The 115343-nt window shown below is 41.5% G+C and carries 99 protein-coding genes and 6 pseudogenes (2 of these 105 cut by a window edge); 49 read left to right on the top strand and 56 right to left on the bottom strand.

Going from position 1 to position 115343, the window contains the following annotated elements:
* From hpsO to QUD05_RS17975, 4 genes are all read right to left on the bottom strand, one after another.
* A protein-coding gene (gene hpsO, locus QUD05_RS17990; protein ID WP_289799999.1) for a hormogonium polysaccharide biosynthesis glycosyltransferase HpsO crosses the window boundary here: on the bottom strand, window positions 1-798 show its 5' portion. 378 nt of this gene lie to the left of the window's left edge; 798 of the gene's 1176 nt are visible here — the first part of the coding sequence; the start codon lies at window positions 796-798; its stop codon lies beyond the left edge, outside the window.
* Window positions 799-888: 90 nt separating this feature from the next.
* Window positions 889-1869, bottom strand: coding sequence for a hormogonium polysaccharide biosynthesis glycosyltransferase HpsN (gene hpsN, locus QUD05_RS17985; protein WP_289797266.1), 981 nt, complete (start codon window positions 1867-1869; stop codon window positions 889-891).
* 273 nt (window positions 1870-2142) lie between these two features.
* Window positions 2143-3798, bottom strand: a complete 1656-nt coding sequence (gene hpsL, locus QUD05_RS17980; RefSeq protein ID WP_289797264.1) for a hormogonium polysaccharide biosynthesis protein HpsL — start codon at window positions 3796-3798, stop codon at window positions 2143-2145.
* A 224-nt stretch (window positions 3799-4022) separates the two neighbouring features.
* Entirely contained in the window at window positions 4023-4814 is a 792-nt protein-coding gene (locus QUD05_RS17975) for an SAM hydrolase/SAM-dependent halogenase family protein (RefSeq protein ID WP_289797263.1), read from the bottom strand.
* Window positions 4815-4967: 153 nt separating this feature from the next.
* On the opposite strand from QUD05_RS17975, the gene QUD05_RS17970 reads away from it, so the two are divergent.
* The 3 genes from QUD05_RS17970 to QUD05_RS17960 all read left to right on the top strand — a co-directional run bounded on the left by QUD05_RS17970 (window position 4968) and on the right by QUD05_RS17960 (window position 8840).
* Window positions 4968-5867 (top strand): hypothetical protein, encoded by a 900-nt coding sequence (locus QUD05_RS17970; protein ID WP_289797262.1) that lies wholly within the window; start codon window positions 4968-4970, stop codon window positions 5865-5867.
* Between the two features lie 14 nt (window positions 5868-5881).
* Entirely contained in the window at window positions 5882-7804 is a 1923-nt protein-coding gene (locus tag QUD05_RS17965) for an Hsp70 family protein (RefSeq protein WP_289797261.1), read from the top strand.
* A gap of 211 nt (window positions 7805-8015) precedes the next feature.
* On the top strand, window positions 8016-8840 hold the full coding sequence (locus QUD05_RS17960) for a M90 family metallopeptidase (RefSeq protein WP_289797260.1): 825 nt from the start codon (window positions 8016-8018) through the stop codon (window positions 8838-8840).
* An 82-nt stretch (window positions 8841-8922) separates the two neighbouring features.
* On the opposite strand, the gene QUD05_RS17955 is transcribed toward QUD05_RS17960, so the two are convergent.
* Both QUD05_RS17955 and QUD05_RS17950 read right to left on the bottom strand, forming a co-directional pair.
* Entirely contained in the window at window positions 8923-9378 is a 456-nt protein-coding gene (locus tag QUD05_RS17955) for an EVE domain-containing protein (protein ID WP_289797259.1), read from the bottom strand.
* A gap of 134 nt (window positions 9379-9512) precedes the next feature.
* Window positions 9513-10181, bottom strand: coding sequence for a methyltransferase domain-containing protein (locus QUD05_RS17950; RefSeq protein WP_289797258.1), 669 nt, complete (start codon window positions 10179-10181; stop codon window positions 9513-9515).
* Window positions 10182-10309: 128 nt separating this feature from the next.
* Between QUD05_RS17950 and QUD05_RS17945 the strand changes: the two genes are divergently transcribed.
* From QUD05_RS17945 to QUD05_RS17920, 6 genes are all read left to right on the top strand, one after another.
* The gene (locus tag QUD05_RS17945; protein ID WP_289797257.1) at window positions 10310-11968 is read left to right on the top strand and encodes an ArnT family glycosyltransferase; all 1659 of its coding nucleotides are present in this window, start codon (window positions 10310-10312) and stop codon (window positions 11966-11968) included.
* Window positions 11969-12045: 77 nt separating this feature from the next.
* A complete protein-coding gene (locus QUD05_RS17940) occupies window positions 12046-12513 on the top strand; it encodes a MarR family winged helix-turn-helix transcriptional regulator (protein ID WP_289797256.1) in 468 nt (155 codons plus the stop codon).
* A gap of 162 nt (window positions 12514-12675) precedes the next feature.
* Entirely contained in the window at window positions 12676-14112 is a 1437-nt protein-coding gene (locus QUD05_RS17935; protein ID WP_289797255.1) for an HlyD family secretion protein, read from the top strand.
* A gap of 268 nt (window positions 14113-14380) precedes the next feature.
* A complete protein-coding gene (locus QUD05_RS17930) occupies window positions 14381-15640 on the top strand; it encodes an MFS transporter (protein ID WP_289797254.1) in 1260 nt (419 codons plus the stop codon).
* A gap of 331 nt (window positions 15641-15971) precedes the next feature.
* On the top strand, window positions 15972-17567 hold the full coding sequence (locus QUD05_RS17925) for a DHA2 family efflux MFS transporter permease subunit (RefSeq protein ID WP_289797253.1): 1596 nt from the start codon (window positions 15972-15974) through the stop codon (window positions 17565-17567).
* Window positions 17568-17615: 48 nt separating this feature from the next.
* Window positions 17616-18197: a Uma2 family endonuclease gene (locus QUD05_RS17920; RefSeq protein WP_289797252.1), complete on the top strand. Its 582-nt coding sequence runs from the start codon at window positions 17616-17618 to the stop codon at window positions 18195-18197.
* Here QUD05_RS17920 and QUD05_RS17915 read toward each other — a convergent pair.
* The 3 genes from QUD05_RS17915 to acs form a co-directional block, all read right to left on the bottom strand.
* Window positions 18194-18973, bottom strand: a complete 780-nt coding sequence (locus QUD05_RS17915; RefSeq protein ID WP_289797251.1) for a Uma2 family endonuclease — start codon at window positions 18971-18973, stop codon at window positions 18194-18196. The genes QUD05_RS17920 and QUD05_RS17915 overlap by 4 nt on opposite strands.
* 560 nt (window positions 18974-19533) lie before the next feature.
* Window positions 19534-20214 carry a tetratricopeptide repeat protein gene (locus tag QUD05_RS17910; protein ID WP_289797250.1) on the bottom strand — a complete coding sequence of 227 codons (681 nt, stop codon included), beginning with the start codon at window positions 20212-20214 and terminating at the stop codon, window positions 19534-19536.
* A 328-nt stretch (window positions 20215-20542) separates the two neighbouring features.
* Entirely contained in the window at window positions 20543-22516 is a 1974-nt protein-coding gene (gene acs / locus QUD05_RS17905; RefSeq protein ID WP_289797249.1) for an acetate--CoA ligase, read from the bottom strand.
* Window positions 22517-22748: 232 nt separating this feature from the next.
* Here acs and QUD05_RS17900 point away from each other — a divergent pair, with 232 nt between their 5' ends.
* From QUD05_RS17900 to QUD05_RS17860, 9 genes are all read left to right on the top strand, one after another.
* Complete coding sequence (locus tag QUD05_RS17900) at window positions 22749-23411, top strand: restriction endonuclease subunit R (protein WP_289797248.1); 663 nt, start codon at window positions 22749-22751, stop codon at window positions 23409-23411.
* Window positions 23412-23441: 30 nt separating this feature from the next.
* Complete coding sequence (locus tag QUD05_RS17895; RefSeq protein ID WP_289797247.1) at window positions 23442-24170, top strand: Uma2 family endonuclease; 729 nt, start codon at window positions 23442-23444, stop codon at window positions 24168-24170.
* 92 nt (window positions 24171-24262) lie between these two features.
* Window positions 24263-24952 (top strand): hypothetical protein, encoded by a 690-nt coding sequence (locus QUD05_RS17890; RefSeq protein ID WP_289797246.1) that lies wholly within the window; start codon window positions 24263-24265, stop codon window positions 24950-24952.
* Window positions 24953-25020: 68 nt separating this feature from the next.
* Window positions 25021-25461, top strand: coding sequence for a hypothetical protein (locus tag QUD05_RS17885; protein WP_289797245.1), 441 nt, complete (start codon window positions 25021-25023; stop codon window positions 25459-25461).
* Between the two features lie 29 nt (window positions 25462-25490).
* Window positions 25491-25694 (top strand): hypothetical protein, encoded by a 204-nt coding sequence (locus QUD05_RS17880; protein ID WP_289797244.1) that lies wholly within the window; start codon window positions 25491-25493, stop codon window positions 25692-25694.
* A gap of 570 nt (window positions 25695-26264) precedes the next feature.
* Entirely contained in the window at window positions 26265-26612 is a 348-nt protein-coding gene (locus tag QUD05_RS17875) for a hypothetical protein (RefSeq protein WP_289797243.1), read from the top strand.
* A gap of 29 nt (window positions 26613-26641) precedes the next feature.
* On the top strand, window positions 26642-28933 hold the full coding sequence (locus tag QUD05_RS17870; RefSeq protein ID WP_289797242.1) for a hypothetical protein: 2292 nt from the start codon (window positions 26642-26644) through the stop codon (window positions 28931-28933).
* Complete coding sequence (locus QUD05_RS17865; protein WP_289797241.1) at window positions 28890-29576, top strand: OmpA family protein; 687 nt, start codon at window positions 28890-28892, stop codon at window positions 29574-29576. Before QUD05_RS17870 ends, QUD05_RS17865 begins: the two co-directional genes overlap by 44 nt.
* 13 nt (window positions 29577-29589) lie before the next feature.
* Window positions 29590-30975, top strand: a complete 1386-nt coding sequence (locus tag QUD05_RS17860) for an EH signature domain-containing protein (protein ID WP_289797240.1) — start codon at window positions 29590-29592, stop codon at window positions 30973-30975.
* Between the two features lie 20 nt (window positions 30976-30995).
* On the opposite strand, the gene QUD05_RS17855 is transcribed toward QUD05_RS17860, so the two are convergent.
* Both QUD05_RS17855 and QUD05_RS17850 read right to left on the bottom strand, forming a co-directional pair.
* Window positions 30996-31349: a DUF5615 family PIN-like protein gene (locus QUD05_RS17855; protein ID WP_289797239.1), complete on the bottom strand. Its 354-nt coding sequence runs from the start codon at window positions 31347-31349 to the stop codon at window positions 30996-30998.
* Window positions 31346-31582, bottom strand: a complete 237-nt coding sequence (locus QUD05_RS17850) for a DUF433 domain-containing protein (protein ID WP_069068569.1) — start codon at window positions 31580-31582, stop codon at window positions 31346-31348. The genes QUD05_RS17855 and QUD05_RS17850 overlap by 4 nt, the downstream gene beginning before the upstream one ends.
* A gap of 271 nt (window positions 31583-31853) precedes the next feature.
* On the opposite strand from QUD05_RS17850, the gene QUD05_RS17845 reads away from it, so the two are divergent.
* The gene (locus QUD05_RS17845) at window positions 31854-32576 is read left to right on the top strand and encodes a TerC family protein (protein ID WP_289797238.1); all 723 of its coding nucleotides are present in this window, start codon (window positions 31854-31856) and stop codon (window positions 32574-32576) included.
* 123 nt (window positions 32577-32699) lie between these two features.
* On the opposite strand, the gene ndk is transcribed toward QUD05_RS17845, so the two are convergent.
* Window positions 32700-33149, bottom strand: coding sequence for a nucleoside-diphosphate kinase (ndk, locus tag QUD05_RS17840; protein ID WP_289797237.1), 450 nt, complete (start codon window positions 33147-33149; stop codon window positions 32700-32702).
* Window positions 33150-33380: 231 nt separating this feature from the next.
* Here ndk and speA point away from each other — a divergent pair, with 231 nt between their 5' ends.
* Window positions 33381-35396 carry a biosynthetic arginine decarboxylase gene (gene speA / locus QUD05_RS17835; RefSeq protein ID WP_289797236.1) on the top strand — a complete coding sequence of 672 codons (2016 nt, stop codon included), beginning with the start codon at window positions 33381-33383 and terminating at the stop codon, window positions 35394-35396.
* Between the two features lie 91 nt (window positions 35397-35487).
* Here the strand turns inward: speA and QUD05_RS17830 are convergent, their stop codons facing one another.
* The 3 genes from QUD05_RS17830 to QUD05_RS17820 form a co-directional block, all read right to left on the bottom strand.
* Window positions 35488-36657 (bottom strand): nucleotidyltransferase family protein, encoded by a 1170-nt coding sequence (locus tag QUD05_RS17830; protein ID WP_289797235.1) that lies wholly within the window; start codon window positions 36655-36657, stop codon window positions 35488-35490.
* A gap of 568 nt (window positions 36658-37225) precedes the next feature.
* Window positions 37226-38056: a segregation/condensation protein A gene (locus QUD05_RS17825; protein WP_099099244.1), complete on the bottom strand. Its 831-nt coding sequence runs from the start codon at window positions 38054-38056 to the stop codon at window positions 37226-37228.
* A 310-nt stretch (window positions 38057-38366) separates the two neighbouring features.
* On the bottom strand, window positions 38367-39452 hold the full coding sequence (locus QUD05_RS17820; protein ID WP_289797234.1) for an AI-2E family transporter: 1086 nt from the start codon (window positions 39450-39452) through the stop codon (window positions 38367-38369).
* A gap of 127 nt (window positions 39453-39579) precedes the next feature.
* Between QUD05_RS17820 and pdxH the strand changes: the two genes are divergently transcribed.
* Window positions 39580-40224 (top strand): pyridoxamine 5'-phosphate oxidase, encoded by a 645-nt coding sequence (pdxH, locus tag QUD05_RS17815; RefSeq protein WP_289797233.1) that lies wholly within the window; start codon window positions 39580-39582, stop codon window positions 40222-40224.
* A 167-nt stretch (window positions 40225-40391) separates the two neighbouring features.
* Here the strand turns inward: pdxH and QUD05_RS17810 are convergent, their stop codons facing one another.
* The 4 genes from QUD05_RS17810 to QUD05_RS17795 form a co-directional block, all read right to left on the bottom strand.
* Complete coding sequence (locus QUD05_RS17810; protein ID WP_289797232.1) at window positions 40392-41009, bottom strand: FMN-dependent NADH-azoreductase; 618 nt, start codon at window positions 41007-41009, stop codon at window positions 40392-40394.
* A 221-nt stretch (window positions 41010-41230) separates the two neighbouring features.
* On the bottom strand, window positions 41231-41764 hold the full coding sequence (gene pyrE, locus QUD05_RS17805; RefSeq protein ID WP_289797231.1) for an orotate phosphoribosyltransferase: 534 nt from the start codon (window positions 41762-41764) through the stop codon (window positions 41231-41233).
* Between the two features lie 82 nt (window positions 41765-41846).
* The gene (locus QUD05_RS17800; protein ID WP_289797230.1) at window positions 41847-42749 is read right to left on the bottom strand and encodes a DUF3153 domain-containing protein; all 903 of its coding nucleotides are present in this window, start codon (window positions 42747-42749) and stop codon (window positions 41847-41849) included.
* Window positions 42750-42921: 172 nt separating this feature from the next.
* Window positions 42922-43464: a tetratricopeptide repeat protein gene (locus tag QUD05_RS17795; protein WP_289797228.1), complete on the bottom strand. Its 543-nt coding sequence runs from the start codon at window positions 43462-43464 to the stop codon at window positions 42922-42924.
* Window positions 43465-43634: 170 nt separating this feature from the next.
* Between QUD05_RS17795 and QUD05_RS17790 the strand changes: the two genes are divergently transcribed.
* The gene (locus QUD05_RS17790) at window positions 43635-44033 is read left to right on the top strand and encodes a hypothetical protein (RefSeq protein WP_289797227.1); all 399 of its coding nucleotides are present in this window, start codon (window positions 43635-43637) and stop codon (window positions 44031-44033) included.
* Window positions 44034-44286: 253 nt separating this feature from the next.
* Here the strand turns inward: QUD05_RS17790 and argB are convergent, their stop codons facing one another.
* Window positions 44287-45183, bottom strand: coding sequence for an acetylglutamate kinase (gene argB, locus QUD05_RS17785; RefSeq protein WP_289797226.1), 897 nt, complete (start codon window positions 45181-45183; stop codon window positions 44287-44289).
* Window positions 45184-45501: 318 nt separating this feature from the next.
* Between argB and QUD05_RS17780 the strand changes: the two genes are divergently transcribed.
* Window positions 45502-46104, top strand: coding sequence for a Uma2 family endonuclease (locus QUD05_RS17780; protein WP_289799998.1), 603 nt, complete (start codon window positions 45502-45504; stop codon window positions 46102-46104).
* A 27-nt stretch (window positions 46105-46131) separates the two neighbouring features.
* Here the strand turns inward: QUD05_RS17780 and QUD05_RS17775 are convergent, their stop codons facing one another.
* Together QUD05_RS17775 and QUD05_RS17770 are read right to left on the bottom strand one after the other, a co-directional pair.
* A complete protein-coding gene (locus tag QUD05_RS17775; protein WP_289797225.1) occupies window positions 46132-46662 on the bottom strand; it encodes a shikimate kinase in 531 nt (176 codons plus the stop codon).
* 137 nt (window positions 46663-46799) lie between these two features.
* On the bottom strand, window positions 46800-46907 hold the full coding sequence (locus tag QUD05_RS17770) for a toxin-antitoxin system HicB family antitoxin (RefSeq protein WP_354666139.1): 108 nt from the start codon (window positions 46905-46907) through the stop codon (window positions 46800-46802).
* 590 nt (window positions 46908-47497) lie between these two features.
* On the opposite strand from QUD05_RS17770, the gene QUD05_RS17765 reads away from it, so the two are divergent.
* Window positions 47498-47692: a hypothetical protein gene (locus QUD05_RS17765; RefSeq protein WP_289797223.1), complete on the top strand. Its 195-nt coding sequence runs from the start codon at window positions 47498-47500 to the stop codon at window positions 47690-47692.
* A gap of 19 nt (window positions 47693-47711) precedes the next feature.
* On the opposite strand, the gene QUD05_RS17760 is transcribed toward QUD05_RS17765, so the two are convergent.
* From QUD05_RS17760 to QUD05_RS17750, 3 genes are all read right to left on the bottom strand, one after another.
* Complete coding sequence (locus QUD05_RS17760; protein ID WP_289797222.1) at window positions 47712-48410, bottom strand: LapA family protein; 699 nt, start codon at window positions 48408-48410, stop codon at window positions 47712-47714.
* Window positions 48411-48576: 166 nt separating this feature from the next.
* Window positions 48577-49197, bottom strand: coding sequence for a flavin prenyltransferase UbiX (locus tag QUD05_RS17755; protein ID WP_289797221.1), 621 nt, complete (start codon window positions 49195-49197; stop codon window positions 48577-48579).
* A 17-nt stretch (window positions 49198-49214) separates the two neighbouring features.
* Window positions 49215-51569, bottom strand: coding sequence for a ribonuclease R family protein (locus tag QUD05_RS17750; protein ID WP_289797220.1), 2355 nt, complete (start codon window positions 51567-51569; stop codon window positions 49215-49217).
* A gap of 1019 nt (window positions 51570-52588) precedes the next feature.
* Between QUD05_RS17750 and QUD05_RS17745 the strand changes: the two genes are divergently transcribed.
* Window positions 52589-53473 carry a slr1353 family protein gene (locus QUD05_RS17745; protein WP_289797219.1) on the top strand — a complete coding sequence of 295 codons (885 nt, stop codon included), beginning with the start codon at window positions 52589-52591 and terminating at the stop codon, window positions 53471-53473.
* A gap of 140 nt (window positions 53474-53613) precedes the next feature.
* Here the strand turns inward: QUD05_RS17745 and clpP are convergent, their stop codons facing one another.
* Window positions 53614-54225, bottom strand: a complete 612-nt coding sequence (gene clpP, locus QUD05_RS17740) for an ATP-dependent Clp endopeptidase proteolytic subunit ClpP (protein ID WP_012412443.1) — start codon at window positions 54223-54225, stop codon at window positions 53614-53616.
* A gap of 478 nt (window positions 54226-54703) precedes the next feature.
* On the opposite strand from clpP, the gene QUD05_RS17735 reads away from it, so the two are divergent.
* The 6 genes from QUD05_RS17735 to QUD05_RS17710 all read left to right on the top strand — a co-directional run bounded on the left by QUD05_RS17735 (window position 54704) and on the right by QUD05_RS17710 (window position 60469).
* Window positions 54704-54859: a QAALIT motif small membrane protein gene (locus QUD05_RS17735; protein WP_289797218.1), complete on the top strand. Its 156-nt coding sequence runs from the start codon at window positions 54704-54706 to the stop codon at window positions 54857-54859.
* A 353-nt stretch (window positions 54860-55212) separates the two neighbouring features.
* Window positions 55213-57270 carry a thioredoxin domain-containing protein gene (locus tag QUD05_RS17730; protein WP_289797217.1) on the top strand — a complete coding sequence of 686 codons (2058 nt, stop codon included), beginning with the start codon at window positions 55213-55215 and terminating at the stop codon, window positions 57268-57270.
* 75 nt (window positions 57271-57345) lie between these two features.
* Complete coding sequence (locus tag QUD05_RS17725) at window positions 57346-57633, top strand: hypothetical protein (protein ID WP_289797216.1); 288 nt, start codon at window positions 57346-57348, stop codon at window positions 57631-57633.
* Between the two features lie 5 nt (window positions 57634-57638).
* Window positions 57639-58790, top strand: coding sequence for an outer membrane protein assembly factor BamB family protein (locus tag QUD05_RS17720; RefSeq protein WP_289797215.1), 1152 nt, complete (start codon window positions 57639-57641; stop codon window positions 58788-58790).
* A 27-nt stretch (window positions 58791-58817) separates the two neighbouring features.
* Window positions 58818-59411 carry a molybdenum cofactor guanylyltransferase gene (locus QUD05_RS17715; protein WP_289797214.1) on the top strand — a complete coding sequence of 198 codons (594 nt, stop codon included), beginning with the start codon at window positions 58818-58820 and terminating at the stop codon, window positions 59409-59411.
* Between the two features lie 431 nt (window positions 59412-59842).
* Window positions 59843-60469 carry a chloramphenicol phosphotransferase CPT family protein gene (locus tag QUD05_RS17710; RefSeq protein ID WP_289797213.1) on the top strand — a complete coding sequence of 209 codons (627 nt, stop codon included), beginning with the start codon at window positions 59843-59845 and terminating at the stop codon, window positions 60467-60469.
* Between the two features lie 107 nt (window positions 60470-60576).
* Here the strand turns inward: QUD05_RS17710 and QUD05_RS17705 are convergent, their stop codons facing one another.
* The 7 genes and pseudogenes from QUD05_RS17705 to QUD05_RS17675 form a co-directional block, all read right to left on the bottom strand.
* The gene (locus tag QUD05_RS17705) at window positions 60577-62076 is read right to left on the bottom strand and encodes a family 10 glycosylhydrolase (protein ID WP_289797212.1); all 1500 of its coding nucleotides are present in this window, start codon (window positions 62074-62076) and stop codon (window positions 60577-60579) included.
* A gap of 505 nt (window positions 62077-62581) precedes the next feature.
* Window positions 62582-62986 (bottom strand): photosystem II protein Psb27, encoded by a 405-nt coding sequence (psb27, locus tag QUD05_RS17700; protein ID WP_190240755.1) that lies wholly within the window; start codon window positions 62984-62986, stop codon window positions 62582-62584.
* Between the two features lie 315 nt (window positions 62987-63301).
* On the bottom strand, window positions 63302-64447 hold the full coding sequence (gene cofH / locus QUD05_RS17695; protein WP_502911398.1) for a 7,8-didemethyl-8-hydroxy-5-deazariboflavin synthase subunit CofH: 1146 nt from the start codon (window positions 64445-64447) through the stop codon (window positions 63302-63304).
* Window positions 64448-64533: 86 nt separating this feature from the next.
* On the bottom strand, window positions 64534-65364 hold the full coding sequence (locus QUD05_RS17690; protein ID WP_289797211.1) for an energy-coupling factor ABC transporter ATP-binding protein: 831 nt from the start codon (window positions 65362-65364) through the stop codon (window positions 64534-64536).
* The gene (cbiQ, locus tag QUD05_RS17685) at window positions 65339-66151 is read right to left on the bottom strand and encodes a cobalt ECF transporter T component CbiQ (RefSeq protein ID WP_289797210.1); all 813 of its coding nucleotides are present in this window, start codon (window positions 66149-66151) and stop codon (window positions 65339-65341) included. The genes QUD05_RS17690 and cbiQ overlap by 26 nt, the downstream gene beginning before the upstream one ends.
* A pseudogene (locus tag QUD05_RS17680) lies at window positions 66148-66449 on the bottom strand (energy-coupling factor ABC transporter substrate-binding protein). Before QUD05_RS17680 ends, cbiQ begins: the two are co-directional and overlap by 4 nt.
* The gene (locus tag QUD05_RS17675; RefSeq protein ID WP_289799996.1) at window positions 66436-67122 is read right to left on the bottom strand and encodes an energy-coupling factor ABC transporter permease; all 687 of its coding nucleotides are present in this window, start codon (window positions 67120-67122) and stop codon (window positions 66436-66438) included. The pseudogene QUD05_RS17680 and the gene QUD05_RS17675 overlap by 14 nt, the downstream one beginning before the upstream one ends.
* 597 nt (window positions 67123-67719) lie before the next feature.
* Here QUD05_RS17675 and QUD05_RS17670 point away from each other — a divergent pair.
* The 4 genes from QUD05_RS17670 (at window position 67720) to QUD05_RS17655 (ending at window position 71793) form a co-directional block, all read left to right on the top strand.
* Entirely contained in the window at window positions 67720-68745 is a 1026-nt protein-coding gene (locus QUD05_RS17670) for a multicopper oxidase domain-containing protein (protein WP_289797209.1), read from the top strand.
* A 172-nt stretch (window positions 68746-68917) separates the two neighbouring features.
* Window positions 68918-69955 carry a ComEA family DNA-binding protein gene (locus QUD05_RS17665; protein ID WP_289797208.1) on the top strand — a complete coding sequence of 346 codons (1038 nt, stop codon included), beginning with the start codon at window positions 68918-68920 and terminating at the stop codon, window positions 69953-69955.
* 306 nt (window positions 69956-70261) lie between these two features.
* Complete coding sequence (locus QUD05_RS17660; protein WP_289797207.1) at window positions 70262-70696, top strand: ferritin-like domain-containing protein; 435 nt, start codon at window positions 70262-70264, stop codon at window positions 70694-70696.
* 128 nt (window positions 70697-70824) lie between these two features.
* Window positions 70825-71793, top strand: a complete 969-nt coding sequence (locus QUD05_RS17655; RefSeq protein ID WP_289797206.1) for an FTR1 family iron permease — start codon at window positions 70825-70827, stop codon at window positions 71791-71793.
* Window positions 71794-71913: 120 nt separating this feature from the next.
* On the opposite strand, the gene QUD05_RS17650 is transcribed toward QUD05_RS17655, so the two are convergent.
* The 3 genes from QUD05_RS17650 to polA all read right to left on the bottom strand — a co-directional run bounded on the left by QUD05_RS17650 (window position 71914) and on the right by polA (window position 76719).
* On the bottom strand, window positions 71914-72486 hold the full coding sequence (locus tag QUD05_RS17650; protein WP_289797205.1) for a hypothetical protein: 573 nt from the start codon (window positions 72484-72486) through the stop codon (window positions 71914-71916).
* Between the two features lie 166 nt (window positions 72487-72652).
* Window positions 72653-73588 (bottom strand): ABC transporter substrate-binding protein, encoded by a 936-nt coding sequence (locus tag QUD05_RS17645; RefSeq protein ID WP_289799995.1) that lies wholly within the window; start codon window positions 73586-73588, stop codon window positions 72653-72655.
* Between the two features lie 185 nt (window positions 73589-73773).
* Window positions 73774-76719 carry a DNA polymerase I gene (gene polA / locus QUD05_RS17640; protein ID WP_289797204.1) on the bottom strand — a complete coding sequence of 982 codons (2946 nt, stop codon included), beginning with the start codon at window positions 76717-76719 and terminating at the stop codon, window positions 73774-73776.
* A 552-nt stretch (window positions 76720-77271) separates the two neighbouring features.
* Between polA and QUD05_RS17635 the strand changes: the two genes are divergently transcribed.
* Window positions 77272-77979: a choice-of-anchor E domain-containing protein gene (locus QUD05_RS17635; protein ID WP_289797203.1), complete on the top strand. Its 708-nt coding sequence runs from the start codon at window positions 77272-77274 to the stop codon at window positions 77977-77979.
* A gap of 318 nt (window positions 77980-78297) precedes the next feature.
* On the top strand, window positions 78298-79149 hold the full coding sequence (locus QUD05_RS17630) for a Cof-type HAD-IIB family hydrolase (protein ID WP_289797202.1): 852 nt from the start codon (window positions 78298-78300) through the stop codon (window positions 79147-79149).
* Window positions 79150-79329: 180 nt separating this feature from the next.
* Here the strand turns inward: QUD05_RS17630 and QUD05_RS17625 are convergent, their stop codons facing one another.
* A complete protein-coding gene (locus tag QUD05_RS17625) occupies window positions 79330-80046 on the bottom strand; it encodes a DALR anticodon-binding domain-containing protein (protein ID WP_354666138.1) in 717 nt (238 codons plus the stop codon).
* 525 nt (window positions 80047-80571) lie between these two features.
* Between QUD05_RS17625 and QUD05_RS17620 the strand changes: the two genes are divergently transcribed.
* A complete protein-coding gene (locus QUD05_RS17620; RefSeq protein WP_289797200.1) occupies window positions 80572-81291 on the top strand; it encodes a Crp/Fnr family transcriptional regulator in 720 nt (239 codons plus the stop codon).
* Window positions 81292-81348: 57 nt separating this feature from the next.
* Here the strand turns inward: QUD05_RS17620 and QUD05_RS17615 are convergent.
* The 5 genes and pseudogenes from QUD05_RS17615 to QUD05_RS17595 all read right to left on the bottom strand — a co-directional run bounded on the left by QUD05_RS17615 (window position 81349) and on the right by QUD05_RS17595 (window position 87958).
* Window positions 81349-82396: pseudogene (locus QUD05_RS17615) on the bottom strand (PstS family phosphate ABC transporter substrate-binding protein).
* Between the two features lie 302 nt (window positions 82397-82698).
* Window positions 82699-84095 (bottom strand): annotated as a pseudogene (locus tag QUD05_RS17610) (ABC transporter substrate-binding protein).
* A 65-nt stretch (window positions 84096-84160) separates the two neighbouring features.
* On the bottom strand, window positions 84161-85207 hold the full coding sequence (locus QUD05_RS17605; protein ID WP_289797199.1) for a PstS family phosphate ABC transporter substrate-binding protein: 1047 nt from the start codon (window positions 85205-85207) through the stop codon (window positions 84161-84163).
* A 28-nt stretch (window positions 85208-85235) separates the two neighbouring features.
* Window positions 85236-86639, bottom strand: a complete 1404-nt coding sequence (locus QUD05_RS17600; RefSeq protein ID WP_289797198.1) for a serine/threonine-protein kinase — start codon at window positions 86637-86639, stop codon at window positions 85236-85238.
* Window positions 86640-86944: 305 nt separating this feature from the next.
* On the bottom strand, window positions 86945-87958 hold the full coding sequence (locus QUD05_RS17595) for a LysR family transcriptional regulator (protein WP_289797197.1): 1014 nt from the start codon (window positions 87956-87958) through the stop codon (window positions 86945-86947).
* 212 nt (window positions 87959-88170) lie between these two features.
* On the opposite strand from QUD05_RS17595, the gene QUD05_RS17590 reads away from it, so the two are divergent.
* The 3 genes from QUD05_RS17590 to QUD05_RS17580 all read left to right on the top strand — a co-directional run bounded on the left by QUD05_RS17590 (window position 88171) and on the right by QUD05_RS17580 (window position 92176).
* The gene (locus tag QUD05_RS17590; RefSeq protein WP_289797196.1) at window positions 88171-88887 is read left to right on the top strand and encodes an NnrU family protein; all 717 of its coding nucleotides are present in this window, start codon (window positions 88171-88173) and stop codon (window positions 88885-88887) included.
* Window positions 88888-89488: 601 nt separating this feature from the next.
* Window positions 89489-89875 carry a thioredoxin family protein gene (locus QUD05_RS17585; RefSeq protein ID WP_289797195.1) on the top strand — a complete coding sequence of 129 codons (387 nt, stop codon included), beginning with the start codon at window positions 89489-89491 and terminating at the stop codon, window positions 89873-89875.
* Between the two features lie 198 nt (window positions 89876-90073).
* Window positions 90074-92176, top strand: a complete 2103-nt coding sequence (locus QUD05_RS17580; protein WP_289797194.1) for an NAD(P)H-quinone oxidoreductase subunit 5 — start codon at window positions 90074-90076, stop codon at window positions 92174-92176.
* 259 nt (window positions 92177-92435) lie between these two features.
* On the opposite strand, the gene QUD05_RS17575 is transcribed toward QUD05_RS17580, so the two are convergent.
* The 3 genes and pseudogenes from QUD05_RS17575 to QUD05_RS17565 form a co-directional block, all read right to left on the bottom strand.
* A complete protein-coding gene (locus tag QUD05_RS17575) occupies window positions 92436-93905 on the bottom strand; it encodes a hypothetical protein (RefSeq protein ID WP_289797193.1) in 1470 nt (489 codons plus the stop codon).
* Between the two features lie 70 nt (window positions 93906-93975).
* Window positions 93976-94206, bottom strand: a pseudogene (locus QUD05_RS17570) (hypothetical protein).
* Between the two features lie 48 nt (window positions 94207-94254).
* Window positions 94255-94512, bottom strand: coding sequence for a hypothetical protein (locus tag QUD05_RS17565; protein WP_289797192.1), 258 nt, complete (start codon window positions 94510-94512; stop codon window positions 94255-94257).
* 369 nt (window positions 94513-94881) lie between these two features.
* Between QUD05_RS17565 and QUD05_RS17560 the strand changes: the two genes are divergently transcribed.
* Window positions 94882-96459 (top strand): NAD(P)H-quinone oxidoreductase subunit 4, encoded by a 1578-nt coding sequence (locus tag QUD05_RS17560; RefSeq protein WP_289799994.1) that lies wholly within the window; start codon window positions 94882-94884, stop codon window positions 96457-96459.
* Between the two features lie 184 nt (window positions 96460-96643).
* Here the strand turns inward: QUD05_RS17560 and QUD05_RS17550 are convergent.
* From QUD05_RS17550 to QUD05_RS34430, 4 genes and pseudogenes are all read right to left on the bottom strand, one after another.
* Window positions 96644-97952, bottom strand: a pseudogene (locus QUD05_RS17550) (NF041680 family putative transposase).
* 296 nt (window positions 97953-98248) lie between these two features.
* Entirely contained in the window at window positions 98249-98395 is a 147-nt protein-coding gene (locus QUD05_RS17545) for a hypothetical protein (RefSeq protein ID WP_289800150.1), read from the bottom strand.
* A gap of 15 nt (window positions 98396-98410) precedes the next feature.
* Complete coding sequence (locus QUD05_RS17540) at window positions 98411-101014, bottom strand: ATP-binding protein (protein WP_289797191.1); 2604 nt, start codon at window positions 101012-101014, stop codon at window positions 98411-98413.
* A 39-nt stretch (window positions 101015-101053) separates the two neighbouring features.
* Window positions 101054-101206: pseudogene (locus QUD05_RS34430) on the bottom strand (IS982 family transposase); the annotation flags it as partial.
* Between the two features lie 232 nt (window positions 101207-101438).
* On the opposite strand from QUD05_RS34430, the gene QUD05_RS17535 reads away from it, so the two are divergent.
* The 3 genes from QUD05_RS17535 to QUD05_RS17525 all read left to right on the top strand — a co-directional run bounded on the left by QUD05_RS17535 (window position 101439) and on the right by QUD05_RS17525 (window position 103348).
* Window positions 101439-102161: a Uma2 family endonuclease gene (locus QUD05_RS17535; protein WP_289799993.1), complete on the top strand. Its 723-nt coding sequence runs from the start codon at window positions 101439-101441 to the stop codon at window positions 102159-102161.
* Between the two features lie 147 nt (window positions 102162-102308).
* Complete coding sequence (locus QUD05_RS17530; protein WP_289797190.1) at window positions 102309-103019, top strand: hypothetical protein; 711 nt, start codon at window positions 102309-102311, stop codon at window positions 103017-103019.
* 122 nt (window positions 103020-103141) lie between these two features.
* The gene (locus tag QUD05_RS17525) at window positions 103142-103348 is read left to right on the top strand and encodes a DUF433 domain-containing protein (protein WP_289797189.1); all 207 of its coding nucleotides are present in this window, start codon (window positions 103142-103144) and stop codon (window positions 103346-103348) included.
* A gap of 145 nt (window positions 103349-103493) precedes the next feature.
* On the opposite strand, the gene QUD05_RS17520 is transcribed toward QUD05_RS17525, so the two are convergent.
* The 5 genes from QUD05_RS17520 to QUD05_RS17500 all read right to left on the bottom strand — a co-directional run bounded on the left by QUD05_RS17520 (window position 103494) and on the right by QUD05_RS17500 (window position 107387).
* Window positions 103494-104582 carry a hypothetical protein gene (locus QUD05_RS17520; protein WP_289797188.1) on the bottom strand — a complete coding sequence of 363 codons (1089 nt, stop codon included), beginning with the start codon at window positions 104580-104582 and terminating at the stop codon, window positions 103494-103496.
* Window positions 104583-105026: 444 nt separating this feature from the next.
* The gene (locus tag QUD05_RS17515; protein WP_289797187.1) at window positions 105027-105245 is read right to left on the bottom strand and encodes a BrnA antitoxin family protein; all 219 of its coding nucleotides are present in this window, start codon (window positions 105243-105245) and stop codon (window positions 105027-105029) included.
* 11 nt (window positions 105246-105256) lie between these two features.
* Entirely contained in the window at window positions 105257-105520 is a 264-nt protein-coding gene (locus QUD05_RS17510) for a DUF433 domain-containing protein (RefSeq protein WP_289797186.1), read from the bottom strand.
* Between the two features lie 13 nt (window positions 105521-105533).
* The gene (locus tag QUD05_RS17505; RefSeq protein WP_289797185.1) at window positions 105534-105812 is read right to left on the bottom strand and encodes a LapA family protein; all 279 of its coding nucleotides are present in this window, start codon (window positions 105810-105812) and stop codon (window positions 105534-105536) included.
* A gap of 144 nt (window positions 105813-105956) precedes the next feature.
* Window positions 105957-107387, bottom strand: a complete 1431-nt coding sequence (locus QUD05_RS17500) for a phosphoglucomutase/phosphomannomutase family protein (protein ID WP_289797184.1) — start codon at window positions 107385-107387, stop codon at window positions 105957-105959.
* Between the two features lie 146 nt (window positions 107388-107533).
* Here QUD05_RS17500 and QUD05_RS17495 point away from each other — a divergent pair, with 146 nt between their 5' ends.
* The 3 genes from QUD05_RS17495 (at window position 107534) to QUD05_RS17485 (ending at window position 109970) form a co-directional block, all read left to right on the top strand.
* Window positions 107534-108388 (top strand): PD-(D/E)XK nuclease family protein, encoded by an 855-nt coding sequence (locus tag QUD05_RS17495; RefSeq protein WP_289797183.1) that lies wholly within the window; start codon window positions 107534-107536, stop codon window positions 108386-108388.
* Window positions 108389-108533: 145 nt separating this feature from the next.
* On the top strand, window positions 108534-109211 hold the full coding sequence (locus QUD05_RS17490) for a hypothetical protein (RefSeq protein ID WP_289797182.1): 678 nt from the start codon (window positions 108534-108536) through the stop codon (window positions 109209-109211).
* An 18-nt stretch (window positions 109212-109229) separates the two neighbouring features.
* On the top strand, window positions 109230-109970 hold the full coding sequence (locus tag QUD05_RS17485) for a hypothetical protein (protein WP_289797181.1): 741 nt from the start codon (window positions 109230-109232) through the stop codon (window positions 109968-109970).
* Between the two features lie 60 nt (window positions 109971-110030).
* Here QUD05_RS17485 and QUD05_RS17480 read toward each other — a convergent pair whose 3' ends face one another.
* Window positions 110031-110522, bottom strand: coding sequence for a TerB family tellurite resistance protein (locus QUD05_RS17480; protein ID WP_289797180.1), 492 nt, complete (start codon window positions 110520-110522; stop codon window positions 110031-110033).
* A gap of 406 nt (window positions 110523-110928) precedes the next feature.
* Complete coding sequence (locus QUD05_RS17475; RefSeq protein WP_289797179.1) at window positions 110929-112599, bottom strand: transglutaminase-like domain-containing protein; 1671 nt, start codon at window positions 112597-112599, stop codon at window positions 110929-110931.
* Between the two features lie 435 nt (window positions 112600-113034).
* Between QUD05_RS17475 and QUD05_RS17470 the strand changes: the two genes are divergently transcribed.
* Window positions 113035-115343 carry the 5' portion of a cation-translocating P-type ATPase gene (locus tag QUD05_RS17470; protein ID WP_289797178.1) on the top strand. 550 nt of this gene lie beyond the right edge of the window, so 2309 of the gene's 2859 nt are visible here — the first part of the coding sequence; it begins with the start codon at window positions 113035-113037; the stop codon falls past the right edge of the window.

Raw genomic sequence — 115343 nt, 5'->3', positions numbered from 1 at the left:
ATGGGGAACACTTTCTATCAAAATTAATCGTTCTTTAATATTATTTTCTGCCGCAATTTTAATTAATTCACTTTGCAACTCTCCCCGTCCCAATAACAGTAATTTCCAAGGTTTATTTTTCAAAGTAGCTAAAGCTTGTAAAAGCGTTAGCAAACCCTTTTCTTGGACAAATCGCCCTACAAAACCTACTACAAAATCCTCTTTTTCAATACCCAACTTAGCTGCTAACTCTGGTTGACCTTTGGGAGTAAATAAACTTTCATCTACACCCAGTTGTGGCATGACTTTAATTGCACCTGTATATCCCCGTTGCCGTAAAACCTCTGCTCCATCCTGATTGCCAGAAATAATACCGTGGCTGTGGTTGAGGTTATATTTTTCTAATAAAGAAATTGGTAGTTTCAGTTCATAAGGAAGATTCCACCAGGTAAAAAATACATTTTTTGCCTTGAGTCCTAATAGCTGATTTAAGGCAATCATTTGAGTATAAGCCAATGCTCTAGAACCTTGTTCAACTTGGATGATTTCGGGGCGAAATTGTTTGAACAAAGATATCAAATCAGCGCCAAATGTAAGAAGCCCCTGATGATTTTGACTAAAATTAGAAACTGGAACTATTCTAAATCTGCCTTCATCACGGTATTCAGTTTCAATAATTCTGTTTTGTACACCGCCTGGTTTCCAGCGCTTTGGGACTACAACTGTCACTTCAATGTCAGGTTCTAGTTGAGATAAAGCGCGTAATTTCTCACAGTTGAGGTCTACGATATAAGTGTGACTAGCAACTAAGATTTTCATTGTCATTTGTCATTTGTCATTTGTCATTTGTCCTTCACTAATTCCTAACTATTAACTCTTAACTCCTAACTCTTAACTCTTAACTCTTAACTAAACTTGTTTATCCAATCGACTGTAAATTTGACCATCGTTCCATAGTGATTGGATGACAGTACCCAAAGCTTTGAAAAAACCCAAAATGTAGAAAATCCCGCGAGTGGCAATTTTGATGGGGGAACCGCTTTTGTGACAAGGTGGGCGTCCGAGAACGTGACAGTCAAATAAACGACCATATAAACGCAAAGCTTGAGTCACAGTCAGGTTTTTCAGCCCTAGCAGGAAATGGTTGTGATAAAAGGTGAGTTGATATTTTAGCGATCGCATACTAATATCATGACAACCCCCCGTTTCTTCGCCTAAATGCACCAAATGGGCCTCTGGGTCGTACCAAATCTTATATCCCGTCTGTCTCACCCGCAAACAAAAATCTGACTCTTCACGTACTGCACTCCCGCCAAACCTCTCATCAAACCTCAATCCATACTTAGTAAAGATTTCGCGGCGAAATGACATATTACAGCCCCTCGCTGTCAGCACTTGTTGGGGTTTGATGGTATGTACCAAATCAATATGATACCAAGCAATTCCTGGGTCCATAGCTTCGGGAGGCAGATATTCAATCTGTAAATCTCCTCCAGAATCACCTAATTTCATTCTGTCAAAGACCCGACCAGCAACAGCCCCCACCTCTGGGTTTTGCACATAATTTTTCGCATGGGCTGCTAACAATCCAGGGGTTAACTGAACATCATCATCAATAAACAATATTATTTCACCAGATGACCGCCGGACAGCATAATTCCGCGCCCCTGGCAAACTTGCCCAATCTAGACGCAACCATTTAATTTTACCTGCATTTGCCATCTCTTCTAGATAGGCTTGAATTTCTGGTTGATGTTTTGCGGTTTGGTCAACAACTAAAACTTCAAAATTTGGATAGTCCTGTTTTAAGACATCCACAATGCTATCGCGTAACGCTTCCTCTCGTCCGTAGGTCGGGATAACTACAGTAACTAATGGCGAATTATTCATAATTTTTATTAAGTAATTTTACTACCTATATAATAATAGCCTTGTAGAAATTAATTTTCATGAAATTCAGTAAGCGGCTATTGCTTTAATTTACATACTGTATGATCACGGATTTTGGAAAACCTCACTTTCATTCCTCTCTCTGACTACGAAATTGCTTACCCATCAATAAGTATCATCGAAAAATAAGTGTATGGCGAGAATTTCAAGGTAGGTTTGAAATACTGAAGTATTTTTGACCTTCAATCATATCTTTGGTCATTTTTATTTCATTTAAATTGTTTTTAGACGTTTTTTCTTCTTTTTTTGATCGGGGTTAGCATCTTCCTTATCTTGTTTCTCCAGTTCTGGTAACTTAAAAAGAACTCCCGCAAAAAACCAATAATAGGCNGCAACAGGATCCACATCCAGAGGATAATAGTAAGTGTTGGTGCTAATAAACAATATAAACACCCACAAAGCTGCTCCGGAACTACGGAAATTACGGTTCTTTATAGAGCGATAGGTTTTAAAGCCCAGAATTGTTAAACTTGTTACCAAACTCAGAAACGCTAGTAATCCAAAAATTCCCACTTCATAAAGTACTTTAGGGTAGTAGGTTTCCACAAGCTTAGTTTGACCCATCACACGGGCAGAGTTGGTTGCTCGTCCTAAGCCGCTTCCTAATGGCCCGTCTACGTTTTTCCAATTTTCTTCAAATTGCTGGATGATAAAATCTTGAGGTGGTGAAGCGTTCCAACGACTGACAAAACTCTCGGTTCTCTCTTGTACAACAGCAGGGTTAGTCACCATCGCAATTCCCAGAATGAAGGCAAGTCCTACGCCTATGGGAATAAATCGTTTCAGGTTGCCAAGTTGTCCGGTAAGCAATAGCAAAATCCCGAAGCAGATTGGTACTAAAGCTAAAGCGATTCTCTGTCCAGAGATTACAGCATTGATAAAGACTCCCACTATAGAACCTAAACCGATGATCCGCCATATTGGCGAGGGATCGGTGAAACCAGTGGCAAAGGTAAAAAAGGTGCTAGAAATTAAGAACCAAGCCCACTGCCAAGGAGCTACAAATGTCCCTGGTAAACGAATAATCCCTTCTTCGGGACTATATACTAGCGCTCCACCAAAATAACATCGGGCTTCGAGTGTTGCTCTAAATAAGGCATCTCCTTCAAGACCTCTAGTACCTTGACATACACCGGTTAGTAATAAAAAATATTGAATAAATCCCAGTCCGCAGCAAATCAGTGTGAGGACAATCTGGAGGCGCAATAAAAATAGAAAATCCCGCTTATCGCGAATTAGATAGTACGCACAACCAATCAGGGGGACATAGCCTAGAAATACTTTTAGTCCCAGAATTCCCATACCTAATGGTATTTCTTGGGGTGCTTTTTCTAATAGTCCCACACTCTGTGGGTTAAATTGCTGTCCACCATTAACAAACAACAGTGTTAGCACACTGCAAGCCAAAACAATATAAAGTGGGATTGTAATACCTTTGGGAATAATTATAGGTAGCCCCTGTTTACGGCAAGTTTGCCAAAGTCCAATTAGGGCTGGAACGTAAAAGGCATCTTTAGCTAATTGGAGTATGGGACTATTGCCTAAGTAGTAGGTGACAGTACCTCCCACAGGTATGTAAATAATGAAGGCATATAGGGCTTGGCGGGGATATTTGTAGGAAAGGGACATGATTATTATCCCTAACACGCCAGGGACTGCTGCTTTAATTCCAACTGCGAAAAATAGTAGAATGCCAACGAAGACACCGCCAAAAGTGGCGGTGGTGAGTAAGCTAGTGAGTTCTTTACGTACTTGGGCAGATTTGCGCTTTTGGGCTAACTGTTCTTTGAGGCTAAGGGTAGAAGTTTCCTTTTTAGCCTGCTTTTTCGATTTTTTAGATTGCTGAGATTTTGGTTTAAATTTTGGCATAGTGGCACTGTAGCCTATCAGCCTCGCAAAATACTCCATTATATAGGACTAATATTTGATTTTAAAATACACGTAGGGGGCCAGTGCGTTGCGGAGGTTCCCGACGCTTGAGTACTTGCTCTAAGCGTTGGCACAGCCTATCGTAGAGAAGTCATAACGTCATAACGTTGGTGTACCCTTGGGAAGCAAGCTACGTATAGCGTATTGCAGACAATTACCCGATTTCAGGCAATTTGAGTTACTTGCTGATTCACACGAGGACGGCCAAAGCGTTCCCAAGCACTCCCTCCTCGCAAAAATAGTTCTAAAAAGCGTAATGGTTCCCCTGAATCGCTTCTTGACCAACCGGAACTACCAGGAGCAAAGGCTAAAGTTCCTTCAGATACCTTGAAACTGCCATCAGAATACACCGCATCACTGACCACATCTCCAATTCTGATGGCGATCTTGCTTTGAGGCTCCAAGTTAACTGTATGCGCCCCAATAGTTGTTTTAATGTTGCCGTAGCCATCAATCCAGGCAATACGATCTGATGGAACATCTGGGATTTGCTCACTCTTGAGGCTATCTCCCAAAAGGCTAAAATCTTCATTCATAATCGCAGCCGCAGCCGGAGGAAATATATCCCGTGAGCGAAACTGCGATCCACCACGAGAAACGTTGACCACTCGCAACTCCTTTGTATGGTCTTTGATAAAGGAGAGGGTGTAACCTGCATTCACACCCACTACTTTTACACCATTAGATAACAGGGCATAAGTTAGTCCTTCACCTTCATTGTCTCGACGGGCTTCAGGATCATCCTGACGAGGCGCACAGTTGTGATAAATTAGGCGATCGCTAGGGCCAGGGTTAAGTCCTAGTTGGGCAATCCAGAATCCCGTTGCTAAGGTACTGAATGCTGGAACCGAAAGCAAATGAATTTGGGCATGGGGAAAAGTCATCAGCAGACGTTGTGTGACTTCTGTAAATGCCGGATCTCCTGTACCGTAGTCTGCAATGACGCAGATAAACATTCTGCTCCTCCTTTTGATGGGGTAATTTGCAATCAACCTAATTCATAATTAGTAATTATGAATTATTTCGTCATTATCTGATTACAGGGTGAAATGAAAAAACGAGTGTTCATTTCACTCTTAATTAATAACGTTAAAGTCTTAGTCAATGCAATGAAAACAATCACTTCACTTTTTAGCGAAGAACGCAACCAACTCCAGATAGATATTGATAACACAATCGGCATTGAGCAAATAGTTAAACTGGTTCAAAACCGACTCGATAATCTCGAAAGAATTTACATTGAAAAGCTTAATTTGGCTCAAGTTCGTCTGGCTTCCTTTTTCCTGGATACGCTGCGGCAGTCTATCGCCACCCTGGCAGCAGCGAACTATCTTCAAGTTGCTCCAACTGAACAAAAGCAAATTACTAATACAGGGACAAAGTTGTTTAGCAGCAGATTTATCCTGAAACTGCTAAAGGGACTAATTTATATAGGCATCTTAGGTTCGTTGTTTTCCTTAACTAAAACTACCCCAGGTGCGTGGATGGCTATCTTATTAACCTCTTTACTTATAGGATTAGAAATTGTACTTCAACTTGAATTCAATAATCAGCAAAATAATTCTATATCTGAAGGACTATTGGAATTACCTCAACCGATTCTTCGGGTTGATAGCAAAGTATTTCTAGATCACCTTGGCGATGCTCTCAACACTATCGACCTAGCAGTGGCTAGAGTAGAAGAATCAAATAAACATGAAGGCGATTTAGCAATAGAAGAATTGCCAGAGTTATTGAATTTTCTCCAAAGACTAATGGGCGCATCCAAACTTGATAAACCCCAAATGGCTCATGAACTGGCGAAACTTCTGCCACAGATTTTAATGTCTCAGGGAATTAACGCGCAAATTTACCGATCGAATAGCGATCGCGAATATTTTGACTTTGAGCCAAGTATTGACCCCGATACCAAAGAACACGTGACTCTAACGCCGGCTTTGTTAAAAGGCGATCGCTTGATTCGGCGCGGTAGGGTAATTGAACCAGCATATTCCTCTGCTAGAGAATAATAGACAATAAGGGTATGGAAATTTTAGAAACAATCGGTTTTGATTTGGGACACGGTGAAACGGCTGTAGCTAAAGCGATCGTGGAAAGCATCGAACCCCCCCAGATGTTGGAGATTAATAACAAGAAGAACCAAATTACAGCTCTTGGCTGGCATCCCAAACTCGGTTATCTTGTCGGCGAACAAGCATTAATTCAAGCTGGCGTTACTCAACTGACAATCTCTTTCAAACAAAAACCCAACAACGATCCCAAATATCGAGAAACAATTAGCACTTTTGTGGCAACCTACTACCGCCTTTTGAAAGAAACTAAACAACTTGAAGGTGGGGAAAGTAGCTATTTTTACATTGGTTGCCCTTCAGGATGGACAGTTAGCGATCGCACCGAATACCAAAAGCTACTTCAAGAAGCTGGTATTCCCCAACTCAATGTTGTACCTGAATCGCGGGCTGCTTTCATGCAAGCCAAGGAAGCCGGGAAGTTGGAGTATGACAAACTTCTGGCATCGGTGCTAATTGTCGATATTGGTTCTTCAACCACAGATTTTACTCTGGTTAAAAGCTTAGAAGAAATCCCAATAGATTTCGGGAGTAATACTTTAGGTGCATCCTTGATTGACAAAGCTATTTTTGCCCGGACTCTCGCCAACCACGAACAAAAAGCATTACTGGAAAAAGTATTTCAGGAATATCCCCATCACCAAGCTCGTTGTGAACTTGCTTGCCGCAAAGCTAAAGAAGATTACTTTTCTAATGAACAGTTATACAGCGATCCTGAATCCTTTGCGCGTGGGTTCGAGTCAATCAACGAACAGATTTATTTTATTCCCCAAGTAAATAAATTGATGATGGAGGAAATTTTAAATCAACCCTTACCTGAACTGGAAAATCATAGTTGGATTAAATCATTTCGCAACTCTTTAAAGGAGGCGAAAGAAAAGCTAGAAAAACTTGAAATCGTACCGAAACTTGTGCTGATGACTGGCGGTGCATCTCGCATGAAGTTCACGCACGTTTTTTGTCAGGAAATGTTTCCCGAACCAGAAACCCTGCTTCGCCCCGATCCAGAACCGGAACGGTGCATTGCAATGGGTTTAGCACGAGTAGGAAGATGGGATCTGCGTGCTGCTGCTTTTAAGCAAGAAGTGAACAAACTATTTACCTCGAACCAGCTGAAAGGTTTGATTGAAAGGCATATTCCAGAGTTAATCGAATCACTAACTAAGCCTTTGGCGGATGGCTTGATTGTCAATGCAGTTAAACCAGCTTTAAAAGATTGGCAAAAAAACAAAATACGGACTTTAGCCGATTTGGAAACAGCTTTGATTGGTCGGGCAGAACAGTGGCTCAAAAGCGAACGCGCCGTGCAGATAATTAATCATCAATGCGCTGCTTGGTTTAGCAATAAAATCCAACCAGATTTAGCCGCACAAACCGATCCAATCTGTCGAAAGTTTCAGATACCTAGAAGCAGCTTAAGATTCGAGGATAGTATTAACCCAACTTTTGTTAACCCAGAATTACAAATTGGAGATGCTATTCTGGCTGAGACAGTAGCATTTATTGTCAATGTCGTAATTGGTGGAGGCGCAGTGGCTAGCATCATCACTCTCATCCTAACTGGGCATTTAACCTGGCCAATTGCACTAGTATATGGGGCTTCGTTGATGGCAGCAGGAATGGAGCTAAATCGTAAGAGTGTTCAAGAAGTAATTAAGACAAATGTCGATGTCCCTAGTTGGATGCGTTCTAATTTTTTGAGCGACAAAAAAATTGAGGATATGTGTGAGCAAATAAAGCCTGAGTTAGAGAAAGTTCTTCAAGAACAACTAACAGCAAATCAAGAAGCTTTTGATAAACTGATTGTCAAAGTTGAGCAAGGACTTCAAAACAGCCTTTCCAGCAAGGTTCAATCTTGCATAATTCTGATTCAATAGCGGTAGTTAGTGAGCCACAATAATAACAATTATTCTAAACTTTCTGCTTAGGGACTTCCAAATAAAAAAATATCCAATTATTTATTGTGGAGTGGGCGACACGATAGCCCTTGATTACGGGCGCTCATGTTGCCCACCCCACAAGATTGTATAGTTTATTTCTTGGAAATCCCTTACCAGTGAATTAAATATGTAAGCTGCTCAAAAGTCAATGATTAAAATAATAATTGTCTTTCTCATCATTGGGCTAATTCTCACAGGGATTTTAATCAATCCCATGCTAGTAAAAAGGCGAAGAAACCGTCTCAAACATCGTTCTTTTCCTCCACTGTGGAATGCTATTATTGAAAATAATCTTCCTATTTATCTGTGTCTCTCTCCCGATGAACTCAGACGACTTCAGGGACATATTCAAGTATTTTTAGCAGAAAAGCAATTTATTGGCTGTAGAGGGTTACAGGTGACAGAGGAAATGAAACTGACTCTTGCTGCTGTTGCTTGTTTACTTATATTAAATGAACGTGGACAGTACTTCCCCAGACTTCGTTCAATTCTGGTGTATCCTAACGCTTATTTTGTTCAAGAAACAAATTCCGTCGGAAAATATGTTGTTGAGGAAAGGCGTGTGGCAAGACTGGGTGAATCGTGGACAAATGACCAAGTAGTAGTGTCTTGGGAACAGGTAAAACAAGACATTAATAACTGGAGAGATGGACGTAATGTTGTGCTTCATGAATTCGCCCATCAGTTAGATCAAGAAGATGGTAAAGCTGAAGGAGTTCCGATACTGCAAAACAACTCAGACTATGCTATTTGGGCGAAGGTGATGACAGAAGAATATCAGCAACTTTGTAATGATGTTCTACAAGGTGCAAAGACGGTAATGGATAGCTATGGTGCAACAAATCCCGCAGAATTTTTCGCCGTAGCGACTGAGACATTCTTTGAAAAACCGCGCCAATTGTTGTCCAAGCATCCGGCACTTTATGAGCAACTGCAACGTTACTATCAATTAGATCCCGTGCAATGGGTGTGAAGTAAGCGGGCAAGACTAAATCACATTGTGTTCAGTTAATCAACCTTCCTTAAAATGTTTTACGAATTACGAATTATTTTAACTAGGAGTTTTTCATCGCCAGAATCTTCAAAGCGACTGCTTCAGGTACGGGCATCACTGATAATCGATTTCCTTGTCTCACCAACATTAACTCTTCGGCGCTAAACTTCTCTTTGAGTATTGATAACAAGATAGGGTTAGAAAAAGTCTCAACAAATTCCACTACAACTGTTTGCCACCGAGGCGATTCATAACTTGACTTGGGGTCGTAGTATTTACTTTCTGGCTCAAACTGGGTTGGGTCAGCAATATCTTTTTTCACTACACGCATTAACCCAGCTATACCGGGAGGATTAGTGCCGGAGTGATAGAAAAAAGCTAAGTCTCCTTCATCCATTTGGCGCAAAAAGTTGCGAGCTTGATAATTGCGAACGCCATCCCAGATAGTCTCTTTCTGCTGTTGAAGATCAACAATGCTATAGGCTTCTGGTTCTGATTTCATTAACCAATAATTCATTTACAGAAATTATGCATATACAAAAGCATTTTAATTTTAAGTAGGTAAATAAGTTCGTAGTAAGGACTAAAGTCCTTATTTTCTAAGCACCAAAGTGCTTACTACAAACCCTCTTATACTAGTGAATATTTGACTTAACTACGGTAAGCTATGACAGCATAAAACGGATCTCCTCCAACTGCACCCAACCACTGTAAGATATTCGGTAATGTTGATTTATGAGCTATAACTTCTGCGGCTGTAAATCCTGGAACTGACGCAAAATAAGCTTTGACTAATTCTACTCGCTGTGCTTCTGAAGCCTCTCGCCAAGCTTGAATCGCCTTTTCAAAAAACATCCGGTTAGAAAAGCTGATAATTGCAACACCACCAGGTTTTAGGATGCGGTAAATTTCAGAAAATACTGCTTCTGGGTATTGCATATATTGCACAGATACGCAATTGAGAACAGCATCAAAATTTTCATCTGGTAAAGGTAACTGCGGATTTTCGTTAAGATTTTGCACAAAGTAATGATTTAACCGGGGATTTCGTGCTAATTCCTCAGCGTTGAGTCCGTGTCCTTCCACATGGTCAAACTGCATTTCTTCTGGTAGATGAGACACCCAACTGCTCATCATATCAAAAATGCGGGTGTCTTGTACTGAGCGTAGCCGAAGTATGGGTTTGAGGCGATCGCGGTATAAATCCGTTAGCTGTTGAATAAATCCTTCATCAACATGGGTGACGAAGCGAGGATAGGCGTAAAACAGTTTATCGTCTGTGTCATCTAATTTCAGGCGCTGATTCGGTCTTAACTGCATAAATCTCTGTTTTGGAGTACTGTTTCCGAAATTTGCGGCAATTTCAGATATTTTTTCACAAACACTATGTAACATATTTTAATAACAGCAGGATACCTAAATAGCAGTATTCAATTTTTATCAATTTCATGTTATATAAACTACACTTCTTACAGCATATTTGGCGACAAATCCGCCTAGTCGCATCATTACCATATTTTAGTTTGTTAGTTTGGATACTGCCCTTATTACTATTTACTTCTGGACATAATAGCCTGATGGCACATGATGAAGGGCTTTACGCATCACGTGCCCGTCTGATGTTTGATTCTGGTAATTGGATAGCTCCTTGGGAAACAGCACATCATAAAACTCCTGGCCCTTATTGGTTAATTGCCAGTTTTTACAAGCTGTTTGGTATCAGTGATACTAGTGCGCGTCTTCCTAGTATGATTGCTGGCATTTTTAGCTTGTGGCTTGTGTATGAAATTGGCAAAATTATGATAGGCAAAAAATTAGGTTGGCTAGCTGCTGCAATTTTAAGTGTAGAATTTCTCTGGCTGCAATACTCTCGCTTAAGTACACCTGATGTACCGATGGTTCTCTTGGTGCTTTTAGCTATTTTGTCTTTAATCAAAACGGAATTGCATCCCAAATATCGCTACTGGTGGAGTTTTCTAGCTGGTTTAAGTTTAGGTTTAGGCTTCTTAGTTAGAAGCTTTATGATTTTTTTGCCAATTATAGCTTTATTACCTTATTTAATTTGGGAACATCGCCGTCATCGTCATCTTACTAACCCAATTTTATATTTAGGTTTTTTCGTAAGTTTAATACCAACCTGTGTTTGGCTGTGGTTAAGCTCACTGCACTACGGAAATAATAGTTTTGAAGAGTTACTCAAGTTTGTTGTACAACTAGGTTCTGAAGAGCGGGAGTCTAATGGGCTACTATTCTATGTCTGGAATATTCCTGTAAAAGCATTTCCTTGGGCTGTTTTCGGACTTTTAGGTTTATTTTTAACTCTCCGTCGTCCCATTCCTCGTTACCAGTTAATATTAGTTGGCTTTCCACTTGTTTTATTTGTAGAAATTAGTATTTTTAGCACTCGTTTATCTCACTATAGTCTTTGCCTTTATCCGTTCATCGCTTTGTTTGCATCTGTGGGTTTAAACTGGCTAGGCAATATTTACCAGACAGGAATTCCCCCACAATTCCCTCTTCAAAAAAGNNNNAAAAAGATATTGAACCTTTTTACAATAAATAATCTTCCCCGAAACCTCAGTTATGCCTTGGGTGGATTAGGTATTTTACTTGTTATGGCGAGTATTGGCATTTTTAATTGGGGTAGTTCTGATATCCGCAAGTATGCAAGTATTGGTTTGGCTATGGGCTTGGGTTGGTTAATTTTACCTGTGGTGTGGATTGCTCGTTACCAATTTAACAAAAAGTTTCTCACAGCGCGTTATTGGATTGCAGGTTGGTTAATTCCCTGTTGGCTGGCTTTGGCGGCTATAGGTAGCATCGGTCTGTTAAGTGACTATAACCCTGGGTTAAAAACTTTTTTACAACAAAGTGCGATCGCTTCAATTCTCCAATCTCATCCTACGTACTATGTGGAAATAGATGCTAAAACCAAAGTATTGCTTAATTTCTATCTTCCTACTCAGCCTCAACCAGTAGTCTCTATTTCGCAAGTACCAGCTTTGAGCTATGCTTGGATCTATGCTAACCAGTCTTCTAAATTATCTCGACCTCACCGTATTATCGGTACAGTCAAAGAGCATCAGTTGATTCAAGTTCTTCCCTAAGATAGATGTAAAGTAACTATTGCTAAAAAAGCTCAATTTAGCTATGATAATATTACGCATACTAAGTATTTTGCTAAATGGTTTCTACATCTAATCACTCCCCAACCTTAGATTCGTGGCAGCAAAATCTGGCACCATACAATTTGGGCTACAGAATCAAATTAGTCTCACAACTGTTGAGTCGCAAATTTACTGAGAGGCTAGAACCTTTTGGATTGACGCCATTTCATTGGTTAGTGTTGTGCTGTCTTTGGCAAGAAGATGGTTTACCTACTTCTAGTATTGGGGACAAACTCAAACAAGTGGGAGGGACTTTAACAGGCGTACTAGATCGGATGGAAGAACGCGGTTTAGTGCGTCGAGAACGCGACACTCAAGATCGCCGCATCTGGCGAATCTGGCTCACGGATGCAGGTAAGGAACTAGAAGCGGTTTTACCACCAATCGCCGCAGCCGTGCGTGATGAGGCAATGCATGGTATTTCCTTTGCCGATCGAGAACTGTTTTCCCAAATCTTGAATCGAGCGATCGCTAACCTTTCCTAAAGATAATCCCATAATCACCCGACCGGGGGAAGCTCTGTAAAAATTTGTTTTGAGATAATATTACGCATACTAAGGAAATAAGGATTTTTTTCAAACAATATTACGCATTCTAAATAAACGACTATTAATCAAGTTATTGAACGAGCAAGAGAGTTAAGAATCATGGGTGCTAATACTTTTAACGGACGCAACGGACACAAAACCCCAATTTTAGAAAAAGAAGTGGTTCCCGATTTAGAGAGTTTAGAAACTGTTACCACAGAAGCACCTGAAATCGAGAAAGAAGTTCCACCGAAACGCAAAAGACCGACTGGTTTAATTTTGGCAGGATTAGGTGTGGGTGCGATCGCCGCAGGTACTTTTGGTTTTCACTACTGGCAATACGCCTCCACCCACCAAGAAACAGACAACGCCACCGTTGCGGGAAATATTCACCAAGTTAGTAGTCGCATTCCCGGAACAGTAAGTGAAGTGCTGGTGAATGACAACCAACTGGTACAACCGGGACAATTGTTGGTGAAGTTAGATCCACGGGACTATGAAAGTAAGGTGCAACAAGCACAAGCAGCCCTCGAAAATGCTCGTAGTCAAGCGCAAGCGGCTCAAGCAAATATTGCTTTGAGTTCACAAACCACCACTGGTAAGACAACTCAAGCGCAAGGAGATGTCAGTAGTGCAGTAGCAGCAATTTCTACAGCCCAAGCAGCAGTACAAGAAGCCCAAGCTGGGATACCAGCAGCACAAGCAGCAGTACAAGAAGCTCAAGCTGGGATTCCTGCATCTCTTGCGCAGGTAGCGCAAACAAACGCCAATTTGTCAAAAGCTCAAGCAGATTACAATCGTTACAACGAATTGTATAAAACAGGTGCGATTCCTCGTCAGCAACTAGATACAGCCAAAGCTGCTTATGATGTGGCTACGGCACAGAAAAACGCCGCGATTCAGGGAGTAGAACAAGCCAAAGCCAAGTTAGCCTCCGCCAAAGTTGGTGTTGCCCAAGCCCAGTCTCAGTTAGCACAGGCGCAAGAAAATGTCACTAACGCCCAAGCTAAATTAGCAGCATCTAAGGGAGGATTGCAACAAGCGACCGCCGGGGGACAAGATACCACAGTTAAGCGTAGTCAATATGAAGCAGCAAAAGCAGCGATCGCGCAATCAGAAGCATCGCTCAAAGATGCACAATTGCAACTATCTTATGCCAATGTTACCGCCCCCAGTGCTGGACGGGTAGGTAGGAAAAATGTGGAAGTTGGCAACCGCGTCGCAGTAGGAACACCATTAATGGCGATCGTGGATAACAACTATTGGGTAGTTGCGAACTTCAAAGAAACTCAACTAGAAAAGATGCGGCCAGGAGAGCCAGTAGAGATTAAGCTAGATAGTTTCCCTCACCACACCTTTAGCGGTCGTGTTGACAGTATTTCGCCAGCTTCCGGCGCTCAGTTTGCCTTATTGCCACCGGATAATGCTACAGGTAACTTTACTAAAGTTGTCCAACGCATTCCCGTTAAAATAGTTTTTGACCAAAAGAGCATTCAAGGATACGAATCGCGGATTACTCCGGGGATGTCTGCGGAAGTTGCGGTGGAAGTCAAGTAATATCATGTCCCTCAAATTACCCATAAGAAAAGAACCCCACCCCCAGCCCCTCTCCGCCTGCGGGGAGGTGAGCTAAAAGCACAGCTTTGGCGAGGTGGGGTTCCAGGTTTTATGGTTAATTGCTCGGACATCATTAATACCAAATTGCCTGCAAAACAGATGAAAAACCTCTTTCTAACTGTGATATGTTTCTACATCTACGGAGAGGGATATAAAGATGAGGTGAGATGATATCTATGAAAGCAGATTGGTATAAAGCAAGCCTGACATGAAAAAATCGCTACTACCTGCATTAAGGTCAAGAAACTACCAGCTGTTTTTTGCTGGGCAAGGTATTTCCCTAATTGGGACGTGGATGACGCAACTTGCCACAATTTGGCTAGTTTATGACTTGACAAAATCCCCATTAATGCTGGGAGTTGTGGGATTTTCTAGTCAAATTCCTAACTTTTTTTTAGCTCCCTTTGGCGGAGTATTTGTAGATCGCTTTTCTCGGTATCGTACCTTAATTGGTACGCAAGTCTTGGCGATGATTCAATCGTTAACATTAGCAGCGCTAGCGTTAACTGGAGTGATTGAGGTATGGCACATCATCGCCTTGAGTTTGTTTCAAGGATTTATTAACGCCTTAGATGCGCCAGCCCGTCAAGCTTTTGTGCCAGAATTAGTTGAACGCAGAGAAGATTTAGCCAATGCGATCGCTATTAATTCCACGATGTTCAACGGTGCTAGATTAATTGGCCCTGCGATCGGGGGTTTATTAATTGCTAGGGTTGGAACTGGCTATTGTTTTTTAATTGATGGTTTGAGCTACATTGCTGTAATCGCCGCTTTATTGGCAATGAAAGTTAAACCTTGGAAAAATTCGGTAACTGCCGGTAATCCCTTACAAAAAGTCAAAGAGGGATTTGTATATGCCTTTAGCTTCCCACCCATTCGATCCGTCTTGTTGCTATCAGCCTTAGTCAGCCTGATGGGACTGCAAAACACTATTCTTGTCCCAGTTATTGCCGAACAAGTTCTCAAAGGTGGTGCAGAAAGTTTGGGTTTTTTGATGGCGGCATCTGGAGTTGGAGCCTTAACTGGTGGTATTTATCTAGCTACGCGCCAAACAATCTTAGGAATTGGGAAATTGATTGCTCTAGCTCCAGCAATTTTAGGAACTGGTCTAATTGCCTTTTCTTTATCTAGATTTTTACCACTCTCTTTATTTACAATGTTATTTGTTGGCTTAGGAACAATTCTCCAGATTGCTGCTAGCAACACATTTTTACAAACCATTGTTGAAGACGATAAACGCGGGCGATTGATGAGCTTATACACAATGTCATTCTTGGGAATGATTCCAGTAGGTAATTTATTAGGAGGTTTCCTAGCAAGTCGTATTGGCGCTCCCAACACTTTAATTATTGATGGAATAGCTTGTATTTTAGGGTCAATTATTTTTAGCAGACAGTTACCTGCTTTAAGGAAAATAATGCGTCCAATTTATGAGCAAAAGGGGATTATTACGACTCAAGAAGTTTAAGATAAATAACTGTGCTTAAATCTGCTTTATATTTATCTTAATGGAACTTTCCATAGCAATTATTTTTTAATTTTTCGAGGATGTCTGAAAAGTTTTTTTGTATACATCTAACCCTTGGAGATCCCCCTAAATCCCCCTTAAAAAGGGGGACTTTAAGACTCTTGTTCCCCCCTTTTTTAAGGGGGGTTAGGGGGGATCAAGAAATATTTGATACTTCTCAGACATCCTCTTAGCGTTGCTGATTCAAGCTTACGCAGAGGCAGAGAACATATTAGTATAAGATTTCATCATAAAATTTTTTGCTACTTAACCTTAAAACTGGAATAAAGTTATGGCTAATACAGGTGTAATTCGTCAGCAAGGGCAAAATCCTGCTTTACCACCAGAGCGTGTACCGCTAAGAACCTGGATTGGTGTATTAGCCAGTATGCTTGGTGCATTTATGGCGGTATTGGATATTCAAATAACTAATGCTTCGCTGCAAGATATTCAAGCAAGTTTAGGAGCAACTCTCGAAGAAGGTTCTTGGATTTCTACCGCGTATCTTGTAGCAGAAATTGTGGTAATTCCTCTAACAGGATGGTTATCACGAGTATTTTCTCTGCAACGTTATTTATTAGTCAATACTGCACTCTTTATCTTCTTTTCTATATGCTGTGCTTGGTCATGGGATCTTAATTCCATGATTTTATTTCGCGCCTTGCAAGGTTTTAGCGGAGGAGTTTTAATTCCCACTGCTATGACAGTTGTCTTAACAACTTTACCCCAATCAAAACAATCAGTCGGACTGGCTGCATTTGGGTTTAGTGCAGTTTTTGCGCCCTCAATTGGCCTGACATTAGGAGGTTGGTTAACCGAAAATTTTGGTTGGGAATACAACTTTTATATAAATGTAATTCCAGGGGCATTAATGCTAGCTGGTGTTTGGTACGGAATTAAGCAAGAAAAACCCCAAATTAATTTACTCAAACAAGGTGACTGGTGGGGAATTATTGCGATGGCTATTGGCTTAGGTTCCCTACAAGTTGTTTTAGAAGAAGGTAGCCGCAAAGATTGGTTCGGTTCAGCTTTGATTGTGCGCTTAAGTATAATTGCAGGAATTTTCTTGGCGATATTTTTCTATATTGAATTAACTCGTAAGCAACCATTTATTAATTTGCGGCTTTTGTTTAGGCGCAACTTTGGTTTAGCTAGTATTGTCAATGTGTCGCTGGGCGTAGGATTGTATGGTTCAATTTATATTTTACCGTTGTATCTCGCCCAAATTCAAAAATACAATGCGCTGCAAATTGGTGAAGTGTTGATTTGGGCTGGTATTCCCCAACTATTTATTATTCCCCTCATACCCAAATTGATGCAACGCATTGATGTGCGCTTAATGGTGGCTGTTGGTGTCACTTTATTTTCCATCAGTGCATTTATGAACTCTGGAATGACTAATGAAACAGGATTAGATCAATTACGGTGGTCGCAATTTGTGCGTGCAATGGGACAACCCCTAATTATGGTTCCGCTAACTTCTATTGCTACTGCTAGTTTGAGTCCGAAAGAAGCAGGTTCGGCAAGTGGTTTATTTAATATGATGCGGAATCTAGGCGGTTCTATAGGAATTGCTTCTTTAGCGACTTTATTAACAAATAGAGAACAATTTCACTCGAATAGATTGGGTGATGGAGTATCTTTATATAACCCAGAAACTCAACAGCGAATTGACCAAATGACGCAGTATTTTATTAGTCGTGGAGCAGATTTAAATACAGCCCAAAATCAAGCGATCGCATCTATATCCAATATAGTCCGTCGGGAAGCATTTGTAATGGCTTTTAACGATTGTTTCTACTTTATTGGTATTGCATTATTACTCAGTGGGATTGCTATTTTATTCCTCAAAAAAGTGAAGCCAACTGGTGGCGCTGTGGCTCATTAGATTTGTTGTATGGGTTAAAATATTTGATAAAACTACTCAGGTACTAAAATGGTCATTAGCCAAAGTGAGTACTATATCTCTCCAGAAGAATATTTAGAAGGCGAGAAAGTAAGTGAAATTAAACACGAGTATATTGATGGACAAGTCTATGCAATGGCAGGGGCGAGTGATGCTCATGTTACTGTAGTAGGAAACTTGTTTGTACTGCTGCGAAACCATCTCCGGGGTAGTGCTTGCCGTGTCTATATGTTAGATATGAAAGCACAAATTGAGGTCATAAATCGCTATTTTTATCCCGATGTAATGGTGACTTGCGATCCACGAGATAAAGAATTTGAATATTTTAAGTGCTATCCTTCCTTAATTATCGAAGTGCTTTCTGAATCAACCGAAGGCTATGACAGAGGAAAGAAATTTGCTAGTTATCGACACTTAGAATCACTACAAGAATATGTGCTAATTTCACCAGATCGAATGAGTGTAGAATGCTTCCGCCGCAACGAACAAGGACAGTGGGTACTTTACCCTTATGAACAAGCGGGAGAAGTGCATTTAGCTAGCGTTGATTTTCGTTGTGCGATCGCAGAAATATATGAAGATGTATTATTAGTAGATGAGAATATTTCCTAATCCAACATTTCTGGATCAATTCCTAAAGCCTTGAGTTGTTCAGCAGAAAGCGATCGCAATTTCTCTGTAATTAAAAGCCGCTTCTGTCGTTCAGTTTCAGCCCTTTGTTGCTCAACTTCCGCCCGTTCCTCACCCGTTAGCAGTAAATTTCCTTGTGCATTCCACCAGCGCAACCAAGGTAACTCTGCATTCTGATAAAATCCTTGCCAGATTCCTAACTCTACACCCATAGGAGCAATTGGATAATGTCCTCGTTCATTGGGTTGCATCAGTTGATAACTATTATCAACTAGGTGATAAACTTCAACCTGTGCTTTTGCTACTTCATAAATTCCATAATAAGGCACTCTAATTGCCTGCTCATAAACCCAAAACTTACCAACATTTCCACCTTGCCCTTGAGATGGCGGTGCGCTATCTCGTTCTTCTGAACCATCTCCAGAGACAAATTCAATTACAATTAAGGGTGCAATAAACTCCTTCCACAACACATAAGAACGCCGTGTTTTACCATCGAGAGTAGATGGTACATTGGGTACATAAAACCAGTCTGGTGCTTCAGCCCCTTTCTCAGGAGGATCTGTCAATCGCCAGTAGATGCCTAAATCCTGTCCAATACAATATTGACTATCAGGATAAAGTTCCTCTAAGACAAGTTTAATCGAGTCAGTGAGTAAAATACTTTGGGGATGCTCTTGCCAGTTTTTCACGAATGTACCGTCTGAGTCTGGTAACTGGGTGTGATCGGGTAAAGTTAATGCCGATAGGAAAGTCATAGGCTTTAACGAAGGTTTGTCTGATTTTTATTGTAGATTGCTATTTTGCTATTCTTGAATAGACGTGCGACTAAGTTAGATGCCATTTATATAACAAAAGTCAATCTTTCTATATGAAAAAAGCTATTACGATTACTGCGAATATTCTCTATATCCTCACAATCATTCGCATTCGGCTTAACTATAGATAATAGAAAATGAGAACCTATTGCTCGTAAATCGTATGGGATTACATAAGTTGGTATATCAAAAATCCATCCTATGCCTGCCCATACAGTATTTTCCGAACGTTCCCAGACTACTCTTGTGTATCCCCCATTCATGTGAAAAATCACTCTTACAGTTTCTCTGGCTAACAGAAATATTTCATTCATGACAATACAATTATTCTGTTTTGATGCTTTTTAGAGGGTGGGCTAGCCCACCCCACAATAATTACAAGCCAGATGCCAAATTCCGTAGTAATGGATGCATAATACCCGATCACACTTCTGGCAAAGCATCCTTAAAGCCGATCGCAGCAACTATTCTTAACTTTTATCCACTGAATAATATGATTTTCAGGAAACACTAGGATCTTCAGCAGTTTTGATCTCTTTTAAAATTCGTTCTACTTGGTTAACTTTTTCACCTCTATTCTGTTCTTTGAAAATATTTAAAGCTTTTTCTAAAGAAGATAGCGCCTCGTCTTTTTTATTTGTTTGCCACAATGCTAGTGCAAAATTAGTCAACCCTTCGCCATAATTAGGATTAATTTCCAGAGCTTTTTTATATTCAGTAATGGCTTCTTCCCAACGACTTTGGCTTGCGTAAACAATACCAATCGCATTGTAAGCTAGAGCGTATTTTGGCTGGAGGCGAATGGCTTCTCGAAAGGAGCTAATTGCATCTTCTGGTTTCTTTTGCCGAAAAAGTACATTTCCCAGTTGAAAGTGTCCGAAAGCATCGTCTGGGAATTTTTTAATTAATTTGCGTAAATTTTCTTCTGCACCTGTTAAGTCTCCCTGGCTAAATAAACCATTGGCTTGTTGCAGGAGTTGCGATCGCTCTGGTGTTCCTGTGCCTGAAAATTGTGCTAGTTTTTGTGGTTGTCTCTGTGCAGACTGTTCTGGCGAATGTAAAGAAACTTGTCCAGGAACCGCTAAGACTAATGGTGATATACCCATTACACTGATAATACTCAGCATCATGCAGCCAATAGGTTGAACAAATGCTGATTTGGATTTGCACTTCACCTTCATCGCCCTGAATGCCTCAATAATGTTCTAATCTTTATGATAAATTGGCCTGCGTTAGCGCGTAATGCATCACAAGACAGACGGTAAGGGCAGCATATACGTCATAGGTGTCAACTTAAGGCTAAACCCGCTTGTTGACAGCGTTTTACCCTCACCCCCAGCCCCTCTCCCATCCGTGAGAGGGGAGCTAGACATTCAATTCCCCTTCTCCCTAGGGAGAAGAGGGGATGAGGGCGTGAGGGATTTGCAAAACGCCTGTCCGATATAGTTTTCGGCTTAAGTTGACACTAATGCATATATGTGCGCCCTTCTTAAGCTAATCTGAAATTATTTACACACCTTCTCGTAACTTATCCAATACACTCCGATCTTCCAATGTCGAAGTGTCTCCAGATACCTCTTGTCCAGCAGCTAGATTCCGCAGCAAGCGCCGCATAATCTTACCCGATCGCGTTTTGGGCAAAGCGTCTGTAAAGCGAATTTCTCCGGGACGGGCGATCGCACCTATTTCTTTGACAACGTGTAGTTTGAGTTCTTTAATCAGTTCCTCACTTCCCTGATAAGTGCCTTCTAGAGTCACAAAAGCAACGACTTCTTCACCCTTAAGTTCATCGGGTTTACCCACTACTGCCGCTTCTGCAACCGCTGGATGCGAAACTAAAGCTGATTCTACTTCCATTGTACCGAGTCGGTGTCCTGAAACATTCAGTACATCATCCACACGACCCATTACCCAGAAGTAACCGTCTTCATCTTGTCTTGCACCATCACCAGCAAAGTAAGTATAGTTACCATTTTGGGGCGGAATGTGTTCCCAGTAGGTGCGGCGGAAGCGTTCTGGATCGCCGTAGACTGTCCGCATCATTCCTGGCCACGGATGTCGTACTGCCAAATAACCGCCTTCGTTATTGGGTACGGTGTTTCCTTCTAAATCCACGACATCTGCAATAATTCCAGGGAAGGGAAGGGTTGCCGAACCAGGTTTGGTGGGAATTGCCCCTGGTAGTGGTGTAATCATGATACCGCCGGTTTCCGTTTGCCACCAAGTATCAACTATTGGACAACGTTCTCCACCAATAACTTTGTGATACCACATCCAAGCTTCCGGGTTAATTGGTTCGCCAACGGTTCCCAGCAAACGCAATGAAGACAAGTTTCGCGCATTCGGATGGTGTTCACCCATCTTAATAAATGCTCGAATTGCTGTAGGTGCGGTATAAAAAATATTAACGCCGTATTTTTCAATTACATCCCAGAAGCAGCCAGGATTAGAAGTCCGGGGCGCACCTTCATACATTATCGTGGTTGCACCGTTGGAAAGGGGCCCGTAGACAATGTAGCTGTGCCCAGTAATCCAACCGACATCGGCGGTACACCAATATACATCTGTGTCTTGGAGGTCGAATATCCACTTGGTAGTGATATGGGTATACAAATTATAACCAGCAGTTGTATGCACTACGCCCTTCGGTTTGCCTGTGCTGCCAGAAGTGTAAAGGACAAACAGCATATCTTCGCTATCCATTGGTTCGGCCGGACAATCTGCTGATACTCCTTTTTGCAAATCATGCCACCAATGATCGCGTCCCCCCAACTGCATATTAGTTTCTTGTCCGGTGCGCTTGACAACTAGGACATTTTCTACACTGGGAACAGCACCATCAGCTAAGGCTTTGTCTACCTGTTCTTTAAGAGGAACGATCGCATCTTTGCGCCAACCACCATCAGCCGTGATTACCAGTTTAGCTTGAGCATCAATTAAGCGATCGCGCAAAGCTTCGGCACTAAAACCACCAAATACCACGCTGTGGGGTGCGCCAATTCTGGCACAGGCTAACATTGCGATCGCAGCTTCGGGAATCATCGGCATATAAATACCAACGCGATCGCCTTTTTGTACACCCAGTTGCTTCAATACATTGGCGAATTGGCAAACTTCCCGATGGAGTTGGGCGTAGGTAAGGGTACGGGAATCACCTGGTTCTCCTTCCCAAATCAGTGCTGCTTTATTTTTGCGCCAGGTAGTGAGATGTCTGTCAAGACAGTTGTAAGAAATATTCATCTTACCACCAACGAACCACTTAGCAAAAGGTGGTTGCCAGTCTAATACTGTATCCCATTTTTGGAACCATTCTAATTCTTTTCCAGCCAAATCTGCCCAAAATTCTTGCGGATTGGCTTTGGCTTGATCGTAGAGACGCTGATAATCTTCCAGGCTTTTGATATGGGCATTCTGCGAGAATTCCGAGGCAGGATGGAAGAGGCGATTCTCTTGTAGGATTGATTCTATAGTTGGTTGAGACATGGTTAGTTATGAGTGCGATCGCTATTGTTACTAAAAACCATTTTTAGCCCAGTTGTGCTAGACAATGTTTAGATTTTCGTTAAGCTGGGTAGAAATTGCCGAGTTATTGAGTATACATTCATTTTCATCTAGCAAAAGCAAGCGATCAAGAAAGTTAAAAAGGTTACATTGCAACCTATCTACCGCCAATGTTGCAAAATATAAGTAGTCTTGACAAACAAAGTCTGAAACTATGCCCCTCACCGTCGAAGGTAGCAGCTTATCTCTCAACGATGTTCATCGCTTTCTCAAATTAGAAAAGCTTTCCAATGGTTCATTTACAGATTTCTTAAGGCTAGAACCACTCTCTGACTTTGAACAGCAGGATTTATTACGAATCAGAAACGACTTTGATCGTTATTTAAGTGCAGGTAAAATTTCTGAAGGGTTGGTTAAATTCTTAACGATCGCACCCTTAATGCGGCTCTCAGGATTCTACGATGTGCCGATTCGGTTGACAATGGAAGATAGCATTGCGATGCCTGCGGCGGTAAACAACGCAGTCGAAGATGAAGACAAAAGAATTACCGGGCGGATGGATATTTTAGCAATCAACAGTCCTCAAAGTAATATTGCGCCGCCTTTTTGGGTTGTAGTAATTGAAACGAAAAATAGTGCGGTTGAAGTAGGTGAGGGTTTACCTCAATTACTCACTTATGCCTTTAAAAGTTTAGCCCAACAACCATCAGTTTGGAGTTTGGCAACTAACGGACTGCGTTATCAATTTGTTTATTTAAGACATGAACAGCAACCAACTTATCAGTTAATGCCATTATTAAATCTGAATGAATCTCCCGGTGCAATTAAGTTATTACAAGTTCTTAAAAGCATCTGCAAGTTACCAAATTTTCAGTAAAATGAACGTATAATTGCGGGGCGATCGCTGATGTCTGAACCTGCTACCCTAGAAATCATCTCTGATGGTATTTCAGAAGACGAAGTTATTTTTCCTCCTGGCGATATACTGAGTGACGAGCCACCTTTGGAAAGTGATATACACCGAGAACAAATCGATTTACTGATTCGCATCCTCAAATTATGGTGGCGAGATCGGCAAGACTTTTATGCTTCTGGTAATTTGACGATTTACTATAGTCCTAACCAGAAAAAATCAGAACATTTCCGTGAGCCTAGACTTTTTTGTAGTTTTGGGAACCCAAAAAAAGACCGTAAGAGTTGGGTAGTCTGGCAAGAAGACGGCAAATATCCCAACTTGATTGTGGAAATTTTGTCAAGTTCAACGACAGCAGTTGATAAAGGTTTAAAAAAACAAGTTTACCAAGATACCTTCCGTACACCAGATTATTTCTGGTTTGACCCTGTAACAATGGAACTTCAAGGATTCCATTTAGTTGACGGTAAGTATCAAGAAATCCAAGTAACCACTGATGGACGTTTGTGGAGTCAGCAGTTAGAACTTTATTTAGGAGTTTATGAAGGTAAATTAAGATTCTTCACTACTGAAAATCAATTAATACTATCATCAGAGGAATTGGCGGAACTTGAACGTTTGCGTGCCGAACAGGCAGAAGAACGCGCCGAACGAGCAGAGCAAGAAATTGCTCGACTACGGGAGGTTTTACGTATACAGGGCATCGACCTAGAGAATATTTGATTACATCAGGAAACGAACTAAAGACACTTTCAAGTTAAAATCTAGTTATCAATGTGTAAAAAAAGCGTAATCTTCTGAAAGTAGGGCATCGATTGCAAGCACAAGAAATTAAGGATCAGCTAAAGTCCCTTACCCTCCAAGCCTCCTCGATAGATCATAATTTAGCGAGAAGATTAGATGAAATCAATCGTTGGGTAAAAAACATCAAGCCAGGTTCTCTGACTGCAAAACCCTTTGTCATCGCCTTTCTGCTAGAGGTGATTACGGATTCGACAATATGGCTGATGATCAAATCCTTACCTTCAGAAGAGGAACAAAACGCAAAGTTCGAGATGATGACACCGATTGAGAGATATTGGTATGGTTATCTCTTTCCCAGATGGTTTAATGCAAGTGACTCCAAGTTTTATATTTGGAAGCAAAAATTGATGGCGGGTGAATTTAATCAGGTTGATAATGATATCATTAGATCAATAGCACAAGATATTGTTCAGCGAGAGGGTAGTTTTTGGCAGCGTTATATTGCCGACCTTTCTATGGCAACAGATTTAATTGTTAGTCGTAACAATCAACCACTGTGCATTCAAGTTACCAGTGTTAGTGAAGAACTCAATCACCAAAAGTACCAAGCTTGGCAAAATACACTGCGATCGTGGGAAATAGAGAGAGGATTGTTCTTAAGTTACAATCCCAAGGATACTAATTTTGTGAACCAGTTAGTCAACGTGGCCCTGTACAACAGTGATTACCTTTCTGGTGGCAAATATTTAAAATTTTCGTGAAATTTCAGGAATTTGATATTTCAGATTTNGTGTCTAGCCTATATACTTACGTGCTAATTACAGCTTCTATGGCTAATAAAAGAGAAACTCACTGCAACAATCAAGTAGATACGTTTGCTGAAGCTTTAGCGACAGCGCGACAAATGCAGCAGAACTGGCTGACTTATGGAGTTGATTTTGTCAATATTTACGTTGAAGATGTGGAGGGAGACTGGCTAGAAACGTGGGGACATGATGAAATATTAAGTAATTTTCAATTAGATACTATTAAAGAATTTCTGGTAAGTAATGATAGTGTAGCTGTGAGGGTAAGAGAGCATTTAGGAGAGCGATCGCTGTTTGATTTTGCCGTAAACTTAGATGAATCGTGGAGAATTTCTGAAATAGATGACAGGCTATCTGCGGTGAAAAATCTGTTAGCTGGTGAAGTAAATAGTATTGATACTGATGATATCAGATTATTCGATTTATCAAATACTCTGCTGATAAAGTTGGCAGAGATTTTGTGAAATTTTTAGTTACGTAGTGGTAAATTCAATTGCTCTTAAAATATCGAATTAGCAATGGTAATGTTGAGCTACTAAAAGATAATGGTAGCGATCGCATTATTTTATTATTTTTTACTATAAGGCAGCATTTAGGAGAGCGATCGCTGTTTGATTTTACAGTAAAAACCTCACCCTGTCCTATCAGACATTCCTCTCGTTACCAAGGCTACGGTGTACACACAAGTCCGAAATAGAATAATTGACGAGTCCATTCTTTGTAGAGACGGCGATTTATCGCGTCTCCCTAACGTGTCAGTTTTTTAGACGCGATAAATCGCGTCTCTACATGAGGGGTTTCTCGCTATCTCAAGCGTATTGGGATAAAACTGGTGACTTGTGTGTACACCGTAGCATTACTAAGGAGAGAGACAAATTTTACATAGTCAAATCAAGATGAGGTATTTTAATTGCACACACTCTAAGTATTTGTTGCAAAATTTCAATTTTTTATTGCCAATGTTCAAACAATTGTTACTCACGTTAAAGCATTTATAAGAAAGGTTTAAGTATTTCTTACAAAGATTAAATATTTTCTTATCAATGTTGAAACAGTTGTTACTCACGTTAAACCATTTATAAGAAAGACTTAAGTATTTCTTATAAAGATTAAATATTTTCTTATCAATACTGAAGCAATCGCCCAAAAAGCGGCTTGGTATCAAAAAGTACTTTTATCAAAATAGATTTACCAATAAAAGTTAAATAAAAGTTCCTATTTTGGGAATTATAGACCTATTAAAGCTCAGGCAAGTAGGTCAAAAGCATTGATTAGTGAAACCGCAAAACTACTTTACCCATCGGTGGAAAAATTGGTTAACGAAATTGTGGCGGTTAACCACGCTTGGAAAGTTGCTAGTGAATTATTTGGAGAAGATTCACCCCTATCTATTTCTTCACGGGATTTAAAAACCTGTTTGCAAGTGCGTTTGTTGCGAAGCTATGCACCAGAAAAAGTTTATTTAATTGAGGATAAAGAATCAGAAGGTGAAGCACTTTACAGCTTACGTCTCCGAGAACCTATAGGAGAACGCCTGTATGCAGAGCATCTCCCAATGCGGATAGCTCAAGAAGTTTTTGCGGATAAAGAATTAGAGTTATTCAAAAAGATATAAATAACCAAGATCAACAAGAAAGGTGCAGCGTGGAAATAGCAAAAGTTTGGGACATTATTTGGGATAACGAACCTTTTCATTGGGCAACTGCTTTTGTCTTAATAGCCGCAATTATTGTCGAGCTTTGCACACTATTTCAGTATTGGCGCTCAGAGTGTGGCACAACTGGAGCCTCTATTAAATTTTTGAGTAATTTGAAAAATGGTAAAAATGTAAAGCTTTCAAACGAAGTTCGCCAATGGTTAAAAGAGCATTTAGGAACTGATGACTCTAGTAGATTCAGACAAAAAGATGGTAATTTTATACTGATAAAATATCCATCTGTTTTAGCCCACGCCATACCTCGTAGTTCCCTACGCTTCGTGACAACCTTGTGTACTGCCATCGGCGTTTTAGGAACCTTTTATGGTATACAACAGGGACTCCAAGGAATCAATTTATCTACAGAAGATACCAAAGAACTGATGACTGCCAGTAAAGAGTTGCTGGTGGGAATGAAAACAGCCTTTTCCACTTCCTTGATGGGGCTTGGTTCTGGTAGCTTGTTTACTCTAGTTTTGTTTGGGTGTGATTCGCTACGGCAGAAACGGCGCGATAGTTTGCGTCAGAAATTGAAAGCGATCGCAACTTTAAAAACGGCAGATAACGACAACCATGAAGTAGCTGAAGCACTTAGTCTTGTAGCAAAAAACTTGACTGGGTTAAAGCAGCTAAATGCAGAAGGCATTGGTCAAGCTGTAGGTAGGAGTATTGCGGAACAATTCGCAGGTTTAAATCAATTATCAGCCCAAGCTATTGGTCAATCTGTAGGAGAGCAAGTGCAGACTGCTATCCTACCAGCGCTACGAGCAATTTTCAAAGAGCAGCAACAACTTCGACAACTTCAAGAAAATCAGGGGCAGAGAGTTTTAGAAGAACTCATTAAGGATATGCGAGTTCAGGTACTCGAACCGATTGCAGATCGGCTAGATAAAAGTGCGGAGTTAACTCAACAAGCTTCCGAAGCTGTGCTGACTCTGCATAGAGAATTGGGTAGTATATCTCAAAATTTGGCAAGTTCTATCCTGACAATTGAGAAATTTCAAAAAGAAACTTTGGTAGAACTTCAAGGATTTGCTAAGAATTTGGGAGACACTCTCAATCAATTTCAAACAGATACAAAAGGTGTTTTACAACAAACAGCCGACGAAATTAATAGAGCCGTAAACCAAAGTATCCAGGGAATGACAGCCCAGAGAAGTGCTTTTGAAACAAGTGCAGTGCAAGCAGCTGCTACCTTCCGAGGAATTCGAGAGGAACTGCAAACAGCGCTACAAGAACGCGCATCTGTGGAAAAGGAGATGCTTCAAGGATTTGCTAACAATATGGGGCAAACTTTGAGTCAATTCCAAACTGAAACTACGGGAGTTATACAACAAACATCTCACGAAATTAATCGAGCGGTACTTCAGAGTATCGAAGGAATGACAGCCCAGCGAAGTGCTTTTGAAGCCAGTGCAGTACAAGCTGCTGCTACCTTCCGGGGAATTCGAGAGGAACTTCAAACAGCGCTACAAGAACGCGCAACAGTAGAACAACAGATGCTTCAAGCTACTCGGACTGGAATTATCCAAATTCTCACCCAAGCAAATAGAACCTTTCATGAGCAGACTAATACTCTACAAACAGTGGGTAATCAAGCTTCTGGGTTGATGAATGATGCGAAGGATAATCTTCTGGCTACTTTAGGAAATATCGACGCAACACTCACAGCCAACCGCCAAACAGTAGAGGAAGATTTGACAAAATTCCGGCAAGAATATCAAGAGAATTTAAAGAAGTTTTTTCAAGAACAAAACAACTTACTTGAGGGGACACTAGGCAAACAACAGGAAGGATTATCTGGGGTTGTGAACAATCTTGATCAAGTGTTTAGAGAGGAATTTGAAAGACGTAGTAAATTGACTCAAGAAGTAGACGAAAGTATGACTAAAATTCAGGTATCTGTCGAACAAATTAACAAATTAGTTATTGCGGCTGGATTAAACGATTCACAACGACTAATACAACTAGCAAATCTTACTACTGATATTGCCAAGCAAGTGAACATAGTTGACAATTCATACAGAAATTTGAATGAAAAATTTGACAATAGCCTTCAGGCTTGGCAGGGTCATCTTGAAGTTTCTATGCAAAGGACTGTTGACTCACAGTTAAGCTTTTTCCAACAAGCAGATACTTCTATGGCTAGAGTTTGTGGAGGTTTACTAGAGACAGCAAAAGTTCTAGTTGCTGCACATGATAACCGCCAATTTGGTAATGGTGGAAGCAATCATGGATGATTTTATCCGAGGTGAAATTGATGCAGAGATTATAGAGGATGATGACTCTAGTATCTATCTGTCTATTGGCGATCTAATGTCTGGGTTACTAATGTTTTTTGCTTTGCTATTTATCACTGCACTACTCCAGCTTGCAGAAAAGGATGTACCAAAACGGGTAGTAATTGGTAATGTTGTGGGACAGATGAAAAGCAACAATATAAATGTCAAAGTCAACCCGGAAACTGGGGATGTCAGTATTCAAGAATCAATTCTTTTTGCCAAGGGAAGTACAGAACTTAAACAAGAAGGTAAAGCCTTCCTACGCCGCTTTATTCCTGTTTACAGTGGGGTTATTTTCTCAAAACCAGAATTTGAGCAGGAAATTAGCCGCGTAGTTATAGAAGGTCACACTAGCTCAGATGGAGACGATAAAACTAATCTACAACTAAGCTTGTTGAGATCATCATCAGTTTACAACTACATTTTTTATGATATGAATTTCCCTACCAAAGCACCTTTAAGCCAGAAAATATTGGCTGCTGGTCGTGGAGAAATTGAATCTGACAATAAACGTGATAATCCAGGCGATCGCAAGGTACTTTTCCGCTTTCAGTTTCGCAGTGATGAGTTAAAGAAAGATATTGTAAAAACCACTCTTTAAAGGAGCTAAAACATTGAATTCTCAGTTTTACATTCCTTTCCTACCTGAAACTCCCCAGTGTAGTCCTAATCAACTTATTCAACTTGCAAGTAACTTACCAGATGCAACAATATCAATACCAAGTGTTGATAAAGTATTAGAAGCTATTGAACAGGGTAAAGCTGATCGAGTAAGTAAGTTAGATTGGATTTACTGCATCCATGCTAAAGCACAGTGGGATCAGCAAAATATTGACCGATGCAGGAAAACATCAGCAGCCATTTGGAAGGTAGCAATTTCTAATTTATGGTTGCAACATCAGCTATTGTGGCATTTAGCTCTTTATTATAGTGGTCATCAAGAACAGGGATTAGCAAAGTCTCTAGCTGAATCTTTTGATATCTTTGCTAATTCTGACTTAGTTAGTCACCTGCTACCAGTTCAAATTATTCGGGCGCTTTGCAGTAAACAAGCAGGTAGAGAATTAGCAAAAATTGCTTGTGAACAGCGTATTAACCGAACTGAACTTATAAACAAAATCAAAGGAGATTTACCTATTTGGATTCCATTATTCAGCAGATTCATAGAAGATATAACCCCCTATTTTACTACAATTCGCTCTCCAACTCAGCAGCAAGTAAGATGGTTGTTAAGTTGCTTGGATGAAATGTCAGATAGTCAGCAAATAAAAGCTGTTAATCATTTGCTAACTAATGTTTCCAATGATATAGCAAGCAATCATTCTTTACTGGTTGATTGGTTGAGACATAACTATAGAAATGGTGAAAATTGGTATAAACTTTCAGATCCAGCAAGGCAAAGACTTCGAGAGTGGATTGGAGGTATCAATTATGGTGATTTCCAAAAGTTAGTAAATCTCATATTGAACAAGCTGGATTTAGAAAACTTCGAGTCAAATCGGCTATGTAGTCGCAGGGATTTTTGGGCTAATTACAGTAACCGCTTTGAACGGCTTCGTATCTTGTTACCCAAGACATCACAAATTGCCATAGGGTATCAAATCCAAGGTGATGTTGATCTATTAGAGGATGATGGTAGCGATCCAACAGAGGTTTGTATATTCGATTTTGGTGAGTGGTTTGTAGTCGAATTCTTTCGTGGAAGAGGTAGTGAGACGCGCCTGTTTCCGAAAAATTCCAGAAATGAGCAAATCCTTTTTGGTGAATCCACACTTTCAGTCAAACGGATTCGCTGTCTAGGTGGCGATAGACACGATCATGTTTATCTTTGGCAGGTATTTTCCCACGCCTGGCTTGCAGATAAAGGAATTTTGCCTAATCTAGATACCCAGCCTTCCAGAAACCCGACAGTACATCAATTGCAAGAGCGAGAACACAAGTTTGAGCCGTGGAAAAGAGAGATTGAACGTCTAGAACGAGAAGCTAAAGCCTATGTGTGATGTTAGAAATTTTATAGCGACTACTGATGCACAATAATGGTGTCTCGATTTATTTCAATATAGGAATGCTGCTTAAACAANNNAACTAGAGATTGGAAGTTAGCTATAAATAGGGATTCCAATTCTGAGTTATTGATATTTCCTGTCGTTATTAAAAGTAGTTTATAAGGTTGCTGAACTGTTAAAAAAGAGTTGACAAAATCCACGTGTTTGGTAATTAAAATTCGATTTTGTGANATTGATATGGTATTAATCTCATTATCTGGCGTAGCATTTTCCCGTGGTAAGTCTCTGGTGTGGATCGTGTCATAACCTGAAGTTTTGAGAAAACGGGCAAGACGAACTGGTAACTGAGCATCGACAATAAATTTCATGAGGCGATTCGATGAATGCTTTTGACTTGGCTAAGTCGAGCGGCAAATAACAAGACAGCCAAAATATCTTTAGATTCTAAATCGTCATAATCTGCCAATATTTCCTCAGTAGTCATGCCAGAACTGAGCAGTTCCAAAATAAACTCAACTGGATAACGAAGTCCTCGAATACAGGGTTTACCGTGGCAGATATTTGGATTATGAGTGATGCGTTGTAGAAGTGTGTTATCCATAAATTCTTACCATATTTTTGTTCTCATCTTCTAATTCTAGATGCGAACTGACAGCAGTCCATTGCGATCGCACNNNCTAGATGTTAAAACTTTGAATGTATTGACTTATACGCAAATTATCCCATTTGTACTGNNNTCGCACACATTTAACTCTCTTCAAAATGCACCACAAGCACGTTAAGCTGAATTAGAGTGGCAATTTATTGCGCTTTTTAACATGAAAATCTCTGTTCTTGTCAAATTTTAATTTTTTCTGCTTGAGAAACTCGGAATGCTAGACCAAATTTTTGATTACCTCGACTTTCATTTCAGCCTTGAAGCACTTATAGTTCTGGCGATCCTGGTGCTTTTAGAGGCGCTGTTATCTGCCGACAATGCCATCGCCCTGGCTGCGATCGCTAGGGGGCTGGAAGACAAAGAACTTGAGCGTAAAGCTTTGAACTTTGGTTTAGTCGTTGCCTATGTGCTGCGAATCAGCCTGATTCTCACTGCCACTTGGGTACAACAATTCTGGCAATTTGAATTATTGGGCGCTGCTTATCTGCTTTGGTTGGTATTCCAACACTTTACCTCGGAAGAATCCAAGGACGATCACCATCANCGGGCGCGGTTTAATTCATTGTTGCAAGCGATACCTGTGATTGCATTTACAGATTTGGCATTTTCTTTGGATAGCGTGACAACTGCGATCGCAGTTTCTCAAGAAAAATGGCTAGTGTTAACGGGTGCAACAATTGGTATTATTACGCTGCGATTCATGGCGGGATTGTTTATTCGTTGGCTAGACGAATACGAAAATTTAGAAGACGCAGGCTATGTAACTGTAGCGTTCGTGGGCTTACGCCTGTTGTTGAAAGTGGTGAACGATAGTTTAGTTCCCCCAGAATGGATCATGATTACTGCCATCTTCCTGATTTTAGGCTGGGGATTTTCTAAGCGCGTTAGTACTGAATTACCCCAAATAGAAGCGGAAAAGAGCGAAGTCTCTAAGTAAGTGAGGAGGAAGGGAGAGTGGGGAGTTAGGAGTGAGGAGTGAGGAGTTAGGAGTTATTAATTAATTATTATGAGTTTTTAACTTTTAACTCCTAACTCCTAACTTTTAACTCCTAACTTCCCCTTACTCGTGCAACCAAGGCGTTAAGTGTGGTTGCCAACTGACCAATTCTTCATCCTTAAACCACAGGGCAATTTCCTGTTGCGCGGTTTCTGGAGCATCAGAACCGTGGATTAAGTTGCGACCAATATTTAGTCCAAAATCGCCGCGAATTGTTCCTGGCTCTGCTGTTAAGGGATTTGTCGCCCCAATAATTTTTCTAGCAGATGCAATAACACCATCACCTTCCCATACCATCGCTACCACTGGGCTAGAAGTGATAAATTCCACTAGACCACCAAAAAAGGGACGTTCTCGGTGAACGCCATAGTGTTGTTCAGCCAGTTCCCGACTGACTTTTAGTAACTTTAAACCAACCAGGGTAAAACCTTTGGTTTCAAAGCGACGGATAATTTCACCTACTAATCCCCGCTGGACTCCATCAGGCTTAATTGCTAAAAATGTGCGCTCCATTACGATCTCCCAAAGCTTAATAAAGTTTTTATCTAGTCAATTGTCCTTTGTTCTTTGTCCTTTGTCTAAGGGTTTTGCACTCTTGACTAATGACTAGCGACTAATCACTAATGACACAAGACTCTTGACCAATCAGAGTTTATCTCAGAAATTATCTTTGGGTGCATATACGTTCCCAGATGAATGCGTTAAATTGTTAACTCGTGGGTGAAAAACAGAGGTTAGGAAGAAATGGGTGTTGAGTCAACTGCTACATCTGACGAGGTGGTACAAGTACCGTCCAATGGACAAAAAGAAGTGAAAAATCATAAGCACAAAAAACTGTTACCACCGAGTCCTACCACAGGAGATTTACCTCGCTCCTGGAAAATTGAGGATAGCGAAGCCTTGTACCGCATTGAAGGATGGGGACAACCTTATTTTTCCATTAGCGCTGCGGGTCACGTTACCGTGGCACCCAAGGGCGATCGCGGGGGTTCTCTTGACTTGTTTGAATTGGTCAACTCCATGAAACAGCGCAACTTGGGACTTCCCATGTTGATTCGCTTTTCCGATATTTTGGAAGACCGGATTGAGCGGTTGAATGCTTGTTTTGCTAAAGCGATCGCTCGTTATAATTACCCTGGTGTCTACCGTGGCGTGTTTCCCGTCAAATGCAATCAAGAACGGCATTTGATTGAGGATTTAGTGAAATTTGGCAAACCCCATCAATTTGGTTTAGAAGCCGGTTCCAAGCCAGAATTAATGATTGCTTTGGCTGTGTTGGATACACCAGGAGCATTGTTAGTTTGTAACGGCTACAAAGACCGAGAATACATCGAAACGGCAATGTTAGCCCAAAGACTAGGGCAAACACCAATTATCGTCTTAGAACAGATTGAAGAAGTTGATTTGGTAATTGATGCCAATCGTCAGTTAGGTATTAAACCAATATTAGGTGTTCGTGCTAAACTCAGTACCCAAGGCATGGGACGTTGGGGAACCTCTAGTGGCGATCGCGCTAAATTTGGTTTGACAATGCCTGAAGTAATAGAGGCTGTTGACAAGTTACGGGAAGCTAACCTGCTCGATTCTTTGCAGTTGATGCACTTCCATATCGGCTCACAAATCTCTGCCATCAATGTGATTAAAGATGCTATCCAAGAAGCCAGCCGCATTTATGTGGAATTGGCAATGCTGGGAGCAGATATGAAATACCTTGATGTTGGTGGCGGCTTGGGCGTAGATTACGATGGCTCCCAAACCAACTTCTATGCATCGAAAAATTACAACATGCAGAACTATGCCAACGACATCGTGGCAGAGTTAAAAGATACCTGTGCAGAGCGGCAAATTCCCGTACCAACACTGATTAGTGAAAGTGGACGAGCGATCGCTTCCCATCAGTCGGTGCTGATTTTCGACGTTCTCAGTACTAGTGATGTCCCTCTCGACAACCCAGAACCTCCACAAGAGGGAGAATCCCCGATTATTAATTATCTTTGGGAAACTTACCAATCCATTAACAAAGAGAATTATCAGGAGTTCTACCACGACGCTGCACAATTCAAAGAAGAAGCCATCAGCCGCTTCAACTTAGGAATTTTACGCCTCAGAGAACGAGCCAAAGCCGAACGCCTCTACTGGGCTTGTTGTCAAAAAATTCTTACCATCACTAGACAGCAAGAATACGTACCCGATGAACTGGAAGACTTAGAAAAAATCATGGCTTCCATCTACTACGTGAATATGTCAGTGTTCCAATCAGCACCAGATTGTTGGGCGATCGATCAACTATTCCCGATCATGCCAATCCACCGCTTAGATGAAGAACCAACACGGCGGGGAATTTTGGCAGACCTCACCTGCGACAGTGATGGTAAAATCGACCGCTTTATTGACCTGCGCGATGTCAAGTCGGTTTTAGAACTACACACCTATAAGCCTGGAGAACCCTATTATTTGGGAATGTTTTTGAATGGAGCTTACCAAGAAATCATGGGCAATTTGCACAACCTGTTTGGCGACACCAACGCCGTTCACATCCAATTAACCCCCAAAGGCTACCAAATTGAACACGTTGTCAAAGGTGACACCATGAGTGAAGTAGTAAGCTACGTCCAGTATGATTCCGAAGATATGGTGGAAAACATTCGCCAGCGTTGCGAGAAAGCATTAGAAGAAAAACGCATCACCCTAGCAGAATCTCAACGACTACTGCAAACCTACGAGCAGAGTCTTAGAAGATACACCTACTTAAATAGTTAGGAGTTAGGAGTGAAGAGTTAGGAATAAAGTTAAGAGTTAGAAGTGAAGAGTGAAACACAAAATAATAACTCCTAACTCCTAACTCCTAACTTTAATTTACGTTCGTCCCCAACAATTCCTCTATCGCTTGTCGTTCAACAGGGGTATGTGATGGTGGTGTCTGGCGGGCATCAGTAATCAGCCAGTCTAAAGCAGCAGCTTGAACATCGATCGCAGCGCCAGTTTTATCTACGCAATAACGTCCAAATACCAGCTTATCGACTAACCGGACTCCAGGACCCAAGCGCGACCATTCAAAAATCACGCTGTTTTCCACTGTTGCGCCACTACAAATCCAACAATTGGGGCCAATCATTGCTGGCCCGACAATTTTAGCTCCGTCTTCGATTCTCGTCATCCCGCCAATGTAAACGGGGCCTGTAATATCCACCTTGTCCCAATTGACGGCGACATTTAAGCCCGTGTAGATGCCGGGGGCGACTTCATGACCAGGAATTTGGACATTTTTGATTTCACCCAGCAGGACACCGCGAATCGCCCGCCAATAGTCTGGGACTTTACCAATATCTACCCATTCAAAGTCCATAGGAATGGCGTAAAAGGGGGCTTTGATTTCTACCAATTTGGGAAACAATTGGCTACCAATGTCATATTCAACATCAGAGGGAATATAGTTAAAAACTTCTGGCTCAAAGATATAAATACCTGTGTTGATGTTGGTGCTGAGGGCTTCTTCAGTTGAAGGTTTTTCTTGGAAAGCTTTGACACGACCATCTTCGTCAGTCACAACCACACCATAGCTAGAAACTTCTTCCTTGGGGACAGATTTAGTGATAATGGTAGCGATCGAGCCTTTAGCTCTATGCCATTTAACCGCCGCAGTTAAATCTAAATCAATCAAAGCATCACCGCACAAAACCACAAAGGTATCATCAAAAAAGGGTGAGAAGTCTTGGATACGCCGCATTCCTCCAGCTGAACCTATCGCTTCTCCCTCCAGTTTACCCTCGTCATTAATTTTCCCTTCAAACGAATAGGCAATCTGCACCCCAAACCGCTGACCATCACGGAAATAGTTTTCTATTTCCTCAGCCAAATGACTAACATTGACCATAATTTGGTCAAATCCATGTTGGCGTAACAGTTCCAGCAAAAACTCCATCACTGGCTTTTGCAGGATGGGAATCATTGGTTTGGGAATTGTATAGGTAATCGGACGCACGCGAGTACCCTTGCCAGCCGCGAGAATCATCGCTTTCATAAAAATTTATCCCTCAACCACAAGCCAGTTTACTTTCATCGAGTGATACTTAATCATCAGTTTTTATTTCTTCTCTAAGTCATCCCCCAGAATAGGGATAACAGGAATTTAATGGTTATTACAACCATCGATATACTTAGATGACAAGCGATCGCTTATCTTTTCAATTTACTCGGATTTTGGGGCTGAATCAAAAATCTATGACAATGTAGGCAGCAGCTATGCTGGAGCCAGGAGGAAAATCCCATAAAATAAATTCCTATTTTTCTCACAAGGAGGCCTGAAATCTTGATGCCAAGGACTCACGGATCACATATAAACAGTTTTTACCTCCGCCTCCTACCTGGTTGTTGAGTTTCGACTACGCGGCAGTTGAGCGTAGTCGAAACACTGCCTCCTGCCTTTCTTAGAGAAAATCTGTAGGACTATAACTACTTTTGACTTTCTTAGTACAGCTTTGCCTAAGTTCGTAGCGAATAGACTCAAAGAAACTTTGCGCTACTCTGCGCTATACTTTGCGCCCTCTGCGTTTAAACTTAAACCCTCAATTTGCTACAAATTTACGGACTTAGTTCATCGGATTCTCAAAAGGTTTGCCGATATGAGCTGAATCTCTAATTAAGCGAATTTTAATTTCATGATAAAAATCCTCTTGAAATAGCTCTACTTTTGATTGAGCTGAGAGTAATAGTAATGCCCAGAAAACGCTAACTAGATTACTGTGTTCAGACTCATGTCCAGACCCATTTTGCTTGAAAAGCTTTGTCTTAGTCCACAATTCTACAAGTTGTTCTAAATTCACCCAATTGTGTTCTAAACTTAGCTCTCTTGCCGACAATTTCAACACCTGCTCCAGTTCTCCAGCAACTTCTGTCAGATTTTCCTGGTGAGCTAACTCCAGCGCCTCCCGCATACTTTGGACGCTAGGTTGACGCCTAGGACGGATAGGTTTGCTGACTTTTTCTACTAGCTTCAGCTGGTTCGCCATAATCTGCAATTGCTCGATTAACTCTTGCAGAGTCACCCGGCGCTTTGGTGGCGGCATTGCCGCTGGACGACGACGCAATTGCCGTTCTAATGGTAGACGATGACCCTGATGTAATACACCGTCTTCACCTTCTAAAAGGGCATCATCTTCTATACCATCTTGTGCATCTCCGACTGTTGACAATTGCATCAAGGTATTGGCTTTGAATAATACCAACATTGATGCTGATAAAAATGCCTGTCCAGATTGAGACAAGTCCGCTTCATAGCCTCTTGTTATTGCCCCTGGTGCCATCAGTTCTAAATAGCGGTCAATCACCTCAATCACTTGGACATCCCAAGGATCAATTTCACCCTGCTCGGCTTGGTAAATCAAAAATGTGATTGTTTCTAACAGCTCGGAAGCTTCCATCAACAGGTTCTAAGTTAATTAATGAGAATCAAAAGACTGTAAATTCAACACTAAACTAATTGACTATTGGCAAAGCGTGTACTGTATATATTCGCTTGCGCTTCTTTTATTCAGAAATTGCCTGCTGGCAGTATCCTCTAAAATTTGTAATCGATCACCATTGTGAATTGTGATATTGGATTGTGCAACTTTTGAGTTGGGCATTGGACAGGAGAAGAGACAAGGTAGACAAGGAAGAGAGAGAAGACAAGGGAGAAACTTGTTCAATAATTCCCCCTTGTCCCCTTGTCTCCCCTGCTCCTCTGCTACCTTAATCAGGAGGAGGATCGTGACCAATAGTGACAGTTGAGACAAAATCACTTGGCTTACCGCTCTTAATAGCATCGAAAGTGCCTTTAATGGTACCAGCAATGGGAACAGCAACAAGTGTCCCTAATAACCCAGCAATCTCAAATCCCATCAAAATAGCCACAAAAATCCAGATAGGATTCAGTCCGATAAAATTGCCGAGTAACCTGGGAGCTAACAAGTTATCTTTAAGCTGCTGCATGAGAATTGCCGCGATCGCAACTTGAACTGCTAACCACCAATTTTGTAGTAGTACTAAAATTGTCACCAGACCAATACCCAGAGATGCCCCAATAAAGGGAATGAGTTCTGAGATACCGATTAATATGGCAAACAACAGGGCAAAGGGCACTTTCATCACTAAGAAAATTGGTGTCAGGGTTAGCACCATGAACAGTCCTAGTAACAACTGGCTGAGGAAAAAGTTCTGGAAGTTTAGGCGCAAGGATGTGGTAAGGGGATCTCCAATGTTAGAAGGCAAAAGATTGATCAGACCATACCAGACGCGATCGCCATATAAAAGCATATAAAATGCAAGCACGATAACTAACACTACGTTAAGTAATCCTGACAGCAGTGTGCCAGCAAACCCCACTGCCCCAGAAGCTAGCTGCTGCACTAGATTCTGAATGTTGGCATTGATTTGACTGCTCACAACCCTCAGATCAATTGGCAAACGTCGTTGTTTTGCTAGCATCTCATACTGCTCTAAGTTTGCTTGACTGGCGGTTAACCAGTCAGGGATTTTATTTAACAGTTGGATTGTTTGGTCAATGATCAACGGTACTAGGGTCACGCCCAGAATACCAAGCAGGGTTAATGTTGCCAGTAAAACTATGATCACCGCCTGAGTGCGGGTGATCTGGGCACGTTCAAAGAACTTAACCGGGTAATTTAAAAAAAAAGCCAGAATCGTTGCAATGCTCAATACAGTAATAGGATGCTGGAAATAGCGAAAAAGCACAGACAGCAACCAGACATTAAGAGCGATAATGGGACCGCTCAGACCATAAATTAACAAGCGTTGAAGGGAGGCTGAACGGCGCATCTGACGCAACCTATTTTAGATATTTATTCAGAGAATTTGTAAAATTCTTGATGGCACTGATTATCATCATAGATATTTTTGACAAAGATATATATAAGCGTATCTGATAGCAAGGAAACAAATCACAATGGACAAAACGGTAGCTGACCTTCGCAAAGACTACACCTTGGAAGGTTTAAGCGAACTCGAAGTAGAACTCAATCCTTTTATCCAATTTAAAAAATGGTTCGATCAGGCACTAGCAGCACAACTCCCCGAACCCAATGCCATGACTATTGCTACAGCCACACCAGACGGTAAGCCCTCAGCTAGAATGGTGCTGCTCAAGGATTTTGATGAACGGGGCTTTGCCTTCTTCACAAACTACAACAGCCACAAAGCACAACAACTGGCAGAAAATCCCCAGGCGGCTTTAGTTTTTTGGTGGGCAGAACTGGAACGTCAAGTCCGAATTTCGGGGTATGTGGAGAAAGTTTCCGAAACTGAATCTGACCAGTATTTTGAAAGTCGCCCTGCCAAAAGTCGCTTGGGTGCGTGGGTATCTAATCAAAGCGAGGTGATAGAAAGCCGAGAAGTTCTTGAGCGACGCGTGCAGGAATTCCAGGGCAAATATGAAAATCAGGAGATTCCTCGGCCGCCTCATTGGGGAGGCTTACGAGTGATCCCCACAGAAATTGAGTTTTGGCAAGGACGCCCTAGCCGTCTGCATGATCGCTTACTCTATAGCCGTTTAGATAATAGCACTTGGAAAATTGAGCGATTGTCACCCTGAAGAAGAGGCAAGGGGGCAGGGGAGCAGGGGAGCAGGGGAGCAGGGGAGCAGGGGAAAAAGTNNNAGGGAAAAGGGAAAAGGAATAAATNNNTCTTTCCCCTTTTCCCCTTACCCCTTTCCCTTTCCCCATACCCAATGCCCAATTCCCAATGCCCCGCANTCACATATTACCACTGGGCGATCGCATCTTGAATTGCTGCTCTTGCTTCTGATAGAGATTGGGTACGGGCATCACCTTCATTCAGGCTATTAGCGTTAATAAATTGAATGTCTGTAAGCCCAATAAAGCCGAAAATTGCCCGCAGGTAGGGTTCTTGGAAGTCATAGGCAACGAAAGGAGATGTCGCGCTAAAGTCACCACCGCGAGCGGTAATAATAACCGCTTTTTTGCCCTCGACTAACCCTTTAAAACCTTGAGCTTCTATTGCAACAGTTCGGTTAATGCGAACAATTTGGTCGATATAAGCCTTAAAAGTGGAAGGTATATTAAAGTTATACATTGGCACTCCAAAGACGTAGCGATCGGCTGCCAAAAACTCATCAACCAGTTCGTTAGAAATCCTAAGTGCCTCAGTTAATTCTGGGGTATGGGTTTCTGGTGGTGAAAATGCCGCCGCAATCCAAGCTTCATCAACGTGAGGAACTGGGTGACGCCCTATATCTCGATAGGCGATCGCATCTTCAGGATGCGCTGCTTTCCAAGCACTGACGAATTCTTTGGATAATTCTCTGGAGTGCGATCGTTCACCACGGGGACTGGAATCAATATGTAGAATGTTTACCACCAAATATCTCCTGATTAACTAGGATTTACTGCTTTTACTTTCTTTGAGTCTCTATTTCAAAGCATTACATCAGATACTAAAAGTAACTAGTTACTAAAGTAAAGTAGTTACTTTGTGGTAACTACTAGATAATTTTGGCTAACTTATCGATGTCTGCTTCTACAAATCCTGATGCTTGCCCAATAAGTATTTTGATGTCCAAGATATTTTGATTGTGGGCTTCAAGACAATTCCATCCACACTGAAAGATCCTCCATATCAAATAGAGGAAGTTTTTGAATACCAGCTTTTTCGAGGCTGTTGTCTTTTGTACTTCCGCGCCAAATTACGCAGAGTACGAAGTCCACGATCGCTCCCTCATTACGTAATGCTTCGGTACTTTTTACAACCTGACCACCTGTTGTAATCACGTCTTCAATGATACACAATTTTTTCCCTTGGATATCAATTCCTTCTGCTAGCTTCTCAGTACCATATTCTTTTTTTGTCTTCCGAACAAAGACAACTGGTAATTCAACTTCTAATGAAATTGCTGTTGCTAAAGGAACTCCTCCTAATTCCAGTCCGGCTAAAATTTCCGTGTCTGGTGGAATCTTTTTGACCATTTCTTTAGCTAACTGCTTCAGTAACAAAGGATTAGATTCAAACTGATATTTATCAAAGTAATGGTCAGATATCTGACCAGAACGTAACCGAAACTCGCCTTTCAAATAGGAAACACGAACAATTTCTTTGGCTAATTCGCTATGACTCATTTTTACAAAAAGCTGGGGAAAAGGCAGAAAAGCCGATGGAAAAGGCATCGGCTTCGCTAACAATATTCAACAAATGAATAGTCTACTGTTCCTGGATGGCTGCCGCTTTTGGAGGAAACTGAACTCTAGGATCTGGCATAAAATTGTATCTCAAGTACAATCCTCCCGAAACAAACAGGATAATTAACAACCCACCAATTCCAAGGGGGCTAGGAAGCCAGAAAACTGCTTCTATGTGATTTAGCTCACCAGGCTGGAGTTTCCACACTAATTGATTGCCATTTTTTTCTGGCTCAATTGCAGTTTCAGTTAGTTGAATATTTTTGGCTCCCCAAGGAGTCTTTAAGCTAAATTCCAAATCGAGAATTGAACCAGCATTCGCCAGAACATTACCTTTACTGGCAATTAGAGAGAGCGATCGCAAATCCAAATCATAAATTAACCGATTTCGGACTAAAAGTAAAAAATTATTCTGCTCTAAAAGCACATTTGATTCAATTTTCGGCAGTTCTGAGCCAGATTCGCTCTGCACAGACTCAGAGGGTTGATTTGCACGGGAGTTAAAGAATTCGTTGAACTTCTCTTGCAATTCCGTACCATTGCTAAAAGGAATTGTGACGATGATTTCTTCTTGGGAAACTCGCTGTGCTTTACCATCAAGTTGACGGGCGCGGCGCTCTATGCTCTTTAACCATTCGTACACCGAATCGCCACTAAAACTCGTTAGCCGTTCTCCCAACTTAATATGCTGTACTAATTCGCCACTATTTGAGTTGTCAAAATTAAGCCCGACATCGTACTTCACACAGCCAGTCAGTAGCAAGGATGTTAATATCACGAGCCACAGAATAGGATTTCGCATGGGAAAGACTCGGTGCATTCGATTTCGACCATTGAGTGGTGAGAGAAATTTTATCTTTGCCAACACAAAACTAAATGGTCTGACTAACAACAAGAAAATCTTTCCGAAAATTGAAGAATTCATAACTATAAATCTCCCCAAAAGTCAAACTTTTTAACCAATCTTGACTTCTTAGTATTGTTTGAGATTCCTGGAATACCATTTTGATTTCTCTGAGACTGGGTAAGAAAATATGAGTAAGATTTGGATCTGAATCTTCATTCAAATCTTCCCAGTCCCCAATCCAAAATTGTTATCAGCCAGGAGTTCCTGAAAAATTCAACCATACCAAGTACGAGATAGTTAAACCAATGGCAATTAGCGCCACCCAGATAAAGCGATTATCTCTGGTATTGACCTGACTGAGGTCAACGAATTCTGGCTCGGCAGGTTTTGGCTTTTGCTCCCCAGAAGATTTTGGAGACTTAGCAGGTACAGAAATTTTGAGTTCATTATCGGCTAATGCACCTAAATCGGGGATTTCGGTCATCCATTCGCTGGGTCTTTTCAGCTTTGGTGCTTTTAAGATATAAAGCATCTGCCGCGCTTGTTTGCTAATTTCAAAATGGGCGTGGCGTTTGAGTCTTTCGCAAAGAGCGATCGCATCATCCGTGCGTCCAGCCGCTTCATAAGCTGTTACTAGATGAATTTCTACTTCGCCCCCAAGACGAGAATTACGAGCTAACAGAGCGCTGGCCTTTTCTAAATTTTCTACGGCTTCACGGTATTGCCCATTCTCAAAGGCAACTTTCCCATTCTGGTAGCGGGTTTTAGCAATTTCTAAACTTTCTGTACTCACGTCTTATACAAAAATTAGCACTATTTTCATTTTGCCAATGCCAGCAATCTTTTTGGAATCTTTTCAAAAGCTGGCAATTTGAAAGTGGATAAACTTCTAAAATTTTAAGTAAGTAGCTGCGACTATTTTCTGATTAAAAATTCCGGTATCAAATGCAGGTGAGCAAAATTATGTTGAAAATAAAGCATTCGCAACTGAATTGGCTCCTAGCAGGTATGACTTTAGCAGTGATTGGTGTAACGATTGCTCCAGTTTCCGCCCAACGTGCGATCGTGAATGATGGTAGTTATGGAGTCAGGCGATCGTCGCCTTCTGTGGGTTCCTTTATTTATGGTAGTCCGATTCCTACGCCTATGCCTGTAGACCCAACAACGGGACTAATGCCACAACGCAATCATTACCGCGATTATTCCTATCCCCAATTCAGGCAAAATATCAGAAATTCCACCCTGATTAATCCGACAATTCGAGATTCAACCCTAGTTAATCCGGTAATTATCAATAATTCATGGCGTCGTACACCATTTAGCGGCGGGCGATCGCGGGTTATTATTACCTATCCCCGTTAGCAAGCAGAGGGGCAGGGGAGCAGGGGAGCAGGGGAGGTGAATAGACTTCTTGGCATTTGTCGGGGTAAAGGGGAAAGGGAAAAGGGTAAAAAAACTCAAAATCCTTTCCCTTTAACCTTTACCCTTTTCCCTAAGAGTGCAAAAACATATTTTTGCAAGAGGTCTAATATCAAAGACTCGTCCACAAGTAAAAAACGAGTTTTAATTTACCCAAAATTACAGTTACAAATCATTTTCCCAGCTTCCCCTGCCTCTACAACGTAAACTGCGAACCGAGAATCATGGTCCCAATCCCAACATCAGTAAAGATTTCTAGTAACAGGGCGTGAGGAATGCGACCATCAATGATGTGTGCTGCACGGACTCCTTGAGCAAGCGATCGCACACAACAACTTACTTTGGGAATCATCCCACCACTGACTATACCATTAGCAATCAACTCGCGAGCTTCGCGGATATCTACTTTCGGAATCAAAGTAGATTGGTCTTTGTAATCTTTTAAAATTCCACTGGTATCGGTCAGTAAAATTAACTTTTCTGCTCCTAGTGCAGCAGCGATTTCTCCGGCTACAGTATCGGCGTTAATATTATAAGCTTGCCCCGTCTCGTCTGCGGCGACGCTGGAAACTACTGGAATATAACCATTGCTAGCGAGGGTGTCCAAAATCTTGATGTTAACATTGCTAACTTCCCCCACAAAACCGATGCCTTCTTGACCTTGGGGACGGGCTGTAAATAGATTACCGTCTTTACCGCAAAGTCCTACAGCCAATCCACCAGCTTGGTTAATTAGCGCAACAATTTCTTTATTGACTCGACCAACTAAAACCATTTCCACCACATCCATTGTGGCGGCATCAGTGACTCGCAGACCATTCTTAAATTGTGGTTCGATGCCCAGTTTATCTAACCAACTGTTAATTTCTGGGCCACCGCCGTGGACTACAATTGGACGCAAGCCGACGCAGGATAAGAATACAATGTCGCGGATAACTTTGTCTTTGAGTGTGCTATCTTTCATCGCTGCGCCGCCATATTTGACAACAACAGTGCGACCAGCAAATTGTTGAATATAAGGTAGTGCTTCGCTTAGTACACGCACACGAGTGGCTTCAGCTTGCCTGATGTATTCAGAATCGTTGTCCGTCATGAGGAGCCTAACAGAGAGAGTTAAAACCTATGCAGTCAGTGTAGAAGACTTTGTAACTCCTCACAATCTCTGCTACCAAAGTCGAGTATGTTTGTACTGGTGATTTTTGTCGGCTCCAGATTGGGTTGAAGGGTAAACAATTCTCTGTTTCTGTGTGGGATCACAGTACCATTTTAGGAAAACTGTCGGCAACCAGTTCGCCGATTCAATACCTTTATTATCGACTCAAACCTCGCGTTGCAAACATAACAGATATTAGGCGATCGCTACTTCAAACCTCTAGAATTGAAATCATTCGGCTGAAGCTAGGGAATGAAAATGACTACGCTGCTAATTCAAACTGAAAGCACACCCCTAACGGTAAATTTCCCCTCCCTTGTGCAGATGACAAATGAGCAGTTCTACGAATTCTGCCAAGCCAATGGAGATTTACGAATTGAGCGTACTGCCAATGGGGAAGTCATCATTATGCCACCAGCTTTTTCAGATACGGGCAACCGTAACTTTAACATTGCTGCACAGTTTGGGTATTGGACTGAACAAGATGGCACTGGCATAGGCTTTGACTCCAGTGCAGGTTTTACACTACCCAATGGAGCGATGCGTTCCCCTGATGCTTCTTGGATTGAACTGGAGCGCTGGAACGCTTTAACAGATGCACAAAAAGCCTCATTTGCACCAATTTGTCCCAGCTTTGTGATTGAGTTACGCTCCTCTAGCGATCGCCTGATAAAATTACAAGACAAAATGCAGGAGTACATCGATAACGGTGCGTTACTAGGCTGGTTAATTGATCGGCAAAATCGAAAAGTCTACATTTACCGTATGAATCGAGAACTTGAAATTTTGGATAATCCCGAAGTAGTTAGTGGCAATCCAGAATTACCAGGATTTATCCTGCGTATGGGCAAAATTTGGTAACTTGAGTCTTCTTAATGAAAAACAGCTTTATTTCAGGATGCCAGGAATTCCCTCAAGTATTCGCTTGGCAACGTCTTCAGGTGTATCTCCCTCTCGCTCGGTGATGTGCAAATCGGCTTGAGAGTAAAGTGGGGTTCGTTGTTCGAGAAGCGATCGCAACTTAGCTTGAGGATCGGCATCTTGTAGCAGTGGTCTTGTGGTATCCTCAGCTAAACGGCTGTAAATTATCTCCACTGGCGTATCTAGCCACACTATCAAACCGTGGTGCAAGTAACCCCAATTTTCTCGCCGCAATACAATGCCCCCACCTGTTGCAATAGTCAATTTTGTAAAAGCACAAACTTGTGAAAGTACGTCGCTTTCTAACTGGCGAAACCTGGCTTCACCAACTTCTACAAATAACTGATTAATAGATTTACCTGTTGCTTGGGCAATGACATTATCGGTATCTACAAACCGATAACCCAGTTCTTTTGTTAGTAAGCGCCCTACTGTCGTCTTACCAACGCCCATAATCCCAATTAAGTACAGGTTGACTCCTTGTAATAAGCTGCTCACCAGTTACTTTGCTCCAATTATAAGTTTTGAGTGCTGAGTCACAGTTTTAAATTATAAACTCAACCACTCAATCTAGTATTTAAAAATACGGAGTTTTGCACCGATCGCGCAACTGGATAAAATTACTTGATTTCTAATTAAACCACTGCACTTAACAAACACACAATATTCTGATTGAGACTTACACCTTCACGTTCAGGAGTCTCAGCTAAACGACAATGTAGAGATTTTGACATCCGCACCAATAAATTATCACTAAGTAAGTTGGCATAATAAAACCAAACTATGTGAAGAAAGATAAGCTAGGCTAGAACCCTCTTCCCTTCTGCCTTATGCCTCCTGCCTCCTGCCTTATCCCAACAACAAATTTTTACACCAATCTACTTAACTTGGTCAATAAATTAACAATTATTCTGTGAAATTACCACAAATAATCAACGATGAATTTCTCAGAAATGTAGTAATTTTCCTAAAGTAACTTGGTATTTGCTGGATAACGATCGCTATGCTTAACCAAAAAATTAACCTAGCTTGTTTGAAACTTTATTTAAACAATATCTGTCTATCTAAATAATCAGGGTTTTTACCTTGGTGATTAATTTTAAGTATATACAATACTGTGTTTCTAACAGCACAGGGTCGTTATATCTAAAAGTTCAGTTATAACAAGACCCGCTCAATTAAATGTTTCTAATAAAGGTGTAAATAATGACTGATTTACCGCGATCGCCCAAAAAAAGCTTGCAAAGAAATTGAAGTTTCGACACAAAGACTACTGCATATTTCATCCCGATAAGCCTGAATGAATAAATATAGAATGAATGAGGTGTCAACCATGACTCGAATTCGTGACGTTGTAGAAAGAGCTTTAGCAACTGGTTATTTGACAGTTGAAGCTGAAGATCAACTACGACAACTGTTGACTACCCGATATGACTTGGAAGATTTTAATGCTTTCATGACTTTGCAGGAAGCTGCCATGACTGGTAAGGTCAAGCAGGAGTCTAGAGAGCGGTGTGGCATTAAATAGAGATGTCGCCTGCTACATCTCACCGACGGGGGCGTTTACCATCATCTTCAAAATCATCATCATCCTCAAAAAATTCCCAATCATCATCATCTGCTTGATTGGTAGTCGGCGGCTGATAAGGAGGGATAATTACTCGGTAATCAGCATCGTAAATTGATTCAGTTTTTCCCGCAGCCGTATTTTTTGGCTCGCGGTAGCTGTAGGAGTAAACTGAACCAGACCGAGAACTGCTTTTGGCTTCTGATTGACGTTCGTAAGTTGTAGAATCTCTAGGCTGTTGAGCTTGAGAATTAGGAATAGGCGCTTCTTCTGAGTTTTCATCAAAGTTCCAATCATCTCCACTGCTATTTGTCTCCCAATCATCAAATTCCTCACTGCTAGACTCTTCTCTTTTACTAGCTGTTGGTGGAGGACTCGCAGGACGAGATGTCGGTTCTTCTCTCCGGGTTGCCTTCGCACGACTTGAAGGGGCGGTTGCTCTGTTAGGAGTTTGGCGTTGTCCTGCCACAAAATAATTGGATAAATTAAATAAGGTAGCAATCAATATCGATGTGAAAGCACCAGTGGCAGTACTGAACAAAATCCATATCGCTAGTGGTAATGGTTGAGTTCGCACGCCCAAAAATACTAGCGATAGGGCAGGTGAGAAATTTTGGACTAATAACAGCGTTAGTCCTCCCAGTACTGCCACCAATAGAATTAAGCGAATTACAGCCATAGCAATTTTGTCAGTTGTCAATTATCAGTGGTCAGTTATCAATAGTCAGCGATCAGTCTGGTTATTCTTCACTAATTACTGTTCACTGACTACTGACACTATCAGCCATCTCTATCATTACCTTTTTAGGACTATTGTGAAATTTACAATAAATCCACTGAGGGTGTTAACGACGACCTTGCCACCGCTGAATTGGAATACAGTCAATATCTAGTTGATCTAAAGCACGGGCAACTACAAAATCAACTAAATCCTCGATGGTTTGGGGATTGTGATACCAAGCAGGAATAGCGGGGACAATTCTCACTCCAACTTCTGCTAAAGAGGTTAAGTTACGGAGGTGGATGAGACTAAAAGGCGTTTCACGAGGGACAATAACCAGCTTTCGCCCTTCTTTGAGTTGAACATCCGCTGCCCGTTCTAGTAAATCGGAACTCAAGCCAACCGCTAACTTTGCCACTGTACTCATGCTGCATGGAATAATCATCATCCCTAGAGTGGCAAAGGAACCACTGGCAATTCCGGCTCCGACATCGCTCCAAGGATGACACCGGAGTTTACCGGAAAGTGCAACACCAGCTTGCTCTCGCCAAAATTGTTCTTGCCCGGTTGGCTCTGGTGGCATCCGAATTTCCTGTTCTGACTGCCAAACCATGTAAGTTGATTTAGAAGCAACCAATTCAATGCTATACTCCGCTTCTAGCAAAAATTTGATCGCGCGAACAGCGTAAATCAGACCAGATGCGCCCGATACGCCTAAAATTAAAGGTTTGGTGTTATTTGACACGTAAGTTTTAGTGGATTTTACTCATCCTCAGAGTAAGGATCTAGGTCATCAGGCTCCATATCATTTGGTAAGTAGAGGTCTGACAGGTCGTCACGAGAATCATTGCCAGTTAACCCTTTGGCGACGCCATCGCTGCCTACTGTTACCAAATCAATTTGTTGACGGTAGTAATCGACACTCTTCACTTGGACGGCGACGCGATCGCCTAATCGATAAGAAGCGCGATTTTTGCGCCCAAATAGTGCCTGTTGTCTGGCGCGATATTCATACCAATCATCTTTGAGAGAACTGACGTGTACTAATCCTTCTACCCGCAAAGGCACACCAGGATTACTGCTGGATTCTACCTCGGCGGCTGGTACTTCAATTTCCACAAAGAAACCGTAGGATTGAACCCCAGTAATCACGCCTTGAAATACCTGACCGATGCGTTGCTTCATCAGTTGGGCTTTTTGCAGTCCAGCTAAATCGGCTTCAGCCTCTTGGACTTCTTTTTCTCGGTCGTTGATTTGGACAATTACCCTAGTTAAATCGCTTTGGAGTTCTTGCTGCAATTCTGGGGGTAAAACGTTCCAGTTAATTTCCTCGTGGCTGGAAGAGTGGCGCAGGTTAACCCGCTCTCTGACACGGGTATTGCGGCGATCGCGTCCGTTTTCGAGTAGCGCGTAATACACTCTCTGCATCAGCAAATCTGGGAAACGCCGCAAGGGAGCGCTAAAGTGGACATATTGCGGTAGTGCCAGACCAAAGTGAGATCCTTTGGTAGTACTGTACGCAGACGGCTTAAGTGTATCTTGTAATAAGTAAGTAAGAACTTGCTCAGAGGGAGATTCCGCAAAAGCTGTGGTCAAATGTTGGTAATCTAAGGGTTGGATATCGACTTCTGGATCTAATGTGAGGTCAACGCCTAAATTGACTGCCAATTTCAGCATTTCCTGAACATCTTCAACATCGGGAGTACCTTGGACTCGCCAGATAGCAGGAACACCAAGAGCATTTAAGTGAGTTGCAAAAAGTTGATTAACTAACAGTACCAACTCCGTGAGTAGCGATCGCACTGGTAAATCATTCACCACCACAGCACCGAGAATTCCCTCATCATAATAGGCGTTTTGGCTCGGCGGCAGATTCAACTGGAGGCTACCACGATTCAAGCGTACCTGTTTGACGGCTGTTTGCAAGGCTTGGAGGTCTTGCAGTATTTGGGAAACCTGTGATGATTTATCTTGAGCTTCACCTGTGAGAATTGCTTGAGCTTCTTCAGTAGTTAGTGCAGTTTCGACATTAATGACGCTGGGTTGAATTTCCCATTCCAGGACTTCTCCCGATTTGGGATCAATGGTAATTAAAAAAGAGATGGTTAAGCGATCGCTCCCAGGTACTAAAGAACAGCGTTCAGCTACAGCTGGGGGCAAGATTGGCAACACCAGTTCTCCGAGATACACTGACTTGCCCCGTTTGAGTGCTTCTCTATCTAGGGGTTCGTCAGGTTGGACAAAGTGAGAAACATCGGTGATATGAACGCCCAAAAGCCAATTTCCGGCTAAGTTTTTTTCTAAACTAAAAGCGTTCTCGATAATTTTGGTATCGCTATTTACCCCTTCAATAGTGAGAGTAAACAAATTACGCAAATCTAGCCGATTTTTCAGGTCTGCTTTGAGGAGCTTTTTGGGCAACTTGGCGGCTGCTTCTAGAACATTATCTGGAAAAGTCCGGGAAAGGTCGTGTTTGCACGTAACTAAATCTATATCAGCAGCAGCTTCGGCATCACTGCCGAGGATTTGCACGACTCGACCAAGGGGAGGATATTGTGCCAATGGATAACGCAAAACTTCCACATGAACCAGATGATCGATCGCTTCTTCTAACTTTGCCCCGTTAGGTTGAATCTTGAGTTCAAACAGCAATCGATCGTCTAAAGGCACAGCCCGAAAACCAGTTTCTACCTGCTTGATTCGTGCCAGTAAAGTGTGGTTAGAACGTTCGAGAATCAGCTTCACCTCCCCTTCTGGAGAGCGGCGACGACTACCTTCTTTCAGAACTCTCACCAAAACGCGATCGCCATTCCAAGCATTACTCAAATGACTTTCGCGGATGTAAATATCCTCGGCTCCTTCCACATCTTGAATAGCAAAGCAAAAACCTTTACTAGAACAACGGAGTTTTGCCTCAATTATGCCGTCTTCTGAGACACGCCGATACTTGCCCCGTTCTTTTACTAAAATACCGATTTTTTCAAGAACATCTAAGGCAATGTGAAGTTTTTGTAAACTTTTTTCATCTTCACAGCCAAGTTTCTTTTCTAAAACCTTCCGAGCTACCAATTTATCATCGGTGAAATTGGCAAGGAGTGTAGCGATTGAAAATTCCATGCAGTGAACCGACCTTTGGTCAAAACATCATTTGTTGTTTAATCTGGTTCTTTTCTGTATACCCTCACGGCTTACAGAAACAAGCTAGAAACTAATTGCCCTGAAGCAAGCTTCCTCAGTTCTAAGGAAAGGAAGCCCGACCCAGTAAGAGCGGGAAACTACTCCCGCAGTTCCTTTGCAAAGAAGCCGACCCACGGACAATTCTGGGCGTTTACGAACTTCTCACTGCACGATGCTCTCAGAATTCGCCTGCGTTCAACTTCCTTCACCTAACCAAACTTAAGATTGCACGCCTGATTAAAATCTAGCCCCGCTAGTTAATTACGCGACGGGTTTTTGAGAAGCTGGGTTTAGAGAATCCATACTGCCCAAAAGCGCTATGCAGGGGAGCCACTGCCATCCTGGGGTCTCCCCAAGTGGAGGAGGTAGTGCGGTCTTGGGGTCTCCCCAAGTGGAGCAACTGCCGTCAAGTGGCGTGGAAACTACAGGTGTTTGATTGTCTAGAGAGAAGGTAATTTTACGCCATTAGACTCTGATTTTTAACTAGGAGGAACTGCTGGTGAACCCAATTTTCCCACATGTAGAATCGGTAACAATTAGGTAAGCAGCTTAATGAGCAGCGAGGGCGAACCTTATCTCCATTATTGTAGATTTAGAGCGCACTTCCAGAGAATAGTTCTAGATATCGACTTGGGTAATCAGTATAGCATTGCAAGCAAGACTACCCAGACAAGTTAGCACTGACCAAAAATTTCGTCAAAAAATAGCTACTGCTACAATTGGGACACCAGGCAAAGCAAGAATATCACCTTGACAGATCAGAGCAGAGAATTATACCTACTCATCGCCTGTCAAGAAACTGATGACATATAGTAAGCAATTAAAATGAATAAATGCAATATTGGCAGGCATCCTGGGTATCGAGTGGATGTAAATTAAAGTAAGGGCAGCTGATCTCGCTTGAACATACAAGCAGTATCAACACCGTTATTAAAAATATTTAGATTGGTAGCAGTATTATGTTGGCTCAATTCCAGAGCTTGTATCCCCAGGGCAGTTTGATTTCTGAATTAGTGCAAATTTTTCAAGGAAAATATATTGTCCGGGCAAGCGTGCAAATTGAAGGCGTAACCCGTGCTACGGGTATGGCAGCAGCAGAAACAGTAGAAGCCGCAGAAGACCAAGCTATAACTAGGGCGCTGATAGTTTTGGGTATTACAAATGCGCCACCAGAATCAGTGACGTTGATCTCAAATCCAGTTTCCCCGGTACAGCTAAATCCTTCCTTGAATACTAAAGGTGGATTTAGTGAGCCTACTGCTTATTCCTCTGCAAAAAATGAGGATTTTGTTAGTAGTCAGTGGCCAGCAGTCAGCGACAAGGAAATATCTATACCGCCTTCCAAAGAACGGAACATCAAACCAGAAGTAGTAACAAATAGTAAGGAACAGTACGGTTACAGCAATGCTGCGCCTCTAAACGATACCTATAGCCAGGATTTAGGTCAAAACTTTCCGATGACTGCCAACCGGGAGCTAGAATTCGATCCTCCAGTTGAGAACTTAGAAATAAATTTTGATAACCAGCCAGAAAATCAAACCTTTCCGGCAATTTCTGCCAATAATGTCACACCATTTACACCCCGGAGTTATAGCCCTCAAGAAAATGCCACTACCCCGTCAGTGACAGGAAAGAGAAAGAAAAAAGCTGAACCCGTGGATTTATCAGATGTAATTGCTAAAACAGATGTCGAACTTCAGCGTTTAGGCTGGACACCAGAACAAGGACGGGAACATCTGATTGAAACCTACGGTAAGCGCGGGCGGACTTTGCTAACTGAAGAAGAATTACACGGATTTCTCAAATACTTACAATCTCAGCCAGATCCAATAGCAGGATTTTGATTTCCAACTTCTAAATCGAGTTTTGAACTTCTAATATCAAGTTTTAAAGTCAAATAACCCCTCTTCAGTTATGAAGAGGGGTTATTTTTGGGGTTTAAGGGAATTAAAAGTGGTAAATCACCATTTACCAATCGTGAGTATTAATTAACAGCAGCAACTGCTGGACGACTACCAGCGGCGTGACGGTCAATCACTTGGTCAATCAAACCGTACTCTCTGGCTTCCTCTGGTGACATGAAAAAGTCACGTTCAGTATCTTCAGCAATGCGCTCAATTGGTTGACCTGTATGGTCAGCTAAATAGTCATTTAGCCGCTTCTTATGGTACAAAATTTCCCGCGCCTGAATTTCAATATCAGTCGCCTGTCCTTGAGCGCCGCCTAAAGGTTGATGAATCATAATCCGAGAATGGGGTAAACTCATCCGCTTACCCTTAGCACCCGCGCTGAGGAGAAAAGCACCCATACTCGCTGCCAATCCGGTACAAATTGTACAGACATCAGGGCGAATATGCTTCATAGTGTCAAAAATGCCCATACCAGCCGTCACCGAACCACCGGGAGAATTGATGTACATATAAATGTCTTTCTCCGGGTCTTCAGCATCCAAATACAGCAGTTGGGCAACAATCAAGTTAGCAATGTTGTTATCAACTTGTTGTCCCAAAAAGATGATGCGCTCACGTAACAGCCGTGAGTAGATGTCAAAGGCGCGTTCACCTCGACCCGATTGTTCAATAACGATAGGAATCATGGAAGCGTGTTTGTGGCTACTTTAAATACATTTTATCGGTGACAGCACGAAACTGGGGCTGATCTCTACTATTCCCAGGTAGATATAAGTAAATCTTGGCTTTTCTGTCTTTTTCAACAAAGGAGCAAAATGTGATTTTGCAATAGATTCAACCTCCAAGGGCACTTTTTAGCGACAAAAGCTGTCTAAGAAGATATCCCGGTTTAGGGAAGAATAAATCAAAAAACTTCAATTGTCGCCAATCTTATATCTCGGACTTTGCTGTACAACCTTGGCGATGTATTGACTAAACCGATAACCGAAATCCGATTTGCTTAGGAAATTATGTTAACTAGCAGTAACATTTTAAACATTTTTTTAGGATTTCCTTCGGCATTTATCAAGTTATTTTTGTTAGATTCGGTAAATCGGGAGTACGAGGTGTATTTAGAATAACCAGTCGTAGTTGAAATGCTATCCATTCAGAGAGAGACGTGCCATGCTGGAAAAACTTATGCAAGCCGCCATCATCACCTTCTTGCTCCATCTGATAGCAGGACTTAGCCCAAATACTTTAATTCAAACAAAGACAGCATCACCTATGCAAGAAACGCCACCAAATATTGTTAGCTTGCTATTGCGATCTTTTCAATAAGAATGTTTCATAAGTTGCACAGGTATAAGTAAGTTGCCGTAAATAAACCCAACTATATATATAGAAGATGCTTCCCTTGTAGTTAGCGCTAACTACAAAACTGCATTTTTTTTACACCAACTTACTAGGTGATATTAAAAACAAAGGGATAACTCGCTCGTTGAGTTTCTTACTTAATGTACATATAGCGGTTCTCGGTTGAGTGAGGTACAAGAACCCCACCCCCAACCCCCGCAAACGAGGAGGGAGGCTAAGATGTATCTCATGTGATTAGGAAACGCTATAGTTGTCTAGGCTAACAAGCCTGAGAACAGGCTAGACTGAGCAAAGAAGGCAACTAATTGCATTTAATCATGACTAATCGCCTTGCTGAAGCTAAGAGCCTCTATCTCCGCAAACACGCCGAAAACCCGATTGATTGGTGGCCTTGGTGTGACGAAGCACTTGCAACTGCAAGGGCGCAAAATAAACCGATTTTTCTTTCCATTGGCTACTCTAGTTGCCACTGGTGTACTGTCATGGAAGGCGAGGCTTTTTCTGATATTGCGATCGCTGACTACATGAATATCAATTATCTTCCCATCAAAGTAGACAGGGAAGAAAGACCTGACCTCGATAGCATCTATATGCAAGCTTTGCAGATGATGAGCGGTCAAGGGGTTGGCGCTTTAAATATTTTTCTTTCCCCAGAAGATTTAGTGCCGTTTTACGCTGGTACTTATTTCCCTGTAGACCCGCGCTATGGTCGTCCGGGATTTTTGCAGGTGTTGCAAGCGCTTCGCCGTTATTACGATACAGAAAAACAAGAATTACAACAACGTAAAGCCTTAATTATTGAGTCTCTGCTCACGTCTGCGGTGTTGCAAGACGGTACAACAACTGAGCTTGAAGACCATGAATTACTCCGCCAAGGTTGGGAAATCAGTACAGGTGTAATTACTCCTAATCAATCTGGTAACAGTTTTCCGATGATTCCCTACACAGAATTAGCACTACGGGGAACTCGATTTAATTTTGAATCTCGCTATGATGGCAAGCAAGTTTGTACCCAACGAGGACTAGACTTATCACTGGGCGGCATTTATGACCATGTAGCTAGTGGTTTTCATCGCTATACTGTTGACCCGACTTGGACAGTACCCCACTTTGAAAAGATGCTCTACGACAATGGACAGATTGTCGAGTATCTGGCTTCTTTATGGAGTGCAGGAGTACAAGAGCCATCCTTTGAGAGGGCGGTTGCTGGGACTGTACAATGGCTGAAGCGGGAAATGACTGCGCCTGAAGGTTACTTCTATGCTTCTCAAGATGCGGACAGCTTCACTGAACCAACGGCGGTAGAACCAGAAGAAGGAGCCTTTTACATCTGGAGTTACAGCGAATTAGAACAACTGTTAACGCCTGAAGAATTAACGGAATTACAACAACAGTTTACGGTGACGCCTAACGGCAACTTTGAAGGACATAATGTTTTGCAAAGACGCCATTCAGGTCAACTGAGTGCAACGCTGGAAATGGCACTGAGTAAGCTGTTTACCACTCGTTATGGCGTTAATTCTGAGTCGCTGGAAACTTTTCCCCCGGCTCGGAACAACCAGGAAGCAAAAACCACTAACTGGCCAGGTCGCATTCCCTCGGTGACAGATACAAAGATGATTGTCGCCTGGAATAGCTTGATGATTTCCGGGCTAGCTAGGGCTGCTGGGGTTTTCCAACAACCTTTGTACCTGGAATTAGCAGCACGAGCGGCAAATTTTATTTTGGAAAATCAGTTTGTCGATGGGCGTTTCCAGAGACTCAATTATCAAGGAGAGCCAACTGTTTTAGCGCAGTCTGAAGATTACGCTTTGTTTATTAAAGCTCTCTTGGATTTACAAGCTTGCAACCCTGAGCATAAGCAATGGTTAGAAAATGCGATCGCTATCCAAGATGAATTTAACGAATTTCTTTGGAGTGTAGAGTTAGGTGGTTATTATAACACATCGAGTGATTCTAGTCAAGATTTAATTGTCAGAGAGCGCAGTTACGCAGATAATGCGACACCATCAGCTAATGGAATTGCGATCGCTAACCTTGTGCGTCTGGCCCTACTCACCGATAATCTAGATTATTTGGATTTAGCAGAACTTGGTTTGAAAGCTTTTCGGAGTGTCATGCATCGCGCTCCTCAAGCTTGCCCCAGTTTGTTTACAGCTTTGGATTGGTATCGTAATTCTACCTTAATTCGCAGTACAACTGAGCAAATAAACTCTCTGATCCCCAGATTTCTACCAACGGCTGTATTTGCCATCACATCTGATTTACCAGAGAGAAGCGTTGGGTTAGTTTGCCAAGGTTTGAAGTGTCTAGCACCAGCAGAAAGTGTAGAGCATTTATTGCAGCAGGTGGAGAAAAGTCAGAATAGGGGATGATTTTGGCAACATCGGACGCATAGTAATGAATAAACCGCCCGTACTTGGAAACATCAGCCTGTTTTATTCCTCTTGGTGGCGATATGGAAAAAGCGATCGCTTTTTATCGAGAAAGGCAGAGGGCAGGAGGCTCAGTTGGCAGAAGGAAATACTGCTTCCAGCACTGAAGCCTGTGACCGCACCCAACTTGGGTCTAAAACCCCACCTCAAGCAAGAGTGCTTACAATCGGTTGGGGTCTGAATCCCCATCCGGTTGTTCCTTCTGCCCGGTTGTTGAGCGTAGTCGAAACACTGCCCTCTGCCTCCTGCCTTCTTCAAAAACCCAACATTCTTGCACCAAGAAATGTCACAATCGGTTATTAAAGGTAATGTTCCGAGCAAACCCTCAACGTACTGGTGTATACAACACAACGGGTATCCGTCATTTCAAAGAGGTAAAGTGGAAGCTTCAACTTACAAGTTTTGATGTTCATTTTTCTGCCTGTCCAACAGTTGCCGACGGAGTGATTTGCATTGGGGACGGTAAAAGAAATTTCTATGTGATAGATATACAGACAGGGCAGCAGAGGTGGACTTTCAACCCTGGAAGTAGGTACATTGCTTCTCCAACATTTGCTAATGGAATAGTTTACATCTGTAGTTCAGATGGCATCATCTACGCTATTGAACTAGAAACAAGGCAGCAGAGGTGGCAATTCAAAATAACTGAAAGGATTGGGCTTGGAGAGTATTACTCTCCCGTAGTTGTGAATGGAATTGTATATATCGGTAGTCCCGAAGGTTATCTTTATGTCTTAGACGCTTCCACAGGGAAGCAAATCTGGATCTTACAAACTACAGGCAATCAGCGAACTTCTGCACCATCAATTGCCGATGGAATACTCTACCTTGGCAGCAGTGATGGATGTGTCACAAGTGTAGATATGGAAACAAAACAGCGAAACTGGGTATTTCAACCTTCTTATCCCTTAATCCTAGATAGTCCTTTTTTGCCTGTAATTACTGAGAAAAGTGTTTATTGCGGTAGCAAAGGACAAGCTCTTGTAGCATTGGACATAAAAACAGGGGAGCAAAAATGGACATTCGAGCCAGAAAATGCAACGCTACTTTATCCACCTCTAACTTATCCATCTGTTGCTAATGGAATCGTTTGTGTTGGTAGCAGCAATACTATTTACGGATTAGATGAAGCCACTGGACAAATACTCTGGAGGTTTGCAACAGAAACTTCGGCTTCGTACCCAGTTATTGCTAATGAGGTAGTCTACGTTGGAATTAACGGAGTACTGTGGGCTTTGAAGCTCGCCACTGGACAAGCATTATGGCAGTTTAAACCGCCAGAGCCAGAACTACCATTAACAGATCCAAGAAGATGGTTGTATGCATTTGGCAAATTGGCAGTAGAAAAAGGCTGGGTTGCTTATGCTCCAACGGTTCTTTCACCTGCGATCGCTGACGAAGTAGTTTACGTTTTAGTGTATTACAGTTTAGATTGCACAGTTCTCTATGCATTAAATTGACATTAGGAATTAGGTGATTTGAGAATTATGACCTGCTGTAGATTAACAGCAATTGTGTTATCTGGGGGTAAAAGTTCTCGGATGGGTCAGGATAAAGCCTTGATTCCTATTCAAGGAGTGCCGTTGTTACAGCGAGTTTGTGGGATTGCCAAAGGCTGTGCTGATGTTGTTTATGTAGTAACTCCCTGGCCAGAACGCTATCAAGACTTGCTTTTGCCCGGTTGTCAGTTTATCCGAGAAGTACCTTTGTCTGGAGAATCTTTAGCCCACGGGCCTTTAGTTGGATTTGCTCAAGGACTAGCTGAAGTGAAAACAGATTGGGTGCTGTTACTAGCTTGCGATTTGCCGAGGTTGCGGGTTGAGGTGTTGCAAGATTGGGTAACTAGACTCGATCGCGTAGGGGATAATGCGATCGCAGCTTTAGCTTGTCATCCCAAAGGCTGGGAACCTCTGTGTGGTTTCTATCGCCGTCGCTGTTTGCCCCAACTTTTAGAGTTTATCAACCAAAGGGGGCGATCGTTTCAGCAGTGGCTTCGGCAATATCCGGTAGAAGTTTTGCCCTTAGCAGAACCCGAAATGCTATTTAACTGTAATACACCAGAGGACTTGGCTTTAAATTGAGTTGGAGAGTGGGGACTTAATCGTGAACTGAACCTACGGAAACTCTGGTAATAAATTCATTTTTTGGATATCGAACAGAATTCAGGAGTCAGGTGGTCGCCGAGCGCAGTCGAGGTGAGTCAGAATTCAGTTAGGTATTCTGTATGACTGGCGCATAGCGCAGCGTAAAGCCTTCTCTTTTCCCAAAGGGAAATGCACTCGCGTTTGAGAGGCTTCTCTTTCAGAGACGCTACACGTAGCTTGCTTCTCCGTAGGAGTATGCTTAGAGCGAGTCTACATTCGCACAGCGTCTTGTAGAGAGCATCTTGATTCTGAATTCTGAATTCTGAATTCTGACTCCTGAATTCTGACTCCTGAATTCTTGCCTATTCAACGTTTTAGCCCTAACGTGGAACTGCTAACTATATGTATTAAGGATGCGAGGAGGAATCATGGGGCAGACACAGGAGCTTGGACAGATTATCATCCTGAATGGTGTCCCGCGATCGGGGAAGTCGAGTATTGTGGCAGTGATTCAGGAGACATTTGATGGTCTGTGGATGAATTTGGGCGTTGATAGATTTATGCAAATGACTCCCGCACGATACCTGCCTGGGATCGGTTTACGGCCAGGGGGAGAACGCCAGGACATCGAACCCCTTGTTCCCATTCTGTACAGCGCTATGTATGAGTCTATCGCCGCCCACAGCCGTTTGGGTCTGAATGTCGTGGTTGATGTCGGACACCACGATGCCTACGCAATAGAACGGGCAATTTTGGCTGATAGTGCCCGATGTTTGAAAGGATTGCCAGTTTTGTTCGTAGGTGTTTACTGCCCCATCGAGATCGTTATGGAACGACGACAAAACACGGGGTGGAACGTGGGCAGTACATCTGACTCCCCAATACCACATCCGGTTCAGTTATGGCAACGTGAAGTCCACATCCCTGGCATTTATGACCTTGAAGTGGATACCTCTTTGTTAAGCCCAGGTGCTTGTGCTGAGATGATACGCCAGTACCTCGCAGATAATCCAGCACCGTCGGCATTCCAACGACTCGCTGCACAATATACTTAAGCTGTGTTTATGACTGCGATCGCTATATTTGGTATGAATTTGTAAAGTGTGTGATTCTATAAGTTGAAAGGGAAATTCAATCCCTTTCAACTAATTCTGTAGGCAGTCTACTTAACTCGACAGAATTTGCGATCGCTATCATTCTGAGGATATTGCCAAGAATATGCAAAGTGGCTAACTCCCTTCAATTGCGGGGCAAATTTGCGGAGTGCTTGCATTTGCACTTCTAGGGATGGACGATTACTAATAGATTTTCCCCACTGACCAGCTAAAGCTGGGATTATCTGTGTACCCGGTTTTGCCATACTCAAAACCCGTTGCACTTGCGCCACAATACAACTGACATTACCGCAAGTCCCATAAGCCATAGGATGCCACTCTAATGTATTGGGGAACCGATCCCAAGGTTGTAAACGAGAATCATACCCTTGTCCGACAGTTTGGTTGCCATCAGGAAAAAACACCACTCCTGTGGAAACATTTTGCTGCTTTGCTGGGTAACTAGCGATGGTGACAAAATCTAGAATTCCTTGCATAGCGTGGGCAACGGCAAGCTGCCACAACTCCCATTGTAAAACTCTTTGTCTATCGGTTGCAGGCAGGATTGACTTTTGCGCTAGTGGGAGAGTGCGTCCTTGCCAAAGGGGTTCTCCTTCCTGGGGATAAAGTTTATCAACTTCCGCTACATCTCCACCAGTGACGAATCCCTTGCTTAAAAAGCGGCGAATTAAGTCCAGCGCTTTGTAATTTTGTGCCCGTTTAAATAAAGCTTCTTGGGTTGCAGGGCTAAATAGCCATAAATCTGAAACTTTAGTGGCGATAGAATCACTTCCAGCTTGGCGGGGATAACGCACGTAATCCAATAGCAAGCCATCTGGGCGACGGCGCAAAACTTCTTGTACCAATTGATAGTAGTCGCGTTTTGCTTGTGGGTTGTAGGGATCGATAAATAGTTGAGAGCCATTATCTACCACATATAAACTCGTTTGACCTTTGCCATTACGAGCGATCGCACCTTCTCTATCTGGGCGCTGGGCGTAAGTATAGCCGAAATTTGTGGTAAACATCCAGGCATAGACCTTCAAACCACGTTGCCGACCTTTTTTAATTGCTGTGGCAAGTATATCGATGTTTTCTGTCCCTGGAGTGCGAATCACAGCAGGCCAAACCGTCGGATTAGCTCTTGCTGGTAATAGTACCTGCCCATCGTAAAATACTTCTAAATAAACTTGGTTATAGCCACCATTAACAATCCGATCCATAATCTGATCGATTATTCCTGGCTGAATGTCACAGGGATACAAGCGTAACCAAAGGGCTTGAGTTTGCGGCCAAGTTCGAGAGCGACATTCCTTTAATTTCTGCGCCTGTTCTTGTACTATCTTTTGGTAGCGTGTTTGAGCATCTTGTTTGCCTTTGAGCGCTAACAAACGCAAATTTTCTTTTTGTTGCGCCGCAGCCGATGATAACTGACAATACTCAGTTACTTGCGCCTTTGCTGGTTCGCTTCCCAAGTTGGGGAGCAACAAACTACTAGTAAAAACAACAGCGAATAAGCGCCGCCAAAATAATGTTGATCTTGCAACCTTCAAGGGACAGTTAGACATACCTACCAGTAGATGAACAAATTCAAAAGAGTTTCAGACAGGGATTTAAATTCCGACTGTAACTTGCTTACCACAGGGTAACTGAGTAAAGACGGAGTGGCTCTAACTCTGAGCTACGTGTTGACGTTCGGTCTTAAAGCCTTTATTTAATTTGCGATAATCATCGATCCCAACTCAAATAATTATGGGAAACGTGTATCGAATTATATAGTTAAATACTAAGGGTTTTAAAACCTATTTTTTCAAGACTCTCAAAGGTCTATTTCTGTTGCCGTATTTTTGTATAGCGGTTTCCAGTGCATGAAGTAGATATTAAAACTTCACCCTCAATGTGAATGCATCGGCTCGTATTATGACAGCAGTTTTCAAGTAAATGAGCTATAAAATGCAGGACTTACGCATCAGATATAAAGAGTTTCTGCCTTCTGCCTTGACAAACAAAATAGTCAGGAATCAAAAGTTTTGACACCTGACTATTGATGATGGAGTAAGCAATAGTTAATAGCTAACCGCCACGTTTCAACGCCGTCTCTACCTGCTGCAACTCTTTCTCTAGACGATTTTTGAGTTTTTCGGGTACGGGACGATTTGGGTAAGAACTGTAGTGTCCAGCTAGGGAATTGAGGGCTGTTCGTATGGTTGTAAACGAGCCAAGACCAGAAACAGAGTTAACCCGCTGGTAGCGAGCTGAAAAGTCATTAATTTTTTGACGCGCTTCTGCTTGAATTGCTGCTTTGTCTGGTGAATCTTGTGAAAGATCCAGGGCTTGTCTCATAATATTGACCACAGCTAAGGTGTCTTGACGATAATCCCCAGTCAAACTATCTGGACTGCCAGAACAACCCATTAAGCCGATTGCTACAACCAAAACCAGCGCAAGCAAACGCGACCAATAGCGCTTCATATGCATTAAGTAAAAGAATACGTAAATCAACGTCCATCCTATCTTGGATTGGTAACTTGGGGATCAATTGAATGTTGATATCCTCACCGACCTCAAGGCGCTCTTAAGAAGGAGTAATGAGTAATAAGTAATAAGTAATGAGTAAATACCCATTTTTCATCCACTCATTACTCCCGACTCATTACTTTAAAGCATTGCGTGAAGCCTTAGGATTCAGACCCAAATATGTGGTGAGTGAGGGAGTGAAGAAGGGAATAGGGTACAGGTTACAGATTATTCCCTATCACCTTTCACCTATAACCTCTCACTGATGCCCAATGCCTAACGACTAATAACTTTTTGATAAAGAGTATCCCGTTGTTGGTAAGGTCGTCCTAAAGAAGCGATCGCAGTTTGCAATTGTTCTACTTCCATACACGTACCGCCTAAAGCACCTGCCATTGTGGTGATATGCTCCTCCATCAAGGTGCCGCCAATATCGTTGCAACCCCAAGCTAACGCTTCTGTCGCACCTGCAAGCCCCAGTTTTACCCAACTCTGCTGATGGTTGGGAATCCAATTACCTAAGTAAATCCGCGCTACAGCCCCTAATAGCAGGGCATCACTTAAAACTGGTTGATCGCGTCCAACACGGCGACGTAAGGATTTGGGTGCTTCTTGACCTACGAAAGGTAATAAAATAAATTCTGTGATTCTTGCTGGATATCCCCGATTGATGGCGGTTTTTTGGAGCGATCGCAATTTTTCTAAATGCCCGATTTGCTGTTCGTGGGTTTCAATATGCCCAGATAACATGGTGCTAGTGGTATGCAAGCCTAATTTGTGAGCGGTGCTGACAATTTCTAGCCAAGTAGCTGTGTCAATCTTCTCTGGACACAATATCCGCCTAACTTCATCGTCCAATACTTCCGCTGCTGTTCCCGGCATTGAGCCAACACCAGCATCGCGCAAAGCAGTAATCACCTCAGCATATTCCAGTCCGTCAAGTCTGCCGATAAATTGCACTTCTTGGGGAGAGAAAGCGTGTAAATGTATGTGGGGAAATTCCTGTTTAATGGTTTCTACGACTTTGAGATAATAGGGCAAAGATTTACCATTTATCAGTGCTTGTGGATTTAATCCCCCCTGCATACAGATTTCTGTCGCACCCCGTTTTACTGCATCTGTGGCTTTTTCCAAAATTTGCGCCGAATCTAACCAGTATGCATCGGCATCACCATCATCTCGACGGAATGCACAAAAACTACAGTGCTGCTCACAAATATTAGTAAAGTTGATATTACGGTTAATTATATAGGTGACAGTATCGCCTGCTTGTGTGTGGCGGAGTGTATCGGATGTAGCACGTATTGCTGCGATCGCCTCTGGTTCAGTTTGTTGTAATAACACTACTCCCTCTTCGGGAGATAAGTCGTACCCCATTAAGGCACGTTCAAGAATTTTTTCAACAGAAATTTTTGTCAACATTACTTTCTTAATTTCTCGGTAAATAAATATTAATTTTTGATCTTTTAAACAATTAAATTCTACTTAAAAAGTATGGCTATTGTTAATTAAAAATTACAAAATTTATGCAATATTCTTTGCCGTAAGCGCTCTAAAACTGGTTCTTCTTCGGGTGATACCTCAGCAAATAACATCTCATATATCAGTGGCACTCCTAGCTGTAAATCTTCAAGAATTTCGTGTTGATTAAAAACATCTTGGGGTTTTCCTTCAATCACGAGTTGTCCCCGATCCATGACAAATATCCAGTCTGCCCAACGATAAACTAAATCAAGATCGTGGGTTGCCATTACTATAGTCGTACCATCTGCATGAATCTTTTTCAGGGTTGTCATCAACTTACGAGTATGTAGCTTATCGAGATACGCCGTTGGTTCATCTAGCAATAGCAGTTCTGGTTTTAGCACCATAACATCAGCTATGGAAACTCGCTTTTTTTGCCCTAAGCTGAGATGATGGACAGGTCTTTGTGCTAGTTGGGTAAGTTCAAATTCTGCTAAGGCTTGTTCAACTCGTTGTTTAATTTCTCCTGTTGGCAATCCTAAATTGCACAAGCCATAAGAAATATCTTCTTCAACGGTAGAAGCTACTAGTTGTTGCTCTGGATCTTGAAAAACTAGCCCTACTTGTTGGCGTAATTTCATCAGTGATTGACGATCGTATTTTAGAGTTTTACCGTGCCAATACACGCTGCCTTTTTGAGGTTTATATAAACCGTTAGCTAATAAAAATAATGTGGTTTTGCCGCAACCATTTTGACCTATCAGCGCACATTTTTTATGAGAAGGAATTCTGAGATTTAATCCATTTAAAGCTGATTCCTGTGCCCCTGGATAAGTGTAATATAATTGCTCAAATTCGAGTAAAAATTGTTGCATGATCATACCAATCCAATGCTATTAATAATGCACATCCTATAATTGCTTCGATGGCATACCGCTTGGATAAATGATAGCGATGAGGATGCCAAACTTTAAATTCTCCATTAAATCCCCTTGATGCTAAACTCAAGGATACTTGGCGATAGTTTTCTAAGGTTCGCTTGAGCAATTGTCCAATTAATAGAGCTAAACTTTTCATCCCAATTCTAAAAGTGCAATAGCCACCACGAGCTTGTTGGGCAGTCCATAATTCGGCAGATATGTTTAAAAGAACAAAAATAAAGCGGTACATCAATAATAATAAATCGGTTAACAGCATAGGAAAACCGACACGACGCAGAACTTGTAAAAGCTCGGTGAAGGGGATAGTTAACATAATGAAATATAAGCAGGAAAGAGACGCGATCGCTCGTGTTAAAATTGTCAATCCCTGCTCCATACCGTGAATACTGATATACACATAATAAGAGCCAATATTCAACCCTGCGACTGAGTCATTTTGCACTAAATGTAAGTGAGAAATGTTTACGCCATTAATGACTAAAGCTGGTAAGCTTGTTAACCAGAATAAACTAGCGGCATACACTAGTTTGAAATAAATTTTGCTAGGAATTCCTGCATATATAATTGTCCAAGTACTCATCCAAACTGCAATCAAAACTTGAACTAGGGTATGGCTAAAGGCAGCGATAATCAGCAGAGCGATCGCAAACAGTAATTTCTGCTCTGGTGCTAACCACCGCAACCGATTAGTGTATGCAAGGGTATCTATTTGCAGACTCATTCCTTATTCCTTTGATGTTGCGATCGCCCTTTATACAACCCAATTACATAACCAATTACTCCAGCCCCCCCGCCGCTTGCACGGAAAATAATAAGCTTTCAACTTCTCCACCGGGCAACTCAATTAATGAATTAAACCAAGGTTTATATTCGGGCTGAATTTCTTTAATTGCATTTTCAGCATGACCATCTGCGCCGCTAAAATCTGATCCTTTAATTAATACTAATGGTGCTACTGCCAATCCCACTACTCCTAATAGCAACAGCCAGTTACTCAATCCTTTTTTAGACTGTTTCATTGTGTTGAGGTTCCCTTTTGATTAATTTCAAAAATTCTAATTCTTGAGGTGTATAAGATTGTAGCCAATTCCACACCAATACAGTTAGCAAACCTTCACTAATTGCCAAAGGAACCTGAGTAATCGCAAAAATGCCTGCAAACTTGGTAAATGAGGCTATAAACCCACCGACAGGTGCGGGAAAAGCTAGAGCGAGTTGCACGGAAGTAATAAGGTAGGTGAGTAAATCTCCCAAAGCGGCTGCTAAAAAGATGGCTATTTTTTGCTTACCAGTTAGCCGCATCGTCAAATGATATATCCAGTAAGCAGCAAATGGGCCTGCGATCGCCATCGAAAAAGCATTTGCCCCCAATGTCGTCAACCCTCCATGAGCCAACAGCAGCGCTTGAAATAACAGAACTAGACCCCCCAGGACTGACATAGCCAGAGGGCCAAATAGCACCGCTCCTAACCCTGTACCTGTGGGATGGGAAGAACTACCCGTAACTGAAGGAAGTTTCAACGCTGACAAGACAAAGGTAAAAGCTCCCGCCAATGCCAAGAGTAATTTTAGTTCTGGGTTAGCTTGGGTGATCCGAGTCAGCGATCGCAATCCTAAAACAAAAAATGGTAGCGCTACTATCCACCAAAAAATTGCCCAATTTCCTGGTAAGTAGCCTTCCATGATGTGCATAGCATAGGCTGGTGTAGACGCTCCAATAACTAGGTAAAAGCTCAAAACCACTATCAAAATTAGTGATCCGCTTTTTGACTTTAGAAGAATTCTTGGCACGCTGTATACCTCGCAAAGACATTTTAAATACTCAGTTTAAATCGGCGGGCGCTCTCATAAACGCTTCAAAATTAAAAATTAAAAATGGTAAGGACTGACAATTTTATGGAAATGCAATTTATTTCATCTCTAAGTAAATAAAATGCACCACAGCATAGCAACAGTCTCTTAGTTTCGTCCATATCCAGGTGCTATTATACGCATTGTTTATATTCTAAGTACTGTCAAGGCAATAAGCATACCAATAAAATAGACATCAAAAGCTAGCTTCATTTTAAGATTATTTATACATGCTTAAAAGATAAATACTGATAAAAATTAGAAAATTTGACTGGAATGTTCACGGACTGATTTTAATTTGATCTAAATTTAATAACTTAACGCAGTAGTTCTAAAGCACTATAAATTATTGACAATAATTATTAACTCTTCTAATATTTAAAAGCAATTGCAAAATATTTGCAATTCTTTATTTGGTGCTAACTGTAACTAAACGTCATGCCCAACAACTTCGCTCTAGGTAACGGAAAACCTTGGAGCCGCCGTCAATTGTTGAAGCTGGGCCTAGCAGGTGCTGGAGTAACTGGTGCAGCTGGACTTTGGCAGATGCTAAATCTACAAAGTAAGTCAATCGTTAAAGTGCCACCATTCGATAGGTCAGCACCAGACGACGTTACTAACCCAATGAAGATGTTAAGGGATTTTGATTATGGGACGGTGAAGCAAGAAAATGGGCGGACTATCCGGGAATTTCAGTTAACTGCTGGTTCTTCCATCATAAAACTCAATAGTGCTGTCTCTTACAACATCTGGGATTTAAACGGTCGCATACCAGGGCCAACGCTACGGGCAAAACAGGGCGATCGCATCCGGGTATTATTTCTCAACAACGCGGGGCATTCTCACTCTTTGCATTTTCATGGCGTACATCCAGCAGAAATGGATGGTGTTCGCCCAATCAGCAACGGCAAAGCCACGATTTATGAATTTGATGCTGAACCTTATGGCGTTCACCTATACCACTGCCATATCGAACCAGTCACCCGCCACATCGCTAAGGGGCTGTACGGAATGTTCATCATCGATCCACCTACTCCCCGTCCCCCGGCTGATGAGATTGTATTAGTCATGGGTGGGTATGACGTGAATGATGACAGCCATAATGACTATTACGCCTTCAATGGTTTGCCTCACTATTACATGCATCATCCCATTGGCATTTACAAAGATCAGTTGATTCGGCTGTATGTCCTCAACATCATTGAATACGATCCGGCAGTGACGTTTCATCTCCATGCCAACTTCTTTGATGTCTATCGCTATGGCATGAGTATGACTCCTAGTGAGAAAACTGATGTGATTACGATGGGTGTAGCAGAAAGGCACATCTTAGAATTTTCTTTTCGCTATCCAGGTAAATATATGTTCCATCCCCATCAAGATGCGATCGCAGAAAACGGTTGTATGGGTCAATTTGAAGTAATTACTGAGAGCAACTCTCAAAATACTGTTAAGAGTTCCTGACGATATTATTAGTAATTTGTAATTAATTTATTAAAATTTTAGCAAACTATTTGATAAAAAATCTCATTATATGCAAAAGTAAAATCTATGACAATCTGTCAAACAAACTATTTTCTAGTAATAGTTTGAAATGTTTCAATTAATACCTTTTTTAGTTGTGCGAGGAGCAAAGATGATAAAACTTCGTTATATCTGTTTAACAGCAGCAGCAGCCTTAATAGTTACCTTGAGTTCTTGTAGTAATACACCAACCGCAGAAAATCCATCAGTACCAGTTGCTAACACTCCAGCTACAGAGGCAGTAAGTAGTAACAGTCACAGTGGTCACGGTAGCAAAGACAAAATTAACATTAACAGCGCTATATTGTCAGAATTGGATAAGTTTGAAGCCAAGCTAGGTATCCCGGCTTTATCAAACAAAATCCAGGCAAATCGTCCCTACGGTAGCCCAGAAGATTTAGTTACTAAAAAAGTAATTACTCAAGAACAGTTCGACCAAATTAAAGACCAAGTTGGTGTTCAAGAAGTGGTACTCACAGGTGAGGCAAAAGATGTTGATTATATGTCTAAATTAGGCTTAATGAAAGGGCATCTTTTGGTAGCCAAAGAACTGCTAGATCAGAATCAGCCGAAACAGGCAGAACCTCATATTGGACATCCAGTTGAAGAGATTTACGTTGATGTAGAAGATCAACTTAATGAGCGCAAAGTCAAAGAATTTAAGACAACTTTGGTGAGTTTGCAAGATTTAGTGAAATCTAGTCCCAAGGATAGCAAAATTAAAACTAATTTTACTTCTTCAGTGCAAGCAGTTGATTCCGCGATCGCAGCTTTGCCAGCAGATCAACGCTCAAAACCAGGATTTACGCTACAGGTAATTAACGAACTACTAGATGCAGCTAACTCCGAATATGGCGCGGCGATCGCAGATGGTAAAGTAACCGCCCCAATTGAGTATCAAGACTCCCGTGGTTTTGTCGTTTACGCCAATGATTTATACAAAGGAATTTCTAGTCAAGTAGCTCAAGCAGATCCCGAAGCACACAAAGCGATTGATACTAGTTTCGCTGAACTCATAAAAGTTTGGCCCGCCGCCATCCCACCAGCAAAAGCAGTCAAAACACCTAATGATGTTACCAAACTGGTGAAAACCATTGAGGAAAACTCTCAAAAAGTGGTTGACAAATCCAATACCCAAGCACAGCGATAACACTTTAATTGTAAGAATTCAGCACCCAGGAGTCAGCAGCCAGAATTTATTAGGAATCTAGAATGATTGGTATATTTATTCATCAAATGTTCTCCTGATTGTTTAACTATTCTGAATTATGAATTCTGACTCCTGAATTCTTATCTTTAATTTAATGGAAAGTATAGGTTAAGGAGTTTAAAATAGTTAGGAGTTAGGAGTTAGGAGTTATGAATTATGAGTTATGAATCCCAAAAACTAACTCTTAACTTCCAACTCCTCACTTTTAACTAATTACACTCCCTTCGTTACTTTAACTAACAACTGATGCAAGAACTTGACCATAAAAAGACTATTGACCTGCTGAACGCCATCATGGAATTTGAACTAGCAGGAGTAGTGCGCTACACACATTATTCTTTGATGGTAACTGGCCCTAACCGTATTCCGATTGTGGCTTTTTTTAAAGCACAGGCAAGTGAATCTTTACTTCATGCCGAACAAGTAGGAGAAATTCTCATAGGTTTAGATGGGCATCCCTCCCTGAAAATCGCCCCAATGGAAGAAACCTACCAGCATAAAGTCAAGGATATCTTGGAAGAAAGTTTATCCCATGAAAAAAAGGCATTGGATCTGTATAAAAAATTGCTCGAAACTGTCACCAATGCCAGCATTTACCTTGAAGAATTCGCTCGCGGTATGATTGGACAAGAAGAGATGCATAATCTCGAGCTGAAAAAGATGCTACGCGATTTTAGTTAATAGTCATTAGTCCTTAGTCATTGGTCATTAGTCACTTGTTATTAGTCATTAGTCATTAGACAAAAACAAAGGACAAAGGACTAATGACAAGGGACTAATGACAAAGGACAAAAGACAAAGGACAAAAGATGAATTTTAGTACTGCTCTACCTACTTTTGTAATCACACTTCGAGAAGGAGTAGAAGCTGCCCTTGTTGTTGGTATTGTGCTAGCTTTGCTAAAAAAAGCTAAACAATCTCGACTGAACTCTTGGGTATATGCTGGTGTCGGCGTTGGCGTTGTCGTCAGTGCCTTAATAGGCGTGTTATTCAGTTGGATAATTCAAATACTGGGAGCAGCGAATCCTCAATACACCACCGTAGTTGAGCCAGCTTTGGAAGGTGTATTTAGTGTATTAGCGATCGCAATGCTCAGTTGGATGCTAATCTGGATGACTAAACAAGCCAGATTCATGAAAGCTACAGTTGAGGGAGCAGTAACAGAAGCGCTGACACAAAACTCAAATGCTGGCTGGGGTGTTTTTACTTTAATTTTAATTGCCGTTGTCCGCGAAGGCTTTGAAACTGTTCTGTTCGTTGCAGCAAATTTTCAACAGGGATTAATGCCAGCATTGGGTGCTATTGCTGGTTTGGTAACAGCATCCGCTATTGGAGTGCTGTTATTTAAATGGGGTGTCAAAATTAACATCCGCCAGTTTTTCCAGGTAATGGGCGTTTTATTAGTGTTGATTGTGGCTGGGTTGGTAGTTTCAGCCTTGAAACATTTTAACGAAGCTGTAGCTAACCTTGCCCTTAGCAGTCGCGCTACAGAAAACCTTTGTTTCTATTACGAACATTTTACAAAAGTCCACTCTTGTATCTTGGGGCCAATGGTTTCCAATACTTCCACAATCTTGCCTGACGAACAGTTTCCTGGGATTATTCTCAAATCTTTATTTGGCTATAGAGACAATCTCTATCTTGTGCAAGCAGTGGGATATGTGGGATTTTTACTCAGCATTGGAGGACTGTATTTCCGCAGTCTTGGAGGTGCTTCTCCTCAAGGTAAAAAAAATATCGCTTTTGATCAAAAACCGATTAGTTCTGCAAAAGATTAAGACGCGTAGTGTTTGAGTTCCAATATGTAACTCAAACACTAAATTTATCAAACTGTTTGTGTAGCACAGAGATGTGCCAGAAAAGGAAAAATAAGAATTTGTTTTAAAGTAATTTAAATGCTATCGGGTACACGTATTTATAAGACGGTTTTGAAAACTAAGTTCTCTAGTATTAACTTGACACTTTTTTTCTCCAACTTCCTTGATGTTTTTGATAACTCCTATAAAAATTCTATCTTGTTGTAACTCAAATCGGCAAATAGCGTCATCAGAAGTGAGAAAACTTGGTTCAAAGTTCTCATAAACACTAAAAATTTTACCATTTGGACATTCTACTCGCTCAACAAGGTTAATATGATTACCTAGAGCTAATTGTATGAGAAATACAAAAAGAATGAAACAGCCAACAAATCCTGCTACTATAATACTAAAAAATTTTAGCAAGTTTTCTTTGAATAAAAAACTATTGATAAATAGCAATAAAGGTGTGATATAAAAATATAGCCTGATGATCTTGTTTAATAGATCAAACTCAAAAATAATTTTACTTGACCAATTTAAATCCCAATTCAAAATGAGTGGTATTAGACTAATTATAATAACAACTAAGTTATCTGAAGGTCTATCAAGTCTACTAATTAAGAACAAACGAACCCATCGCCAAAATTTTTTGAGAAGTTTAGCAATCTGCATTTTTCAATACTGGTATCTATAAGTAAAGAATACTCCTTAATATAGGATTTCGGTTTGATTTTTGAAAAGATTCTGAGACTGAAAAGCTAGTTTTATCAGGGTTTTATCTAAAATCACCTCCGATAAATGCATCCTTGATTGACTGCGGCGTTCTTCCATTATTAATTTAAGTGCCCTGTGGTGTAAACAACGCTTGCTTAAGCTGCTGACAAGCCTTTTCAATTGCATCTATACTACCTGGATTCACCAGACCATAATAATCAAACACATAGACTCGGTTATTTTTAGTTGCTTGCAGTTGTTGCCAAAAAGCTTCCTTTTTCAAAGAATCTAAAAGTGCTACTTCAGAATTTCCTTGTGGAGGATTAACTAAAATTATCACCTCTGGATTTGCTTCTAAAACTTTCTCAGCCGAAAGCGTCACATAGCCACCAACTGGACTTTTTCCTTGTAAATCTGCGGCTATATTTTTCGCCTGAAACTTCGCCAGCAAATCCCCTGCCCAACTGTTTTTATTTGGCGCTAAAATTGGTTGACGACTAACTAGCGCTAGTGTAGAAGGACTCTGAGTTGGCTTATCTGGCAAAAAAGTTTTATAACGATTTAACAAAGGCTGAGGATCGGTATTGATTAACCCAGCCAGTTTTTTAGTAAGTTCTTCTAGAGATTCCCAGCTATTCACCTTAGTGAGCAAAGTCGCAATTCCTAGCTGCTGAAGTTTTTGAATTGGAATGTTAGAAAAACCTTCAGCACCAATAACTAAATCTGGTTTTAGTGCTACCACTTTCTCTAAATTTGGCGGACTTTGACCTTCACTAACGCGGGGAATATCTTTGAATCTTGAGTCGTCCTTAAATAATCTACTCCCAGTAATGCCGACAATTTTTGTTGGTTCGAGTCGAGAGATGATATCAGCAGAAAGAGAAGAAAGAGCAACAACTCTTTTTGCCGAGCCTTTTGATAATTTTTGAGAGTTCGTGTTAGTCGCCTCAGTGCTACTTTCCACTTTGGTTTGTGGTTGCTGAGTATTTGCAGTGGTGCAAGCAACTAAAACTATACTCAACAAAATTGCTAAAGCAGATAAGAGGCAACGACGATACATATTAAAATTCATTCATTCCTAGCAAATTAAATTGGGCAAAACTCTACGTACCTACCCTGCGGGAAGGCGAAGCGCCTATGCGTTTACTTTGCGTTCCTCTGCGTTGAAAAACGCTACTAACTTGTGAAATTATATGCTAGAGATGTATACCCATCTCAATGTAATTGTCCTAATCCTAATCAAGCTTACTTTGTCTCCATCCAATTTTCACCAACACGCGCCTCCACAAGCAAAGGAACACTCAACTGCACTGCATTTTCCATCACCGATTTAATTTGTAGTTGTAATTCTTCCCACTCATTAGGAGGAATTTCAAACACTAATTCATCGTGAACTTGCAATAACAAACGCGCCTGATAGTTTTTCAAAACCTCATGCAATCTCACCATTGCAATTTTGATAATATCAGCGTTAGAACCTTGAATTGGTGCATTAGCCGCGGAGCGTAATAAACCTGCATCAAAAGCACCTAAATTCTTCAATTTACTCAGATCGATATCTTCTGGGTTGCTGCCTTTTAATTTGCGTAAACTGTTATTGGTAAAGTCAAAATAACGACGGCGACCGAAAATAGTTTCTACATAACCAAGAGCGATCGCTTCTTTTTTCACTCGCTCCAAATATGCAAATACTTTCGGATATCGTTCATTAAACCGCTTAATGAACTCGTTGGCAATGGTCTTATCTATCCCAGTTGAGCGCGAAAATCTGAGAGAACCCATTCCATAAATCACGCCAAAATTAATAGTTTTTGCTATTCCTCGTTCTTCTGATGTGATATTTTCTTTTTCAAAAACTAACCGCGCCGTTACAGTATGAACATCATCATTTTGCTGATATGCTTGCACCAATATCGGCTCTTGACTCAAATGAGCCAAAATCCGTAATTCAATTTGTGAGTAATCAGCAGCCACCATTAACCAACCGGCTTCAGGCAAAAACGCCTTCCGAATCTGGCGACTAAAAGCTGTACGAATAGGAATATTTTGCAAATTCGGATTTGAAGAAGATAACCTACCAGTTGATGTTGCTGCTTGGTTAAAATCAGTATGTACTCGCTGGGTATCTGGACGCACTAATGCAGGTAATGCATCAACATAAGTAGACTTTAATTTAGATAGGGTGCGATACTCAACGATCGCTTCAACAAATCCAGTTTTATCATCTTCTTGAAGTCTTTCTAGTGTTGCTGCATCTGTGGAGTAGCCTGTTTGAATTTTACGAGAATGTCTAGTACTTAACCCCAACTTTTCAAACAAAATTTGGCTCAACTGCTTAGGAGAACCCAAGTTAAAGTTTTCACCAGCTATTTCAGTTGCTTCCTCTTTTAACCTGGCTAACTCAGTTTCTAAATGCTGCGAAAGTTCTTGTAAATAAGCTGAATTAATCCGAACACCTGTGTATTCCATTTCGGCTAAAACAGCTTCTAGCGGCTGTTCGACTTCCACTAATAGCTTAGATAAAGCTGGAATTTTATCCAGATCCTCGCGCAATTTCGATACTAAACCAAAACTAGAATAAGCATCCATCCCGCAGTAATCTGCTACGGCGGGAATATCTATATCAGCGATGGTTTTGCCTTTAGGAACTAAATCTAAATAACTTTTAGCCGTCAATCCTAAATATCGCTGCGACAAATCCATCAAATTATGACTTGAATCTGGATTTAGAATGTAACTTGCCAGCATGGGATCAAACACCACTCCCGCCAAGTTAATTCCTTGACACCTGAGAACTAAGCGGTCAAATTTGGCATTTTGTAAAGCTTTTGGATAATCCGCACTTTCGAGAATTGGGCGTAATACTTCTAACACCAAATCTTTATGCAAATTTTCTCCAGTTTTATGCCCCACAGGAATATAGACCACCTCATCTGGTTCCGTTCCCCAACAGCAACCAATTCCTACTAACTCAGCATCTCTTGGTTCTAAAGCGGTAGTTTCAGTGTCCCAAGCAACGGGTGTTTCTAGATTAGTGAATTTTTGCAAAATTTTCACTAACTCAGTTAATTTAGCTTCGGTATTGATGATACGTGCTGTAATTGGAGAAGTCGATTGTTGTGGAACTGCTGCTGTATCACTAGCACTGAAAAACCACAAATCATTATCTTCATCACCACTGAATTCTGAGTTAGTAGACTTGGGATTATTTGCGTCTGTTTTAGTTTCTTGCTTTTCTTCAACTTTGCCACCAAAACGCTGCTGAAGGTCGTTTATCCTGCCTAAAAAAGACTTGAATTCTAATTTTTCTAAAATTGGTGATAAGACGCTTGTATCAAACCCTTTTAATTTGCAATCTTCTAAATTAAATTCTATCGGAACATCTAAAACTATAGTTGCCAAATAGCGAGACTTCTCAGCATCTTCTTTACCTGCTGCCAGTTTTTTCTGAGTTGCGCCTTTAATTTCATCTAACGCAGCATAAACATTCTCAAGTGAACCGTAGGTATTCAGTAGCTGCACTGCTGTTTTTTCGCCAATTCCCTTGACACCAGGAATATTATCTGATTTATCACCACAAAGAGCTTTAAAATCAACAATTTGTGAAGGTAAAACGCCCATTTTTTCTTTGACTTGTTCTGCTTTAAATTCCGTGATGCTATTTGTAGAGCGCTTTAGGGCATCTGGACTAAAATTCAGAACAGTGATTTCTTTGTCAGAGTCGATGAGTTGAAATAAATCGCGATCGCCAGTTAAAATCTTCACCCTATACCCAGCAGCAGTTACTCGCTGTGCTAAGGTTCCCAAAACATCATCAGCCTCAAAACCAGGGGCAGTGAAAAAGGGTAGATTGAAGCCATTCAGCAACTCATGCAGGTTTGCTAAGTCGGGAATGAAGTCTTCTGGTGTTTCCGGGCGATCGGCTTTATAAGTCTCGTCAGCTTCGTGGCGAAAAGTTGCCTCAGCCAAATCAAAAGCGATCGCCATTGCTTGAGGCTGTTGTGTTGCCATTACCTCCAACAGGCACTTCACAAAACCAAAACATATACTCGTAGGAATCCCTGCTTTAGTACGCAGTCCTCCATCTCGCCCTTTGGCGAAAGCAAAGTATGAACGATAAGCCAGCGAGTGCCCATCTACGAGGATGAACGTGGGGCGTGTTGTAGTTGCGGAAGTCAAAGTTTCAGACATAGCCCTATTTTAGCCAGAAGCCTTGTCACATAGTTAGCAATTTCAGATGCTGGTTCTGCTTGGCTTTGGCGACAATAACCCAGTTCTTGCGTACCAATTGCTCTTGAGTATGATTTTAGACAAATTTATATTTACGCATTTGCAACTTTAGTACGGAAGGGAAGTAGAACCAACTTTTGGCAGAGATACCAGTTCAATTAAGTACGTGAGTATAAGCATAGTAACCGGATAGTAAATAGATCCCCAACTTATCACTAAAAGTCGGGGATCTATCTCCTGAGCGTTTTATGTTTAATTAGGTTGACCTAGCTTACTTCTCAGGAACCAACAAAAACTAGCTTAATATTTCAACATAATATTACCACTATCAAAACCTCTTGCCTTAATAAAACTTTATATGTACCAATCAAAAAGTCTATTTATCGAAGGAATTTGAACATAATAACTTTACATAAAGTTACGTGTATTTATCAAGACTACAAGCAAAGTTTCAGAGTTAGAAATAGGTTAGTAATCCCGTAATGATTCGTTTCAGAAAAGCATCTTCTATCCATGACAACAAAACTATTCAACACTCTAGCTGCTGCTACAACTTTGGCAGGAATTGTTGCAACATCTGGCGCAGCTAATGCAGCTTCTCTCTCATACACTAGTTCCACTAATTACGATTTCACAAATATCATTGATGCACCTCTGAGCGTCCAAAAATTTGACTCATCTTTGGGTACACTCAAGGGTGTAACAATAAGTTTTACTGGCGACATACTTGGAAATGCAGGTTTTGAAAATAGGAGTCCAACCCCGACTCAGGTGACAGTAAATCTTGCTAGTCAACTCAGCTTAAAACTAAATAATCAGTCTCTGTTTGCGCTCAATCCACAAGATATATCGAGTTATCAAGCTGCTAAATATGATGGTACTACTGATTATAGTGGCACCTCTGGAAAGACTGTTTATAACTTAACTGCCACACAATCGGCAACTCAGTCTTTCACCAATACCCAATTCTTGCAGTCTTTCACTGGTAATGGCGACATAGACTTTTTGTTCTCAGCTTTAGCCAACTCAGTAGTTACGGGTTCTGGCAACATGCGATCCTATATTGATACTTATGCCAAAGCAGGTATCAAAGTAACTTATGACTACGATGAAGTGAAATCAGTACCTGAATCCTCTGCCACACTTGGAATTGGTTTAATTGCTGGGCTTTGTCTATTGTCACAACGCAAAAAAAGCTGGATCAAGGTCTCCAATTCATAGACTTTCTTGAATAGGTAGGTTTTTCGATCCTATCTATCGATCAGGCGAGCTAAATTTAAATAAAAAAACCCGATTTGTTCGAGAATCGGGTTTTTTATTGCGCCTATTAGCCATAATTTTTAAACCTTTTTAAATAAATCCAAAATCCTCAAAGCAAGTGTATTGCTCCCTGAGATAAATCTAAAATCTAAAATTGTGTAAGTCAACATCCTTACGGTAAGGGAATTGGATTGACTAGAGATGCCAATTTTTTCTACTACTCCCCACTGGTCGCTAGAGCCTGTTAACCTCTTACTGGAACTTAAAATCTAGGAAATTATGCAGAAAGCATCTACTGACAATCAGGCTGCTGCAAAAGACATTAAGCTATTAGTTTTGGATATAGATGGCACGATCGCTGGACACTCTAATACCATTAGCGAACCTGTAAAGCAAGCAATCTTTGCGGCGCAAGCACGAGGAATTCAAGTGGCGATCGCCACAGGTAGAATGTATCGTTCAGCTTTGCGCTTCCACCAAGACATCGGCTCTACCCTACCATTAATGGCCTATCAAGGAGCCTGGATTCAAGACCCAATCAGCCAAAAAATTCATCGCCATTGGGTTGTTTCCAGAGAAATCGCCCACCAGTTACTCGACTATTTTGAACAGCCTGAGTTGCGATCGCTTCTATCTGTTCACTTTTACATCAACGATCAGCTATATGTTCGTGAGTTAACCAGAGAAACCAAAACTTATGCAGAACGTTCTGGTATTATCGCGATTCCTGTGGGTGATTTGCGTCAAGCCTTAACGAATGAACCGACAAAAATTCTTGCTTTATCTGATGACACTGACTTAATCGATAAACTATTAGGAAATTTGCGCCGCCAATACACACCCGGTGAACTTTATATGACGACATCTGTTGCTACCTTTTTTGAAGCAACTAACGCCTCTGTAAATAAGGGGACTGCTGTACGTTACCTAGCCGAAGAATTGCTGGGATTACAGTTAGCCAACGTGATGGCGATTGGCGATAACTTCAATGATGTGGAAATGCTGGAGTATGCCGGACTTGGTGTAGCTATGGGCAACGCACCAACAGGAGTGCAAGCGATCGCTAAGTGGGTAGCTCCTAGCGTAGAGGAAGATGGGGCAGCAGTAGCAATTGAAAAGTTTTTGCTGTAGTTAGGGCACTTTTTAAAATCTAACCCATACAAATCAGAAAGGACACCGACGACTGGCCGTGTTTCGTCTCGGTGCCCTAGCTGGTTCGCTCCTCACACACCTGCTAATGTATCCGAGGTGGTGCATCGAGTCAATAGCTATATAAAAAGTTTTTATTTTTGCCTAAGCGACATTACCGATTTATAACTCCAAAGGCGCAAAAACCCCCAGATTTTCCTCTAGGACAAATTTTAATACTGACTGAGTAGCCATGAGCAATCCGAGTCTAGCTTGGGCTAGTTCTGGTGATGTAATTTTGATCTCACCCCAAATCCGACAATTAGACCAAAACTTTTCAAAAGCCTGGCTCAAATTCAGCGCTATTTTTTCCCATTTCACAGAACCGCTAACATCAGGACACTCTATGTTGTCTACCACTTGTATTAATTCGCCAATTAGACGACGCTCATCTGGGTGATTGAGTTGTAGTGTTCCGTCGCAATTAAGCCAAGGTAGGGGGTTAGGAGAGATAACATCCCAAAAAGCTGGACTAGTCTTTGGAACTGGTTCTCTAAGTTTAATCAATCCCTCTCGATGAGCCAGAAGCACTAGCGAACAGCAGCGTGCATGAGCATATTCAACAGCAAACAATAAATTGGGCATTGGGCATGGGGCATCAATTGTCTCCTCTGCTCCCCTGCTCCCCAGGTTACTGAGCGTAGTCGTTGGCGCAGCCTCTCGTAGAGAAGTATGCTCCCCTGCTCTCCCCAAACTTCCGACTACGAGACTTTGTAACCAAGTCGCTAAGGTTGAGTGAGTTAATTCAAAACTTATCAAACCAGGGGGAACTATTTGGATGCTAAAAACGTCGTCACAAATCCCTGATAAATCTGAAGCGATCGCACTAGCAAGCTCCATCGCTTTTCGATTCTGAGATTTTGATAGTCGCAGAGACACACTTGAGGTATAGAAAACTCTATTGTCATCTCTACCTTTATATAGAGGAATTTTTTCCCCTTTTATGCATATATTTTCTGAATTATAAGTATCAATGCTTAGTGATTTTATTAGATAACTATATAGTAGCTGTTTGATTGACGTATATTTGCTAACTGGTAATTTATAATGCACGTAATATTATTTAAATAGTCATGTAAGATATATTTGTTACATTTCTGTCATCTGTCTTGCGGTATAAATTTAATTTAGATGAAGAAAAATGAGAAGAGGATAAAATTTGATGAATAATCGATGAATAGTAAGTAAACTTTACTACCATCATTGTACAGTAGGAAGTATAACAAAAGAGTAGAGAGTAATTTGCTTTCTATTCTTTGGATTGGCTGGCGCTGTTAGGCGTTAAGCCTGCCTCGTCAACACAAAGACACTCCTTGCACCCTTTTATTTACGTCTTTGTCTTCAGCCGAACGCTCTTTGTTACCTATGCAATCTCCATCCTCCTTTTCTGAGGCATCACGNGCCTTTTTGACTTGGCAACGCATTCTTGACTGGGCTCAAGAACACTATCGCTGCCGCACCTTTAGCAAAGATGAGCGCATTCCAGCCCGGCCTGGATTGCTGTATTTGGTGCAAAGGGGTGCGATCCGCATGGTAGGAACCGCCCAAGTTAGTGCGACTGCTAGTCAGCTAACGTCTCGACGAATCAACAGAACTCCAGAAGAAGCGTTCTTGGGTTTTGTGGGAGCGGGACAGCCATTTGAAATTGTTGCTCAGTCACCATTCACACTCCAGGCTTACGCCCATGTCGATCAAACAGCGGTGCTGTGGATGTACTGGCACGATTTAGACAATTGGCCTCACTTCCGTCGCGAAGTTATGGATGCCTTTAGGTATCAGCACCAGCGTAAGCTGCTGTGGCTGAGTGCCTTGGGACAACGCCGCACAATTGACCGACTCTTAGGATTTCTCACATTGTTAATTGAGGAATATGGAGAGCCAGCAATGAGCGACACCGATCCTGATGTGATTCGCGGTTATTGTCTGCCTTTTCCCCTCACTCATGCCCAAATTGGTAGCGCGATTGGTTCCACTCGTGTCACCGTCACCCGCTTGATGGGTAAGCTGCGTCAACGTGGTTTAATCTTGACTCAAGGGGATAATCTCATTTGCTTGCCAGCAGAGTCGATTAATAGAGCTGGTTAAAGCATCGGTTCAGAGCGGCGATTTCCGCCACTCTGTCTTGAGTGCGATTCGCTCTTGTCAGCGAATTTTGACAAATCCCGCTTGGGTAATCAGTTGCTGTCCCTGCTCAGTCAGCAGTAAGTTGGCGTAAGCGACACCTGCTTGCTGCTCAGTCTGACCATTCTGTTTGACCACCACAAACAGATTGCGGGTAATCGGGTATTTTCCTGATTGGAAGAGCCTCAATGTTCAACTTGTTCCGTTTACCAGGACATTCAGACGGGAGGACAGAAGGTTCTTGGTATGGAGCAATGTATTGTCCTTGTGTGCGCCCCAACGGCAAGGACTTGATTGAGCATTGAGGAATCACCTCTGGGGCAGAAGCGTAGTAGATGCTACCAGGACTATCAGCCAATTTTTGCAAGGCTTGGGTGGTTGTGGAGAGAAATTCTACATTGGAGCTGAAAGCTTGACCACCCAAGATGTCTTGGACAAAAAGTTCGACAGTACCGCCATCAGCAATGCGGCGGGAATAGGGCTTGATCGGGATATTGGGGCCGCCCACTTGGCTCCAATTATTGATTTTGCCTATGTAAATTGACTTTAACTGTTCTACTGTTAATCCTGAAATATTCAGGTTGGGGTTAACTGCAACCGCTAAACCATCAATTGCCACAGGAATTTGTTTCAAACTGAACCCACGCTGCTGGGCACGGCTTAATTCCGGATCTAGAACTGGTCGGGAGGACTGGGCAAAAGCTAGTTGACCGTCTATCAAGGACTGAATGCCAGTACCAGAACCAGGTGATGCATTGCTGGGTTCTACATATCGCAGCCGTAACTCTGGCCTCGCAGCTTGAATTACTGGATCGACTACTAGTCGAATCGGTGCCCAAGATGTACTGCCTCCGTAATTAAATAATCCTGTAGGAACATCCTTTACTGAAGTGAAAGTATTACCACTAGGTTGTTCTGAACCATTTTGGGGCGTTTTGGTGCTACCAGAATTAATTGTATTTAGATCGACACCAGATTTTCTAGTAAACCACCAAAAACCACCAGCTATTAGCCCGACGGTGATTAGGATGGATAATACAAGAATAGTTGTTTCATTTTTTTGGGACATAGTATAATTACCCGCGCGTCCATTCAATATAAGTGCTTGACTTGACAAGTGCTTGCTACTTGAGATTGTATTTGGAGGACGGGTGTTTTATTAAAAATGCTGACAAATCCTCACTTCTGACTACTTTAGAAATCAAGGTATAATAAATTTCCCCTGGATTATTCGTCTTTTTCTCAAGGCTTAAATGTTGGTGAGGATAAGTTGTTAGTTGATACTAAGATTTTTCCCCATAAAGCTTAATTTCTCATCTTGAGGGTTTTTCCAGGTTAACTATTGGTTAATTTTTAATTTTTTATTGCTGATTAACGCACTGGTTCAAAGTCATAACCAGTCCGAGAGCGAGAACCAGGAACAATTTTTACAAGTTGAACTGGTGCATTGCGATCGCCTGATGCTAAAAACCGAATTGTACCAGAAGCGCCAGTGGCAGAAAAGTCAGATGACAAGAGTGCTTGTTGGACTCCAGATCGCGTGGGATTACGTTCTAATGCCGCAATTAGAGCTACAGTGGCATCATAGCTGAGGGCACTTCGCCAACTCACATCACCGCCCCATAACTGCCGCGATTTCTGGGGAAAATCTGACTTAGGATCGCCCTCAATATGCCAGGGAACTGCCACTATCATTCCCGCAGCTTGCTCTCTGCCAATTTCTAAAGTTTTAACGGTGTAAACATCATCTCCTCCTAGCAGAGTTAAGCGTTTCTGGTTAATTTGAACTACTTGTAGGGCTTTATCGAGAGTTCCAGCGTTAGCAGCTAGCATCATCACTTCTGCACCTTGCTTAGTTGCTTGTTCTAGACTTTTAGCCGCACTAAAATCCGCTTTGGATAAGTCAAATTCGCTGGATACCTGTCCACCCTCTAGGGAAACGGATGAAACAAACTCCGATTTCAAAGACTGGCTATAGTTACTCTGAGAATTAAAGAAAACCACTGCATTTTTTTCTGCAAGGTTTTCACCATATAGTTAGCTAAACTTCTCGCAGCCATAAAATCACTGGGAACTGTCCGAAAAACGTAGCGGCTAAAGTTAGAAATTTTGACAGATGTACTAGTCGGAGATATGGCTACAAGTTGTCCAGAAGTATAGATAGCACCAGCGGCTAAGGTGGAATCGCTAGTATTCGGCCCAACTACACCTAATACTTCGGAATTACTGACTAGGTTGGAAGCGATTTGCTTGGCTATTTCTGGATTGTCGTCATCGTTGGCTATCCCTACCCTTAAGGGTACTCCCTTGATTCCTCCAGAGCTATTAACTTGATTTTGGGCTTGGGCGATACCACGTAAAATTTCTAAAGAAACATTGGGGTCAGTGCCAAATGGTACAGAAGCCACGATGGTATAGCTCTTGGAAGAACCAATGCGGGCATTGTTAATAAAAATTAACGTTTCTGGATCGTTTCGGTTGAGTTTTAGAGCAGCTGTGAAATTGGCGATCGCTTTATCATAACTTTTAGCTGCGATCGCCTGTACTCCTTCTTTTTTCACTGGAGAAATGTCACCTGGAGTAAAAGATTTTTCCCCAAAACTAATACGGTCTTGCAAGGATGGATTGTTGCCTGGTTCCTGATTTGGAATAATGTTATTACCAATTTTGGCCCCATTGTTACTAAACCACCAAAAACCACCGCCAATTATGCCAGCTGTCAGCAGCAGAGCCAAAGCTAAAATTGTGGTTTCATTCTTTTGTGACATGAACAAGTTTAAATAAAGTAAAAATATTTAATATTTGATTATTTGGCTAAATATAACCATTTTGCTCATTTAATTCTAACGAATCCAGCTTTTTCGATCAGTTCTTGACCTTGAGGTGTCAGTAGCCAATTTGCATAAGCTTCGCCAGCTTGCTGATCTGTTTGACCATTCTGTTTAACGATTACAAATAAATTGCGGGTAATTGCATAGTCTCCACTACGAAATGCTTGACTATTCAACTGGTTGCGTTTACTGGGACATTCAGATGGAGAGACAACAGGTTGTTGGTAAGGAGGCACAAATTGACCGCTGATTCGCCCTAATGGTAGCGACTTAATAGTACATTGTGGTACAACCTCTGGGGCAGAAGCATAATAAATTGCGCCACTATTCGCGGCTACTTTTCGTACTGCTTCTGTGGTTGTGCCAACATAACTAACGTTAGTACCAAAATTTTCTTTATTTAAAACATTTTCGATAAAGAATTCCACTGTACCGCCAGCTTCTTTGTTGCGAGAATAGATTTTGATTGGTAAATTTGGCCCACCCACTTGTTGCCAATTAGTAATCTTGCCAGTGTAGATGTCTTTAAGTTGGGCGACGGTTAAACCAGGTATATTGAGATTGTAGTTAACCGCGATCGCAATACCATCAATCGCCACAGGAATTTCTTTCAAACTAAATTCTTTTTGTTTAGCTTCGGTATTTTCTTCAACTTTAACTGAGCGAGAAGATTGAGAAAAAGCTAGTTGATTATCTATCAACATCTTAATACCAGTTCCAGATCCTGCTTGACCTGAAGCAGGTTGAGTATAGCGTAAAGTAAATTGAGGACACAGGCTTTCTAGTACTGAGTCTACATCTTTACGGATAGGTGCCCAGGTTGTACTACCACCATAGTTGAATGTCCCTTCTGGGAGATTTGGGACGTTACATCTGTTGTTGACAAACTGGTTTATGGGATTACCTGTGTTACCATTCCCGGAAGTTTTAGGAACAGTTCCAGTTAATTGCGCCCACCGTTCCATAAGAAACCATAGACCACCAAAGATTAAACCAATAGTGATGACAACGGCTAAAAAAAGACTAAGTGTTTCGTTTTTCTGAGACATTTATGTAGCTGTTAGCACCAGAAGTTTTTTAAAGTAAGAGAGATAATAATTTATAAATAAGTCGAAATACCGCTGTCAATGAAATAGCTACTAAGCCTGCTCCAACTGCTAAAATCACCACTGACAGAAGGTCAAGTCCTCCCCGTAAAAAGGGGACAAAAAAAATAATCGCAAAAGTAATTGTGGGAATAATTAATAAATCGAACTTTTCAATCCACCGCTTAGTTTGGGCAAAAATTAGTATACCTAAAATCAAGGCAGAAGTAGTCAAAGTAACTATTGGTGATTTTACTAGACTGAAAAGGGCGATCGCGATCAATGCACCCTGAAATCCACTAAATCCCGCCCCTCCCAATAATTCCAATGTCGAAAACGCTGGTTGAGTTGATGGACGACGGGGAACAACAGGGTTAGAACCTTGGGGTGGTTGTGGCGGCAGGGTTACAGAGGGCGAATTCAGTTGTGTGGGAGATTGAGCCGCCTGTGAGTTAAGTGCGCGTAGAACCTCCTGGGCTGACTGGAAGCGCTGATTAGCCGCAGGTAGCAGCATCTTGTCTAAAATGTCAGCAAGGTGAGGGTTGACACTCACTTGGGTTCGCCATTTCCACTGGTTACTATAAGCATCAAATAGTTGAATTGCTTCCTTATTGGTTAACAAGGTAATTAGAGTTACAGCTAAAGCGTATAAATCCGTAGATGGAAATACTTGCCCCCCAGCCATCTGTTCAGGCGGTGCAAATCCCATAGAATAAATTCCTGTGGAAGAAGCAGCAGAACCAAGTGCAGCATTAGTTACTTGCTTGACTGCGCCAAAGTCTAGTAAGAAAAGTTTACCATCACGACGACGCATAATGTTTGAAGGTTTGATATCTCTGTGGATAATGCCTCTGTCATGAACAAACTCTAGTACCCGCAGAATTCCTTGTAATACTTCTAATACTTGTTGTTCAGAAAACTTACCTTGTTGAGCTAATTCTTCTTCTAGGGTTTGCCCATCAATGTATTCTTGCACCAAGTAAAAAAATTGGTCTTGCTCTCCTGGTTGCAAGCTATTAACTATCACTGGAAAGAAAGCAAACAAGTCAGGTATTTGCTCGTGATCGTTACCAAGTTGTGCTAAAACTTCTGCTTCTCTTTCAAACATTAACTGCGCTTGTTGCAGTTGAGTTAAGGTTAAATTTCCCGATGGTTGAAACTGCTTAACCACGCATTGACGCATTCCCGGTATTCGGCGATCGCGTGCCAAAAATGCTGCTCCAAACCCGCCCCTTCCCAGCAGTTTACTTGGCACATATCGACCATCTAGCATCAATGGCATACCACAGGTAGTGCAATACTTTTGCTGGGTTGTTTTCAGTGTCGTAACATCATCTAAATCGACAAAATAGTTTTGTGGGCGTGGACAACGCGGACGAGTGCAGTAAACTTCCATTTTCGTGATTAGTCAAAATAATTCGTAATTGATAATACTCGCCTTCTCTACGAGATGCTACGCGAATGGCAAGAAGCAAGCTACGTAATTCGTAATTAGTTCAGGTTACAGATAAACTAAATTTGTTAATGGGGAACACGAAACTTTTTTCCTGATGTCAAACCTTTGGTTTGCCTACAGCACCCTGCACGAACACAATGGGTTCATAATTACGAATTAAGTTAGCGACAGAGGAGCGTGATTACGAATTATTTGGTCATTTACAAAAAACGAAGGACAAATTACAAGGGACTAATAACCTGATTTTAGTCTTCGCCAGATGAGGTGGGTGTTGCTACCTCCAATGTAGTTAACACTAGACTTTTTTGTGTTAATTTTAACACATCTTGATTCCATCCTGGGTTAGCAAACTGGGGCAAAATTTCTTGGCTAAAGGCTTCTGCGGCCTTGGATCTATAGCGATTGGGATTACAAATCAGCCACAGGTTGCGTTTGACAACAACGCCTTCAATGGGGGTACGGTGAAGAACGCCCATTTGTAACTCTTTAGCGATCGCACTAGTTGAGACAAAAGCAGCCCCTAAACCAGATTGCACAGCATTTTTAATCGCTTCAATGGAATTCAACTCCATTTCAACTTTAAAACGTCTGGTATCAATCTCGCAGCGTCCTAGCACTTGGTCTATTACTTTGCGGATAGTCGATTGGGAATCTAGGGCAATGAATTGTAATTTATATAGGTCTTCTTTCTGGATTTTTTCAAGTTTGGTAAAAGGATGAAAGACAGGTAAAATCAGCGCTAGCTCGTCCTCAGCGTAAGGAATCACTTCTAAAGATTCTGACAGTTCGCCGGGAATTTCACCGCCGATAATTGCCAGATCGACTTGTCCGTTAGCAACACTCCAAGCAGTCCGCCGGGTAGAGTGGACGTGTAATTGCACTGCCACATCTGGATATTTTTGTCGGAACATACCGATCATTCTCGGCAAAAGATAAGTGCTGGTGGTTTGAGAAGCACCGACAATTAAAGTACCACCTTGGAGGTTTTGTAAATCCTCGATCGCGCGGCAAGTTTCCTGACAGAGACTGAGGATTTTTTCACCATAGTTTAAGAGTAGATGCCCGGCTTCAGTTAATTGGGCGCGTCGTCCTCCGCGATCGAATAAGGGGACATCGAGCTGCCGTTCGAGATTTTGGACTTGCAAACTAACAGCGGGCTGGGAAACGTAAAGACTATCAGCGGCACGCTTGAAGCTTCCTTCTTGAGCGATCGCTTTCAGGATACGTAACTGATCTAAAGTGAAAGGAAGGTCAGACATAAGGCTCAACCCACAAACTTTTAAAGGAGCAGATGCACGTAATAAATCCGGTTTGGCAGCAATCAGCCGGACATGATTTGTTGCATATTAAACTTGAAGGCTTGACTCGAAAAAGACAGTAGCACAACATCTTGACTAAAGTCCCCTTTTGAATACTTTGTGGTATTGGTTGTACTGAATTCGGTTTTCTTTAAATTACTTCACCTGTGTATATGCTGCTGATTTCTTGGTTGACACCCAGTCATTTTGTCATACTGGGGTTACAAATAGTTTTTGCGATCGCTCACAGTGGAGGCGCTGCTTTACGCCCTTGGGCAGAAAAATATATTGGCCCAAGGTTTTATCGCATTCTCTTTGCATTAGTCAGCCTACCGTTGGCTGTGATATTAATTATTTACTTTTTTGGGCACCGTTATGATGGTTTGCAAATTTGGCAGGTACAAGGGGTGCCAGGAGTGCGAGAATTTGTTTGGCTGCTGTCAGCAATCTCGTTTTTGTTTTTATATCCTGCTACCTTCAATCTACTAGAAATTGCTGCCATTCAAAAGCCCCAAGTTCATCTCTATGAAACAGGAATTATTCGGATTACCCGTCATCCCCAGATGGTGGGACAAATAATTTGGTGTGTTGCTCATACTCTCTGGCTGGGTACTAGCTTTACCCTTGTGACTTCGATTGGATTGATATTGCATCACTTATTTGGGGTTTGGCACGGGGATCGCCGCCTCATGCATCGTTATGGCGAAGCTTTTGAAATTGCCAAACAGCGGACTTCAATTATTCCCTTTAAAGCAATTATTGACGGGCGTCAATCTCTCAAATGGCAGGAATTTCTCCGCCCTGCCTATTTGGGAGTTGCCATTTTTATAGCTTTGCTTTGGTGGTCGCACCCTCTGTTACTGGAAGCAACTAGTAGGATAGGATGGTAACTTTAGACGATCCCCAGTGTCAGCAGAAAATCCGAAATAGATGGAAATTTCAGCTTATCAATTGCCCCAAATCAATGTAGGATAAATTCAAACATCTATTCAGTGGAGGGTGCGTTCAGTCAGCTTGAGATTTTATATTGGTAGTCGTTGGTTGGTTGCTTTTCCTTGAAAGAAAGTGGCAGATTTAGTCAAATCCCCAGGCAGCCGCGGCAATCAGGAGTTAAACATCCAAAAAAGCCAACGCTACTTCTAAAGTGGCTTTTCTATCAGAGACACATTAACGCGCTCAATTTTTGCCAATTATTCTGTGTCCTGAATATTTATGTTCTGAAAGCATCTATCGGCAGTTACTGACTTGCCAATCCTCCACTGAAGCTAGTACCTGAGTCCTGAGTCAAAGCAAGAAACTTAGTATTCATTGCTTGGCAATTAGTCCCGATCCCCGCTTTAACTCTAAAAGAAAAATAAACGAGTTCCTCATGCAATCCGCTAATTTTTAGTCATGGACTTCTACTCAGCAACCAGAACTCGGAACTCAGCCCTACTAAATTCAGTACTGATAGCTAGTTTGATATAAAAACCTTATAATCCAAGAGGCGTCATGGTGTTGTCGGTTAGTGAGCGGACATTTACTCAAGAAGTTTTAGAATCTCCTATTCCTGTTTTAGTTAATTTTGAAGCGCCTTGGTGTGGCTTATGTCGAGTTATCCACCCACTATTGTTACAATTTCAAGCCCAGTGCGGGGATGAAATTAAATTAGTCGGGGTTAACGCCGATCAAAATTTTAAATTGTCTACTACCTATAGGCTAAAATCACTACCCACTTTACTATTGATTGAAAATGGCACTATTCGCCATCGCTTGGAATGCTTTCGCGGCAGAGAAGACTTACGTCTAGCTTTAGAAGAGATTAAAGCCAGCTACAGCAATTACCCCAAAATCCAAAAAAGTTCAAAAACAGTGGACTTAGAATGTCGATCTGCTTGATGGATATTGGATATTGGGTATGGGGCATGGGGCATTGGACTAATGACTAATGACTAATAACTAATGACCAAATCTAAAACCATGCTTAATACCCCACCCAATCAGCCTTGGGTGGGTTATTTTATCCTAAAGGGTGTGTGTCACAATTATTAACAGTTTCGACACGCTATTCAAGAATTCTAAAAGTAGGCGTCAGTGATGGAAGTAATCTATCAGTATGCCTGGCTGATTCCGGTGTTCCCTCTTTTTGGGGCAATGCTGGTCGGTCTAGGGTTAATCTCGTTGAATCAGGTGACAAATCGCCTACGGCAGCTTAACGCTGTGGTGATTATCTCCATGATGGCAGCAGCTATGGGGCTGTCCTTTGCCTTGTTGTGGAGTCAAATTCAAGGACACCCGTCTTATATTCGCACCTTTGAGTGGGCGGCGGCAGGTAGTTTCCACCTGAGCATGGGCTACACTATTGACCACCTAACAGCCCTAATGCTGGTGATTGTCACAACGGTAGCCTGCTTAGTCATGCTTTACACCGATGGCTACATGGCTCACGATCCCGGCTACGTGAGGTTTTACGCCTATCTCAGTTTGTTTGGCTCCTCAATGTTAGGTCTGGTGGTCAGCCCCAACCTAGTACAGATTTATATATTCTGGGAACTGGTGGGAATGTGTTCCTACTTGCTGGTCGGCTTTTGGTACGATCGCAAGTCAGCAGCCGATGCGGCACAAAAAGCCTTTGTAACCAACCGCGTAGGCGACTTTGGTTTGTTACTGGGCATTTTAGGGCTGTTCTGGGCAACAGGAAGCTTTGATTTTAATATCATGGGCGATCGCCTCGCCCAACTCGTCGAATCAGGTTCTATCAGCAATTTTCTCGCTGTCCTGTTTGCGATTTTAGTTTTCTTAGGGCCAGTTGCTAAATCAGCCCAATTCCCCCTCCATGTCTGGCTACCAGACGCAATGGAAGGCCCCACCCCCATTTCTGCCTTGATTCACGCAGCAACAATGGTGGCGGCGGGTGTTTTCCTCATTGCCCGGATGTACCCAGTATTTGAAGGCGTTCCAGTTGCAATGAATGTCATTGCCTTTACTGGGGCGTTTACGGCGTTTTTGGGGGCTAGCATTGCCATTACCCAAAACGACATCAAAAAGGGCTTGGCTTACTCCACCATTTCCCAACTTGGTTACATGGTGATGGCAATGGGCATAGGTTCCTACAGTGCTGGACTATTCCATCTGATGACCCACGCCTATTTCAAAGCGATGCTGTTCTTGGGTTCAGGTTCAGTAATTCATGGTATGGAAGGTGTCGTTGGACACGACCCCGCCTTAGCTCAAGATATGCGCTTGATGGGTGGACTGCGAAAGTATATGCCCGTCACCTCAATTACCTTTTTGATTGGTTGCTTGGCAATTTCTGGTATTCCGCCTTTTGCTGGCTTCTGGTCAAAAGATGAAATTCTGGGGAAGGCTTTTGAAGCTAATCCACTCCTCTGGTTCATCGGCTGGCTAACTGCCGGGATTACTGCTTTCTATATGTTTAGAATGTATTTCATGACATTTGAAGGCAAATTCCGGGGTACTGACGAGAAAATCAAACAAAAACTCAAGAGTGCTGCGGCGACAATTGTCCTGGAATTAGAGTCAGAAGAACTAGCCCCGAATTTTGAGCCTGGGGCGATGAAGAAAGGAGAATTGGCGGCAACTAGTCAGCAGCATGATTCCCATGATTCCCACGGGCATCACAGCGACTCCCCCCACGAATCGCCGTGGACAATGACACTGCCGTTGGCACTGTTGGCTGTGCCTTCTATTTTGATTGGTTTGGTGGGAACTCCCTACGCCAATTATTTTGAAGAGTTTATCTTTCCTCCTAGCGAAACCCTCTCCGAAGTTATAGAAAAGGCTTCCGAGTTCAATCCGACGGAATTTTACATCATGGCGGGTGCCTCAGTCGGAATTTCTTTGATTGCGATTACCCTGGCTTCGCTGATGTATTTGCGCCGTAAAATTGACCCAGCTGCGATCGCTGCTCAAATCAAACCACTTTACGAACTATCCCTCAACAAGTGGTACTTTGATGACATTTACCATCGGGTTTTTGTCCTCGGCTTGCGTCGCCTAGCTAGACAAGTTATGGAAGTTGACTTCCGCGTTGTCGATGGTGCTGTTAACCTCACAGGTTTTTTCACCCTTGTCAGCGGTGAAGGTCTGAAGTACCTAGAAAACGGTCGCGCTCAATTCTATGCCTTGATTGTGTTTGGGGCGGTTTTGGGCTTAGTGATTGTCTTTGGTGTTACCTGATTTTAATCGGGGTGGGCAAATGTCCACCCCTACATTATTTTTTGTCTCACGCAGAGGCGCAAAGTGGAATTGAGAGTTAGGTCTGAAAAGACGACAAGATATGTAAGACAAGCTACATAAGTTTATTTGCTCTAAAATTGCTATATTACAGCTATAAAAATATTTATTATATCTACCATGTAGACACCCAATCTATCAGTGATGGTAAATATATTATTCAAAAAGTATAACGTGCCTGAAAAGTCGGTATTAAAATTATTTACGATAAAGCCCAATTTATAAACTTGTCCATTTTATTGTCTTTTACCGCCTCTAAAGCAATATTTGTATCAATTACCATTTCTCTAAAATAAGACTCCAAAGGCATAATTTCATCATCGTTATAAGTCTGATATATTTTATATGCAATGGCATCTAACAAAGAGTGACAATACTCTCGGCTACGTTTTGCATAATAATCGAATAATCTACTAGTGGTACTACTAGAATGAACTAGCATATTACTAATACGATAGATGTTATAAACATCATCTTTGAGGTCAATAATTTTCTCAATCAAGTATTTTTCACAATAATTATTATTATAAAAAATTTCATTTACTTGATTTAAATCTGGCAACACTATGTTTTTAGAATTTAATTGTTTCTTTATTTCAGGAACTTTTTGTATAAATTTTTCTAAAAAATCTATTTTATCTTTATTAGCAGATAAGTAGTCTTGTAAATCCTGATCTATAGACTTAGATATATCCATTTCAGAAAATGTTAGAGGTGTAGTAAAAACACGTCCAACTTGTCTTACTTCATGATATAGATTAAATTTTAATTCACTCAAAGTAAGAAGTAACTGTACTGTTCTAATACCTTCACTATCAAGCCATAAATCTATATTTTCTTTAAGAATCTTCTTTTTATTCTTAAGACTATCTGATAGTTCAGGAAGCTTTTTAGAAATTGTTTTAGAATCATCAGAAAACTTTTCTACAGCAAACCATGAATTTAATATTTCTTCAGAACTTTGTGAAGCTTCAGTTGCTCGTCTATACCAGTCGATAGAAGCAAGCCATTTCACTACAGTTGGATGACATATATCTTCAGAAGATATCCACTGACCAAGCCTTTGTTGACTATTTTGTGAGTCAATAGAGTTATATCTGATAGTTTGCGGTTTATCCCTACCTTTAAAGTTAAAAGCTCGAATTTCTCCTTGAGAATCACAAATAACCCAATCACTTGATAAAATAATAGCCTGGTCTTTTCTATTGCGTGTTGAAAGAACAGCTATAGTTCTTTCAGCCATTTGTTGGGCTTTAATTTTCATGAATTTACTATCTACACCTCGGATATCCACTGCAACACAGTAATCCGAATTGTCTTCAACAGTTATGCTGAGAATCTCATTTTTTTTAATGTATTTTCCATCTATTTTAGGACGTTCTCTTGTCCAGACTTTTCTAATTTTGTCTATATCATCAAGTTGCTCTTTTTTAAAACTACAGTAACTAGAAAATTGAATTTTAAAAAACTTTTTTCCGTAAGCATTTTGAGAAAACCGATTTTTATTATTCTGTATTTCTTCACGCAAATCGTGTAAAATTAATAATAAATAGCGACTATAAGATCCTTTTTGGTTGTTTTCAATAGCATCGCATCTTCGCAACCATACTTGTTGTAAATTGTCAATATTTTTTATTACATACTCAGGCGCATTTGATAAAGTAAAATCCATTTTTTTGAGTTAATTATAAAAAAATTAATAATATAACCTTAATCCCAAAAAAAATGAAGAGTCGCAGACTTCATAACTTTTCATAGTTCATTGGTTTTGCAAGTCCTTCTGCAATCTCTCTTTTAGGAGATTGGGCAGATGCAATCAGTTTTTGTTGAGTTTTGTTAAATGATTTCTTCTATTTGAATTCATCTTGCAAATCTTCCAGGTACTCTCGAAGATGTTCTGCAACTCTTTCTTGCACATCTTCAGATAAAGATTCCATCATCTTAATTACAGTAGCGATCGCTGGAGATGACATAATCGAATTTCCTTTATCAACTTTCCCTGTCTATTTTACTAAAAAAACTCAATCAAATCGCTTACTGTAGTCCCAAAGCTCTGAAACTGGGAAAGTTTGTCCTACTGCTGCTTGTCGCACGGACTCTTGCAAATCGGCTAATATTTGTGCTTTTGGTTCTTGTTCATCAACCCAAGCTAAACCACTGACGTTATCAGAATTTATGGAACTCATCAGCTGTTGCCAAAGTTCTATAGGGACGAGTACATCTGTTGATTCTCCATTTACGTTAGTGAGATAACGAATTTGACTTTCAATTTGTGCCATTATCATTATGGTTATTTCTCCTGTCATGCTTTTTTGCACCAAATTGCTTTTTTCAACAACTACAAAACAGCATCGTGTATTTTTAGCGATAGGTTGACCTACGCGTAAACGCGGAGCGACTTGTCGTAGACATCGCACCACTAAACTATAATTTTATCGGCTGTTCTAGGGTAAATTTTTGACTTAACTGGGAGTATCACAACCCACATTCCGCACGCCCAAAGGTCAAAAGAGACTCCCAACAGCAGAGACGGGGGATTGCCAATTTAATTAAATCAACCTAACGAGGAAGACGAAATCCCCAAAAAGCTGTTACTTAATAACTAGTGACTTTTTGCCAAACATGATTTTGATAGCAGACTAATTGTGATGAATATAGCTAATTTTCCGTGGCTGACGACGATTATTCTGTTTCCGATAGCCGCATCGCTACTTCTTCCCATCATCCCTGACAAAGAAGGCAAAACAGTGCGCTGGTACTCCCTCGTCGTAGGGCTGATAGATTTTGCACTAATTGTTTACGCTTTTTATACTGGGTATGATTTCTCCAATCCAGATTTGCAGTTGGTGGAAAGTTACCCCTGGGTACCACAATTGGGTTTGAATTGGTCAGTAGGGGCTGATGGCTTATCCATGCCCCTAATTATTTTGACTGGATTCATTACCACGCTGGCGATTTTAGCAGCTTGGCCTGTCACCTTCAAGCCCAAGCTATTCTACTTCTTGATTTTGGCAATGTATGGCGGCCAGATTGCCGTGTTCGCCGTCCAGGATATGCTGTTGTTTTTCCTGGTGTGGGAACTGGAACTGGTACCGATATACTTCCTGCTGTCGATTTGGGGAGGTAAAAGGCGGCAGTATGCAGCGACTAAATTTATTTTATACACCGCCGGCGGTTCGCTGTTTATTTTGCTGTCTGCCCTGACAATGGGATTTTACGGCGATACGGTGACGTTTGACATGAGAGCGATCGCCTTAAAAGATTTCGCCCTGAATTTCCAACTTGCCCTCTATGCTGGCTTCCTGATTGCCTACGCCGTCAAATTGCCGATTATTCCATTGCACACCTGGCTACCTGATGCCCACGGTGAAGCTACAGCCCCAGTACACATGTTATTAGCAGGTATTCTCCTGAAAATGGGTGGTTACGCCTTAATTCGGATGAATGCTCAAATGCTCCCCGATGCCCACGCTTATTTTGCACCAGTGTTGGTAGTTTTGGGGGTAGTTAATATCATCTACGCTGCCTTGACATCCTTTGCCCAGCGAAACCTAAAGCGAAAAATTGCCTACTCCTCAATTTCTCATATGGGCTTTGTGATGATTGGTATTGCCTCCTTCACCGATTTGGGATTGAGTGGGGCAGTATTACAAATGGTTTCCCACGGGTTAATTGGGGCGAGTTTGTTCTTCCTGGTTGGCGCAACTTACGATCGCACCCACACCCTGATGTTGGATGAAATGGGCGGTGTTGCGAAGAGAATGCCGAAGATTTTCGCCATGTTCACCACCTGTTCGATGGCTTCTTTGGCATTGCCAGGGATGAGCGGTTTCGTGGCAGAATTGATGGTATTTGTGGGCTTTGCTACTAGCGATGCTTATAGCTCTACCTTCAAAGTGATCGTGGTGTTCTTGATGGCAGTGGGAGTGATTTTAACTCCGATTTATCTGCTGTCGATGTTGCGAGAAATTTTCTACGGTAAAGAGAACGAGGAATTAGTTTCTCACCAAGCTTTGATAGATGCCGAACCCCGTGAAGTATTTATCATTGCCTGTTTGTTAATTCCAATTATTGGTATTGGTTTCTATCCCAAATTGCTGACTCAAATGTATGACGCTACAACTGTACAATTGACAGCAAGATTGCGTGATTCCGTACCGACATTAGCACAGCAAAAAGACGAAACACTAAAGGTTTCGTTGAGTGCGCCCCAAATTGGTAATTAAGTTGCGATCGCTAGTTTAGTTGAAATATTTATTGCTTTGAGGGCGGGTTTTGTACCTGCCCTTTTTTATGTACATTACTTACAAGCGATCGCTTAATCACTGGAGTTTAGACTAAGCCATGCAAAATGACCCAGCAGGGCTGAGTTAATCAGAGACTTAGTGAAATTATCAATAATCTTGAGTATTAAACTGCAATTGATGGTTCTTTGCGTGGTCGTGTTACAGTTTTTTTAACAATCGGACATCGGTTTTTACGGTGACGCTTTTTTCCTGGTTGCCAACCAGGGGACTTTCCACGAGGTTTGGGTGCAGAGGTGGGAGTACCAATGGCCGCGAAAACTCCACCCATAGCTTGAGCAACTCTTCCAGGGGTCAAATTACCCTGAGACTTCTGCCAAGGTAAAGGATTGTCAGTTACAATATCACGGGCTAACCACAATTCCCAAGTCATCAGAGGCATGAGGTCACTCCATCTTTCACAATGCTATTGGAGTACTGAACTGTGGCACTGTCCAATGTAGACGTTGCTTTAAAAAGCGATACCAATGGTCAATGGTAAAGCGACGCAAGTAGAGACACCAAACTTCCTCTAATGGTGGGATTTCTTCTCCTACCCAAGCTAACCACAAAGGTTTGGATACTCGTTCATTGCCTTGTGCGTCGAGACGTTCAACCCGCAGGAGTAACATTGGGCGTGTAGCAGCCTGACGGAAGTGTAAATCTTTCCACAAGCTAACACGCACACGCCCTAATTTTGGGTCATTCATTTCCAACACAGATGTGGCTTCACTCCATGTTATTGGTTCATTGAGCTTAAATTTATCACCATGCTTCTTGGGACGGCCAATCCCTGGATAAGCTCCTGGTTCACCCCATAAACACAAATTTGAGCGCAACCGAACGAGAATATCTGCGGGAATACTGGCAGTTTTTAAGACAAAAGGGGCGCATCCATATTCACTATCCCAAACTGAAATCGGTCTAACAGGTAAATATTTACACACCTGTTTAAGTTGCCAAACCGCTTTCCCTATTGGACTTTCCCCACTTGTGATCCGCTCATGTCTCAAAGGTAATGCCCAACTGCCTGATTTTTCAGGTATCCAGGCAATTGTGCTATATCCTTGACCAATGGTAATCGGTTTATTTCCAGCTATGGATGTGCCACTATGTTCATAAGTTCTCTCTTGTAACGTTACTGCATCTGGGCGTGACCAGTTTGTATGGTCTCCTGCTAACAATGGTCGTCCCTCTGCTGGGATCTGTTTGATGTATAGCTGCATCAATTTTTGTCTTTGTGGTCTGCTATCTTGTAAGGCTTCATAGATGCTTGGCCACTTGCGTCTAAATACTGGTGATAAGGATAAATCTGCTAAGGAATAAACATTGCGAGTCAGCAATATGGCATCTGTTAATTCAAACGTCGCATCTTTAGCTCTACCTAAATATTTGTAAGCTACTTGACGAAACTCTTCAAGTCTGGCATTTTTCATGTTGGCAGGTGAGTAATGGTAGTTCTTTTCTCACTTTCTGCCAAAAGGGGGGCTGTATTCAATTAGACACCCCTTTTTTCTTGCTCATTATCTGATAATGATAATCGAATAAGGGGGTGGGAGAGAAACGAGCGATGCTCGTTTCTCTCCCACCATTTTCATGATTATCATTATTGTATTATTTTCTCGGCAAGCATACTACACAAAAATTGTTCAAGGTCGCGGATGCTTTGAGGCTGACAAGATAATATTTTTAACCTCTAATTCCTTTTGATTTGCGTTCTCTCATATCGCTTTTAGTCTAAACTCCAGTCCCAATCAATTAATGCAGAAGTTTCTGGAAAAAAGAAATGCATGGCTTGGGGAAAATAAGCTTCTAGAATTTCTTTCCAAGGGCTATCAAAATCAGCGCGTTCGCTATCACTAGTCATGTCATTTTTCATTTGTCCAGAATAGCATCAAATTCTGGATAGAGTCGCGGTACTTGTAGTAGCTAGTTTAGAACTTTGATTAATCGGAATCTCTACCCAAAACTCTGCTCCCTGTCCTGGTTCCGAAATACACCAGATGGCTCCGTTATGTTTTTCTGCGACAATCTGAGCGCTAATTGCTAATCCTAATCCAGTGCCTTTACCTGCGGCTTTTGTGGTAAAGAAAGGGTCAAATAATCTTTGCTTAACTACTTCGGTCATACCAGGGCCATTATCCGCAATTTGTACAGTTATGCGATCCAAGTCGCGTAACTGAGTATGAATTACAATCTGGCTGGGGTTAGCTTCTATATCCTCAATAGTTCGCTTACTGTTATAACTATCCAGAGCGTCAATGGCATTACTGATCAGATTCATAAATACCTGATTCAGTTGTCCGGCATAGCACTCTACTAAGGGAATATCACCATATTCTTTGATTATTTCAATTCCGGCATTTCCAGAGGTTTGTTTGAGGCGATTCTGTAAAATCAGTAGTGTGCTATCGATACCTTCATGAATGTTGACAAACTTCATATCCGCTTCGTCAAGTCGAGAAAAATTTCGCAAGGATAGAACTATTTCACGAATGCGATTAGCTCCCATTTTCATTGAAGTTAGGATTTTAGGTAGATCCTCAGTCATAAAGTCAAGGTCGATCGCTTCTATATGAGCTTGTACTTCAGATGTTGGATTAACATTGGACTTTTGATAGAGTTCTACCAGTTCCAATAAGCCGAGTGTATATTCATTTACATGGGTCAGATTGCCGTAGATAAAGTTAACTGGGTTATTGATTTCATGAGCTACTCCTGCCACTAATTGACCTAAACTCGACATTTTTTCAGTCTGAATTAGTTGAGATTGAGTCTGTTTGAGATTGTGTAAAACTTGGTTGAGTTGTTCTGCTTGAGCGGTAGCAGCAGCAGTAGCAGCGCGGCTTTGATTATACAATTGGGCTTGGTCAATAGCGATCGCTAACTGGTCAGCCACGCCTCGAATAATTTCCACTTCATCATCACTCCAAGGGTGAAGCTCTCTACTATGTTCGCAGACAATCACACCCAAACAACCCGACTGGGTTTGAATTGAAACTATTAGTAGAGACTTAAAGCCCAATGTCACTAGTAAATTCCGACTCTTGAAATCAAGCCACGAATCTGTCGCAATGTCATCAAAGCAAAGCAAATTCCCTTGCATGACAGCTTCACTCAGGGCTTCCACGTTCTGGATAGGAGAACAGCCCAAGGGTTCTGTTAAATCGGGAGCGCAAGCTTGCTGACTCAGTTCAAAGCTAGTAGATTCATCTTCTTGATGACACCAAAAAAACTGGCATCGATCGATCTGTAGCAGTTCCCGAACTTCAACCACTACTGTACTCAAAATCGTATTTAGATCCAGCGAGTTACGAATTTGACTAGATAGACGAGTTTTAAGAATTTTCTCCCGCTCAACTAGCTCTCGCAATTGGACTTCAGACTGTTTTAACTCTAGCTTGGCCATCTGACGATTGACACTAGCTCTTGCTAGTAGCCAAGAACCAATGCCAATTAGTCCTATTAATCCAGCATATAGCAGTAGCAATTGACTCAAAAATCGGTTTGATTTGGTCGTCAACGCCTCTGGCGATACCCATGAGACAATCTTCCAGTAATAGGATTTTTTAGTACCAATTTGATGTTGGCTTGGTGCAAAAGCTTGTCCGGCTCCCGTACTAGATTTTTGCCCTTCCACAAGTGGATAGACTGTGGTAAAAGTGAACATTCCCTCAGCAGTTTGGAATTGTCCCGATTCTTTTTGAGAAATTTCCTGCCATGCTTGGGGAAAAGCTTTGCCAAAAGTGCGGTTTTTGCGTTCGGGAAACATAAATCCCCATTCATCTTCAGGCTTCACCCCTTTTAACCAGTAACCATCGGCATTCAGTAGCATTCCCTGGCTAGAAGCATTAGCAAAAGTTTGATTAAAATTGTCCAGCAGTTTTGCGCCGAAATAGTTTAAGATTACAACGCCTCGTTTCTGTCCACGGCGATCAAAAACAGGAGTACCAAAGCGGATCATTGGCTTAAGGGGTTGTTCAACTTGACCACGTTCGATGTTGAGGTCAAGGGGAGAGACAAATACTTGTCCTTGGTTTAACCGCAAAGTGTCATTAAACCAGTAGCGCTTGGCTTGAACTTGCAGTTTTTCTTCGGGGACAATCGCTGGTTCACCCTGGTTAAAGTTGACTCTGACAACTTCTTTACCTGATTGATCCAAAAAGCGGATTTGGTCGTAAAGTTTTTTATATCGAGAAAATAATAAGAATTCTTGGGAAAGTGCCTGTTGTTGTCCATTCACTCCCTCTAAAATTCTTTGTAGCTCATTTTGTTTAGAGATAACCATCAAATCTGAGATAACAGAATGAAAATCTCCACTGATTACTTTGGTTTGTAAATCTACCTTGCCGATTTCATTAGTTTTTAATACAACTTTTTCAGTTTGTACCTGTTGGTAGTAGATAGTTGCGATAACACCCCCAACTAATGCTGACAAGGGCAAAAAAACCGTTAGGAAGTTTTTGATTAAAACTCGTGAATGTATCTGTAGTGACATATCTGTTACTTAAGTAAAACTCAAATATCGGGCTAAAAATTAGCTAAGTTCCAGATGCGCTACATTTTCGGAGTCCAGGTTGAGAGAAGATTTTTTCTCTTGGTAGGTATAGGTATTCAGCCCAGCTACCAAATTAACCATGAAATTGAATACTCTGCGACTTCTGGAATGTTCTATGTGAACAATGTTCCGCCCTTTTTTGCTATTGTCAGTTAGATACTCTGATAGTCAGTACCGAAAAACCACGAATTTGATGTAATAAATTTACACTTGTAAGTATTTACATACTGAGATGATCCCGACATCAGGCGATGTCTATGACGGGCTACGCCTACGCTAAAAATGGTTTTTGATTTTTGATATGCGATCGCACATCAATAGATTACCTACAATCTATCTAGAATCAGATTTGGCAAAACCGCTCATGTTAAACTACAATCCGCTCCATTGTTTGCCATCTTCCGAAGAACTACCGGACTCTAATGACACCCCTGTGGATAATGAAGTCCAAAATTTAATTCCCGGCTTGCTAAAAACGATACTAGCTTTGGTTTGGTGCGATCGCTGGGATTGGTTCTTTGGTGTTGATATGGGTATTTATTATCACCCAGAAAAATCAGCTATTGTCCCTGATGGGTTTCTCAGCTTAGGAGTTAAACGCTTCGTTGATGAGGATTTACGCCTAAGTTATGTGCTGTGGGAAGAAAAGCAATTGCCAATTTTAGCACTAGAAGTTGTTTCCCAAATATATCGGGAAGAATATAACATCAAGAAAGAATTCTATGCTAAAGAATTAGGAATTTTGTACTACGTTGTATATAGTCCCCTTCGGCGTAAAAAGACACCCTTGGAAGTGTATCGCCTAGTCGATGGGGAATATATCTTAATGTCAGGAAATCCCATTTGGCTACCAGAAATTGGTTTAGGAATTGGGCGAGAACGGGGAATTTATCAAGGTATAGTGCGGGAATGGCTTTACTGGTATGACGAAGAAGGGCAAAGATTGCTGACACCAGAAGAACGCATTAGAGAAGCGGAAGAACGCACAGCTTTTGAAGAACAGCGGCGGGTGGAAGCAGAACAAAAAGTAAAAATGTTAATTGAAAGGTTGAATGCACTAGGTGTTGATCCAGAAACTCTGTCATAGCACCAAATTTCGTGATTTTTGCTGCCTTAATGTTAATTAGCTTCCTGGCTAGGGAATTATATCTATAAAGCAACTCATTGCTTGATGATGCAAATCGTCATGGCTTGTTGCTCAATAAATATATTTACCAAAACCTGCATCAAAAATATGGAAGTTAAGTTAGGATTTGGAGCAGTCCCAAAACCTCAATATGTCTTTGTCAGCAAAGAATCTGATCACTGTTGGTATATGCTATCCGACGATAAAAAACAAATCCCAATTTATGATAGAGCCTTAACTGGGGTGATAACAGGAATAGAAATTAACAAAAAAGTCGAAACTTCACATGGAGAAGCAGAAAAAACTGATTTGCATATTCTGGCAGACAAACCTTATGTTATCCGCTCAGGAAATGAATCTTACTTCTCTAAAAGTTTGTTGCTTTCACTTGATACCTTGACTTCTGAACAATTGCATCATCCATTGACGATCGCAGTCAGTCCTGGAGAGAGAACAATTGTATTTTGTGCAATTTATAATCCAGTCACTTATCGTTCTATAGGTGTTAGTTGGAATGGACACAGGGAAATTGACTGGCAAGCTTTAGGACAAAAAGTAAGTTTAAAAATTAATTGTATTCAAAATTTATATCAAGATGAAATCCAAGTATCTGCTAATACAACGGCATCAGAAATTCATGCAGTTTTGATAGCTAAAAGTGACACATATTTAGCTCAATTAAATTGGACTCCAGAGCAGGGAAGGGAGTATTTGCAGCAGAGATATGGCAAGCGATCGCGTCTACAACTTACTGATACAGAAATTCTGGACTTTATTGATTACTTGAAGCTACAACTAACCCAAAACTGCTCAACTTAACTGCTGTTGTGTGAGCTTTGGATAATTGCGATCGCCCTTTTGCTACACCCAGATGCTAGGTTGGAAGAATTGCGATCGCAAAATTAGAGTTAAATAAAAGTACCTGATATTAAAATACTTGCATGAACTCAAGGGTTGATTTATTGACTCGCATTACTCAAACTCCTGGTCAGTGTGGTGATCGTCCTTGTATTCGAGGCATGAGAATTCGTGTGAGTGACATTTTAGAAATGTTGGCTGAGAATGTCAGTGTTTCTGAGATTTTAGAGGATTTTCCCGATCTTGAACTCGAAGATATCCAAGCCTGTCTCTTGTTTGCAGCATGGTGAACTGACTTTCCTCGACTGACAGCATGAAAATTTGTATTGATGCTCAGTTAGTTGAAGAACAACCTGTCATATTAGAAAATATAATTAACACCAATATAATTACAAGTTTTTTGGCATAAAAAAATAATTTATGTTATTTTTCATATTAAATTCCTATTTTTTTTAAAATACTAGGCATTGCAACTTTTAGTACTTCAGCTAGACCAGTATTTCTATGATGTTCGCATATATTTTTTAACAAAAATACTTGCTCATCAGTATATGGTGATTTGTTTTCATATCTTTCCAATAGCTTGGTATGCAAGTCAACAACAATTTTAATGTGTTCTAATGCCCAAAACTCTTCTGGATAGGTTTTAACTAAATCTGGTGATTCTCGCTGCCATAAACCAACTATCATTTCGTTTGTTAATCCTATGTCTATCTGTGAAATATCATAATATAGTTCATCTGCCATCATTTTGATTGAATAAGTAAGATTATTACGCATATTTGAATGAAATTTATCGTCATCTTTAAAACTACGAATATCTGGATATGAAATGTTTAACCATTTCTGGGAATCCCAACTTCCAAAAACACGATAAAACAAGATTGATCTTCTCTCATGTTCTCCCTTTCCTGATTTTCTATTATCTTTTATATGAATATAATTTCCATACTCTTTATTTTCAACAAACCAAACATCTCTTCTAACTGCTTCTCTAATTTCTTCTACACCTTGATTATCAAAAGTTGATTTTACTGAATCAGCTAATAAATCATCTCCAGTGTTTTTATTTAATACTTTTAATATTTCATTTCTTACTTTTTCAAGTATTTTAATATTTTTATTTTTTATTTTTTCATGTTTCACCCTCTCTGTCAGAGTGTAATTTCCTTTAAATTGTGCAGATAAAAAAGAACCATAAGAGAAGAAAATCGCATAATAATACATTTGCATAACCTGAGTAGTCAAATAAGATTGTCTTCCTAATAAAATACCAGCAAAAAACCACTGCCAAGCATTTATCATTTGCAAAAAACTGACTGTAAATGACCATTTCTTATAGGCTGCAATAATTTCTTCATCAAAAATTTTATTCTCTACAGCATCATAATTTTCTCCTAATAATTTCATTTGTTGTAATTGACTAGCCAATTCATCATTGTTTAAATTGTAATATCCTTTGACTTCATTAAAATCACGTAATAATGTTTTGAAAGTAAGAATTTTTTCTTGATATTCAGGCATATATATTTTATATTTGCAAAAATTAATACTTATATATAAAATAAACTTAGCGATAAGTTAAGTTTATTACGGCAAGTTGCAATATTACTTAATGAGCTAGGTAGCCGCTTATCTAGAAATGTATCAGTCGCAAACTGAAAAAATTAAAAACAGCATTTTTGAAGCTGATGCTGGAGACTTTGCCAGTGATGAAGAAGTAAAAGCGACTTTTGCAAGACTCACAAATGCAGATTAATTGGCTACGTTATGAGACTTCTTGTAAAAATCCTTATTTGCGTTCTCTTCTCTGCGCCTCTGCGTGAGCAAAAAAATATTTATGCAATAAGTCTATTTCCTCACAACCACAATTACAGTTATTAAATATCGCTTACTTCCGGTAGCCAGTCTTCATCTAACACTAACTCTAAAAAATATGGGCACTCTTCTGGAAACTTAAAATCTGCTTTATAAGTTGCGCTCATAGCCTTTATCGATCTGCTGAATGTACTCACGCAAGGTATCGTTAATCAAAGTTTGGTAATTTCCTCCACCTGCTGCGTGAACTTGGTCACGAAACCATGCTAGTACTTCATCATCTAGGCGAATTGTAATTCGAGTTTTGCCTGTTGGTGTTGATTCAATGATTCCCCGCTTACCCTGGCTAAAATCATACTCAGCTTCCATAGTTTTTAAATCTAATACAGTGTCAAAACTCCCAAGTTTGGATTGTTGTCAAAAGCTTGCATTGTCAGCATTTGCCGTTCTCGATCAGCCGCATAGCTTAGGCAAGCCAAAATATCCTCTTGTGTCAAATAAGGAAAGTCATCAAGCACTTCCTCGTAGGTCATCCCAGAGGCAAGATAAGATAAAACATCGTATACAGTAATTCGCATTCCTCGAATACAAGGCTTACCACCTCGTTTTCCTTGTTCGATTGTAATAATGTTTTGATACTGCATAGCTATTCAACCCTCAAAAATCTTCATCATCAACAAAAAATTCGGCATCGTCTTCCAGTCGAGAATTACCCTGCCCAAAACCAGCAAGTCCCCACAGAGGTTGCAGCAGTGCCATGCCAATTAACCCGATAACGGCACTAAAAGCTAACACCAAACCCATTGGTATCTGAATTGATTGGAATGTTAAGAATTTTAACGATACAGGTGTGGCATTTTGGACTGAAATAATTGCGATCGCAATTACCCAAACCGCTACAACTAGAGATGTCAAAAAAGGCGCGAGAATTTTCATACTTTGATCGAAGTGAGGAGAGACGCGATTGAGAAGTTAGGAGTTATTAATTTAGAACTCATAACTGTTTAAAAGGAGTTAGAGGTTAAGAATTGTTAATTTACAACTCTTAACTCCTAACTCCTAACTCCTAATTCTTGATTCTTATGCCTCTAGTTTAGCAATGGCACTCTCTAACTCTTGGGCGATTTGGGTGAGTTTTTCGGGAGTGTTGGTTTCTAGGTAGACGCGCACCAGTGGTTCTGTGCCGGAAGGACGCAGTAAAACCCAGCTGCCTTCTTCTAAATACAGCTTAATACCGTCTTTACGCCCCACTTCCTTGACTTTAATTCCTGCTACCTCTGTAGGTGGATTTTTCGTAAAGGAGTCGATGACGGCGGTTTTGTGCGCCTCTGTGAGGTGCAAGTCTAGGCGGTTGTTGTAAAGTGGGCCATCGGCTTCAGCGATCGCTTCTTTGACAAGTTGACTTAGGGGTTTGCCTTCATAGGCGATCGCTTCTGCCACCAGCATATCGGCTAATACCCCGTCTTTTTCGGGAATATGCCCGATAATACTCAATCCGCCTGATTCTTCTCCACCAATTAATACAGCAGTTTCCCGCATTTTTTCACCGATGTATTTAAAACCAACTGCTGTTTCGTAAATTTGCAGCCCATTTTTAGCAGCGAAATTATCCAGCAGGTGGGTTGTAGCGACAGTGCGGACTATCGCGCCAGTTTTACCTTTGTTTTTGATTAAATGACGGGCTAAAAGTAGCAGCACAGTATTCGGAGTGAGGACGTTTCCTTGTTCATCAACGATACCAAAGCGATCGCTATCTCCATCTGTCGCCAAGCCCAAATCAGCTTGATCACGGACTACAGCTTCCACTAACTCAACTAATTGTTCTCCTTTGGGTTCTGGCATTCCACCGCCAAATAGAACATCCCTCCAATCGTGGAAACTTTCTAACTGAACACCACTATGCTGCAAAACTTCATCTAAATAGCCACGGGAGGTAGAATACAAAGCATCGTACTTTACCTTTAAATTAGCCCTTTTGATCTTTTCTATATCAAGTAGAGTGTAGATAAATTGCAGGTAATCAGGTTTCGGATCGAAAATTGAAATTGAACCTGATGGGTTACTTCCAGGTAACTCATCCGATGCACTTTCTATATTTGCCACAATAGTATCAGTAATCTCTGGAGTGGCAGGCCCAGCATAATCGGGTATATATTTAATTCCACAGTAAGGTGCTGGATTATGACTAGCAGTAAACATTAACGCCCCTGCGGAATTTAGGTGACGGGCGTTGTAGGCAATTACTGGTGTGGGGCAATCCCGATCAGTAATTTTCACAGTCCAACCTAAGTCTGCTAGGATTTGGGACGCTGTTTGGGCAAACTGGTCAGCTAAAAAACGAGTATCGTAGGCAATAAGTACTGGTCTATCTTTTGTGTAGGCTATTTCTAAGTAAGTGGCGATTGCCCTTGTTACTTTCCGCACATTTGGAAAAGTAAAGTCATCGGCAATAATCCCTCGCCATCCATCGGTACCAAATTTTATCTTGCTGGAATTGCTACTAGCGCTCATTTTTGCCACTTGCTCCCGTACATTATCAGTACTATAAAAGCTTCCTGCAAAGCGTGTGTAGCAGCAACTATCCTCCGAAGTTCTTTTCTAAGCAAGCCTTAGTTTAAACTTCTCCCCACCGTATTTTCTCTCACTGTTTCTGAGCAATGTCAACCCCCGATCGACCTTTTGCCAGTTATCACCTTTGGTCTCTAGTTGCCCCAGCGACTGGGCAAGAACGCTGGCATTGCCAGATGAGACGGGGGTTTATCAAAGCACGGCAACACGAACCACAAGTCAAAGCGCTTTTAACGCAAGCCACCGTGCCCCAGCGGATTGGCATACTTGCTCAAAAAGGCGTTTATGAGTTTCATCATCACAGGCATCTGTTGAAGCAAGCAGATGGTGTAGAAAGAGTTGCACAGCTATTAAAATTAGGCAACTCAAGCGTTCAAGTCCAGCAACGCGTGCTGCAAATTTTGCAAAAATATCACGATTCGCCCTTGCTTTTGGATAAAGATATTATCCAATTAACACCGGGTGATGAAGGCTTTCCCAAACCGATAGTAGTTGAGCAAGAAGATTATTGCTTTCGCTTATACGCGGCTATGGACTGCGTTTTTATTGAGTCTGATAGCACTTTACATATTTTGGATTTCAAAACTGGTAAGTCCGCTTTTGATAAACGACAGGCATTAGTTTACTTATTAGCTGCTCGTTATCTTTATCCAGGACGCGAAGCTGTTGCATCATTTTATAATTTAGAAATATGTAAAAAGTCAGATTTAATTAGTATTAATAGTAGTGAATTAGAATCATTAAAATTTGAATTAGCGAATATTGCTCATAAACATCAGCACGATTTGCAAAAATATCAGGAAGAAACTACTAATTTTAGTAAAATATTTCCTCCTAATCCTGGCTCTCACTGCCGCTTTTGCCCATTTAACTCCATCTGTGAGTTTGCCGATTTTAAGCAGCATCAATCATATCCACTACCCAGTTTAAGAGTTAATAGCTAATTAGTTTATTTATTTATCTTGGTTCAATTTTCAAAACAATCTACTAAATACTCGTATTTTTACTGACCTGATTTTCTTCTCCTATCAGACAACCTAGATGTCAGATACATCGATTTTTATCTTTGGTTGTAAGGAGTTAATACTAGTGCGATTAACCACAAATAAATCTGTATGTAGATTACTAGAAATTTCGACGTTCCTTTTACTTCTAATATTCCAGGGAATTTTACCTCAACCTGCTGATGCATTGCTGTTGTCTACAGACGCTTGTGCTGTTCAGCCTAAATGTGCCACTGCTATAGGCTTAGAATTGACTCCTACTGCCGAAGCTGCCGGAATGACAGCAATTAGCAAAGCTCAAAATGAGCAGGTTCCAAATAAAGCTAAGGAGAGATATTGTTCTTTCTATCCACTTAATTTAGTTTGTGGGCTACAAGGTCAATCTTCAGTTCTTTATAATTACAAATTTCACCAAACGGTACATTACAGGAGGTCTGGTTCTCCTGACAAATTTGTAACTCATCACTTTCGGAGTTGGCGACCTGCGCCAGGGGCAATTAGAAGTTTAGCTCAACCTCCAGGTATTGAATTTGGTGGTGGTTATCCTCCATCTGGTGATTATGTAACGTGGATTCATTTAAATGATGGAGATGGTAATAATCAAACTCGTGGAGTCGTTTATGAATACTCAACTGGCGATACCATGACATGGGAAGATTATGCAAATTATTCTAACAATAATATTGAGGGAGAATGGATTAGCGATGTGGTTCGTGCTGATATACCGCCAAATAATTCATCTCGTTATAATAGGAAAGATTGATTTCAATAAAAGCGTGATGTGGCTGTTCAATTAATAAATTTTATCAAATTAGAGGTTACTGGCATGAATAATCTTACTACACTTCTCCAAAAGATTAAAGAAAATCCAGTTATGTACATAGACAAGCCATCAATTACTTGTCTTCATTCATTCTTAATTGGGTATATAGATGGTCTAATCACACTCGGATTTACTACAATAAACTCTTGTGGAATGGAAGGGTTTCAAGAGTGGATACAAGAAAGAGCAAAAACTAATACGACTCAATCTTGGGCTGGGATAATTCTCTCTTACTCTGGAAGCGAACGAGCTGCTTTTAATAAGTTTTTTGAAGAATTTGAACAGTTCTTAAAGCAGAAAGATGATTCAAAAACTCAAAAGAGTGAAGATATTTCAAAGCTTAGTGAGAATATGAGTTTTCCTCGGTTTGATATTTACAAAGAGATTCCAAGTAATATAAAGAAAAGACCAGGAATGTTTTTAGGAGCTAATTCAATTACTAGACTTGATATGCTTCTGCGAGGATATAGTCTGGCTCGAAGAGAAGTTGGTGTACCCCCAACTGAGCCAGAAAGGGAATTTGCAGGTTTTCAATCATGGGTTGAAGAAAAATACGGAATTAACTCAGGTCAGTCATGGTCTAAGATAATTCTTTTCTATTCTGTAGATGAGCCTGAAGCACTACAGAAATTTTTTGAATTGTTTGAAGAATACTTAAATAGGAACAAGAGTTTAGAAGTAGACGAAAATAGTGGTTAAGCAGAGAGTATTAAGGTGCGTTAGCCTACGGCATAACACACCCTACTCCCTAGAATACCTCTAAGCTAAAACCTCTGTTTGTAGTAGCGCTTTACGTAATGCAGTTACTGCTTCTTCTGTTTCTATCAACCTATTGAGAGCAAGCGCAACATCATCTTCAACCTTCAGCAGTTTAGCTGCTTTTTTTACAGCTTTTTGTTCTTCAATTGAGTAATCATTATCGGCACGGGACATTTGAATTGCATGATACAACAATGACCTTGATTTCGACCAAGTAGAAACATCAACTGTAATCTTCCTCAGCAGGTTTTCTAAGTCAGCATTTTTGTATTCAAAAGTTTTGTATTTTTCTATTAATTCTTCAGGAGCACCAACTAGACGCTGATGATTTAGTAACCAATTAAGTTCGGCTTCTGAAACCTCTCCATCAGCTCCAGCAATAGCAAGCAGTGCATATCCGTAGTTAAGGTACGCTTCAGTAGGAGCTTCTGAAATACCTAAGTTCTTTTTCATAAATTCTGAAGCAGGTATTGCTTCTTTAAGATTGCTCATGAATTACCTCTTTGATTGTTTTGAAAATTTACTATTTGGCAAATGCTATCTATAAAATTTAAGAATTATTATCAAGGAATTTAATTAGTGTTTACCAATTAAATTCCTTGATAAAATTGTTGATATTTTACTATTTTTATAGATGCCTTTAGATAGATATTCTCACCATCAAAATAAAAATGCAAGGACAGTTAAGACAGTTAAGACAGTTAAGAAAATTAGTTAAGTAATTTTCTTGCAAGCAGCTAAAAAAATAGCCGTGGCAAGCTTAAAATAGTGCAATTAAACGTAAATGTAGGTTGGGTTGCGCTCTGCTCCACCCAACCTACATTTTTTTGCAACATTTTAGCCTTGCCACGTCACTACTGGCTTTCTCAGCACCTTTACAGAATGCCAATACCCTAATTCAAAAGTCCGGTAATTCTTTAATAATTGTGAACCGAATATGATTAATCGCCAAATCACCGATAGGAATATCTTCTTTGGTTAGCCGCGCACCTTGACTTGTTACGGTTTCAAAGGTAATGCCTTTACCAATTTCAATGTGATACCAGCATAAGCCCATAAAAAAGCGCGTTGGATAAGGGCCACCTTCACCGATATCATCAGGATTTGATTCCATTGGCAACCAGCCAAAATTCGGGACGTAAAATTCCAGCCAAACATGATTAAAGTCGGGTTGTAGCGGTACTCCTATGAAGTCACTATGGGGAGGACATTTGTACCTGCCTACCGTGCGGCAGGGGATGCCATTTAAACGGGATAAAGCAAGTAAAACGCCGACATATTCGCCACAGGAACCAACACCCCGTTCTAAAACCGTATCTGGGGTGTCAATGTAAGGTTTAATACCGTAGGATAACTCATCATAAACGTAGTTGCGGATGCTGTGCATTTTCCGCAGCACATTCGTTTCAGAACCAATCGCTTCTCTGGCGGCACGGCGAACAATGGTGGTATCCATTGCTAAATCGTCGTCATCTACTAAGTAACGTGTTTGTAATTCTGGGGAAAGTTCAGGAACGTCTTCTACATCTCTGGGCGTGATCCGATATTTTATTCCTCGAACTTCCAAAAGTGCTTTCCAGCCAAATATATGCCGTTCGCCTGGGGCAAGAGAATCAAATTTAAAGACTGCTACACGTTGCCCCTCTATCACTTCTTCGGTGAAGGGTATACCAATGGGTTCAACGTGTTTCACCTTTTGACGCTCAGTTTCCGATGGTAGGGCAATGCGCCATTCGACATCGGGTAAATAAACCTCGTCTAGGGGTGCAATTTCCTCAGCATAAGACATTTCAATCAGATAGCCGTTAGAGAGAGCGTAACGCTTATCTGGTTGGTAATGATAATACAGAGGGTGAATAAAAGTGCGATCGCGGAATGTTAGTTCATGACTAGGATCGGCATTCGGGTTATCCCGGATATAAGGCTCCTCGGAGGCGTAGGCGACGTAAATATTTTCTTTGCCTGTTTCGGCATTTTTATGGATTGCTATGCCTGTTGGACATTCAAATGGTGTTAGGACACTAAATTGCAGTTCTCCTGTGGCTCTATCCATCGCGTAAACTGATTGTTCGGTGCGATCGCAAATCCATAGCATTTCCTGGGTTACAGCTAAATTCTCTATGCCAACTCCAGGCGCATAAAATCTGGTAATTTCTTTTCGCGTTTCGCGGTCAAAAACCAGAATGTAGCCCAGTCTTTGGCAACTAACATAAACTGTTGTTTCCCAAACAGCAACGCCATCAGCGGCATAAGGCAATGTTACAAAATGTTCCAGACCTAAAGCATTGAGCTTGCACAAATAAACACTATTTTCTCGGCTCACCCACAGGGTATCATCCCACGCCGCTAAACCAGTGACATCGGTAAATTCTTCAACTTGATGGGAATTGAGAATTTTGCTGTTGTCAGAGGTGGGATCGATCTCCAGTAGATGCCCTTTGATACTATCAATAGCAATCAGTCTATCTTTGATGAAAGTAATGCCACACAGGGCAGCAGCAGTAAGCGGTCGAATTGTTTTTTGCCCAAACATCTGGCTAACGGTCAAAGTGGGGAGTGCAAAACTCATAAAACCTTGTGGTAAGTGTAAAAAACCCTCACCTTTAGGTAGGGGAGGAAACATGACTCAAGCGGTTTTACCGCCGTCACACCAATTGCTGGATATGGAAAATCCTAGTCGAGCAATGGCTCCCGTGATTGGGGTAGATGAAGAGTGGTGAGTTAAAAGACTGCCCACAATGGGCGTTGCTCTTACCAAGTACATCTAGTGGTTCTCGATCGCCACGTTTACAGCGGGGTACTAATAATTATCGGTACAATGTGTTCCGATAAACTCTTTCGTGAGAAATAATACTATGTCAAAACGGGAGGAATTTACAAATGTTAAGAATTACATATACACTCATACAACTAGGCGATCGCCTTAATGTAACTTTAGGAGATGGAATTCCTGCCATCACTAAATTATGATCGAATTTTGTAACCATTTGCTGTGACCTACACGATGTCTGCTAATTCTCTGCCTGAAGGTGCCGCCGTTTGGCATAGTTTAGAAGTTGATAAAGCGCTAGACCTGCTTGATAGTAATGCAGACAGTGGCTTAACACCCCAAGAAATTCAACAGAGATTACAAAAATACGGCCTCAACGAACTTGAAGAAATTGCTGGCCGTAGTGCTTGGGAAATTCTGTTGGATCAGTTCAAGAACATTATGTTGTTGATGCTGATTGGTGTGGCTCTGATTTCTGGGTTTTTAGACCTGATGGCTTTGCAATCGGGCAGCTTGAAGCCCGGTGAAGTGCCATTTAAAGATACAATCGCGATTTTAGCAATTGTCATCCTCAATGGCATACTCGGCTACGTCCAAGAAAGCCGCGCCGAAAAAGCCTTGGCAGCCTTGAAAAAAATGACTTCTCCCTTAGTGCGCGTCATCCGCGACGCCAGACTGGTGGAGATAGCAGCCAAAGAACTAGTTCCAGGGGATGTCATGCTGCTAGAAGCGGGGATGCAGATAGCCGCAGATGGACGCTTGCTCGAACAGTCTAATTTACAAGTGCGTGAGTCGGCATTAACTGGTGAAGCCGAAGCGGTGAATAAACAGGCATCACTAAAATTACCGGAGGACACATCATTAGGCGATCGCCTCAATGTGGTGTATCAAGGGACTGAAGTAGTCCAAGGACGCGCCAAGGTTCTGGTGACAAACACCGGTATGACTACAGAACTAGGCAAAATCGCCACCATGTTGCAGGCGGTGGAAAGTGAACCTACGCCTTTACAACAACGGATGACTCAACTGGGTAATGTCCTAGTTACGGGTTCTTTGATTCTCGTGGCGATCGTTGTCGTCGGCGGTGTGATCCAGGCAAGAGGCTTTAGCAACATCCAAGAACTCTTGGAAGTTTCCTTAAGTATGGCGGTTGCTGTAGTGCCAGAAGGTTTACCTGCTGTAATTACCGTCACCTTGGCACTGGGAACCCAGCGAATGGTGCGCCAAAATGCCTTGATTCGCAAATTGCCAGCAGTGGAAACGTTGGGTTCTGTAACGACTATCTGTTCTGACAAAACCGGCACCCTGACTCAAAATAAAATGGTGGTGCAATCGGTTTTCACCAATAACAAAACTTTTCGCGTCATCGGCGAAGGTTATGCTCCCACAGGAGACTTTCAGTTAAATGGTCAAAAAATTTCCCTAGAGGAGTCTCCAGAAATCTCAGCCTTATCAGTAGCCTGTGCAGTTTGTAATGATTCAGTATTGCAAAAAGAACAAGGTGAATGGGCAATTTTAGGAGATCCCACAGAGGGAGCATTGTTAACACTGGCGGGAAAAGCCGGAATCGAAAAAGACCAGTGGAACAGTAAGTTACCTCGCGTTGCGGAGTTCCCTTTTTCTTCGGAACGGAAGCGGATGAGCGTGATTTCTCAGGTGGAGGGAGTCGCCACAGGTGAAGCATCTTCGAGAGGCGTTGACCCGGCGATCGCCAGTTTTCTCCAATCAGAACCTTACTTAATGTTTACCAAAGGTTCTCCAGAGTTAACCTTGGCACGTTGCACTCAGATTCATTTGGGCAATCACTCAGACCCATTGACCGACGCACAACGCCAGAAAGTTTTGGCAGAAAATGACCTGATGGCGAGTAAAGGTCTACGGGTGCTAGGTTTTGCCTACAAACCCCTCGCAGAAATTCCCCCGGAAAGTTCAGATGAAACCTCTGAGCAAGATTTAGTCTGGCTGGGATTGGTGGGAATGCTAGATGCACCACGCCCAGAAGTAAGAGCAGCTGTGCAAGAATGCCGAGAAGCAGGTATTCGCCCAGTGATGATTACTGGCGACCACCAATTAACAGCACGAGCGATCGCTACAGATTTGGGAATTGCTCAAGAAGGCGACCGTGTTCTCACAGGTCAAGAATTGCAACGGATGACTGACCAGGAATTAGAGCAAAACGTTGATCTGGTGAGCATCTATGCCAGAGTTTCCCCAGAACACAAACTGCGAATTGTCCAAGCACTGCAACGCCGGGGTCGATTTGTGGCGATGACAGGCGATGGCGTCAACGATGCCCCAGCCCTCAAACAAGCGGACATCGGTATTGCGATGGGCATTACTGGCACTGATGTCAGTAAAGAAGCCAGCGACATGGTGTTACTTGATGACAACTTCGCCACCATTGTCAGCGCCACCAAGGAAGGTAGGGTTGTTTATACCAACATCCGCCGCTTTATTAAATACATCCTCGGCAGTAACATTGGTGAAGTTCTGACAATTGCCGCCGCACCCTTAATTGGTTTGGGAGGCGTTCCGCTGACTCC

Source organism: Nostoc sp. GT001 (assembly GCF_030382115.1).
In the GTDB taxonomy this organism is placed as follows: domain Bacteria; phylum Cyanobacteriota; class Cyanobacteriia; order Cyanobacteriales; family Nostocaceae; genus Nostoc.
This window is presented reverse-complemented; position numbering and strand designations above follow the sequence as displayed.

Coding starts and splice junctions, on each gene's coding strand:
- hpsN (WP_289797266.1), bottom strand. CDS start 1,869: ATGAATAATTCGCCATTAGTTACTGTAGTTATCCCGACCTACGGACGA.
- QUD05_RS17975 (WP_289797263.1), bottom strand. CDS start 4,814: ATGTTTATCTGCGTCATTGCAGACTACGGTACAGGAGATCCGGCATTT.
- QUD05_RS17970 (WP_289797262.1), top strand. CDS start 4,968: ATGAAAACAATCACTTCACTTTTTAGCGAAGAACGCAACCAACTCCAG.
- QUD05_RS17965 (WP_289797261.1), top strand. CDS start 5,882: ATGGAAATTTTAGAAACAATCGGTTTTGATTTGGGACACGGTGAAACG.
- QUD05_RS17960 (WP_289797260.1), top strand. CDS start 8,016: ATGATTAAAATAATAATTGTCTTTCTCATCATTGGGCTAATTCTCACA.
- QUD05_RS17955 (WP_289797259.1), bottom strand. CDS start 9,378: ATGAATTATTGGTTAATGAAATCAGAACCAGAAGCCTATAGCATTGTT.
- QUD05_RS17950 (WP_289797258.1), bottom strand. CDS start 10,181: ATGCAGTTAAGACCGAATCAGCGCCTGAAATTAGATGACACAGACGAT.
- QUD05_RS17940 (WP_289797256.1), top strand. CDS start 12,046: ATGGTTTCTACATCTAATCACTCCCCAACCTTAGATTCGTGGCAGCAA.
- QUD05_RS17935 (WP_289797255.1), top strand. CDS start 12,676: ATGGGTGCTAATACTTTTAACGGACGCAACGGACACAAAACCCCAATT.
- QUD05_RS17930 (WP_289797254.1), top strand. CDS start 14,381: ATGAAAAAATCGCTACTACCTGCATTAAGGTCAAGAAACTACCAGCTG.
- QUD05_RS17925 (WP_289797253.1), top strand. CDS start 15,972: ATGGCTAATACAGGTGTAATTCGTCAGCAAGGGCAAAATCCTGCTTTA.
- QUD05_RS17920 (WP_289797252.1), top strand. CDS start 17,616: ATGGTCATTAGCCAAAGTGAGTACTATATCTCTCCAGAAGAATATTTA.
- QUD05_RS17915 (WP_289797251.1), bottom strand. CDS start 18,973: ATGACTTTCCTATCGGCATTAACTTTACCCGATCACACCCAGTTACCA.
- QUD05_RS17910 (WP_289797250.1), bottom strand. CDS start 20,214: ATGAAGGTGAAGTGCAAATCCAAATCAGCATTTGTTCAACCTATTGGC.
- acs (WP_289797249.1), bottom strand. CDS start 22,516: ATGTCTCAACCAACTATAGAATCAATCCTACAAGAGAATCGCCTCTTC.
- QUD05_RS17900 (WP_289797248.1), top strand. CDS start 22,749: ATGCCCCTCACCGTCGAAGGTAGCAGCTTATCTCTCAACGATGTTCAT.
- QUD05_RS17895 (WP_289797247.1), top strand. CDS start 23,442: ATGTCTGAACCTGCTACCCTAGAAATCATCTCTGATGGTATTTCAGAA.
- QUD05_RS17885 (WP_289797245.1), top strand. CDS start 25,021: ATGGCTAATAAAAGAGAAACTCACTGCAACAATCAAGTAGATACGTTT.
- QUD05_RS17865 (WP_289797241.1), top strand. CDS start 28,890: ATGATAACCGCCAATTTGGTAATGGTGGAAGCAATCATGGATGATTTT.
- QUD05_RS17850 (WP_069068569.1), bottom strand. CDS start 31,582: ATGGATAACACACTTCTACAACGCATCACTCATAATCCAAATATCTGC.
- ndk (WP_289797237.1), bottom strand. CDS start 33,149: ATGGAGCGCACATTTTTAGCAATTAAGCCTGATGGAGTCCAGCGGGGA.
- speA (WP_289797236.1), top strand. CDS start 33,381: ATGGGTGTTGAGTCAACTGCTACATCTGACGAGGTGGTACAAGTACCG.
- QUD05_RS17830 (WP_289797235.1), bottom strand. CDS start 36,657: ATGAAAGCGATGATTCTCGCGGCTGGCAAGGGTACTCGCGTGCGTCCG.
- QUD05_RS17825 (WP_099099244.1), bottom strand. CDS start 38,056: ATGGAAGCTTCCGAGCTGTTAGAAACAATCACATTTTTGATTTACCAA.
- QUD05_RS17820 (WP_289797234.1), bottom strand. CDS start 39,452: ATGCGCCGTTCAGCCTCCCTTCAACGCTTGTTAATTTATGGTCTGAGC.
- pdxH (WP_289797233.1), top strand. CDS start 39,580: ATGGACAAAACGGTAGCTGACCTTCGCAAAGACTACACCTTGGAAGGT.
- pyrE (WP_289797231.1), bottom strand. CDS start 41,764: ATGAGTCATAGCGAATTAGCCAAAGAAATTGTTCGTGTTTCCTATTTG.
- QUD05_RS17800 (WP_289797230.1), bottom strand. CDS start 42,749: ATGAATTCTTCAATTTTCGGAAAGATTTTCTTGTTGTTAGTCAGACCA.
- QUD05_RS17790 (WP_289797227.1), top strand. CDS start 43,635: ATGTTGAAAATAAAGCATTCGCAACTGAATTGGCTCCTAGCAGGTATG.
- argB (WP_289797226.1), bottom strand. CDS start 45,183: ATGACGGACAACGATTCTGAATACATCAGGCAAGCTGAAGCCACTCGT.
- QUD05_RS17780 (WP_289799998.1), top strand. CDS start 45,502: ATGACTACGCTGCTAATTCAAACTGAAAGCACACCCCTAACGGTAAAT.
- QUD05_RS17765 (WP_289797223.1), top strand. CDS start 47,498: ATGACTCGAATTCGTGACGTTGTAGAAAGAGCTTTAGCAACTGGTTAT.
- QUD05_RS17760 (WP_289797222.1), bottom strand. CDS start 48,410: ATGGCTGTAATTCGCTTAATTCTATTGGTGGCAGTACTGGGAGGACTA.
- QUD05_RS17750 (WP_289797220.1), bottom strand. CDS start 51,569: ATGGAATTTTCAATCGCTACACTCCTTGCCAATTTCACCGATGATAAA.
- QUD05_RS17745 (WP_289797219.1), top strand. CDS start 52,589: ATGTTGGCTCAATTCCAGAGCTTGTATCCCCAGGGCAGTTTGATTTCT.
- clpP (WP_012412443.1), bottom strand. CDS start 54,225: ATGATTCCTATCGTTATTGAACAATCGGGTCGAGGTGAACGCGCCTTT.
- QUD05_RS17735 (WP_289797218.1), top strand. CDS start 54,704: ATGCTGGAAAAACTTATGCAAGCCGCCATCATCACCTTCTTGCTCCAT.
- QUD05_RS17730 (WP_289797217.1), top strand. CDS start 55,213: ATGACTAATCGCCTTGCTGAAGCTAAGAGCCTCTATCTCCGCAAACAC.
- QUD05_RS17720 (WP_289797215.1), top strand. CDS start 57,639: ATGTTCCGAGCAAACCCTCAACGTACTGGTGTATACAACACAACGGGT.
- QUD05_RS17715 (WP_289797214.1), top strand. CDS start 58,818: ATGACCTGCTGTAGATTAACAGCAATTGTGTTATCTGGGGGTAAAAGT.
- QUD05_RS17710 (WP_289797213.1), top strand. CDS start 59,843: ATGGGGCAGACACAGGAGCTTGGACAGATTATCATCCTGAATGGTGTC.
- QUD05_RS17705 (WP_289797212.1), bottom strand. CDS start 62,076: ATGTCTAACTGTCCCTTGAAGGTTGCAAGATCAACATTATTTTGGCGG.
- psb27 (WP_190240755.1), bottom strand. CDS start 62,986: ATGCATATGAAGCGCTATTGGTCGCGTTTGCTTGCGCTGGTTTTGGTT.
- cofH (WP_502911398.1), bottom strand. CDS start 64,447: ATGTTGACAAAAATTTCTGTTGAAAAAATTCTTGAACGTGCCTTAATG.
- QUD05_RS17690 (WP_289797211.1), bottom strand. CDS start 65,364: ATGCAACAATTTTTACTCGAATTTGAGCAATTATATTACACTTATCCA.
- cbiQ (WP_289797210.1), bottom strand. CDS start 66,151: ATGAGTCTGCAAATAGATACCCTTGCATACACTAATCGGTTGCGGTGG.
- QUD05_RS17675 (WP_289799996.1), bottom strand. CDS start 67,122: ATGCACATCATGGAAGGCTACTTACCAGGAAATTGGGCAATTTTTTGG.
- QUD05_RS17670 (WP_289797209.1), top strand. CDS start 67,720: ATGCCCAACAACTTCGCTCTAGGTAACGGAAAACCTTGGAGCCGCCGT.
- QUD05_RS17665 (WP_289797208.1), top strand. CDS start 68,918: ATGATAAAACTTCGTTATATCTGTTTAACAGCAGCAGCAGCCTTAATA.
- QUD05_RS17660 (WP_289797207.1), top strand. CDS start 70,262: ATGCAAGAACTTGACCATAAAAAGACTATTGACCTGCTGAACGCCATC.
- QUD05_RS17655 (WP_289797206.1), top strand. CDS start 70,825: ATGAATTTTAGTACTGCTCTACCTACTTTTGTAATCACACTTCGAGAA.
- QUD05_RS17650 (WP_289797205.1), bottom strand. CDS start 72,486: ATGCAGATTGCTAAACTTCTCAAAAAATTTTGGCGATGGGTTCGTTTG.
- QUD05_RS17645 (WP_289799995.1), bottom strand. CDS start 73,588: ATGTATCGTCGTTGCCTCTTATCTGCTTTAGCAATTTTGTTGAGTATA.
- polA (WP_289797204.1), bottom strand. CDS start 76,719: ATGTCTGAAACTTTGACTTCCGCAACTACAACACGCCCCACGTTCATC.
- QUD05_RS17635 (WP_289797203.1), top strand. CDS start 77,272: ATGACAACAAAACTATTCAACACTCTAGCTGCTGCTACAACTTTGGCA.
- QUD05_RS17630 (WP_289797202.1), top strand. CDS start 78,298: ATGCAGAAAGCATCTACTGACAATCAGGCTGCTGCAAAAGACATTAAG.
- QUD05_RS17625 (WP_354666138.1), bottom strand. CDS start 80,046: ATGGAGCTTGCTAGTGCGATCGCTTCAGATTTATCAGGGATTTGTGAC.
- QUD05_RS17605 (WP_289797199.1), bottom strand. CDS start 85,207: ATGTCTCAGAAAAACGAAACACTTAGTCTTTTTTTAGCCGTTGTCATC.
- QUD05_RS17600 (WP_289797198.1), bottom strand. CDS start 86,639: ATGGAAGTTTACTGCACTCGTCCGCGTTGTCCACGCCCACAAAACTAT.
- QUD05_RS17595 (WP_289797197.1), bottom strand. CDS start 87,958: ATGTCTGACCTTCCTTTCACTTTAGATCAGTTACGTATCCTGAAAGCG.
- QUD05_RS17590 (WP_289797196.1), top strand. CDS start 88,171: ATGCTGCTGATTTCTTGGTTGACACCCAGTCATTTTGTCATACTGGGG.
- QUD05_RS17585 (WP_289797195.1), top strand. CDS start 89,489: ATGGTGTTGTCGGTTAGTGAGCGGACATTTACTCAAGAAGTTTTAGAA.
- QUD05_RS17580 (WP_289797194.1), top strand. CDS start 90,074: ATGGAAGTAATCTATCAGTATGCCTGGCTGATTCCGGTGTTCCCTCTT.
- QUD05_RS17575 (WP_289797193.1), bottom strand. CDS start 93,905: ATGGATTTTACTTTATCAAATGCGCCTGAGTATGTAATAAAAAATATT.
- QUD05_RS17565 (WP_289797192.1), bottom strand. CDS start 94,512: ATGGCACAAATTGAAAGTCAAATTCGTTATCTCACTAACGTAAATGGA.
- QUD05_RS17560 (WP_289799994.1), top strand. CDS start 94,882: ATGAATATAGCTAATTTTCCGTGGCTGACGACGATTATTCTGTTTCCG.
- QUD05_RS17545 (WP_289800150.1), bottom strand. CDS start 98,395: ATGAAAAATGACATGACTAGTGATAGCGAACGCGCTGATTTTGATAGC.
- QUD05_RS17540 (WP_289797191.1), bottom strand. CDS start 101,014: ATGTCACTACAGATACATTCACGAGTTTTAATCAAAAACTTCCTAACG.
- QUD05_RS17535 (WP_289799993.1), top strand. CDS start 101,439: ATGTTAAACTACAATCCGCTCCATTGTTTGCCATCTTCCGAAGAACTA.
- QUD05_RS17530 (WP_289797190.1), top strand. CDS start 102,309: ATGGAAGTTAAGTTAGGATTTGGAGCAGTCCCAAAACCTCAATATGTC.
- QUD05_RS17525 (WP_289797189.1), top strand. CDS start 103,142: ATGAACTCAAGGGTTGATTTATTGACTCGCATTACTCAAACTCCTGGT.
- QUD05_RS17520 (WP_289797188.1), bottom strand. CDS start 104,582: ATGCCTGAATATCAAGAAAAAATTCTTACTTTCAAAACATTATTACGT.
- QUD05_RS17515 (WP_289797187.1), bottom strand. CDS start 105,245: ATGGAAGCTGAGTATGATTTTAGCCAGGGTAAGCGGGGAATCATTGAA.
- QUD05_RS17510 (WP_289797186.1), bottom strand. CDS start 105,520: ATGCAGTATCAAAACATTATTACAATCGAACAAGGAAAACGAGGTGGT.
- QUD05_RS17505 (WP_289797185.1), bottom strand. CDS start 105,812: ATGAAAATTCTCGCGCCTTTTTTGACATCTCTAGTTGTAGCGGTTTGG.
- QUD05_RS17500 (WP_289797184.1), bottom strand. CDS start 107,387: ATGAGCGCTAGTAGCAATTCCAGCAAGATAAAATTTGGTACCGATGGA.
- QUD05_RS17495 (WP_289797183.1), top strand. CDS start 107,534: ATGTCAACCCCCGATCGACCTTTTGCCAGTTATCACCTTTGGTCTCTA.
- QUD05_RS17480 (WP_289797180.1), bottom strand. CDS start 110,522: ATGAGCAATCTTAAAGAAGCAATACCTGCTTCAGAATTTATGAAAAAG.
- QUD05_RS17475 (WP_289797179.1), bottom strand. CDS start 112,599: ATGAGTTTTGCACTCCCCACTTTGACCGTTAGCCAGATGTTTGGGCAA.